Origin of the sequence: Streptomyces sp. NPDC017529, assembly GCF_044329785.1 — a bacterium.
Taxonomy (GTDB): Bacteria; Actinomycetota; Actinomycetes; order Streptomycetales; family Streptomycetaceae; genus Streptomyces.
Map to the genome: position 1 here is coordinate 281,568 of NZ_JBIRJY010000007.1, position 104,796 is coordinate 386,363.

106 protein-coding genes, 2 rRNA genes and 1 pseudogene (1 of these 109 cut by a window edge) are annotated in these 104,796 nt (G+C 71.5%); 43 read left to right on the plus strand and 66 right to left on the minus strand.

All coding sequences use genetic code 11. From position 1 onward, the window contains the following. The 7 genes from ACH4K4_RS20865 to ACH4K4_RS20895 all read right to left on the minus strand — a co-directional run. Window positions 1-2,022, minus strand: partial view of an NADH-quinone oxidoreductase subunit G gene (locus tag ACH4K4_RS20865; RefSeq protein WP_398169043.1) — the 5' portion only. Its footprint begins 558 nt before the window's first position; 2,022 of the gene's 2,580 nt are visible here — the first part of the coding sequence; its start codon is at window positions 2,020-2,022; its stop codon lies off the left edge, out of view. Beyond that, entirely contained in the window at window positions 2,019-3,377 is a 1,359-nt protein-coding gene (gene nuoF / locus ACH4K4_RS20870; RefSeq protein WP_398169045.1) for an NADH-quinone oxidoreductase subunit NuoF, read from the minus strand. The genes ACH4K4_RS20865 and nuoF overlap by 4 nt, the downstream gene beginning before the upstream one ends. Next, window positions 3,374-4,249, minus strand: coding sequence for an NADH-quinone oxidoreductase subunit NuoE (nuoE, locus tag ACH4K4_RS20875; RefSeq protein WP_398169047.1), 876 nt, complete (start codon window positions 4,247-4,249; stop codon window positions 3,374-3,376). Before nuoE ends, nuoF begins: the two co-directional genes overlap by 4 nt. Continuing rightward, entirely contained in the window at window positions 4,246-5,568 is a 1,323-nt protein-coding gene (locus tag ACH4K4_RS20880) for an NADH-quinone oxidoreductase subunit D (protein ID WP_398169048.1), read from the minus strand. Before ACH4K4_RS20880 ends, nuoE begins: the two co-directional genes overlap by 4 nt. After that, window positions 5,568-6,266, minus strand: a complete 699-nt coding sequence (locus ACH4K4_RS20885) for an NADH-quinone oxidoreductase subunit C (RefSeq protein WP_398169213.1) — start codon at window positions 6,264-6,266, stop codon at window positions 5,568-5,570. The genes ACH4K4_RS20880 and ACH4K4_RS20885 overlap by 1 nt, the downstream gene beginning before the upstream one ends. Window positions 6,267-6,400: 134 nt before the next feature. Then, on the minus strand, window positions 6,401-6,955 hold the full coding sequence (locus ACH4K4_RS20890) for a NuoB/complex I 20 kDa subunit family protein (protein ID WP_398169050.1): 555 nt from the start codon (window positions 6,953-6,955) through the stop codon (window positions 6,401-6,403). Window positions 6,956-6,964: 9 nt separating this feature from the next. Then, window positions 6,965-7,324, minus strand: coding sequence for an NADH-quinone oxidoreductase subunit A (locus ACH4K4_RS20895; protein ID WP_030022241.1), 360 nt, complete (start codon window positions 7,322-7,324; stop codon window positions 6,965-6,967). 759 nt (window positions 7,325-8,083) lie between these two features. Here ACH4K4_RS20895 and ACH4K4_RS20900 point away from each other — a divergent pair. Both ACH4K4_RS20900 and ACH4K4_RS20905 read left to right on the plus strand, forming a co-directional pair. Further along, on the plus strand, window positions 8,084-8,899 hold the full coding sequence (locus tag ACH4K4_RS20900) for a C40 family peptidase (RefSeq protein WP_398169052.1): 816 nt from the start codon (window positions 8,084-8,086) through the stop codon (window positions 8,897-8,899). Window positions 8,900-9,215: 316 nt separating this feature from the next. Then, window positions 9,216-10,448, plus strand: a complete 1,233-nt coding sequence (locus ACH4K4_RS20905) for a hypothetical protein (RefSeq protein WP_398169054.1) — start codon at window positions 9,216-9,218, stop codon at window positions 10,446-10,448. 129 nt (window positions 10,449-10,577) lie between these two features. Here the strand turns inward: ACH4K4_RS20905 and ACH4K4_RS20910 are convergent, their stop codons facing one another. Beyond that, window positions 10,578-10,724, minus strand: a complete 147-nt coding sequence (locus ACH4K4_RS20910) for a hypothetical protein (RefSeq protein WP_398169056.1) — start codon at window positions 10,722-10,724, stop codon at window positions 10,578-10,580. Window positions 10,725-10,849: 125 nt separating this feature from the next. Here ACH4K4_RS20910 and ACH4K4_RS20915 point away from each other — a divergent pair, with 125 nt between their 5' ends. The 3 genes from ACH4K4_RS20915 to ACH4K4_RS20925 all read left to right on the plus strand — a co-directional run bounded on the left by ACH4K4_RS20915 (window position 10,850) and on the right by ACH4K4_RS20925 (window position 12,675). Continuing rightward, complete coding sequence (locus ACH4K4_RS20915) at window positions 10,850-11,686, plus strand: Scr1 family TA system antitoxin-like transcriptional regulator (RefSeq protein WP_398169057.1); 837 nt, start codon at window positions 10,850-10,852, stop codon at window positions 11,684-11,686. Beyond that, window positions 11,676-11,933, plus strand: coding sequence for a DUF397 domain-containing protein (locus ACH4K4_RS20920; protein ID WP_398169059.1), 258 nt, complete (start codon window positions 11,676-11,678; stop codon window positions 11,931-11,933). The genes ACH4K4_RS20915 and ACH4K4_RS20920 overlap by 11 nt, the downstream gene beginning before the upstream one ends. A gap of 346 nt (window positions 11,934-12,279) precedes the next feature. Next, the gene (locus ACH4K4_RS20925) at window positions 12,280-12,675 is read left to right on the plus strand and encodes a hypothetical protein (protein ID WP_398169060.1); all 396 of its coding nucleotides are present in this window, start codon (window positions 12,280-12,282) and stop codon (window positions 12,673-12,675) included. A gap of 144 nt (window positions 12,676-12,819) precedes the next feature. On the opposite strand, the gene ACH4K4_RS20930 is transcribed toward ACH4K4_RS20925, so the two are convergent. After that, a complete protein-coding gene (locus tag ACH4K4_RS20930; RefSeq protein ID WP_398169062.1) occupies window positions 12,820-14,013 on the minus strand; it encodes a DUF418 domain-containing protein in 1,194 nt (397 codons plus the stop codon). Window positions 14,014-14,134: 121 nt separating this feature from the next. Further along, window positions 14,135-15,454, minus strand: a complete 1,320-nt coding sequence (locus ACH4K4_RS20935; RefSeq protein ID WP_398169064.1) for a geranylgeranyl reductase family protein — start codon at window positions 15,452-15,454, stop codon at window positions 14,135-14,137. A gap of 101 nt (window positions 15,455-15,555) precedes the next feature. On the opposite strand from ACH4K4_RS20935, the gene ACH4K4_RS20940 reads away from it, so the two are divergent. Then, the gene (locus ACH4K4_RS20940; RefSeq protein ID WP_398169066.1) at window positions 15,556-16,107 is read left to right on the plus strand and encodes a GNAT family N-acetyltransferase; all 552 of its coding nucleotides are present in this window, start codon (window positions 15,556-15,558) and stop codon (window positions 16,105-16,107) included. Window positions 16,108-16,173: 66 nt separating this feature from the next. Here the strand turns inward: ACH4K4_RS20940 and ACH4K4_RS20945 are convergent, their stop codons facing one another. The 5 genes from ACH4K4_RS20945 to ACH4K4_RS20965 form a co-directional block, all read right to left on the minus strand. Then, complete coding sequence (locus tag ACH4K4_RS20945) at window positions 16,174-16,872, minus strand: demethylmenaquinone methyltransferase (protein WP_398169068.1); 699 nt, start codon at window positions 16,870-16,872, stop codon at window positions 16,174-16,176. 227 nt (window positions 16,873-17,099) lie between these two features. Further along, a complete protein-coding gene (locus ACH4K4_RS20950) occupies window positions 17,100-17,708 on the minus strand; it encodes a Uma2 family endonuclease (RefSeq protein WP_398169070.1) in 609 nt (202 codons plus the stop codon). A 112-nt stretch (window positions 17,709-17,820) separates the two neighbouring features. Beyond that, the gene (locus tag ACH4K4_RS20955; RefSeq protein WP_398169072.1) at window positions 17,821-18,366 is read right to left on the minus strand and encodes a hypothetical protein; all 546 of its coding nucleotides are present in this window, start codon (window positions 18,364-18,366) and stop codon (window positions 17,821-17,823) included. Between the two features lie 31 nt (window positions 18,367-18,397). Next, window positions 18,398-19,597: a cyclic dehypoxanthinyl futalosine synthase gene (mqnC, locus tag ACH4K4_RS20960; protein WP_398169074.1), complete on the minus strand. Its 1,200-nt coding sequence runs from the start codon at window positions 19,595-19,597 to the stop codon at window positions 18,398-18,400. Window positions 19,598-19,691: 94 nt separating this feature from the next. Beyond that, a complete protein-coding gene (locus tag ACH4K4_RS20965) occupies window positions 19,692-21,419 on the minus strand; it encodes a serine/threonine-protein kinase (protein WP_398169075.1) in 1,728 nt (575 codons plus the stop codon). A 157-nt stretch (window positions 21,420-21,576) separates the two neighbouring features. On the opposite strand from ACH4K4_RS20965, the gene ACH4K4_RS20970 reads away from it, so the two are divergent. Then, window positions 21,577-22,668, plus strand: coding sequence for an alpha/beta hydrolase (locus ACH4K4_RS20970; protein WP_398169077.1), 1,092 nt, complete (start codon window positions 21,577-21,579; stop codon window positions 22,666-22,668). A gap of 139 nt (window positions 22,669-22,807) precedes the next feature. Here the strand turns inward: ACH4K4_RS20970 and ACH4K4_RS20975 are convergent, their stop codons facing one another. Then, the gene (locus ACH4K4_RS20975; RefSeq protein ID WP_398169079.1) at window positions 22,808-23,707 is read right to left on the minus strand and encodes a menaquinone biosynthetic enzyme MqnA/MqnD family protein; all 900 of its coding nucleotides are present in this window, start codon (window positions 23,705-23,707) and stop codon (window positions 22,808-22,810) included. A 249-nt stretch (window positions 23,708-23,956) separates the two neighbouring features. Here ACH4K4_RS20975 and ACH4K4_RS20980 point away from each other — a divergent pair, with 249 nt between their 5' ends. From ACH4K4_RS20980 to ACH4K4_RS20990, 3 genes are all read left to right on the plus strand, one after another. Continuing rightward, window positions 23,957-24,160 carry a cold-shock protein gene (locus ACH4K4_RS20980; protein ID WP_003984261.1) on the plus strand — a complete coding sequence of 68 codons (204 nt, stop codon included), beginning with the start codon at window positions 23,957-23,959 and terminating at the stop codon, window positions 24,158-24,160. A 149-nt stretch (window positions 24,161-24,309) separates the two neighbouring features. Beyond that, window positions 24,310-25,377, plus strand: a complete 1,068-nt coding sequence (locus ACH4K4_RS20985) for an AraC family transcriptional regulator (RefSeq protein WP_398169081.1) — start codon at window positions 24,310-24,312, stop codon at window positions 25,375-25,377. A gap of 84 nt (window positions 25,378-25,461) precedes the next feature. Next, window positions 25,462-26,658: a lipase family protein gene (locus tag ACH4K4_RS20990; protein ID WP_398169082.1), complete on the plus strand. Its 1,197-nt coding sequence runs from the start codon at window positions 25,462-25,464 to the stop codon at window positions 26,656-26,658. Window positions 26,659-26,795: 137 nt separating this feature from the next. Here the strand turns inward: ACH4K4_RS20990 and ACH4K4_RS20995 are convergent, their stop codons facing one another. Together ACH4K4_RS20995 and lspA are read right to left on the minus strand one after the other, a co-directional pair. Next, on the minus strand, window positions 26,796-28,718 hold the full coding sequence (locus ACH4K4_RS20995) for an AMP-dependent synthetase/ligase (RefSeq protein ID WP_398169084.1): 1,923 nt from the start codon (window positions 28,716-28,718) through the stop codon (window positions 26,796-26,798). Window positions 28,719-28,948: 230 nt separating this feature from the next. Further along, window positions 28,949-29,503: a signal peptidase II gene (gene lspA, locus ACH4K4_RS21000; protein ID WP_398169085.1), complete on the minus strand. Its 555-nt coding sequence runs from the start codon at window positions 29,501-29,503 to the stop codon at window positions 28,949-28,951. 213 nt (window positions 29,504-29,716) lie between these two features. Here lspA and ACH4K4_RS21005 point away from each other — a divergent pair, with 213 nt between their 5' ends. Further along, window positions 29,717-30,616, plus strand: a complete 900-nt coding sequence (locus tag ACH4K4_RS21005; protein ID WP_398169087.1) for a MaoC family dehydratase — start codon at window positions 29,717-29,719, stop codon at window positions 30,614-30,616. A gap of 7 nt (window positions 30,617-30,623) precedes the next feature. Here ACH4K4_RS21005 and ACH4K4_RS21010 read toward each other — a convergent pair whose 3' ends face one another. After that, complete coding sequence (locus ACH4K4_RS21010) at window positions 30,624-31,286, minus strand: TetR/AcrR family transcriptional regulator (RefSeq protein WP_398169089.1); 663 nt, start codon at window positions 31,284-31,286, stop codon at window positions 30,624-30,626. 139 nt (window positions 31,287-31,425) lie between these two features. Here ACH4K4_RS21010 and ACH4K4_RS21015 point away from each other — a divergent pair, with 139 nt between their 5' ends. Further along, window positions 31,426-32,316, plus strand: coding sequence for an alpha/beta fold hydrolase (locus tag ACH4K4_RS21015; RefSeq protein ID WP_398169091.1), 891 nt, complete (start codon window positions 31,426-31,428; stop codon window positions 32,314-32,316). 94 nt (window positions 32,317-32,410) lie between these two features. On the opposite strand, the gene ACH4K4_RS21020 is transcribed toward ACH4K4_RS21015, so the two are convergent. The 5 genes from ACH4K4_RS21020 to ACH4K4_RS21040 form a co-directional block, all read right to left on the minus strand. Beyond that, window positions 32,411-33,769, minus strand: a complete 1,359-nt coding sequence (locus tag ACH4K4_RS21020; protein ID WP_398169092.1) for a dicarboxylate/amino acid:cation symporter — start codon at window positions 33,767-33,769, stop codon at window positions 32,411-32,413. Between the two features lie 405 nt (window positions 33,770-34,174). Next, entirely contained in the window at window positions 34,175-34,465 is a 291-nt protein-coding gene (locus tag ACH4K4_RS21025) for a DUF4229 domain-containing protein (RefSeq protein WP_398169093.1), read from the minus strand. Window positions 34,466-34,613: 148 nt separating this feature from the next. Continuing rightward, on the minus strand, window positions 34,614-35,138 hold the full coding sequence (locus tag ACH4K4_RS21030) for a GNAT family N-acetyltransferase (RefSeq protein WP_398169095.1): 525 nt from the start codon (window positions 35,136-35,138) through the stop codon (window positions 34,614-34,616). A 62-nt stretch (window positions 35,139-35,200) separates the two neighbouring features. Beyond that, window positions 35,201-36,367, minus strand: coding sequence for an aminofutalosine synthase MqnE (mqnE, locus tag ACH4K4_RS21035; protein WP_360125023.1), 1,167 nt, complete (start codon window positions 36,365-36,367; stop codon window positions 35,201-35,203). A 137-nt stretch (window positions 36,368-36,504) separates the two neighbouring features. Continuing rightward, the gene (locus ACH4K4_RS21040; RefSeq protein ID WP_003986103.1) at window positions 36,505-36,960 is read right to left on the minus strand and encodes an Lrp/AsnC family transcriptional regulator; all 456 of its coding nucleotides are present in this window, start codon (window positions 36,958-36,960) and stop codon (window positions 36,505-36,507) included. Between the two features lie 130 nt (window positions 36,961-37,090). Here ACH4K4_RS21040 and ACH4K4_RS21045 point away from each other — a divergent pair, with 130 nt between their 5' ends. After that, entirely contained in the window at window positions 37,091-37,228 is a 138-nt protein-coding gene (locus ACH4K4_RS21045) for a hypothetical protein (RefSeq protein WP_398169096.1), read from the plus strand. Here the strand turns inward: ACH4K4_RS21045 and ACH4K4_RS21050 are convergent. Further along, window positions 37,225-37,896, minus strand: coding sequence for a UbiX family flavin prenyltransferase (locus ACH4K4_RS21050; RefSeq protein ID WP_398169214.1), 672 nt, complete (start codon window positions 37,894-37,896; stop codon window positions 37,225-37,227). The two genes, ACH4K4_RS21045 and ACH4K4_RS21050, sit on opposite strands and share 4 nt — an antisense overlap. 165 nt (window positions 37,897-38,061) lie before the next feature. On the opposite strand from ACH4K4_RS21050, the gene ACH4K4_RS21055 reads away from it, so the two are divergent. Both ACH4K4_RS21055 and ACH4K4_RS21060 read left to right on the plus strand, forming a co-directional pair. Next, window positions 38,062-38,667 carry a rhomboid family intramembrane serine protease gene (locus tag ACH4K4_RS21055; RefSeq protein WP_398169098.1) on the plus strand — a complete coding sequence of 202 codons (606 nt, stop codon included), beginning with the start codon at window positions 38,062-38,064 and terminating at the stop codon, window positions 38,665-38,667. Window positions 38,668-38,736: 69 nt separating this feature from the next. Further along, window positions 38,737-39,501, plus strand: a complete 765-nt coding sequence (locus ACH4K4_RS21060) for a DUF4870 domain-containing protein (RefSeq protein ID WP_398169099.1) — start codon at window positions 38,737-38,739, stop codon at window positions 39,499-39,501. 70 nt (window positions 39,502-39,571) lie between these two features. Here ACH4K4_RS21060 and mqnP read toward each other — a convergent pair whose 3' ends face one another. Continuing rightward, entirely contained in the window at window positions 39,572-40,495 is a 924-nt protein-coding gene (gene mqnP, locus ACH4K4_RS21065) for a menaquinone biosynthesis prenyltransferase MqnP (RefSeq protein ID WP_398169101.1), read from the minus strand. Between the two features lie 2 nt (window positions 40,496-40,497). Then, entirely contained in the window at window positions 40,498-41,955 is a 1,458-nt protein-coding gene (locus ACH4K4_RS21070) for a menaquinone biosynthesis decarboxylase (protein WP_398169103.1), read from the minus strand. 88 nt (window positions 41,956-42,043) lie between these two features. Between ACH4K4_RS21070 and ACH4K4_RS21075 the strand changes: the two genes are divergently transcribed. From ACH4K4_RS21075 to ACH4K4_RS21090, 4 genes are all read left to right on the plus strand, one after another. Further along, on the plus strand, window positions 42,044-42,481 hold the full coding sequence (locus tag ACH4K4_RS21075; RefSeq protein WP_398169104.1) for a PLD nuclease N-terminal domain-containing protein: 438 nt from the start codon (window positions 42,044-42,046) through the stop codon (window positions 42,479-42,481). Between the two features lie 154 nt (window positions 42,482-42,635). Next, window positions 42,636-43,064, plus strand: coding sequence for a nucleoside deaminase (locus tag ACH4K4_RS21080; RefSeq protein ID WP_398169215.1), 429 nt, complete (start codon window positions 42,636-42,638; stop codon window positions 43,062-43,064). Next, window positions 43,057-44,028 carry an isopenicillin N synthase family dioxygenase gene (locus tag ACH4K4_RS21085; protein WP_398169105.1) on the plus strand — a complete coding sequence of 324 codons (972 nt, stop codon included), beginning with the start codon at window positions 43,057-43,059 and terminating at the stop codon, window positions 44,026-44,028. The genes ACH4K4_RS21080 and ACH4K4_RS21085 overlap by 8 nt, the downstream gene beginning before the upstream one ends. A gap of 61 nt (window positions 44,029-44,089) precedes the next feature. Beyond that, window positions 44,090-44,509, plus strand: a complete 420-nt coding sequence (locus tag ACH4K4_RS21090) for a DUF4291 family protein (RefSeq protein WP_398169106.1) — start codon at window positions 44,090-44,092, stop codon at window positions 44,507-44,509. A 33-nt stretch (window positions 44,510-44,542) separates the two neighbouring features. Here the strand turns inward: ACH4K4_RS21090 and ccsB are convergent, their stop codons facing one another. The 7 genes from ccsB to hemL all read right to left on the minus strand — a co-directional run bounded on the left by ccsB (window position 44,543) and on the right by hemL (window position 52,272). Beyond that, a complete protein-coding gene (gene ccsB, locus ACH4K4_RS21095; protein WP_398169107.1) occupies window positions 44,543-45,634 on the minus strand; it encodes a c-type cytochrome biogenesis protein CcsB in 1,092 nt (363 codons plus the stop codon). After that, window positions 45,631-47,373 (minus strand): cytochrome c biogenesis protein ResB, encoded by a 1,743-nt coding sequence (locus ACH4K4_RS21100; RefSeq protein ID WP_398169109.1) that lies wholly within the window; start codon window positions 47,371-47,373, stop codon window positions 45,631-45,633. The genes ccsB and ACH4K4_RS21100 overlap by 4 nt, the downstream gene beginning before the upstream one ends. A gap of 3 nt (window positions 47,374-47,376) precedes the next feature. Further along, on the minus strand, window positions 47,377-48,141 hold the full coding sequence (locus ACH4K4_RS21105) for a cytochrome c biogenesis CcdA family protein (protein WP_398169110.1): 765 nt from the start codon (window positions 48,139-48,141) through the stop codon (window positions 47,377-47,379). A 4-nt stretch (window positions 48,142-48,145) separates the two neighbouring features. Continuing rightward, on the minus strand, window positions 48,146-48,760 hold the full coding sequence (locus ACH4K4_RS21110) for a TlpA family protein disulfide reductase (protein WP_398169111.1): 615 nt from the start codon (window positions 48,758-48,760) through the stop codon (window positions 48,146-48,148). Between the two features lie 78 nt (window positions 48,761-48,838). Beyond that, window positions 48,839-50,059 carry a hypothetical protein gene (locus ACH4K4_RS21115; protein ID WP_398169112.1) on the minus strand — a complete coding sequence of 407 codons (1,221 nt, stop codon included), beginning with the start codon at window positions 50,057-50,059 and terminating at the stop codon, window positions 48,839-48,841. 186 nt (window positions 50,060-50,245) lie between these two features. Next, window positions 50,246-50,926 (minus strand): histidine phosphatase family protein, encoded by a 681-nt coding sequence (locus tag ACH4K4_RS21120; RefSeq protein WP_398169113.1) that lies wholly within the window; start codon window positions 50,924-50,926, stop codon window positions 50,246-50,248. A 38-nt stretch (window positions 50,927-50,964) separates the two neighbouring features. Further along, a complete protein-coding gene (gene hemL, locus ACH4K4_RS21125) occupies window positions 50,965-52,272 on the minus strand; it encodes a glutamate-1-semialdehyde 2,1-aminomutase (RefSeq protein WP_398169115.1) in 1,308 nt (435 codons plus the stop codon). 270 nt (window positions 52,273-52,542) lie between these two features. On the opposite strand from hemL, the gene ACH4K4_RS21130 reads away from it, so the two are divergent. From ACH4K4_RS21130 to ACH4K4_RS21145, 4 genes are all read left to right on the plus strand, one after another. Beyond that, window positions 52,543-53,094, plus strand: a complete 552-nt coding sequence (locus ACH4K4_RS21130) for a hypothetical protein (protein ID WP_398169217.1) — start codon at window positions 52,543-52,545, stop codon at window positions 53,092-53,094. A gap of 79 nt (window positions 53,095-53,173) precedes the next feature. Next, the gene (locus ACH4K4_RS21135; RefSeq protein ID WP_398169117.1) at window positions 53,174-54,031 is read left to right on the plus strand and encodes a serine hydrolase domain-containing protein; all 858 of its coding nucleotides are present in this window, start codon (window positions 53,174-53,176) and stop codon (window positions 54,029-54,031) included. 123 nt (window positions 54,032-54,154) lie between these two features. Continuing rightward, the gene (locus ACH4K4_RS21140) at window positions 54,155-54,652 is read left to right on the plus strand and encodes an STAS domain-containing protein (protein WP_398169118.1); all 498 of its coding nucleotides are present in this window, start codon (window positions 54,155-54,157) and stop codon (window positions 54,650-54,652) included. 53 nt (window positions 54,653-54,705) lie between these two features. After that, on the plus strand, window positions 54,706-54,948 hold the full coding sequence (locus ACH4K4_RS21145) for a hypothetical protein (RefSeq protein WP_398169120.1): 243 nt from the start codon (window positions 54,706-54,708) through the stop codon (window positions 54,946-54,948). A 4-nt stretch (window positions 54,949-54,952) separates the two neighbouring features. On the opposite strand, the gene ACH4K4_RS21150 is transcribed toward ACH4K4_RS21145, so the two are convergent. The 3 genes from ACH4K4_RS21150 to ACH4K4_RS21160 all read right to left on the minus strand — a co-directional run bounded on the left by ACH4K4_RS21150 (window position 54,953) and on the right by ACH4K4_RS21160 (window position 56,919). Beyond that, window positions 54,953-55,738, minus strand: coding sequence for an SDR family NAD(P)-dependent oxidoreductase (locus ACH4K4_RS21150; RefSeq protein ID WP_398169121.1), 786 nt, complete (start codon window positions 55,736-55,738; stop codon window positions 54,953-54,955). Next, window positions 55,735-56,241, minus strand: coding sequence for a cupin domain-containing protein (locus ACH4K4_RS21155; protein ID WP_398169123.1), 507 nt, complete (start codon window positions 56,239-56,241; stop codon window positions 55,735-55,737). Before ACH4K4_RS21155 ends, ACH4K4_RS21150 begins: the two co-directional genes overlap by 4 nt. A 90-nt stretch (window positions 56,242-56,331) precedes the next feature. Continuing rightward, complete coding sequence (locus ACH4K4_RS21160) at window positions 56,332-56,919, minus strand: TetR family transcriptional regulator (RefSeq protein WP_398169125.1); 588 nt, start codon at window positions 56,917-56,919, stop codon at window positions 56,332-56,334. Window positions 56,920-57,017: 98 nt separating this feature from the next. Between ACH4K4_RS21160 and ACH4K4_RS21165 the strand changes: the two genes are divergently transcribed. Beyond that, on the plus strand, window positions 57,018-58,559 hold the full coding sequence (locus tag ACH4K4_RS21165; protein ID WP_398169126.1) for an FAD-dependent monooxygenase: 1,542 nt from the start codon (window positions 57,018-57,020) through the stop codon (window positions 58,557-58,559). A gap of 552 nt (window positions 58,560-59,111) precedes the next feature. Here ACH4K4_RS21165 and ACH4K4_RS21170 read toward each other — a convergent pair. Then, complete coding sequence (locus ACH4K4_RS21170; RefSeq protein ID WP_398169128.1) at window positions 59,112-59,840, minus strand: AAA family ATPase; 729 nt, start codon at window positions 59,838-59,840, stop codon at window positions 59,112-59,114. An 85-nt stretch (window positions 59,841-59,925) separates the two neighbouring features. Here ACH4K4_RS21170 and ACH4K4_RS21175 point away from each other — a divergent pair, with 85 nt between their 5' ends. Then, window positions 59,926-60,261 carry a YnfA family protein gene (locus tag ACH4K4_RS21175; protein WP_398169130.1) on the plus strand — a complete coding sequence of 112 codons (336 nt, stop codon included), beginning with the start codon at window positions 59,926-59,928 and terminating at the stop codon, window positions 60,259-60,261. Between the two features lie 63 nt (window positions 60,262-60,324). Beyond that, window positions 60,325-61,092: an SDR family NAD(P)-dependent oxidoreductase gene (locus tag ACH4K4_RS21180; protein WP_398169132.1), complete on the plus strand. Its 768-nt coding sequence runs from the start codon at window positions 60,325-60,327 to the stop codon at window positions 61,090-61,092. A 53-nt stretch (window positions 61,093-61,145) separates the two neighbouring features. Here ACH4K4_RS21180 and ACH4K4_RS21185 read toward each other — a convergent pair whose 3' ends face one another. After that, window positions 61,146-61,544: a VOC family protein gene (locus ACH4K4_RS21185; RefSeq protein ID WP_398169134.1), complete on the minus strand. Its 399-nt coding sequence runs from the start codon at window positions 61,542-61,544 to the stop codon at window positions 61,146-61,148. Between the two features lie 91 nt (window positions 61,545-61,635). On the opposite strand from ACH4K4_RS21185, the gene ACH4K4_RS21190 reads away from it, so the two are divergent. The 3 genes from ACH4K4_RS21190 to ACH4K4_RS21200 all read left to right on the plus strand — a co-directional run bounded on the left by ACH4K4_RS21190 (window position 61,636) and on the right by ACH4K4_RS21200 (window position 63,716). Then, a complete protein-coding gene (locus ACH4K4_RS21190; protein WP_398169136.1) occupies window positions 61,636-62,628 on the plus strand; it encodes a helix-turn-helix transcriptional regulator in 993 nt (330 codons plus the stop codon). Window positions 62,629-62,892: 264 nt separating this feature from the next. Beyond that, window positions 62,893-63,285 (plus strand): RNHCP domain-containing protein, encoded by a 393-nt coding sequence (locus ACH4K4_RS21195; RefSeq protein ID WP_398169137.1) that lies wholly within the window; start codon window positions 62,893-62,895, stop codon window positions 63,283-63,285. A gap of 14 nt (window positions 63,286-63,299) precedes the next feature. After that, window positions 63,300-63,716 (plus strand): RNHCP domain-containing protein, encoded by a 417-nt coding sequence (locus tag ACH4K4_RS21200; RefSeq protein ID WP_398169139.1) that lies wholly within the window; start codon window positions 63,300-63,302, stop codon window positions 63,714-63,716. A gap of 61 nt (window positions 63,717-63,777) precedes the next feature. Here the strand turns inward: ACH4K4_RS21200 and ACH4K4_RS21205 are convergent, their stop codons facing one another. Continuing rightward, a complete protein-coding gene (locus ACH4K4_RS21205; protein ID WP_398169140.1) occupies window positions 63,778-64,971 on the minus strand; it encodes an RtcB family protein in 1,194 nt (397 codons plus the stop codon). Window positions 64,972-65,133: 162 nt separating this feature from the next. Here ACH4K4_RS21205 and ACH4K4_RS21210 point away from each other — a divergent pair, with 162 nt between their 5' ends. The 3 genes and pseudogenes from ACH4K4_RS21210 to ACH4K4_RS21220 all read left to right on the plus strand — a co-directional run. After that, window positions 65,134-66,015, plus strand: a complete 882-nt coding sequence (locus ACH4K4_RS21210; RefSeq protein ID WP_398169142.1) for a hypothetical protein — start codon at window positions 65,134-65,136, stop codon at window positions 66,013-66,015. Between the two features lie 177 nt (window positions 66,016-66,192). After that, window positions 66,193-66,918, plus strand: a complete 726-nt coding sequence (locus tag ACH4K4_RS21215; RefSeq protein ID WP_398169143.1) for a DUF3558 family protein — start codon at window positions 66,193-66,195, stop codon at window positions 66,916-66,918. A gap of 54 nt (window positions 66,919-66,972) precedes the next feature. Further along, window positions 66,973-67,797 (plus strand): annotated as a pseudogene (locus tag ACH4K4_RS21220) (DUF2637 domain-containing protein); the annotation flags it as partial. Window positions 67,798-67,818: 21 nt separating this feature from the next. On the opposite strand, the gene ACH4K4_RS21225 reads toward ACH4K4_RS21220, so the two are convergent. The 4 genes from ACH4K4_RS21225 to lysS form a co-directional block, all read right to left on the minus strand. Then, window positions 67,819-70,167 (minus strand): glycoside hydrolase family 65 protein, encoded by a 2,349-nt coding sequence (locus tag ACH4K4_RS21225; protein WP_398169145.1) that lies wholly within the window; start codon window positions 70,165-70,167, stop codon window positions 67,819-67,821. After that, window positions 70,164-70,925, minus strand: coding sequence for an HAD family hydrolase (locus ACH4K4_RS21230; protein ID WP_398169146.1), 762 nt, complete (start codon window positions 70,923-70,925; stop codon window positions 70,164-70,166). The genes ACH4K4_RS21225 and ACH4K4_RS21230 overlap by 4 nt, the downstream gene beginning before the upstream one ends. Window positions 70,926-71,015: 90 nt before the next feature. Continuing rightward, complete coding sequence (locus ACH4K4_RS21235) at window positions 71,016-71,228, minus strand: hypothetical protein (RefSeq protein ID WP_398169147.1); 213 nt, start codon at window positions 71,226-71,228, stop codon at window positions 71,016-71,018. A 121-nt stretch (window positions 71,229-71,349) separates the two neighbouring features. Beyond that, entirely contained in the window at window positions 71,350-73,074 is a 1,725-nt protein-coding gene (lysS, locus tag ACH4K4_RS21240) for a lysine--tRNA ligase (RefSeq protein WP_398169148.1), read from the minus strand. Between the two features lie 156 nt (window positions 73,075-73,230). Here lysS and argS point away from each other — a divergent pair, with 156 nt between their 5' ends. Continuing rightward, window positions 73,231-75,009, plus strand: a complete 1,779-nt coding sequence (gene argS, locus ACH4K4_RS21245; RefSeq protein ID WP_398169150.1) for an arginine--tRNA ligase — start codon at window positions 73,231-73,233, stop codon at window positions 75,007-75,009. A gap of 78 nt (window positions 75,010-75,087) precedes the next feature. Here the strand turns inward: argS and ACH4K4_RS21250 are convergent, their stop codons facing one another. Continuing rightward, window positions 75,088-76,428 (minus strand): helix-turn-helix domain-containing protein, encoded by a 1,341-nt coding sequence (locus ACH4K4_RS21250; RefSeq protein ID WP_398169152.1) that lies wholly within the window; start codon window positions 76,426-76,428, stop codon window positions 75,088-75,090. A gap of 326 nt (window positions 76,429-76,754) precedes the next feature. On the opposite strand from ACH4K4_RS21250, the gene ACH4K4_RS21255 reads away from it, so the two are divergent. Both ACH4K4_RS21255 and bla read left to right on the plus strand, forming a co-directional pair. Continuing rightward, window positions 76,755-77,498: a DUF4232 domain-containing protein gene (locus tag ACH4K4_RS21255; protein ID WP_398169153.1), complete on the plus strand. Its 744-nt coding sequence runs from the start codon at window positions 76,755-76,757 to the stop codon at window positions 77,496-77,498. Window positions 77,499-77,596: 98 nt separating this feature from the next. Next, complete coding sequence (gene bla / locus ACH4K4_RS21260) at window positions 77,597-78,556, plus strand: class A beta-lactamase (RefSeq protein ID WP_398169155.1); 960 nt, start codon at window positions 77,597-77,599, stop codon at window positions 78,554-78,556. A gap of 127 nt (window positions 78,557-78,683) precedes the next feature. Here the strand turns inward: bla and ACH4K4_RS21265 are convergent, their stop codons facing one another. Continuing rightward, window positions 78,684-79,115 carry an ATP-binding protein gene (locus ACH4K4_RS21265; protein ID WP_398169157.1) on the minus strand — a complete coding sequence of 144 codons (432 nt, stop codon included), beginning with the start codon at window positions 79,113-79,115 and terminating at the stop codon, window positions 78,684-78,686. Between the two features lie 170 nt (window positions 79,116-79,285). On the opposite strand from ACH4K4_RS21265, the gene ACH4K4_RS21270 reads away from it, so the two are divergent. Both ACH4K4_RS21270 and ACH4K4_RS21275 read left to right on the plus strand, forming a co-directional pair. Continuing rightward, a complete protein-coding gene (locus tag ACH4K4_RS21270) occupies window positions 79,286-80,137 on the plus strand; it encodes a helix-turn-helix domain-containing protein (RefSeq protein WP_398169159.1) in 852 nt (283 codons plus the stop codon). Between the two features lie 11 nt (window positions 80,138-80,148). Beyond that, on the plus strand, window positions 80,149-80,382 hold the full coding sequence (locus ACH4K4_RS21275; RefSeq protein ID WP_398169161.1) for a DUF397 domain-containing protein: 234 nt from the start codon (window positions 80,149-80,151) through the stop codon (window positions 80,380-80,382). On the opposite strand, the gene ACH4K4_RS21280 is transcribed toward ACH4K4_RS21275, so the two are convergent. The 3 genes from ACH4K4_RS21280 to ACH4K4_RS21290 form a co-directional block, all read right to left on the minus strand. Next, the gene (locus ACH4K4_RS21280; RefSeq protein WP_398169162.1) at window positions 80,338-81,030 is read right to left on the minus strand and encodes a GAF and ANTAR domain-containing protein; all 693 of its coding nucleotides are present in this window, start codon (window positions 81,028-81,030) and stop codon (window positions 80,338-80,340) included. The two genes, ACH4K4_RS21275 and ACH4K4_RS21280, sit on opposite strands and share 45 nt — an antisense overlap. Before the next feature lie 111 nt (window positions 81,031-81,141). Then, window positions 81,142-81,870 (minus strand): ANTAR domain-containing protein, encoded by a 729-nt coding sequence (locus tag ACH4K4_RS21285; protein WP_398169164.1) that lies wholly within the window; start codon window positions 81,868-81,870, stop codon window positions 81,142-81,144. After that, a complete protein-coding gene (locus ACH4K4_RS21290; protein ID WP_398169165.1) occupies window positions 81,867-82,610 on the minus strand; it encodes a GAF and ANTAR domain-containing protein in 744 nt (247 codons plus the stop codon). The genes ACH4K4_RS21285 and ACH4K4_RS21290 overlap by 4 nt, the downstream gene beginning before the upstream one ends. 377 nt (window positions 82,611-82,987) lie before the next feature. Here ACH4K4_RS21290 and ACH4K4_RS21295 point away from each other — a divergent pair, with 377 nt between their 5' ends. Further along, window positions 82,988-83,728 carry an ANTAR domain-containing protein gene (locus ACH4K4_RS21295; protein WP_398169166.1) on the plus strand — a complete coding sequence of 247 codons (741 nt, stop codon included), beginning with the start codon at window positions 82,988-82,990 and terminating at the stop codon, window positions 83,726-83,728. A 199-nt stretch (window positions 83,729-83,927) separates the two neighbouring features. Here the strand turns inward: ACH4K4_RS21295 and ACH4K4_RS21300 are convergent, their stop codons facing one another. From ACH4K4_RS21300 to ACH4K4_RS21335, 8 genes are all read right to left on the minus strand, one after another. Further along, window positions 83,928-84,686 (minus strand): S1 family peptidase, encoded by a 759-nt coding sequence (locus tag ACH4K4_RS21300; protein ID WP_398169168.1) that lies wholly within the window; start codon window positions 84,684-84,686, stop codon window positions 83,928-83,930. A gap of 358 nt (window positions 84,687-85,044) precedes the next feature. Next, window positions 85,045-85,866 (minus strand): serine protease, encoded by an 822-nt coding sequence (locus tag ACH4K4_RS21305; protein WP_398169170.1) that lies wholly within the window; start codon window positions 85,864-85,866, stop codon window positions 85,045-85,047. A gap of 255 nt (window positions 85,867-86,121) precedes the next feature. Beyond that, a complete protein-coding gene (locus tag ACH4K4_RS21310; protein WP_398169172.1) occupies window positions 86,122-87,066 on the minus strand; it encodes a hypothetical protein in 945 nt (314 codons plus the stop codon). A gap of 101 nt (window positions 87,067-87,167) precedes the next feature. Beyond that, on the minus strand, window positions 87,168-88,163 hold the full coding sequence (hemB, locus tag ACH4K4_RS21315) for a porphobilinogen synthase (protein WP_398169173.1): 996 nt from the start codon (window positions 88,161-88,163) through the stop codon (window positions 87,168-87,170). After that, the gene (locus tag ACH4K4_RS21320; RefSeq protein WP_398169175.1) at window positions 88,160-89,809 is read right to left on the minus strand and encodes a uroporphyrinogen-III synthase; all 1,650 of its coding nucleotides are present in this window, start codon (window positions 89,807-89,809) and stop codon (window positions 88,160-88,162) included. The genes hemB and ACH4K4_RS21320 overlap by 4 nt, the downstream gene beginning before the upstream one ends. Continuing rightward, entirely contained in the window at window positions 89,806-90,783 is a 978-nt protein-coding gene (hemC, locus tag ACH4K4_RS21325) for a hydroxymethylbilane synthase (protein WP_398169177.1), read from the minus strand. The genes ACH4K4_RS21320 and hemC overlap by 4 nt, the downstream gene beginning before the upstream one ends. Continuing rightward, entirely contained in the window at window positions 90,780-92,219 is a 1,440-nt protein-coding gene (locus tag ACH4K4_RS21330) for a glutamyl-tRNA reductase (RefSeq protein WP_398169178.1), read from the minus strand. The genes hemC and ACH4K4_RS21330 overlap by 4 nt, the downstream gene beginning before the upstream one ends. Further along, window positions 92,216-93,055: a redox-sensing transcriptional repressor Rex gene (locus ACH4K4_RS21335; RefSeq protein ID WP_398169180.1), complete on the minus strand. Its 840-nt coding sequence runs from the start codon at window positions 93,053-93,055 to the stop codon at window positions 92,216-92,218. The genes ACH4K4_RS21330 and ACH4K4_RS21335 overlap by 4 nt, the downstream gene beginning before the upstream one ends. 333 nt (window positions 93,056-93,388) lie before the next feature. Here ACH4K4_RS21335 and ACH4K4_RS21340 point away from each other — a divergent pair, with 333 nt between their 5' ends. The 5 genes from ACH4K4_RS21340 (at window position 93,389) to ACH4K4_RS21360 (ending at window position 98,343) form a co-directional block, all read left to right on the plus strand. Continuing rightward, window positions 93,389-93,667, plus strand: a complete 279-nt coding sequence (locus tag ACH4K4_RS21340; protein WP_398169182.1) for a glutaredoxin family protein — start codon at window positions 93,389-93,391, stop codon at window positions 93,665-93,667. A gap of 223 nt (window positions 93,668-93,890) precedes the next feature. Then, window positions 93,891-94,883 carry an HAD family hydrolase gene (locus tag ACH4K4_RS21345; RefSeq protein ID WP_398169184.1) on the plus strand — a complete coding sequence of 331 codons (993 nt, stop codon included), beginning with the start codon at window positions 93,891-93,893 and terminating at the stop codon, window positions 94,881-94,883. Window positions 94,884-94,887: 4 nt separating this feature from the next. After that, window positions 94,888-95,499: an SMI1/KNR4 family protein gene (locus tag ACH4K4_RS21350; RefSeq protein ID WP_398169185.1), complete on the plus strand. Its 612-nt coding sequence runs from the start codon at window positions 94,888-94,890 to the stop codon at window positions 95,497-95,499. A 377-nt stretch (window positions 95,500-95,876) separates the two neighbouring features. After that, on the plus strand, window positions 95,877-96,659 hold the full coding sequence (locus tag ACH4K4_RS21355) for an ECF subfamily RNA polymerase sigma factor, BldN family (protein WP_398169187.1): 783 nt from the start codon (window positions 95,877-95,879) through the stop codon (window positions 96,657-96,659). Window positions 96,660-97,122: 463 nt separating this feature from the next. Beyond that, entirely contained in the window at window positions 97,123-98,343 is a 1,221-nt protein-coding gene (locus tag ACH4K4_RS21360; protein WP_398169189.1) for a DUF5667 domain-containing protein, read from the plus strand. Window positions 98,344-98,458: 115 nt separating this feature from the next. Here ACH4K4_RS21360 and ACH4K4_RS21365 read toward each other — a convergent pair whose 3' ends face one another. The 9 genes from ACH4K4_RS21365 to ACH4K4_RS21405 all read right to left on the minus strand — a co-directional run. After that, window positions 98,459-99,463 carry a lysophospholipid acyltransferase family protein gene (locus tag ACH4K4_RS21365; protein ID WP_398169190.1) on the minus strand — a complete coding sequence of 335 codons (1,005 nt, stop codon included), beginning with the start codon at window positions 99,461-99,463 and terminating at the stop codon, window positions 98,459-98,461. Window positions 99,464-99,477: 14 nt separating this feature from the next. Beyond that, window positions 99,478-100,527: an NAD-dependent epimerase/dehydratase family protein gene (locus tag ACH4K4_RS21370; protein ID WP_398169191.1), complete on the minus strand. Its 1,050-nt coding sequence runs from the start codon at window positions 100,525-100,527 to the stop codon at window positions 99,478-99,480. 352 nt (window positions 100,528-100,879) lie between these two features. Then, the gene (locus ACH4K4_RS21375) at window positions 100,880-100,978 is read right to left on the minus strand and encodes a 30S ribosomal protein bS22 (protein ID WP_003948845.1); all 99 of its coding nucleotides are present in this window, start codon (window positions 100,976-100,978) and stop codon (window positions 100,880-100,882) included. Window positions 100,979-101,097: 119 nt separating this feature from the next. After that, window positions 101,098-101,307, minus strand: coding sequence for a helix-turn-helix domain-containing protein (locus ACH4K4_RS21380; protein ID WP_014144137.1), 210 nt, complete (start codon window positions 101,305-101,307; stop codon window positions 101,098-101,100). A 128-nt stretch (window positions 101,308-101,435) separates the two neighbouring features. Next, window positions 101,436-102,248 (minus strand): phosphatase, encoded by an 813-nt coding sequence (locus tag ACH4K4_RS21385; protein WP_398169192.1) that lies wholly within the window; start codon window positions 102,246-102,248, stop codon window positions 101,436-101,438. A gap of 194 nt (window positions 102,249-102,442) precedes the next feature. Next, a complete protein-coding gene (locus ACH4K4_RS21390) occupies window positions 102,443-103,624 on the minus strand; it encodes an acetoin utilization protein AcuC (RefSeq protein ID WP_398169194.1) in 1,182 nt (393 codons plus the stop codon). Between the two features lie 81 nt (window positions 103,625-103,705). Continuing rightward, window positions 103,706-104,359 carry an HAD family hydrolase gene (locus ACH4K4_RS21395; protein ID WP_398169196.1) on the minus strand — a complete coding sequence of 218 codons (654 nt, stop codon included), beginning with the start codon at window positions 104,357-104,359 and terminating at the stop codon, window positions 103,706-103,708. 152 nt (window positions 104,360-104,511) lie between these two features. Continuing rightward, window positions 104,512-104,628 (minus strand): 5S ribosomal RNA (gene rrf / locus ACH4K4_RS21400). A 74-nt stretch (window positions 104,629-104,702) separates the two neighbouring features. Next, window positions 104,703-104,796 (minus strand): 23S ribosomal RNA (locus tag ACH4K4_RS21405); the annotation flags it as partial.

The window sequence follows — 104,796 nt, forward strand, 5'->3', positions numbered from 1 at the left end:
CTTGAGGGCCGCCTCGAACGGCCGGGCCCGGCCTTCCCAGTTGAGGAACGTGCCGGACTTCTCGGCCACCGCCGCCACCGGCAGGACGACGTCCGCCCGCTCCGTGACGGCCGAGGGGCGCTGTTCCAGGCTCACCAGGAAGCCCACCGAGTCCAGCGCCTCCAGGGCCAGCGCCGGGTCCGGCAGGTCCGCCGCCTCGACGCCCGCCACCAGAAGGGCGCTCAGCTCCCCGGCGGCCGCGGCCGCGACGATCTGGCCGGTGTCCCGGCCGTGCCGGTGCGGCAGGTCGGCGACGCCCCAGACGGCGGCGACCTCCTCACGGGCGCGCGGGTCGGTGGCCGGGCGCCCGCCGGGCAGCAGCCCCGGCAGCGCGCCGGCCTCGACGGCGCCGCGCTCGCCCGCCCGGCGCGGAATCCACACCAGCCGGGCGCCGGTCGCCGCGGCGGCCCGTACCGCGGCGGTCAGCGCGCCCGGCACCGTCGCCAGCCGCTCGCCGACGACGATCACCGAACCGGCGCCGCGCAGCGCCTCGGCCGCGCTCTGTCCCGCGCCTTCCAGTCCGCCCGCCCGTCGCCCGCCCCCACCCTCCACGGGAAGGCGCTCCGCGCCTGCTGCCTCATGGCCGGCCAGCGCGTCCAGCCACTCCGTCTCCGTGCCGGGCGCTGCGGGCAGCAGCGTGCCACCTGCCTTCAGGAGGCCGCGCGTCGCGAACGGCGCGAGCCCGAAGGTGCGCTGGCCGCTCTTGCGGTGGGCCTTGCGCAGCCGCAGGAAGACGCCGGGCGCCTCCTCCTCCGCCTCGATGCCGACCAGGAGGACGGCCGGTGCCTTCTCCAGGTCGGCGTACGCGACTCCCGGCCCTTGGAGGTCGCGGCCCCGCCCGGCGACCCGCGCCGCCAGGAAGTCGGCCTCCTCGGCGCTGTGCGCCCTGGCCCGGAAGTCGATGTCGTTGGTGTCCAGCGCGATCCGCGCGAACTTGGCGTACGCGTACGCGTCCTCGACGGTCAGCCGGCCGCCGGTCAGCACGCCGGTACGGCCCTTGGCGGCGCCCAGCCCGTGCGCCGCCGCTTCCAGGGCCTCCGGCCAGCTCGCCGGCACCAGTTCGCCGGTCCGCGCGTCCCGCACCATCGGGTGCTCCAGCCGGTCGCGCTGCTGCGCGTATCGGAAGGCGAAGCGCCCCTTGTCGCAGACCCACTCCTCGTTGACCTCGGGGTCCTCGGCGGCCAGCCGCCGCATGACCTTGCCGCGCCGGTGGTCCGTACGGGTCGCGCAGCCGCCCGCGCAGTGTTCGCAGACGCCCGGCGAGGACACCAGGTCGAAGGGCCGCGACCGGAAGCGGTACGCGGCCGAGGTCAGCGCGCCGACCGGGCAGATCTGGATGGTGTTGCCGGAGAAGTACGACTGGAACGGGTCGCCCTCGCCCGTGCCGACCTGCTGGAGCGCGCCGCGCTCGATCAGTTCGATCATCGGGTCGCCCGCGATCTGGTTCGAGAAGCGGGTGCAGCGCGCGCACAGCACACACCGTTCGCGGTCCAGCAGCACTTGCTTGGAGATCGGCACCGGCTTCTCGTAGGTGCGCTTCCTGCCTTCGAACCGGGTGTCGGCCTGCCCGGCGGACATGGCCTGGTTCTGCAGCGGGCACTCGCCGCCCTTGTCGCAGACCGGGCAGTCCAGCGGGTGGTTGATCAGCAGCAGTTCCATCACGCCGCGCTGCGCCTTGTCGGCGACGGGCGAGGTGAGCTGCGACTTGACGACCATGCCGTCGGTGCAGGTGATGGTGCAGGAGGCCATCGGCTTGCGCTGGCCCTCCACCTCCACGATGCACTGGCGGCAGGCGCCGGCCGGGTCGAGCAGCGGGTGGTCGCAGAAGCGCGGGATCTCGATGCCGAGGAGTTCGGCGGCCCGGATGACCAGCGTCCCCTTGGGGACGGAGATCTCGATGCCGTCGATCGTCAGCGAGACGAGGTCTTCGGGCGGGATGGCCGCCCCGCCGCCCCCGGCGGGGGCGTCGCTGGTGACCGTCATGCATTCACCCCCAGGTGAGCGTTGGTGTCGGCCCAGGCGGTCGACCTGGCGGGGTCGAACGGGCAGCCCTTGCCGGTGATGTGCTGCTCGTACTCGGCGCGGAAGTACTTCAGCGAGGAGAAGATCGGTGAAGCGGCGCCGTCGCCCAGCGCGCAGAAGGACTTGCCGTTGATGTTGTCGGCGATGTCGTTGAGCTTGTCGAGGTCGCTCATGCGGCCCTTGCCGGCCTCGATGTCGCGCAGCAACTGGACGAGCCAGTAGGTGCCTTCGCGGCAGGGCGTGCACTTGCCGCAGGACTCGTGCGCGTAGAACTCGGTCCAGCGGGTGACGGCCCGCACGACGCAGGTGGTCTCGTCGAAGCACTGGAGCGCCTTGGTGCCGAGCATCGAGCCGGCCGCGCCGACGCCTTCGTAGTCGAGCGGTACGTCGAGGTGCTCGTCGGTGAACATCGGCGTGGAGGAGCCGCCGGGCGTCCAGAACTTCAGCCGGTGGCCTGGGCGCATGCCGCCGCTCATGTCGAGCAGCTGGCGCAGGGTGATGCCCAGCGGGGCTTCGTACTGGCCGGGGTTGGCGACGTGGCCGCTGAGCGAGTACAGCGTGAAGCCCGGGGACTTCTCGCTGCCCATCGTCCTGAACCAGTCCTTGCCCTTGTTCATGATGGCGGGAACCGACGCGATGGACTCGACGTTGTTGACGACAGTGGGGCAGGCGTACAGGCCCGCCACCGCGGGGAAGGGGGGACGCAGCCGGGGCTGTCCGCGACGGCCCTCCAGGGAGTCCAGCAGCGCGGTCTCCTCGCCGCAGATGTACGCGCCCGCGCCCGCGTGCACGACGACGTCCAGGTCCAGGCCCGAGCCGAGGATGTCGCGGCCGAGGTAGCCCGCCTCGTACGCCTCCCTGACGGCCTCGTGCAACCGCCGCAGGACGGGCACGACTTCACCGCGCAGGTAGATGAAGGCGTGGTTCGACCGGATCGCGTGACACGCGATGACGATGCCCTCGATCAAGGAGTGCGGATTGGCGAAGAGCAGCGGGATGTCCTTGCAGGTGCCCGGCTCGGACTCGTCGGCGTTGACGACGAGGTAGTGCGGCTTGCCGTCGCCCTGCGGGATGAACTGCCATTTCATCCCGGTGGGGAAGCCGGCGCCGCCGCGGCCGCGCAGTCCGGCCTCCTTGACGTACGCGATCACGTCGTCCGGCGGCATCGCGAGGGCTTTGCGCATGCCCTCGTAGCCCTCGTGCCGCAGATAGGTCTCCAGCGTCCAGGATCCGGGCTGGTCCCAGAAGGCGGACAGCACGGGCGCGAGCAGTTTCTCCGGGTTGGCCTTGCTGACCTCGGCGGCCACGGTCATCACTCCCCCTCCTCGGCGGTCGGACCGGCTGGGTGCTGGGGGTCGGAGGCCGAGGTCTCACGAGGAGCGTCGTGCGAGCTGGGGTGGGTGGCCGGCGCCTCGCCCGGTGCCCGTCCGGCGTGCTCGCCCTCGGTCTCGGCGGCGCCCGCGCCCCGCTGCGGCACGACGTGGTCGGCGGAGCCCGCGCCCGGTACGGCCTCGCCCTTGGCCAGCCGCAGCCCCACCAGAGAGGCGGGCCCGGCGCCTCCGGTGGCCTCGACCGCGCCGGGACGCCGGTCCGGGAACCCGGCGAGAACGCGGGCCGTTTCCTTGTACGTGCACAGCGGCGCGCCCCGGGTCGGCTCGACGGTCCGCCCCGCCCGCAGGTCGTCCACCAGCCGTTTCGCGCTGTCCGGCGTCTGGTTGTCGAAGAACTCCCAGTTGACCATCACCACGGGTGCGAAGTCGCAGGCCGCGTTGCACTCGATGTGCTCCAGCGTGACCTTGCCGTCCTCGGTGGTCCCGCCGTTGCCGACGCCCAGGTGCTTCTGCAGCGTCTCGAAGATCGCGTCGCCGCCCAGCACGGCGCAGAGGGTGTTGGTGCACACCCCCACCTGGTAGTCGCCGCCGGGCCCGCGCCGGTACATGGAGTAGAAGGTGGAGACCGCCGTGACCTCCGCCGTCGTCAGGTCCAGCAGCTCCGCGCAGAAGCGGATGCCGGTACGGGTGACGTGCCCTTCCTCCGCCTGGACGAGGTGCAGCAGCGGCAGCAGCGCGGAGCGCGAGCCGGGGTAGCGGGCGATCACCTCCTTGGCGTCCGCTTCGAGCCGGGCCCTTACCTCGGCGGGATAGTCGGGGGCGGGGAGCTGCGGCATCCCCAAGCTGACGTCTGTCACCGGTCGACGCCTCCCATCACGGGGTCGATGGACGCGACGGCGACGATGACGTCGGCGACCTGGCCGCCCTCGCACATCGCCGCCATGGCCTGGAGATTGGTGAAGGACGGGTCGCGGAAGTGCACCCGGTAGGGGCGGGTGCCGCCGTCGCTGACGGCGTGCACGCCCAGCTCGCCCTTGGGGGACTCCACGGCCGCGTACGCCTGGCCCGGCGGCACCCTGAAGCCCTCCGTCACCAGCTTGAAGTGGTGGATCAGGGCCTCCATCGAGGTCCCCATGATCTTCTTGATGTGGTCGAGCGAGTTGCCGAGCCCGTCCGGGCCCATGGCCAGCTGGGCGGGCCAGGCGATCTTCTTGTCGGCGACCATCACCGGACCGGGTGCCAGCCGGTCCAGGCACTGCTCGACGATGCGCAGCGACTGGCGCATCTCCTCCAGGCGGATCAGGAAGCGCCCGTAGGAGTCGCAGGTGTCGGCGGTCGGCACCTCGAAGTCGTAGTGCTCGTAGCCGCAGTACGGCTGGGTCTTGCGCAGGTCGTGCGGGAGTCCGGCGGAGCGCAGCACGGGTCCGGTGGCGCCGGTGGCCAGGCAGCCGGCCAGGTCGAGGTAGCCGATGTCCTGCATACGGCCCTTGAAGACCGGGTTGCCGGTGGCGAGCTTGTCGTACTCGCCCAGGTTCTTGCGCATCTTCTTCACGAACTCGCGCACCTGGTCGACCGCGCCCGGCGGCAGGTCCTGGGCGAGCCCGCCGGGCCGGATGTACGCGTGGTTCATCCGCAGCCCGGTGATCAGCTCGTAGATGTCCAGGATGAGTTCGCGGTCCCGGAAGCCGTAGATCATGATCGTGGTGGCGCCCAGCTCCATGCCGCCGGTGGCGATGGCCACCAGGTGGGAGGAGAGGCGGTTGAGCTCCATCAGCATCACCCGGATGACGGACGCGCGGTCCGGCACGTCGTCGGTGATGCCGAGCAGCTTCTCCACGGCCAGGCAGTACGCCGTCTCGTTGAAGAACGGCGTCAGGTAGTCCATCCGGGTGACGAAGGTGGTGCCCTGCGTCCACGTACGGAATTCGAGGTTCTTCTCGATGCCGGTGTGCAGGTAGCCGATGCCGCAGCGGGCCTCGGTGACGGTCTCGCCGTCGATCTCCAGGATCAGCCGCAGCACGCCGTGGGTGGAGGGGTGCTGGGGGCCCATGTTGACGACGATCCGCTCGTCGTCGGTGCGGGCCGCGGCGGCCGCGATCTCGTCCCAGTCGCCGCCGGTGACCGTGTAGACGGTGCCCTCGGTGGTCTCCCGAGGGGTCGCATGGCTGGTGGACATCAGGTGTACGACCTCCGCTGGTCGGGAGCCGGGATCCGGGCGCCCTTGTACTCGACGGGGATGCCGCCGAGCGGGTAGTCCTTGCGCTGCGGGAAGCCCTGCCAGTCGTCCGGCATCATGATCCGGGTGAGCGCCGGGTGGCCGTCGAAGACCAGTCCGAAGAAGTCGTACGCCTCGCGCTCGTGCCAGTCGTTGGTCGGGTAGACGCTCACGATGGACGGCACGTGCGGGTCGGCGTCCGGCGCCGAGACCTCCAGCCGGATCAGCCGGTTGTGGGTGATCGAGCGCAGGTGGTAGACGGCGTGCAGCTCGCGGCCCTTGTCGCCGGGGAAGTGCACCCCGCTCACGCCGGTGCACAGCTCGAAGCGGAGCGCCGGGTCGTCGCGGAGGGTCTTCGCGACGGTCGGCAGGTACTCCCGCTCGATGTGGAAGGTCAGCTCGCCGCGGTCGACGACCGTCTTCTCGATGACGTTCTCGGGGACCAGCCCCTGTTCGTCCAGCGCGCCTTCGAGCTCGTCCGCCACCTCGTCGAACCAGCCGCCGTACGGGCGGGGCGTGGCGCCCGGCATCCGTACGGACCGTACGAGCCCGCCGTACCCGGAGGTGTCGCCGCCTCCGCTCGCGCCGAACATGCCGCGGCGGGTGTCGATGACCTCGCCGTGGTCGCCGCGCTGGCCGGGGAGGTTCTGCGCGTTCAGGTCCTTGTCGGGGTTGACCCCATTGGGGCCCTTGGCCGCTCCGGTCCCGCCGTTCCCGTTGACACCGCCAGTGCCGTTGGTGCCACCGTTCCCGCCGGTTCCCTTGGTGCCGCCGGTCCCCTTGGTGCCGTCGCTCACCGCAGCAGCCCCTTCATCTCGATCAACGGGAGCGCCTTGAGTGCCGCTTCCTCCGCCTCGCGGGCCGCCTGCTGCTGGTTGACCCCGAGCTTGGTGCCCTGGATCTTCTGGTGCAGCTTGAGAATGGCGTCCATCAGCATTTCGGGGCGCGGCGGGCAGCCGGGCAGATAAATGTCCACCGGGACGATGTGGTCGACGCCCTGGACGATCGCGTAGTTGTTGAACATCCCGCCCGACGAGGCGCAGACGCCCATCGAGATGACCCATTTGGGATTCGGCATCTGGTCGTATACCTGCCGCAGCACGGGCGCCATCTTCTGGCTGACCCGGCCGGCCACGATCATCAGGTCCGCCTGGCGCGGCGACCCGCGGAAGACCTCCATGCCGAAGCGGGCGAGGTCGTAGCGCCCGGCACCGGTCGTCATCATCTCGATGGCGCAGCAGGCGAGGCCGAAGGTGGCGGGGAAGACCGACGACTTGCGCACCCAGCCCGCGGCCTGTTCGACGGTGGAAAGCAGAAAGCCGCTCGGCAGCTTCTCTTCAAGTCCCATTGGTGGCCCCTAGTCCCATTCCAGGCCGCCACGACGCCATACGTAGGCGTAGGCGACGAAGACGGTGAGCGCGAAGAGGAGCATCTCCACGAGCCCGAAAAGCCCGAGCGCGTCGAAGGTGACGGCCCAGGGGTAGAGGAAGACGATCTCGATATCGAAAATGATGAAGAGCATCGCCGTGAGGTAGTACTTGATCGGAAATCGACCGCCGCCGGCCGGCTGCGGTGTGGGCTCGATCCCGCATTCGTACGCCTCTAGCTTCGCCCGGTTGTAGCGCTTGGGTCCGACGAGCGTGGCCATCACGACAGAGAAGATCGCAAAGCCTGCCCCGAGGGCTCCCAGTACGAGGATGGGCGCGTAAGCGTTCACCGTCCTCGCTCCCTTCAGTCGACGATGACTGGATGGCGGTCCGCCCGGTCCCGCTCACCGGCCCCACGAAGATCGCGCCTATGTGAGGCAGTTCACAAGCCCGAGCCGCCTGCATCTTATGCCCGCTGGTCTGTGATCTGCGACACGGGGTGCGACAACGCCTTTGTGATCTCCACCACCTGACGGCCGGTCATCAGGTCCGATGAACGTCGATCTTCGTACAGGAAGCGCGCGGATGATCACCGGTGGTCACAATTTTCGGCGTAACCCCTGGTCAGCGAGGGGCCGTCACTATCAAGAGGTACGCGTTGCAAGCAAATTGGCGCCAGGCCGCGCCAACTGCTAGCGCGGGGCGGGCCGTGGCGGCGGGCGGCCGGAGGGCTCTCGCCGTGACCACCCCGAGACCGTCGTGACCGTCCTGTGATCATCGGTACGTGCCCGCGTTCACGAGCACTCCCGTCACGGGAACATCACGGGTGCATAACGGGCACTCACGAGTGAGCTATCCCACGCGGCTTGCTGTCTTGAATGCTTGACTCGCGGGAAGCCTTGGCGCGGCGGATCAGTAGGTGATAAGTGCCCCCGGGGCGCGCATCGGCCCGTAAATGCCATGCGTAGGAACATGATCACGAAATCCGGACAGTCCGCCGCCGGGCCCTCGACCGGCGAAAAGTCCCTTTTATTCATCGCGTACGCGTCAAGTGTGGCGCACACCACCTTTGTTGGCAGCAACCTGTGGCTCCTGATAGCCGTGGTGCCATGTCCCCGAACGCAGCCATACCCAGCCACCGGAAGCCCCGCCGTTCCGCGTCCTCGCGGGCACTGCGCGCAGGGGTCACCGGTGGCATCATCACCCTGGCGGTGACCGGCGCGAGCATGCCGGCCGGCGCCGCGGAGAAGCCCGTCTCCGAAACCCAGGAAATGCCGACCATCACGTCGGCACTGGCCACCAGCCTCGCCAAGAGCGCGGACACGGCCCAGCAGATGGCCCTGGACTACGAGCGCCAGGCCGCGCAGGACACCGCCGCCGCCGAGGCCACCGAGGCCGCCACCAAGGCGAAGGACGAGGCCGACCGCGAGGCGGCGGCCGAGAAGAAGGCCGAAGAGGCCCGCCAGGCCAAGGAGAAGGCCGCCCAGGAGCGCGCCTCCCGCTCCTCCGAGCGCACCTCGCTGCGCTCCCTGTCCGCGCCCTCCGCCGACTCCCCCGTCTCCGGCGCGACCGGCAGCACCGCCTCGCTGATCAGCTTCCTGCGGGCGCAGCTGGGCAAGTCCTACGTCCTCGGCGCCTCGGGCCCGTCCGCGTACGACTGCTCCAGCCTGGTCCAGGCCGCTTACCGCACCATCGGCATCGACCTGCCGCGCACCTCGCAGCCGCAGTCCACCGCCGGCTCCCAGGTGAGCCTGAGCAACCTTCAGGTCGGCGACATCCTCTACTGGGGCAGCGCCGGCAGCGCGTACCACGTCGGCGTCTACGTCGGTAACGGCCACTTCATCGGTGCCCAGAACCCCAGCACCGGCATCGTCGAGCGGCCGCTGAGCTACAGCCAGCCGACCGGCGCGGTCCGCGTCCTGTAGGACACGCACCCCCATACGGCAGAGGGCCGTCGTTCCCACCGCTCGGGAACGGCGGCCCTTTCGCGTACGCGGGCGTATGGGCGGATGTGACGATTGATCATCCGATATGCCCGCTGCGCCCATTCGATAAAGCAACGCCCGTTCGGCACAACTACCGCATCCCCCCTGCCTCAGTTGTACCTCTCGCCGTACTCATCCCTTCCGCCCCGATATGCCCCGCACCCTTTCCCGTGGCGCCGGACGGCGGCTGACGAGAGGAAGCACTTCTTAGATGAGAATCCACCGGGCCCTGACTCTTAGAGCCGTTACCTGGACCGTGACTGCTACCGCACTTGCCTCCACTCTCAGCCTCGGCGCGGTGCATGCCGCCGACCCCGTCTGCCCACCTCCGAAGCCCAAGCAGAAGCCCGTCAATTCCTGTTCCACCTCGCCTGCCGGAAAGACTTCCGCCAAAAAGCCCGCGGCGAAGAAGCAGACGGCCAAAAAGCGGCCCAAGAAGCAGGCCGCCAGGAAGCAGACGTCCCGGCGGCCCGCCGGTTCGTGCCCCTACCGCAAGCGCAAGCCGAAGCCGACCGCCACGTGTGGGCAGTCCGCCGCCAAGCAGTCGCATACCAGGAAGCCCGCCGCGGAGAAGCCGGCCAGGAAGAAGCAGGCGGCCCAGGGGGCGCCCTGCCGCCCGCCCAAGCCCAAGCCGAAGCCGAAGCCCTCGGCCGGTTGCGGGGGCACCGCGCCCGGCAAGCAGGCTTCCAGGAAGCCGTCCGCCCAGAAACCGTCTTCCCAGGCCCCGTCCGCACAGCGGCCCTCGCCGCACCGGCCCTCCCCGCAGAAGCCCTCCGCCCAGCGGCCCCCGGCGAAGAAGCCGCCGGCCAGGAAGCCGCCGGCCAGGAAGCCCGCGCCGAAGAAGCCGCCGCAGCGGAGGGACCACGGCTGGAGCTGGGAAGGGCTCTACCTGGACGCCGCCGACCTGCGGAAGGTCAACGTCTACCTCGTCCGCGCGAAGAAGGCCGAACGCACCATCAGCCCCCAGGTCCGGGCCATCGCCCGCCGGACCAAGGCCACCATGGTCGGCTACGAAGACCGGCTGCGCTCCCCCGAAGCGATCAAACGATCGGTCGCCCGGGAACTCCAGGAGAACCCCACCCAGACGGTCGACGAGGTCCTCGGCCAGATCAACGACTCCGTCCGCTACATCCTCCAGTGGCCGGACGCGCAATACGTCAAGGCCGTCAAGGACACCAGCGCGTTGCTCGTCCAGTGGAAGAACCCGAACATCCGCTGGTCCAACACCTGGGGGCGCCCCCGCGGCTACAAGGCGATCAACACCGCGTGGCGCGCGGGCGACTCCACACACCCCTACGAGCTCCAGTTCCACACCCCCCGGAGCCGGGCCGCCCAGAAGGAGAGCCGCGAACTGCACGAGGAGACGAGGAGGCCGGGCACGACGTCCCAGCGCAGGGCGCAGCTCGCCGCGCAGCAGAACCGGGTCTTCGCCACCGTCCCCACCCCCAAGGGCGCCCAACTACTTAGGGCCCCGGGCCGCCGGGTGTGAACCCCCGCCCCACGGCGTAGCCGCCGCCGTCCCGGAATTCCCCGCGTTTACGGTCCGGGCGTACGTCGCGTACGTACCGGACCGTATGCGCATGGGCTCCGGCGTTGCCGAAGCCGCCGTTCCCTCCCCTCACCTCGGCCGCTCCGCGCTCTGCCGATTGGCCTCCCGCACCTTGGCCCTGAGCTCGGCGTCGAGCCGCTCTTTCTCCTCGTCCGCGTTGCGCGAAGGCGTCTCGCGGGGTGTCGGATCCTCGGACTCGCTTTCCTCGTTCGTCACGCCCACTCCTCACATTCCGTGCTTCACTCGACGCTGTACGTGCTTTCCTCAGCGTGGCGGGGGATGCGTAGCCTGAGGAGTGCGCGCGACCCTCCAACCTTGCTTGTCAAGAAGGGCGTTGAGTCATGGGGAGTGCACGCGGCGCCGAACCGACGCAGTCTCCGCGGGAGTTCTACGGGGAGGAGCTGAGAATCCGGCGCGAGGACGCCGGAATGACTCAGGAGCAACTGGGTGAACGGGCTTTCTGCTCGGGCTCGTTGATCGCCCACTACGAGGCGGGACGCCGAAAGCCGCCGTCTGATGTGGCCATGCGGCTGGACGACGCCCTGGGCACCGGCACGTTCTTCTACCGAATGCGGCGGACGTTGAATGCGGTACGGTTTCCCGACTTCTTCGCGGCGGCCGCGGAAGCCGAACAACGTGCCACCGTCATCGAGGAATACGCGGCCACACTGGTCCCCGGGATCCTGCAGACGGAGGCGTACGCCCGCGCCGTCTTCCGCGCCTACCAGCCGAGCCGTCCGCCCGCCGAGATCGACCAGCTCGTCGTCAACCGGCGCGGCCGGGCCCGCATTCTCGACAAGGCCGCGGGGCAGCCGAGGGTATGGGTCATCCTCAGCGAGAACGTCATCCGCGCCGCCGTCGGCGGGCCGGTGGTCATGGGCGACCAGGTCGCCGCGCTCGCACGGCTCGCCCAGAGCGGCAGGGTGCAGGTGCAGGTCGTGCCGCACGGTGCGGGAGCGCACGCGACCATGAGCAGCATGCTCAGCCTGATGCGCTTCGCGGAAGAGCCGGACGTGGCCTACGTGGAGGCGCTGCACACCGGGTGGCTGGAGGACGATCCGGCCACGGTGCAGAAGTACCGGTACTCATACGATCTCGCGCGGGCCGCCGCGCTGTCGCTGTCGGCGTCCCACCACCTGCTCGAAGCAGTCGCTGAGGAGTACGCACGTGACCACTAACCACCTACCCGACGCGTCGGCCTTCTCCGCCTGGCGCAAGTCCAGTTACAGCGGTGGCGAAGGGGGCAGTTGTGTCGAGGTCGCCGACCACGGCCCGGGTGCCGCCACCCCCGTCCGCGACAGCAAGAACCCTGCCGGACCGGCGTTGTTGTTCTCGCGGGACGCCTGGACGGGATTCGTCGGTGCCGTAAAGGACGACCGGTTCGTCGGCCGTTCCGGCGGTCGTCCCGGTGGCCGTTCCGTATGACGCGGCCCACCGGGTCGCGGTATTCGTGACCCGGTGAGCGGTGACCCGGCGAACGACGACCCGGCCACCCGCGAGCCCCTTGAAGAACCGGGGAAAGAACCCACCAACCCTCCCCCCTACCCCCTCAATTGGGCCTTTGTCACCTGATCAGGTGACCGGCTCGCTTACGGGGCCCGAAAGCTGTACGTTCACGCCACCAGGCCAAAAAGGAACGGCCCCCGACGGGACTGCCATCCCATTGCCGAGGGCCTATCAAGAGGAAGTGCAGACCTTCCCCATGACTCGACGTGAGTCTAACGCGCGCCCCGCCGCGACCGCCCCCCGTTCGCCCGCCGGTGTCACCCATGTGCGTCACCGCCACACCTCCCGCTTCACCGTGGTCGGCAACCACCTCGCCCTCCACCCCACCCTCTCCGCCGTCGCCATCGGACTCGCCGTACACATCCAGGCACTGCCCGACGGCGCCCTCATCAGCATCCGGATGCTCGCCGCGCACTTCCCGGAGTCGGAGTACCGGATCGCGCGAGCCCTGAACGAGTTGCGGGAGGCGGGCTACCTGGAACGCCGCCGCGAGCGCGCGGCAGGCCAGCGGATCATCACCCGAACCACGTACTACGAACGCCCGGGTTCGAACACATCACCCTTACGCTCGCCTCGGCACTCCCCGAAGGCACCATCTTCCGCCCGGCCGCCCTCCTGGGGCACCGCCTCACCGAGTGGCTGCCGCCGCCGCTCCCCCTGACGCCCGTACCGGACGCACCGGACGCCGCGCGGCCGATACCGTTCCAGGACTGCGACGGCTGCGACCGGCCCTTCCGCTCCCCGGACCCGGGCCGCTGCCGCGACTGCCGTACGGCGGAGGACCACCCGGTCGTCGCGCTCCCGCTCAGCGACGCAGCAACCGCTTCTGCACGAACTCCAGGGGCCCGTACTCGAAGCGCCGCAGCCATAGCCGGGCCCCCGTGAACAGCACCAGACACACCCCGGCCCACAGGCCCATCACCCACCACGGGCCGTGGTCCGCCCAGCGCGCGGCCAGGCCGAGACCGATGCCGTAACAGGCCAGCATGCACAGCACGTTCTGGAGTACGTAGCAGGACAGTGCCGTACGGCCGACAGCGGTGAGCCCGGCCGTCAGCGGGCCGGGCCGGCGCACACGGTCGACGATCAGACCGACCAGACCGATGTAGCCGATGGCGACGACGGGAGCGGCACCGTACCGGCCCACCATGAAAAATTCCGGACCACCCGCCGTGGCAAGCACGTTGAGCGGGATGCCGGCCCCCAGCCCCCAGCCGCACATCCGCCGCCGGATACGCCGGCCGTCGTCGTCCGGCCGGAACGCGCCCGCGCGGAAGAGCCGCACACCGAGATGGAAGAGAAAGACCAGCAGCGCGAAGGAGATCACCGGCTCCATGCGCAGCACGATCGCGTTCTCCAGCCGGAACAGGACCTGCTCCGCATAACTCCCCTCGGCATACAACCCGACAACGCGCTCACTGACCCCGCTGCCTTCCTCCCCCCGTCCACCTCCCAGAGCGACGACGGTCAACAACCCCATCACCACCACATGCACACCCGCCGCCGTCCACATCAGGACCCGCTGCGTGCGTGCGGAACGGGTGAGCTGCCAGGCCACCAACAGGGCGACGACCGCGTACCCCATCAGCACGTCCCAGGCGAAGACGAGCACGAAGTGCACGGTGCCCTCGCCGAACAAGAAGAGGGCGCGCCACTTGTACCGGCCGGGCCACGTCAGGCCGCGCTTCGCGGCGGACTGGAACTGGATGGCCAGGCCGACGCCGAAGAGAACCGTCAGCATCGACAGGAACTTGCCGTCCGCGAGAAACCGGAAGGTCCCTTCCGCCGCCCCGGCCCACGACACCCCGGAACCCGCCGCGGCGGAGCCGCCGTTCAGGACGCCGCCCCACTCCGCACCGGGCGACGCGAAGATCCAGACGTTGGTCATCAACGTCCCGAGGATCGCCACCCCGCGCAACACGTCCAACAGCGGCAACCGCGCCCCACGAGCCACCGCCCCGCCCGCCTCACGCCCCGCGACCCCAACCGTCTCCACCACGCCGTCTCCCGCCCCCGGTGCCCGCTTTCACACCATCGTCAGGGAGCCCGCCCCTCGATTCTTCGTCCCTGACGACGAGAAGGGGGTACATCGTTCGGTGCAGCACGGCCGCCGCCAGGCGTTACGCCTTGGGCGCGACCTTGCTCAGGCCGTTGATGACGCGGTCCATGGCGTCGCCGCCTGTGGGGTCGGTGAGGTTGGCGAGCATTTTGAGGGTGAAGCGCATCAGGAGGGGGTGGGTGAGGCCGCGCTGGGTGGCGATCTTCATGACCTTCGGGTTGCCGATGAGCTTCACGAAGGCGCGGCCGAGGGAGTAGTAGCCGCCGTAGGTGTCCTTGAGGACCTTCGGGTAGCGCTGGAGGGCCAGCTCGCGCTGGGCGTACGTGGCGCGGGCCTGGGCCTGGACGATCACCTCGGCGGCGATGGCGCCGGACTCCATGGCGTACGCGATGCCCTCGCCGTTGAACGGGTTGACCAGGCCGCCCGCGTCACCGACCAGGAGCAGGCCCTTGGTGTAGTGCGGCTGGCGGTTGAAGGCCATGGGGAGCGCGGCGCCGCGGATCGGTCCTGTCATGTTCTCCGGGGTGTAGCCCCAGTCGGCGGGCATGGACGCGCACCACGCCTTGAGGATCTCGCGCCAGTCCAGCTCCTTGAAGGCGGCGGAGGTGTTCAGGACGCCGAGGCCGACGTTGCTCGTGCCGTCGCCCATGCCGAAGATCCAGCCGTAGCCGGGCAGCAGGCGGTCCTGGGCGCCGCGGCGGTCCCACAGCTCCAGCCAGGATTCGAGGTAGTCGTCGTCGTGGCGGGGCGAGGTGAAGTACGTACGGACCGCGACGCCCATCGGGCGGTCCTCGCGGCGGTGCAGGCCCATCGCCAGGGAGAGGCGGGTGGAGTTGCCGTCGGCGGCGACCACGATCGGGGCGTGGAAGGTGACCGGCGTCTTCTCCTCGCCCAGCTTGGCCTGGACGCCTTCGATGTGGCCGGTCAGGTCGTTGATCACCGGCGCGCCGACGTTGCAGCGCTCGTACAGGCGGGCGCCGGCCTTCTGCGCCTGCTGCGCCAGCTGCTCGTCGAAGTCGTCGCGCTTGCGGACCAGGCCGTAGTCCGGGTAGGAGGCCAGGTCGGGCCAGTCGAGCTGGAGGCGGTTGCCGCCGCCGATGATGCGCAGGCCCTTGTTGCGCAGCCAGCCCGCCTCTTCGGAGATGTCGATCCCCATGGAGATCAGCTGCTTGGTGGCGCGGGGCGTGAGGCCGTCGCCGCAGACCTTCTCGCGCGGGAAGGCGGTCTTCTCCAGGAGGAGGACGTCCAGGCCCGACTTGGCGAGGTGGTACGCGGTCGTCGAGCCGGCGGGGCCGGCCCCGACGACGATGACGTCCGCGGTGTACTCGGAGCGGGGGGTGGACACGGACTCGCTCACGGACTCAGTCGCGGACTCGGTCACGGCGGGGTCTCCCGGAAGTCGATATCTGGGTGCCGACCGGCACTGGGCCCCTGCAGTCTATGGGGGCGTAGGTGATCGGGATCTGAAGGGTTGGTTGGTCCATGCTCGAACCACGGCAAGAGGCACAGCCGCAGCCGCAGCCGACGTCCGCCACGGGATTCACGCTGCGGGTCCCGGCCGAGGAGGACGCCTGGCACTGGCACCGGGTGTTCGACCATCCCGAGGTGATGGAGTTCCACGGCGGTGCCCCGGCCGAACTGTCGGTCTACCAGGAGCTGACCGCCCGGCAGCGCCGCCACCACGCGGAGCTCGGGTTCTGCATGTACTCGATGATCGGTACGGAGGGGGAGGGGGACGGCGCCGTCCTGGGCTTCACGGGCGCGCAGCCGTGGCCGCACGACTGGGGGCCGGTGGGCGAGATCGAGATCGGCTGGCGGCTGGGCCGGGCGTACTGGGGCCGGGGCTACGCGACCCAGGCCGCGCGGGCGGCCCTGGAGTCCGTACGGGCCGCGGGGGTACGGAGCGTGGTCGCGATGGTCGCGGCCGGGAACGAGCGGTCCGTGGCGGTGACGCGGCGGCTCGGGATGCGGCACGCGGAGACGTTCCGTACGCCGTCCGGACGGGAGGGGTACTGCTTCCGTCTGGACCTGTGAGGAGGAGGCAGGGTGAGGGGGCCGCCGGGCCGGTGTGGCCGTGGCCCCCTCCGCCGTCACGCGTCGTTACGCGCCCGGCTTCGTGCCCCGGTGCATGGCGACGATGCCGCCGGTCAGGTTGCGCCAGGCCACCTTCGCCCAGCCCGCCTGCTGGAGGCGTGCCGCCAGCGCCGGCTGGTTGGGCCAGGAGCGGATGGACTCGGCGAGGTAGACGTAGGCGTCCGGGTTGCTGCTCACCGCGCGCGCGACCGGCGGCAGCGCGCGCATCAGGTACTCGGTGTAGACCGTACGGAACGGGCCCCACGTCGGCTCGCTGAACTCGCAGATGACGACGCGGCCGCCGGGCTTGGTGACCCGGTACAGCTCGCTGAGGGCGGCGTCGGTGTCCTGCACGTTGCGCAGTCCGAAGGAGATCGTGACGGCGTCGAACACCTCGTCGGCGAAGGGCAGTTTCGTCCCGTCACCGGCCGTGAACGGCATCCAGGAGTGGCGCTTCTTGCCCTCGCGCAGCATGCCGACGGAGAAGTCGCAGGGGACGACGTAGGCGCCGGTGCGGGTGAAGGGCAGCGAGGAGGTGCCCGTACCGGCGGCGAGGTCGAGCACGCGCTCGGCGGGGCGCGCCGCGACGGCCCGCTCCACCTCCTTGCGCCACAGCCGCGCCTGCCCGAGGGACAGCACGTCGTTGGTGAGGTCGTAGCGCGCCGCCACGTCGTCGAACATCGCGGCGACGTCGTGCGGCTGCTTGTCCAGAGAGGCTCGGGTCACCCGGCCATTGTTCCCTACGGCTCCGGAAGGCTTTGGACGGGGACGGCCCGATGCCCCCCTCAGAACATCCGGGCGGTCCAGCGGTGCAGCGTCGTGCGCGAAGCATCGTGAGTGGCCGAATCGGCCGTCCCCGCGAGAAAGATCCTGCCGGGCGGGAGGAGGGGTTCCGGTTGCGTTGACGGGGCCTTGACGGAGGACGCGGGCGCCTTCACGGAATTCTGACGGGGTCAGAAGCCGACGACACTCATCAGGTCGATGCCGATCGGGAAAGGGCGGTCGGTCTCCAGCTTTCCCTTGTGGCAGGGGTGCTCGGGGGCCGACACGTATTCGCCCGTGCCGGAGTGCAGCCAGTACTCGTGCACCTCGGGACAATTGTCGGCGCCCCGTTCCACGCGCCAGAAGTACGGCACTCCCGCCGCTGCGTAGAGCGCCGGCTTGCGAACCCGGTCGTCGACCGCCGAGCCGGGCGACACCACTTCCACCGCGAGTCTCACGTTGGCGGCCGGTGTGCAGTCCATGGTGAAGAGGTCGAGGCCACGCCTGTCGTAGATCACGACGTCAGGCTTGATCACGACGAAGTCGTCCAGCATGACGCAGCGCTCGACGTTGACCCCGTGGTCCGGGTCGGGCACGGCCGACTTGAAGCGGTCTCGCAGCTCGTCCCGGACTTCGTCGTGCCACCAATTGGCCATCCCCCGAACCACGATCACTCCGTCCACGAGTTCCCAGTCGAAGGGGAGCTCCAGATGCTTCACCTGGTCGTACGCCCACCGCCCCCCGGGCGGGTTCATCCAGGTCTCCGGAGTCGCCTTCTCCAGCCGCCGGTCAGTGCTCATCACTGCTCCCATGGACGCGAGTGTGGACGCGAGTGCGGATCACGGTCCTGGATACGACAGTACCGTCACACGAAGTGACGGTCGTGCTTCTCGGCGTTGACGGTGGTGGCGCTCAGCGTCCCCGGTACACCAGCCGCCCACCCAGCACCGTGACCAGGCAGCGTCCGTCTTCCGCGAACACCGCGAAGTCGGCCGGGGCGCCGGGGGCGAGGGGCCGCGGGCCGGGGTGGGCGCGGAGGCCGGACCGGGCTACCGCGGTGCGGACGGCGGGGTGGGTGAAGGGGCCCGCGATCGACGTCGTGCCGGTGGCCAGGAGCCGTTGCACGCCCCGGCGGGCGCTGGCGCCCCAGCGGGTGTCGGTCATGCCGAGGGCGGTGAGCGCGTCGCCGGTGAGGGGGGCGGTGCCCAGGTCGCCGGCCTCGCGCGGGTCCGGGTGATAGGCGGATTCGAGCAGCGCCGCGCCGTGCGGCTCGTGGCGGCCGGGGGTCAGGACGCCGTCCCACTCGCGGACGCGGGCGCGCTCGCCGTACCGCTCGTACAGCTCCTCGTACGGGCCGACGGCCTCGACGCGGTCGCCGGAGACGGCGACCGCGTGCCCGGGGTCCGGTGCGGCGTCCGGTGCGCGGCGGACGCCGCGCACCCGGTGGATGGTCAGCACGAGGGGCTCACCCGCGGGTCCCGGCCGGCGCTCAGTTGGCTTCGACGAGCTTCAGCTCGGGGTGCGCCGTGCCGCCCTCGATGGCGGTGGAGGAGATGTGCGAGGCGACGCGCTCGTCGACCGGGTCGTTGGCCGGGTCGTCGTGCACGACCAGGTGCTCGTACGTGGTCGCGCGCTGCGCGGGGACGCGGCCCGCCTTGCGGATCAGGTCGATGATCTCCTGGCGGTTGGAGCGGTGCTTGGCACCGGCGGAGGAGACCACGTTCTCCTCCAGCATGATCGAACCGAGGTCGTCGGCGCCGTAGTGCAGGGAGAGCTGGCCGATCTCCTTGCCGGTGGTCAGCCAGGAGCCCTGGATGTGGGCGACGTTGTCGAGGAAGATCCGGGCGATGGCGATCATGCGCAGGTACTCGAAGATCGTCGCCTGGGTGCGGCCCTTGAGGTGGTTGTTCTCGGGCTGGTAGGTGTACGGGATGAAGGCGCGGAAGCCGCCCGTACGGTCCTGGACGTCGCGGATCATGCGCAGGTGCTCGATGCGCTCGGCGTTGGTCTCGCCGGTGCCCATGAGCATCGTGGAGGTGGACTCGACGCCCAGGTTGTGGGCGGCCTCCATGATCTCCAGCCAGCGCTCGCCGGACTCCTTGAGCGGGGCGATGGCCTTGCGCGGGCGCTCCGGCAGCAGCTCGGCGCCGGCGCCGGCGAAGGAGTCCAGGCCCGCGGCGTGGATGCGGCGGATGGCGTCCTCGACGGAGACCTTGGAGATGCGGGCCATGTGCTCGACCTCGGAGGCGCCGAGGGAGTGGATGACCAGCTGCGGGAACGCCTTCTTGATGGCGGAGAAGTGCTCTTCGTAGTACTCGACGCCGTAGTCGGGGTGGTGGCCGCCCTGGAACATGATCTGGGTGCCGCCCAGCTCGACGGTCTCGGCGCAGCGGCGCAGGATGTCGTCGAGGTCGCGGGTCCAGCCCTTGGCGGTGTCCTTGGGCGCGGCGTAGAACGCGCAGAACTTGCAGGCCGTCACGCACACGTTGGTGTAGTTGATGTTGCGCTCGATGATGTACGTCGCGATGTGCTCCGTACCGGCGTAGCGGCGGCGGCGCACGGCGTCGGCGGCGGCGCCCAGCGCGTGCAGGGGCGCGGAGCGGTACAGGTCGAGCGCTTCCTCGGGCGTGATCCGCCCGCCCTCCGCGGCGCGGTCGAGTACGGACTGAAGGTCGGCGTTCTCGGTCACCGGGCGTCCCTTCGGAGGCGGGCATAACGACCGAACCAGCGTACGCCAGCACTCTGACACCACCGGCGGCGGCCGGGGTGGCACCGCCGGCCCCTCAGCCGCCGGCCTTCTTCAGGGACGCGCGCGGCCTGCCGCCCGCCTCGTCGTCGGAGGCGAAGGAGAGCGTGCCGTCCTTGCCCAGGGTGTACGTCACGGCGGCCTTCGCGCCGGTGCAGCCGGGGCCCGGCTTGCCGTCCGCGCGCTCCTCCAGGGTCAGCGTGGTGGCGGTGGCGGACACCAGTTTCGCCTTGGCCTCGCACTGGGCGATCACGAAGTCGTACGTGGTGCGGACCACGTAGTCGCCCTTGCCGCCGGGGGTGATGGTGCTGGTGATGCTGCCGTTGGGGAGGTTGTGGCGGGTGCGGACCGTGCCGGTCCACGTGCCGAGGAAGGGCCGGGGAACGGCCGTCTTCCCGGGGAGGGCGTCGCCGGGCGGCTTCGCGGTGGCGTCCTTGCCGTCGTCACCGCCTTGCCCTGGCAGCACCTGGAAGACGAAGGCGGCGGTCGTCGCCGCGGCGAGCGCGCCGGCCACGGAGAGCACGAGCGTGCAGCTGAGCCGGCGCCGGCCCGCGACGCCGCCGAGACTGAGGCGGCGTTCCTTGCCGGAGGCCGCCGGGGAAGCGGGCGGGGCGGCGGGCATGGGGGGTGGCGTGGGCGGCCCGGCGGCCGGCCAGGCGGGCTGCTGGGGCGGGACGGCGGCGGCCGCGGGGGCCGGGCGCTGGGCGGAGGCGGTGGGGGCGGCGTAGGAGGGGTGCGGGTCCGCCGCTCGGTACGAGGGATGGGCCGGGGGCGAGGCCGCGCCGTACGAGGCGGCCGGGAGCGCGCCGTACGAAGGGTCGGGCGGGCCGAAGGAGCCGGCGCTGCCGGAGTCCCCGGTGCGCGCGTCCAGATTGAGCAGCTCCACCGCCTGCCGGCTGACGCGCTCCACGAGGGGCGCCGGGAGCCATCCGGTGCGCCCTGGCGCGGCCGCCCCGTCCGCCGCCCGGCCCAGCCGCCGCGCGATCTCCCGCGGGGCGGGCCGGTATCCGGGCTCCTTCGCCAGGCAGGCCGCGGTCACCTCGCGCAGCTCGCCGGTGAGCGCGGCGCCCAGCTCGGCTTCCTCGTGGACGACCTTGTAGAGGAGGGCCGCGGAGCTGTCCCCGGTGAACGGGCCGGCGCCGGTGGCCGCGAAGGCCAGCACCGCGCCGAGCGAGAAGACGTCGCAGGCGCCGGTGACGTCCCGGCCGAGGACCTGCTCGGGCGCCATGTAGCCGGGCGAGCCGACCGAGACGCCGGTGGTGGTCAGGCAGGCGCCGCCGTCCGTGGCGCGGGCGATGCCGAAGTCGATCAGCAGCGGGCCGTCGAGGGTGAGCATGACGTTGGACGGTTTGACGTCGCGGTGCACCAGGCCGAGGGCGTGCACGGCGGCCAGCGCCTCGGCGAGCCCGGTGCCCAGCGCCCGTACGGCGTGCTCGTCCAGCGGGCCGACGTCGTCGACGGCCCGGGTGAGCGAGGGGCCGGCCACGTAGCCGGTCGCCACCCAGGGGACGGGCGCGTCCGGGTCGGCGTCCAGCACGGGCGCGGTCCAGGCGCCGCCGACCCGGCGGGCGGATTCGATCTCGCGCCGGAAGCGGGCCCTGAACCGGTCGTCGACCGCGAACCTGGCGTGTACGGACTTCACCGCGACGGTGCGGCCGCCCGCGCTGCGTCCGAGGTAGACCCGGCCCATGCCGCCCGCGCCGAGCCGGCCCAGCAGCCGGTACGCACCGATGACGCGCGGATCGTCCGCTCCCAGCGGCTCCATGGCTTCGCCTCCCCCTGCCGGCCCGGACGCCCCAGCCTATGACCCAGGTCATGCCCGGTCCGGTGAACCCGTACAGCCGTTTGCGGCATCAAAGAGGTGGAACGCCAGCAACCGTCCGACTTGTCCTGCGGGACAGCGCACCGACCGGAGTACCTCAGTGCAGCATCCTTCCGGGGAGCAGCCCCCGTACGGGCCCGGCCACCGTGGACCGCGCCGGCGCAAGCGGCGGCTGCTGCTGACCGGCGCGGTCGTGGCCGTCCTCGGGCTGGCCGCGGTGCCCGTGCTCAAGCACTTCGACGTCTTCTCCGACAACGGCAAGCCGATGTCGTTCGGCCAGTCCGGTCCGGAGGGCGGCGGTACGGACGGCGGGTCCGCCGGCGCGGCCGACCCGGGCGTGCGGATGCCGACGGGCCCGCCGGCGCAGTTCACGACGGCGAACACGCTGGACGACGGCACCAAGATCGGCGTGACCACGCTGCACGGGAAGAAGTCCGGCTTCACCGGCAAGGTCTGGGTGTGGGCGCCCAAGGAGTACTACGACGAGAAGTACGCCAAGAGCGCGTTCCCGGTGCTCATCGCGCTGCCCGGCGGCCCCGGCTACCCGGTCAATTACTGGATGGGAACCGACCTGAAGCTGCAGAGCAGCATCAGCGAGTGGGCGAAGTCGGGCAAGAGCAAGCCGTTCATCGTCGTCATGCCGGTCCTGAACGCGGATGACAAGAACTACTACGACGGCAGCGACATCCCGGGGCAGCCGAAGATGGGCACCTGGATGTCGGACGACGTGCCGGACCTGGTCAAGGCCAATTTCCGTACCTTCGCGTCCCGGGACGGCTGGGCGTTCATGGGCTCCTCGTCCGGCGGCTTCGTCGGCCTCAAGCAGGTGCTCCAGCACCCCGACCGCTTCAAGGCCGTGATCGCCAGCGGTCCCGACACCCGGCCCGACTCGCCGCTGTGGCGCGGCCACCCGAAGGAGCAGCGGGCCAACGACCCGGAGCAGCTGGCCAAGAGCCTGCTCGCCAGGCCCGGGGCGCCGGACGTGCACATCGCCTTCCAGATCGGGACCAAGGAGAGCGGCCGGGCCAAGCTGGAGGCGTTTATGAAGAAATACGGCAAGGGGCCGATCAAGACCCGCCTTCAGGTGATCGAAGGCGGCGGCCACAACGCCAAGGGGTATGTGCGCGGCATGGATGACGGAACCATGGAATGGATCAGCAAGGTGATGCCGGGGCCGACGCCCGCGTCATAACCCGCGAACGGCAATTCGTACGACTTCCCTACATTTTCGCCACGGAGGGCGTCCGGCTTCCCTACGGAACTCTTACGCCCTCCGTACGCGTTCTGTACGCCTTCCGTGCACCCGGAATTCGCCGCCCGGCATTCGGCCACTAACGCGGCGGTCCCGCCAGCAGATCCACCCGCACATCCGCCGGATACCCGGTCGATTCTCCCGTCCGGCGGGCGAATTCCGCCACACCGCGCAACTGGTCGGGACCGAAACGGAAGTCCAGCGTGGTGAAGTAGCGTTCCAGCACCTGCTCGTCGAAGGTCTCCCAGCGCGCGGCCTGCTCCGCCACCTTGCCGACCTCCTCCAGCGACAGGTCGCGGGAGGCCAGGAACGCCTCGTGCACCTTGTGCACGACCTCCGGCTCGCGCTCCAGGTAGTCGCGCCGGGTCGCCCACACGGCGAAGACGAACGGCAGGCCCGTCCACTCCTTCCACATCTGCCCCAGGTCGTGCACCTGGAGGCCGAGCCGTGGCGCGTCGTGCAGGTTCGCGCGCAGCGCCGCGTCCCCGATCAGCACCGCGGCGTCCGCCTCCTGCATCATCAGGCCCAGGTCGGGCGGGCAGGTGTAGTAGTCAGGGGTCACGCCGATCTTCTCGGCCAGCAGCAGCTGGGCCAGCCGTACGGACGTACGAGAGGTCGAGCCGAGCGCGACCCGGGCCCCGTCCAGCTCCTCCAGGGGCTTCTGCGACACGATCACGCAGGACATGACCGGGCCGTCGCAGCCGACCGCCAGGTTGGGGAAGGCGACCAGGTCGTCGGCGGCCCGCAGGAACTCCACGAGGGTCACCGGGGCGATGTCGAGATCGCCGCGGACCAGCTGTTCGCTGAGTTTTTCCGGGGTGTCCTTCGTGAGCTCCAGGTCGAGCAGCGTGCCCGTCCGCGCGAGGCCCCAGTACAGGGGCATGCAGTTCAGGAACTGGATGTGACCCACCCGCGGCCGGGTCCGACGGTGGTCGGCGGCGGCTCCTGCGGATGCGTCTCCAAGGGTTGAATTGTCCACATGCGGAGGCTAGACCTGATGTGCGCCGAACGATGCGGCGGGTCCGTCTGTGACCGCCGCACCGCACCGCTAAACGTGATCTTTGGCTCTTCCGCCTCAACAGCGGCCCGTGCTAGGCTCAGCGCAAGTTGCAGTTTGGTTTCCCTTGCAGTACAGAGCCTGCGGAGCATGTGACGCCGCAGGCTTTTGTAGTTTTCAGACTTCTTGCAGGTTCTGGAGCAGGGCAACCCTTTGGCCCAAGGAGGGCTTATGGCTACCGGAACCGTGAAGTGGTTCAACGCTGAAAAGGGCTTCGGCTTCATCGCCCAGGACGGCGGCGGCCCGGATGTCTTCGTTCACTACTCTGCGATCAACGCCTCTGGCTTCCGCTCCCTGGAGGAGAACCAGCAGGTGAACTTCGACGTCACGCAGGGCCCGAAGGGTCCGCAGGCGGAGAACGTCACGCCGGTCTGAGTTGCCCGGTCCGACCGATCGCGGTCGTTCTAGCAGTACCCAAGGGGCCCCGCTCCTTCCCTTCGGGGAGGGGGACGGGGCCCCTGCCTTTGCTTTTTCGCGGTCGCCACCGCTGACCTCTTCGCGCGCTGCGGCTACCTTGATGTGGCATGACCGGGGCGACCATCGCGGTGCACCACGTACGGGCCGCGCTGAGCGGTGCGCGGCGGCTCGGCATCGACACCGTCCCCCTGCTCCAGGCGGCCCGGATACCGCCGCTGCTCCTCGGGGACGAGCGGGCGCGCATCGCCCCGGACCGGTTCACCCGGCTGGTCAAGGAGCTGCGGCGGGCGACCGGCGACGAGTTCCTGGGGCTCGGCCCGGCGCCCAGCCGGCCCGGCACGTTCGCGATGATGGGCCTGGCCTGCCTGGGCTGCCCCGATCTCGGTACGGCGCTGGAGCGGGCCGTGCGGTTCTACGGGCTGTTTCCCGGCGGGCCCGAGATGGCGGTGACGGCCGGGGCCGCCGACGGCGCCGCGGTCTTCGCGCTCCGCAGCGATCTGCGCCCGTACGACGAGGGCGATTTCCCCTCCGAGTGCGTGATGATCATCTGGCACCGGCTCTCCAGCTGGCTGATCGGCCGCCGGATACCGCTGCGCCGGGCCCACTTCGCCTACCCGGCGCCCGCCCACGCCCATGAATACGGACTTCTGTTCGACTGCGAGGTGGGTTTCGGGGCGCCGTACACCGCGGCGGCCTTCGACGCCCGCTGGCTGGCCGCCCCGGTCGTGCGCGACGAGGCCGCGCTGACGGCGCTGCTGCGGCGGGCGCCCGCCGACCTGCTGAGCCTGCGGGAGTACGGCACGACCGTCACCGAGCGCGTGCGGCGCGCGCTCGGCCAGGCACTGCGCGCCGCCGGCCCGGCGCGGCTGCCGGAAGCGGCCGAGGTGGCGGCCCGCCTGGCGGTGAGCCCGGCGACGCTGCGCCGCCGGCTCCAGGAGGAGGGGACCTCGTACCGGCGGCTGAAGGACGCGGTGCGCCGGGACGCGGCGATCAGCTCGCTGGTGGCGGGGCGGGAGCCGATCGCCGAGCTGGCGGCGCGGCTCGGGTTCTCCGAGGACACCGCGTTCCACCGGGCGTTCCGGCGGTGGACGGGCACCACGCCGGGCGCGTACCGGCTGCACCCGCATGCCGCCCGGGACGTGCTGTGGAGCGCTCCGCCGGGTCAGCAAAGCTGAGCGTCCCGGTCAGCTCCCGGCCTGCCCTCCCGTCACTACGGTCACCCCAACCGTTCCGCACCCCCGGACCGTTGGGAGAGCCGCATGGTGCCACGCACCCCCCATGCCCGGCGCGCGTCCCGCGCGCTGCGCACCACCGCCCTCGCCGCCGCCACGGCGCTCGCCCTCTCGCTCGGCCTCACGAACGCCGCGGCCGCCCAGAGGGACAGCGCGCGCCCCGGCGACATCGTGACCTCCTCCCCCACCTCGTTCCACCCTCTGCCGGGCCAGCCGACGCACACCCGCGCCTGGCACATGGAGTACCGCTCGACCACCGCCAAGGGCACCCCGAACGTCGTCTCCGGCACCGTCATCGTCCCCGACGACGGCCGCACGGGGCCCCGCCCGCTGGTCACCTACGCCGTCGGCACGGTAGGCATCGCCGACCAGTGCGCGCCGTCGGCCGGCTTCCCCAAGGGCACCACCGCCGAGGCCAACCTCATCCAGCTGCTCACAGCACGCGGCTGGGCGGTCGCCGTCACCGACTACGAGGGCCTGGGCACGCCGGGCGAGCACACGTACACCGTCGGCCGCGCCGAGGGGCAGGCCGTCCTGGACGCGGCCCGCGCCGCCCAGCGGTTGCCCGGCGCCGTAGCGGCGGGCGTCACCGGGGACTCCCCCGTCGGGATCATGGGCTATTCGCAGGGCGGCCAGGCGTCCGGCTGGGCGGCCGAGCTGCACGGTACGTACGCGCCCGAGCTGAAGGTCAAGGGCACCGCGGCCGGTGGCGTCCCGGCCGACCTGCTCAAGGTCGCCGATTTCAACGACGGCAACGTGGGCGCGGGGCTGATCCTGATGGCCGCCGTCGGCCAGGACGCCGCCTTTCCCGAGCTGGACCTGGCGAAGTATCTCAACGACAAGGGGCGGTACTACGCCGGCTTCATGAAGAAGCACTGCGTGGCGATCGACGCCGTCGCCGGAGCCTTCAAGAAGATCTCCGATGTCACCGTCAGGAACCCGCTGCACGAGGCCGCCTGGCAGCAGCGGCTGCGCTCCTCCGACCTCGGTACGCGCAAACCGGACGCGCCGGTCTTCCTCTACCACGGCACGCTCGACGAGCTGATCCCGTACGGCGTCGGCAAGCGGCTGCGCGCCGACTGGTGCGGCAAGGGCGCCGGCGTGCGGTGGTCCGCGATTCCGCTGGGCGGGCACGTCGTCGGCGCGGTGGCGGGCGCCGTCCCGGCCGCCGACTGGCTGGCCGCGCGCTTCGCCGGCGAACCGGAGGGGGGCAACTGCGGCTGAGCGCGGGGCGGCCGGCCCACGGCGGGGAACCCCGTGCCACCTCCCCCACAGAGGTGACACGGGGTTCCAGTCTGCCGGGCCGGGCCCATACGAGGTTACCCGGGGGTCAGTTAACGGGGCGTCAGGACCCGGGCGGTTCAGCGCCGCTCGTACAACTCCTGTATCTCCTTGGCGAAGTCCCGCGCGATGGCGGCACGCTTCAGCTTCAGGGACGGGGTGAGGTGATCGTTCTCCTCCGTGAAGTCCACCGGCAGCACGGTGAACCGGCGGATCGACTCGGCGCGCGACACCAGCTTGTTGGCGTCGTCCACCGCCGCCTGCACCTCGGCCGACAACTCCTCGTCACGCACCAGTTCCTCGATCGCCACCCCCTGCTTCTTCCTCATCTGCCGCCAGTGCGCCAGCCCGTCCGCCTCCAGTGTGATCAACGCGGTGACGTACGGGCGGCCGTCGCCGACCACCATGCACTGGCCGACGAGCGGGTGCGCCCGCAGCCGGTCCTCCAGCGGGGCCGGCGCGACGTTCTTGCCGCCGGTCGTGACGATCAGTTCCTTCTTGCGACCGGTGATGGTGAGGTAGCCGTCGACGTCCAGCGCGCCGATGTCGCCGGTCGCCAGCCAGTCGCCGTGCCCGGCCGGCCGCGGGCCGCCGACCGCCGCGTCCCAGTAGCCGGAGAAGACCTGGCCGCCGCGCAGCAGCACCTCGCCGTCCTCGGCTATCCGTACGGCGCTGCCGGGCAAGGGCCAGCCCACCGTGCCGATCCGCGGCTTGAGCGGCGGGGTGAGGGTGGCCGCCGCGGTGGTCTCCGTCAGCCCGTACCCCTCGAAGATCTCGATGCCCGCGCCCGCGTAGAAGGCCGCCAGCCGGTGCCCGAGCGGTGAGCCGCCGCAGATCGCGTAGCGGACCTTGCCGCCGAGCGCGGCGCGGATGCGGCGGTAGACCAGCGGCTCGTACAACTGCCGGGCGGCCTTCAGCGCCACGCCGGGCCCGCTGCCGGTGCCGTGTTCCCTGGCCTCCACGGCTTCCCCGTACCGCTGGGCGATGCGGGCCGCACGGTCGAAGGAGGCGGCCCGGCCCGTCTTCTCGGCGGTCGCGCGCCCGGTGTTGTAGACCTTCTCCAGGACGTACGGGACCGCCAGCAGGAACGTCGGCTGAAAGGCGGCCAGGTCGGCGAGGAGGTCCTCGGTACGGATGCTGGGCGCGTGGCCGAGCCGGACCCGGGCGCGCAGGCAGCCGACCGCGACCATCCGTCCGAAGACGTGGGACAGGGGCAGGAACAGCAGGGTCGAGGCGGGCTCCCGGCTCACCGCCTTGAAGACCGGGTGCAGCAGCTCGGTCGCGTTGTCCACCTCGGCGAAGAAGTTGGCGTGGGTCAGCACACAGCCCTTGGGGCGGCCGGTGGTGCCGGAGGTGTAGACGAGGGTGGCGATGCTGCCGGGGCCGACGCCCGCCCGCCGCTCGGTCACCAGCGCGTCCGGCAGCCCCCGCCCCGCCGAGACGATCTGCGCCACCGCCCCGGTGTCGAACTGCCACAGGTGCTCCAGCCCCGGCAGCCGCGACCGCACGCCGCTCACCAGCCGGGTCTGCTCGACGCTCTCCACGACGCAGGCCGCGGCGCCCGAGTCGTGCAGGATCCAGTGCGCCTGGTGGGCGGAGGAGGTCGGGTAGATGGGCACGGTGACCAGCCCGGCCGCCCAGGCGGCGAAGTCGACGAGCGTCCACTCGTAGGTCGTACGAGCCATGATCGCCAGCCGGTCGCCGGGCCGCAGACCGTGCGCGATCAGCCCCTTGGCCAGGGCGAGCACCTCGCCGGCGAACTCGGCGGCGCTCACGTCCCGCCACGCGCCCCCGGCCTCACGCGCCGCCTTCTTGTGCGCCAGCACGGCCTCGCCGGGCGCCTGCGCCGCGTTGTCGAAAGGGATGTCCCCCAGCGACCCGGCGCGCACCCGCGGCGCCAGCGGCGGTACGGACACCTCCCGCACGACCCCGCCCCGTACGGCCTTGCGCGGCTCCGCCAGGGCGGGCGCCGGAGGTGCGGCTTGCAGTTCCCGATTCGACACGAGCGGCTCCTCGTCTCACGGTGGGGCACTCGCCAGACGGCTCCAACCCCCCAGAGAACACGCGCCGTTCACAGCCCGAGGGCCGCCGCCGCACCGGCGGCCACGCCCTCCGCCCACGCCTGACCGATCAGTAACCTTACTTGGGCGTAAGTTAGCGCCGCGCCGGGAAGTTGGCCAGAGCCCGCGCACATTTCCCGCGCGGCACCCGCCGGGACCCCGGAGCCGGTGTCTCAGTCCTTGCGCACCGTGCCGTCCGCCTCCACGCCGCGGAAGGACAGGAACACCAGCAGGACACAGCCGCAGCAGATCGCCGAGTCGGCGATGTTGAACACCGCGAAGCTCTCGGCGGCGATGAAGTCGACCACACCCCCTTGGAGGCCGCCGGGCGAGCGGAAGACCCGGTCGGTCAGGTTGCCCAGGGCCCCGCCCAGCAGCAGCCCGAGCGCGATGGCCCACGGCGCGCTGTAGAGCTTGCGGGCCAGGCGTACGACGACGACGATGACGGCCGCGGCGACGAGCGTGAAGACGATGGTCATCGCCTCGCCGAAGCCGAAGGCGGCGCCACGGTTGCGGAGCACCCGCAGCCTGAGCCACGTACCGATCACCTCGACCGGGTCGTGGTCCTCCAGCTTCGCGACCACCAGCAGCTTGCTGCCCAGGTCGAGAAGGTAGACGAACGCGGTGACCGCCAGCAGCATGGGAATGCGCCGCCCGCGCCGCTCCGCGGCCGCCTCCCCGTCCCGGCCGTCCACGGCCGGCCCGGCGGCCTGCTCAGCCTCTGTCACGAAACTCCCCCGAACTGTCCCCACCGGCACACCCTGCCCGGCCCTGATCGTGAACGAGACTACGACACCCCGCTCCGGGAGAGCCGGGGGCGGGGGACGGCGGCGCCCCGTCCACGCACCGCCACATCCCGCGACCGCGCCCCTCGACCAACAACTGACCAGTCAGTAACCTTACTCCGAAGTAAATTCGCGCGCGGAGGCAGAGGTGGGCTCATGACCGACATCGCACCCGGGGCCGCCAGGGTGGCTCTGCCGCGCGCGCCGCGCCTGATGCCGGTGCTGGCCAAAGGGGTGTTGACCGGGTTCGGCAAGCGGCCGCGGGTGGACGCCGGGGTGCCGCGTACGCGGCTGGTGCTGCCCGCGGCGCGGGTCGGGCTGGGGCGGGCCGCTTCGTACGCGCGGGTCTGCGGGTTCCAGGCCACCGAGCCGCTGCCCGTCACCTACCCGCACATCCTCGGGTTCCCGCTGGCCGCCCGGCTGATGAGCGCGCGGGAGTTTCCGCTGCCGATGCTCGGGCTCGTGCACACCGGCATCGAGATCACGCAGTACGTTCCGCTGCACCCCGCCGACACGCTGGAGCTGACGGTGTTCGCGAGCGGGCTGCGGGCGCACCGGCGGGGCACCGAGGTCGTGATGACCACCGAGGCGCGCCGGGCGGGGGCGCTGGTCTGGCACGACCGGAGCGCCTACCTGGCGCGGCACCGCACGCCGGAGAGCGGCGGCGCGGAGCGCGGCGCGCCCCGGGAACCGGAGCCGCGGAGCCTTCCCGTGCGGGCCACCTGGCGGCTGCCCGCCGACCTCGGCCGCCGGCATGCCGCCGTGTCCGGCGATTACAACCCGATCCACCTGCACGCCCTGACGGCCCGCCCGCTCGGGTTCCCGCGCGCCATCGCGCACGGCATGTGGACGTTCGCGCGCTGCGCCGCCGAGGCGGTGCTGCCCGGTACGCCGACGTTCCGCATCTCGGCCGGATTCCGCGCGCCGGTGCTGCTGCCGGCCACCGTCTCGTACGCGTACGAGACCACCCGCGCCGGCGGCTCGTTCCAGCTGCGCGGCGGCCCCGGCGACCGGGAGCGCGTCCACCTGGAGGGGCGGGTGGAGACGGAGGTGTGAGGAGCGGTCAGCGCTCCGGCGACCAGCGCTCGCCCGCCATCAGGCGCCCCAGGCCCGCCCACGCGAAGTTCATCAGCGTGGCCGCCGTTTCCTTGGCCGGGGGCCGCTCGCCCGTCGGCAGGTCGCCGCTGCGGACGTTGGCCCAGTCGGCGAGTGATTCGGCCGCGCCCACCAGGGCGTGGGCCAGGCCGGAGACTTCCCGTGCGGCCAGCTCCCGGTCGCAGCCCGCCTCCTGGGCGGCCGCACCGATCATCGCGGTGACGAAGGTGACGATCTCCGCCCGCATCGCGGCGACTTCACGGGCGAACGGCTCGCCGTGGGTGCGGGCCTGCTGGTGCAGGACCGCCCAGCCGTCCGGGTGTTCGGCCGTATGCGCGAAGAAACCTTTCAGCCCGCTCCACAGCTGCCGGTCGGCGGGCGCGTCCGGCTCCACCGCCGCCCGCACGGCCTCGGCCAGCGCCGCCGACTCCCGCCGGATCACGGCACTGAACAGCTCCTCCTTGGAGTTGAGGTACAGATAGACCAGCGGTTTCGACACCCCGGCCACCTCGGCGATCTCGTCCATCGAGGCCGCACGGTAACCGCGCCGCGCGAAGGTCAGCACGGCCGCGTCGAGCATCTGCTGCTCCCGTACGGCCCGCGGCATCCGCTTGCTCTTCACAGCTCCCACGCCGGTCGACCTTCCTTCCCGCCCCTTTACCGCCAAGTAAGTTTACGTACCCCCGGCTTGGCGGGCGGGTCTTGACGTGATCGCTTCTATAGCGAGACGATACGGTTCGTCGCGTTGAGTGCTACGAGAGGACCCCACCATGCAGCAGGCGCACCGGCAGTTCGTGGACGCGGCCCCCGGCGTACGCCTGTGGACCGAGCAGCGCGGCCCGGCGGACGCGCCCGCGCTGCTGCTCGTCATGGGTGCGCAGGCGTCCGGCCTGGGCTGGCCCGAGCCGTTCGTCGACGCGCTCGCCGTCCACCACCGGGTCATCCGTTACGACCACCGCGACACGGGCCGTTCCACCTGGTCCTTCGACCGGCAGCCGTACCGCATCGCCGACCTGGCACAGGACGCCGTCGCGGTCCTCGACGGCCTCGGGGCCGGGCGGGCCCACCTGGTGGGCCTCTCGCTGGGCGGGCTGCTGGCGCAGCTCGTGCTCGCCGACCACCCCGGCCGGGTGCTGAGCGCCACCGTGCTGGGCACCTGCGCGCTGAGCACCACCCCGTACACCCGCCCGGACGGTACGCGGGTCCCCGTCGACGCGCTGCCCGGCATCGCGCCGGAGGTGCTGGAGATGTGGGGCCGGCCCGTCGAGGACCACGGGCTGGAGGCCGAGCTCGACCGGCGCGTGGCGCACTGGCGGGTGCTGAGCGGCGGGCAGCTCCCGTTCGACGCCGGGTACTTCCGCGAGCTGGAGCGCGGGATCATCGAGCACACGGGCCGGTACGACGTCTCCACCGCGCACGGCCGCGCCGACGACTCGGGCCTGCTGCGCACCGAGGCGCTGGCCGCGAACGAGGTGCCCGTACTCGTCGTCTCGGCCCCCGCCGAGCCGGTCTTCCCGCCACCGCACCCGCAGCACCTCGCGCAGGTCGTCCGGGGCGCGGACCTGGTGGAGATCCCGGGCATGGGCCACGCGCTGCCGCCCGAGGTGCAGGGGCCGCTGGCCGAGGCGGTCCTCGCGTTCACGGCGAAGGCGGGGCGCTGAGCGGGGCCGTACGCACGTGAAGCGCCGGGCGGGCGTGGGGTCTCCCACGCCCGCCCGGCGCTCACGGTGCTCTCGAAGGCCGTACCGCAGGGCGTCAGCTCACCCCGGCCGGCGCCGGGACCGACACCTTCTGCTCGGGCTCGCGCACCGCGCCGTCCTCCAGGTCCACGCCCGCGGCCCTGGCGTACGCGTCGCGGTCCAGGATCTTCTCCTTGGCCGAGACCAGGATCGGCACGACGACCTGGCCCGCGACGTTCGTGGCGGTCCGCATCATGTCCAGGATCGGGTCGATGGCCATCAGCAGGCCGACGCCCTCCAGCGGGAGGCCGAGCGTGGACAGGGTCAGGGTCAGCATGACGGTGGCGCCCGTCAGACCGGCGGTGGCCGCCGAGCCGATGACCGAGACGAAGGCGATCAGTACGTAGTCGCCGACGCCCAGGTCCACGCCGAAGATCTGCGCGATGAAGATCGCGGCGAGCGCCGGGTAGATCGAGGCGCAGCCGTCCATCTTCGTCGTCGAGCCGAACGGCACGGCGAAGGACGCGTACTCCTTCGGGACGCCCAGGCGCTCGGTGACCTTCTGGGTCAGCGGCATGGTGCCGACCGAGGAGCGGGAGACGAACGCCAGCTGGATGGCGGGCCAGGCGCCCTTGAAGAACTGCAGCGGGTTGACCTTGGCGAAGACCGACAGCAGCAGCGGGTAGACGCCGAACAGCACGAGGGCGCAGCCGACGTAGATGTCGACGGTGAACGTCGCGTACTTGCTGATCAGGTCCCAGCCGTAGTCCGCGATGGCGTAGCCGATCAGGCCGAGCGAGCCGATCGGGGCGAGGCGGATGACCCACCACAGGGCCTTCTGGAGCAGCTCCAGCGCGGAGCGGCTCAGGCGCAGCACCGGCTCGGCGCGGTCGCCCAGCTTCAGGGCCGCGATGCCGGCCACGGTCGCCATGAAGACGATCTGCATGACCTTCAGCTCGGTGAACGGCGTGATGACGTCCTTGGGGACGATGCCGGTCAGGAAGTCGATCCAGGAGCCGGCGTGCTGCGGGAGCTTGCCGTCCTTGGGGGTCAGCCCGGTGCCCGCGCCGGGGTCGCTGACCAGGCCGATCGCCATGCCGATGGCGACCGCGATCAGCGAGGTGACCATGAACCACAGCAGGGTCCTGGTGGCCAGCCGGGCGGCGTTGTTGACCTGCCGCAGGTTGGTGATCGAGACCAGGATGGCGAAGAACACCAGCGGCGCCACGGCCAGCTTGAGCAGCTGGACGAAGAGGCTGCCGATCGTGTCGAGGGTGGTCTTCAGCCAGGAGACGTCGCCGCTCTTGGCGACCCAGCCGAGCAGCACGCCGAGGACGAGGCCGAGCAGGATCTGGGCCCAGAACGGGACCTTGGGTATGCGGGAGGATCTGGCGGTCTCGGGGGACCGCGAGGTCTCGGAAGACGTGGTGGACAACGGACACACTCCGGGGACAGACAGGCGTCGGTAAGGGAACGGCGGACAGCGCCAGGAGACAGGAGGTCCGTATCGATCCGTACGGGATCTCCGGCCGCCGCGGTGACAGGAGTCAGCGGCGGCAACAGGCCGCGGACATGCAGCGGCAAAGATCGACGTGCAGGCGCGCCACGAGCGGGACGCCCGTGGAGAACTGGTGCGCTACTGCTGTCTTCATGTCGGACACGTTAACACTTGAACTTTGGGGAACCCAAAGAGATTCTTTGGGCAGCGGAGGCGGCAGGTGTCCGGATCCGTCCCGGAACGCACGAAAACCCCGTCCTGGAGCGGTAACTCCACGACGGGGCTCTGCCGGTTGTGAGGCGCCTTACAGGGGCGGCGGGGCCCGAGCGGTCCCGCGGCCGGCTATAGGAGGCCGTCCTCCTGGCGGGCGTTGGCCGCGATGCGTTCCTTCTGCCGGTCCACCCTGGCCACGATCTGCTCGGACATCGCGTCCCGCTGCTTGCGCAGCAGCACGAAGCTGAGCGGCGCGGAGATCACGACCGCGAGCAGCAGCAGCCACACCGCGTTGGCGCTGCCCACGCCGAGCGGGATGATCCGGAAGTACGCGAGCACCCAGACCAGCGCGAAGCACACGACGAAGATCCCCAGGCGGAGAGCGGTGTAGCGGAGCGTGGCGAACTTCTGGCTACTCACGGGCTGACCTTCTTCACGACGACAACCGAAAGGGTCTGCGTCCAGTCAAGCACAGCCCGATTTCGTGATCTTCCGGGCCCCTGCCGGAAACGGAACACTTCGCCCCGGTCCTCGCGGGCCGTGCCGGGCCATGGCCGGGCCGCGGCGCTCACGCCAGCTCCCGCCACATCGTGATGTCGTCCCGGAAGTCGTCGCCGGCCACCCTGATCGCGCGGGGCACCCGGCCGACCTCCTTGTAGCCGCAGGAGGCGTAGAACGCGTCGAGCCCGGTGCCGCCCCGGCAGGTGAGCCGGATGCCCCGGATGCCGCCGATCGAGCGGGCCGCCTCGTCGACGGCCGCCATCAGCGCCGCACCCGCGCCCTGTCCCTGGAGCGCGGGGTGCACCATCACCGTGTAGGCCCACAGCCAGTGCTTGAGCAGGCCGCGGGTGTTGAGGTGGAGGAAGGCGGTGGCCAGCACCCGGCCCCGCTCGTCGCGGCCCACGACCAGCCTGGCGCGCTCCTCGGATATCGCCACCAGGTGGGCGAGCAGGTCGGGGCGGACGTCCTCGGCCGTGACCGGTGGCACAAAACCGACGGCACCGCCCGCGTTGGACACGTCGGCCCACAACGAACGGATGCCATCGGTCAGCTCGGGGGTGACGGCGGGGTCCAGGTCGAAGCGCAGGTCCATGGTGGGGACCCTATGCGCCTCGAAACACGCCTGCCCCTGACGTCACACCCGTATCGGCAGCGTCACACCCGCATCGGCTGTGGCGACTCCCGGCGCGCGGCGTCCGGGCCCGGGTACTCCTGGATGATCTCGTAGCGGGTGTTGCGCTCGACCGGCCGGAAGCCCGCGTCGCGGATCAGGTCCAGCAGGTCGTCGCGGGTGAGCTTGTTCGGCGTGCCGTAGTTGTCCGCGTCGTGCGTGATCTTGTACTCGACGACCGAGCCGTCCATGTCGTCGGCGCCGTGCTGGAGCGCGAGCTGCGCGGTCTGCAGGCCGTGCATGACCCAGAAGACCTTCACGTGCGGGACGTTGTCGAACAGCAGCCGGGAGACGGCGAAGGTCTTCAGCGCCTCGGCGCCGGTCGCCATCGTGGTGCGCGCCTGGAGGCGGTTACGGACCTTGCCGTCCTTCATGTCCACGAAGTCGTGCTGGTAGCGGAGCGGGATGAAGACCTGGAAACCGCCGGTCTCGTCCTGGAGCTCGCGCAGGCGCAGCACGTGGTCGACGCGGTGCCGGGGCTCCTCGATGTGCCCGTACAGCATGGTGCTCGGGCCCTTGAGGCCCTTCTCGTGCGCCAGGCGGTGGATGCGCGACCAGTCCTCCCAGTGGGTGTCGTGGTCGACGATGTGCTGCCGGACCTCCCAGTCGAAGATCTCGGCACCGCCGCCGGTCAGCGACTCCAGGCCGGCGTCGATCAGCTCGTCGAGGATCTCGGAGGCGGACAGCCCGGAGATCTTCTCGAAGTGGTGGATCTCGGTGGCGGTGAACGCCTTGAGGGAGACCGTGTCGGGCAGCGCCTCCTTGAGGGCGCTGAGCGAGCGCGGGTAGTAGCGCCACGGCAGGGTCGGGTGCAGGCCGTTGACGATGTGCAGCTCGGTGAGCTTGTCGCCCTCCATCGCCTTGGCGAGGCGGACGGCCTCCTCGATGCGCATCGTGTACGCGTCCTTCTCGCCCGGCTTGCGCTGGAAGGAGCAGTACGCGCACGAGGCGGTGCACACGTTGGTCATGTTCAGGTGGCGGTTGACGTTGAAGTGCACCACGTCGCCGTTCTTGCGGGTGCGCACCTCGTGGGCGAGCCCGCCCAGCCACGCCAGGTCGTCGCACTCGTAGAGGGCGATGCCGTCCTCGCGGGTCAGCCGCTCCCCGGACCGGACCTTGTCCTCCAGCTCGCGCTTGAGACCCACATCCATGGATGCAGTCATCCGGCCGCCTCCCATATCTCTGCCAAAATCGGGCTTCACCGAGCGTACTCCCCCGTAATCCGGCCCGGCCGGGCCCCCATGCCTGTACGGCCGGGAGACCGCCGTACAGGCCCGGAAGCGGCGTCCTACGCGTCCTCGGGCAGCTCGCCGACGCGGTTCTCCCACTTGGTGGACAGCACGATGGTGGTCCGCGTGCGGGAGACGCCCTTGGTCCCCGAGAGCCTGCGGATGGTGCGCTCCAGTCCGTCCACGTCGCTCACCCGCACCTTGAGCATGTACGAGTCGTCGCCCGCGATGAACCAGGCGTCCTCGATCTCCGCGAGGTCGCGCAGCCGCATCGCCACGTCCTCGTGGTCGGCCGCGTCCGACAGGGAGATGCCGACCAGCGCGGTGACGCCCAGGCCCAGGGAGGCCGCGTCGACGGTCGCCCGGTAGCCGGTGATCACCCCGGCCGCCTCCAGGCGGTTGATCCGGTCGGTGACGCTGGGCCCGGACAGGCCCACGAGCCGGCCCAGCTCCGCGTACGAGGCCCTGCCGTTCTCACGCAGTGCCTGGATGAGCTGCCTATCTACGGCATCCATACGCCCCTGACCTTCCATTCGCTCTGCAATCCCGACTTTTACATGTAGAATCTAAGGCAAGCAGGGGATGTGACCCTGCAAACCGTCAATTTCAGCTGATCAAAGACGATCTTTCACAGGAGATGTCACCGTGTACTCGATCGAGATGGCCTACGCCCGCATGCGCGAGCTGCAGGACCTGGCCAATCGTTCACGTGCTCACCGTCCCGCCGCCGCTCCGCAGGCCAAGCGCCGCTTCGGCCGCACCGGCTCCGCCAAGAAGCGCTAACCCTCCTTCTTGAAGCCCGAGCCGAGCTCCCCCGCCCAACGCCGGTAGAGCCGGTGCGGCACTCCCGCCGCGTCCAGCACCCGGCCCGCGACGAAGTCCGCCAGATCCTGGATGTGCGTCGCTCCCGCGTAGAACGCCGGCGAGGCGGGCAGCACGACCGCGCCCGCCTCGTCCAGCGTCACCAGCTGCTTCAATGTCTGCCCGTTCAGCGGCGTCTCGCGCACCGCGACCACCAGCTTCCTGCGCTCCTTGAGCGTCACGCTCGCCACCCGCTGGAGCAGGTCCTTCGACAGCCCGAGCGCCACGCCCGCCACGCACGCCGTGCTCGCCGGCACGATCAGCATCCCCTTGACGGGGTACGAGCCCGACGAAGGGCCCGCCGCGAGGTCGCCGGCCGGCCAGTACCGCACCCGGTCCAGGTCCGCGCCGGTGACCGTGAACGTGTCCTGCTTGCCGTCCGCACCACGGGCGAGCCACTCCCGCAGGTCCTCGCGCCAGTGCGCGTCCCGGAAGGCGATGCCCGTCTCGTCCAGCAGGGTCAGCCGCGAGGCCCGGCTGACGACCAGGTCCACCGCCTCCCCCGCCGCGAGCAGCCCGCGCAGTACGGACGCCGCGTACGGAGTCCCGGACGCACCGGAAACCCCCACCACCCAAGGGCGGCGCGGCATGTCGGCGGACCCGGCGGCAGGCCGGGCGGAGTGCCCGCCGGGCCTTTGGACCCCGGGCCGGCTGGTGTTGTTGTCCTGCGGTTCCACGGCATCGAGCCTATCCGGCGGAACACCGGACCCGGCACGGCCGTTTGACCGGGTGAACGAAGAAGAGGGGGACGCGGGATGAGGACACGAGCGACGACCCGGGCCAGACCGGCCGCCGCGCTGATGCTCGGCTGGATCGCGCTGCTGTGGGTGCTGGAGGCCGCCGACGCCGTCTCGGGCAACGCGCTGGACACCTTCGGCGTCCGGCCGCGCGAGTTGGGCGAGCTGGCCGACGTGCTGCCCGCCGCTTTCGTGCACTTCGGCTTCGACCATCTGGCGGCCAACACGCTGCCGCTGCTGTTCCTCGGCTTCCTCGCCGCGCTCCGCAGCGGACTGCGGCGTTTCGTCGGCGTCGCCCTGCTCATCGCGCTCACCAGCGGCCTGGGCGTCTGGCTGACCGCCCCGGCGGGCAGCAACACGGCCGGCGCCTCGGGCGTCGTCTTCGGCCTCTTCGGCTATCTCCTGGTACGCGGCTTCATCGACCGCAAACCGCTGGACATCGGCCTCGGCGTGCTGGTCGCCGCGGTGTACGGATCGATCCTGTGGGGCGCGCTGCCGACCGGCAACGGCATCAGCTGGCAGGGCCACCTCTTCGGGCTGGCGGGCGGCGTGCTGGCGGCGTTCGCCTTCCGGCAGCGCCCGGCCGCGTCACTGCCCGGCGGCCGGGCCCGGCCGATCCCGTAGTCTCGCTGACCGGTGCCCGCGCAGGGCGCCACCGCAGGACAGACAGCACGACCCTTGGGGGGACCTGGCATGGTCGAATTCCACAAGCCCGAAGAACCACAGCAGCCGCAGGACCCGCAGGCGTCGCAGCAGTCCCCGCAGGGCGGGCAGACGCCACAGCAGCCCGCGCAGCACCCGCAGGCGCCACAGAACCCGCAGGCGCCGCAGACCCCGCCGCCTCCGTACGGCGCCGGTCAGGCACAGCAGCCCCCGCCGCCTCCGCAGGGCGCCTACGGCCAGGCCCCCGGCGCCCAGCCGTACGGCCCCGGCCCCGGCTACGGCGCGGGGTACGGCCCCGGCCAGTACCCCCAGGGCCCCGGCTGGGGCCCCGGATACGCGCAGCCGCCGCGGCCCTCGTCGAACAACAACGCCATGTGGACCCACCTGGGCGCGCTGCTGACCATCACCGTCGGCTCCAGCTTCTGCTGCGGCCTGGGCGGCATCCTCGGCTGGATCGCCCCCATGGCGATCCGCAACAACCAGGAGAACCGCCACGACCCGCTGGTGCGCCACCACGGCACCCAGGCGATGAACCTCGGCATCACGCAGGCCATCGTGGTGGGCGTGGGCGTGGTGCTGTACTTCTTCGCCTTCCTCATCGGCGTCAGCCTGGGGGACGCCCAGGACGGCCGGGTGGCGCTCGCCCTCCCGATCACCATCCTGGTCATCCTGGGGCTGCTCGCGGCGTTCTCGATCACCAGCTTCGTGTTCGCCGTCATCGGCACGGTCAAGGCGAACCGCGGTGAGCTGTGGTCGTACCCGAAGTTCATCGCCTGGCCGATGGTCAAGCCGTAACGGCACAGGCGGTCATGAGAAGAGCGCTCCGGGGCACGTCCCGGAGCGCTCTCGGCGTTCGGAGCCCGTCCTAGACCGTAAGCCCGCGGACGAAGAGGTCCAGCAGCGCGCACACGAACAGCGCGATGCCGATGAATCCGTTGACCTGGAAGAACGCCCGGTTCAGCCGGGAGAGGTCGTGCGGCCGCACGATGGTGTGCTCGTAGAGGAACGCGCCGACGACGATCACCAGGCCGAGCCAGAAGAACACCCCGGCGTGGGTGGCGAGCGCGTACCAGACCAGCAGGGCCGTGGTGACGGCGTGGCAGGCGCGGGCGCCGTGCAGCGCCCCCGGGATGCCGAAGCGGGCCGGTACGGACTTCACGCCGTGCGCCCGGTCGGCCTGCACGTCCTGGCAGGCGAAGATCAGGTCGAAGCCGCCGATCCAGACGCCCACGGCGAGCCCGAGGATCACCGCGTCCCAGGACCAGGACCCCGTCACGGCTATCCACGCGCCGACCGGGCCCATCGCCTGGGCCAGGCCCAGTATCGCGTGCGGGAAGTTCGTGAAGCGCTTCCCGTACGGGTAGACCACCATCGGGATCACGGCGACCGGGGCCAGCGCCAGGCACAGCGGGTTGAGCAGCGCCGCGGCGCCGAGGAAGAACACCACGGCGACCAGCGCGCCGGTCCACGCGGAGCGCACCGACACCGCGCCGGTGACCAGCTCGCGGCCGGCGGTGCGCGGGTTACGGGCGTCGATCTCCCGGTCGATGATGCGGTTGGCGGCCATCGCGAACGTCCGCAGACCCACCATGGCGACGGTGACCAGCAGCAGCTCGACCCAGTGGATGCTGCGGTCCGAGGCGTGCATCGCGGTCAGCGAGGCGATGTAGGCGAAGGGCAGCGCGAAGACCGAGTGCTCGATCATCACGAGCCGCAGGAACGCTTTGATCTTGCCGGGCGGTGCGGGTTCGGGTGCGAAGAGATCCGGTGTCGCTGAATCGGCGCTCATGTCTAGAACCCGTACTCCTTCCAGCGGCGGTCGACCTTCGCCGCCGTCTCCGGGTCCGACTCGACCATGTCCGGCCAGCCGCCGTCCCGGGTGTAGCCCTCCTCGGGCAGCTTCTTCGTCGCGTCGATGCCCGCCTTGCCGCCCCAGAACTGCTGGTACGAGGAGTGGTCGAGGTGGTCGACCGGCCCCTCGACGACGGTCAGGTCCCGCGCGTAGTCCGTGTTGCCGAGGGCCCGCCAGGACACCTCGTGCAGGTTGTGCACGTCGCAGTCGGCGTCGACCACGATGATCAGCTTGGTCAGCGACATCATGTGCGCGCCCCAGACGGCGTGCATGACCTTCTGGGCGTGCTTGGGGTACTTTTTGTCGATCGAGATGATCGCGCAGTTGTGGAAGCCGCCCGACTCGGGCAGGTGGTAGTCCACGATGTCCGGCACGATGATCTTCAGCAGCGGCAGGAAGAACCGCTCCGTGGCCCGGCCCAGCGGGCCGTCCTCCGTCGGCGGCCGGCCGACCACGATCGACTGGAGCAGCGGGCGCTTGCGCATCGTGACGCAGTCGATGGTCAGCGCGGGGAAGTCCTCCTGCGGCGTGTAGAAGCCGGTGTGGTCGCCGAACGGGCCCTCCGGCAGCATCTCGCCGGGCTCCAGCCAGCCCTCCAGCACGACCTCGGCGTTGGCCGGCACCTGGAGCGGCACGGTCTTGCAGTCCACCATCTCGACCCGCTTGCCCTGCACGAAGCCCGCGAAGAGGTACTCGTCGATGTCGCCGGGCAGCGGCGCGGTGGAGGCGTAGGTGACGGCCGGCGGGGCGCCGAAGGCGATCGCGACGGGCAGCTTCTCGCCGCGCTTGGCCGCGACCTGGTAGTGGTTGCGGCTGTCCTTGTGGATCTGCCAGTGCATGCCGATGGTGCGCTTGTCGTGGCGCTGGAGGCGGTACAGGCCCAGGTTCCGCACGCCCGTCTCGGGGTGCTTGGTGTGGGTCAGGCCCAGGTTGAAGAAGGACCCGCCGTCCTTCGGCCAGGTGAACAGCGCGGGCAGCGCGTCGAGGTCCACGTCGTCGCCCCGGAGCACGACCTCCTGGACGGGCGCGCTCTCGCCCTTGACCTTCTTCGGCGGTACGTGGGTCATGTTCGCGAGCTTCCCGAACGCCTCGCGCACGCCGACGAAGCCCTGCGGCAGCTCGGGCTTGAGCAGCCCGGCGATCGAGGCGCTGATGTCGTCGTACGACTTCAGGCCGAGCGCCTTGAGCAGGCGCCGGTCGGTGCCGAAGACGTTCATGGCCAGCGGCATCGACGAGCCCTTGACGTTCTCGAAGAGCAGCGCCGGGCCGCCGGACTTCTGCACCCGGTCGACGATCTCGCCGACTTCCAGGTACGGGTCGACCTCGGCCTTGATCCGCTGGAGGTCGCCTTCACGGTCGAGCGCTCGCAGGAAAGAGCGAAGATCGTCATAAGCCATGCGTTCCAGTATCCGGTACGCACTACCCTGGACGGGTCACCGGGCCCCGCCGGGGCCCGCCCGTCAGCTCTGGGGGGCTGCTTCCGCAATGCTCAGGTATCTGCCGTTCCTCGTGATCCTGGCGCTGTGGATCTACGCGTTCATCGACTGCCTGAACACGCCGGAGAACCAGGTACGGGGCCTGCCGAAGATCGCCTGGGTCTTCATCATCCTGCTGTTCGGCGAGGTGCTGATCGGACCGGTCGCCTGGCTGGTCGCCGGCCGGCCGCGGCGTCAGCACGCCGGCGGCGCGCCGTCACCGTGGCAGCGCGGCGGTCGCGGCCCGGCCCCCAAGTGGGTCGCGCCGGACGACAACCCCGACTTCCTGCGCACGCTCAAGGGCGAGGGCAAGAAGGACGGCGGGGACAAGAAGGACGAGGCGCTGCTCAAGGACTGGGAGGCCGACCTGCGGCGCCGCGAGGAGGAGCTGCGGCGCAAGGAGAACGGCCCGACCGACGGCGAGGGGAACCCGCCCGCGAAGGGCTGACCACCGCCACGCGCCCCGTACGCGCCGGGCGTACGGGCCTCCGCGCTCCCCGCCGCGCGCTGCCGCGTCCGCGCGCCCGCCGATCACGGCCGGTGCGTTGCCGGGCCGCCCCGGAGCGAGGACAGTGGCGGTCGTGAAGGACCACGAGCGGCAGATGCTGGCGACCGCGGTCGCCGAGGCGCGGGCCGGGCTGGCCGAGGGCGGCATTCCGATCGGTGCCGCGCTGTACGGGCCTGACGGCGCCCTCCTCGGGCGCGGCCGCAACCGGCGCGTCCAGGACGGCGACCCGTCCGCGCACGCGGAGACCTCCGCCTTCCGGGCCGCCGGCCGGCAGCGCGGCTACCGCGGCACGACGATGGTCACCACCCTCTCCCCCTGCTGGTTCTGCTGCGGCCTGGTCCGCCAGTTCGGGATACCGCGGGTACTGATCGGCGAGTCCCGCACCTTCCACGGCGGCCACGACTGGCTGGCCCAGAGCGGCGTGCGGATCGTGCTGCTGGACGACGCGGAGTGCGTGGCCATGATGCGGGAGTTCGTCGCCGCCCGGCCCGAGGTGTGGAACGAGGACATCGGCCGTGACTGAGACCGCGGGACCTCCCGCCTGCCCCGTCCCCACCGTCGACCTCGCCCGCTGGCGGGCCGGCGGCCCCGGCACGCGCCGCGAGACGGCCGCGGTCGTCGACGCCGCGCTGCGCGCCACCGGCTTCCTGCTCGTCACCGGCCACGGCATCGACGCGGACCTGCGCGACCGGGTCCGCGCCACCGCCCGCGCCTTCTTCGCGCTGCCCGCGGCGGAGAAACAGCCGTACGCCACCGAGGTCGGCGGCCGCGGCTGGCTCGGGCCCGGCGCCGAGGCCAACGGCGCCGCCGAGGGCACCGCGACGCCGCCGGACATGAAGGAGTCGCTGTCCTTCGCCTCCGAGGAGCCGACCGGGAACCCGGCCGTCGACGCCGAGTGGTTCCTGCCCAACATCTGGCCCCACCAGGTCCCCGCCCTGCGCACCGACGTCCAGGACCTGCTGACCGGCCTGCGCGCCCTGTCCGACCTCCTGCTCACCCTTCTCGCCGACGCGCTCGGCGCCGAACCGGACCGCTTCACCCGGCACACCGCGCACCCCACCTGGGGCTTCAACATCAACTGGTATCCGGGCACCCGGACCGTGGGCGAGGCCCGGCCGGGCCAGTACCGCATCGGCCCGCACACCGACTTCGGCACCGTCACGGTCCTGGACCGGCAGCAGGGCAAGGGCGGCCTCCAGATCTGGACCGACCCCGCCGGCGGCGGCACCGGCTGGCAGGACGCCCCGTACGTCCCCGGCTCCCTCACCGTCAACGCCGGCGACCTGCTGGCCCGCTGGACCGGCGGCCGCTGGCGCTCCGGCCGCCACCGCGTCCTGCCGCCGCCGGCCGACGCCCCCGCCGAGGAACTGATGTCCCTCGTCTACTTCTACGAATGCGACCCCGGCACCCGCGTCGGCACCCTGGCCGACTCGCACACGTACCTGCGCGGGCGGCTCGCCGCCATCAACGCGCAGAGCGCCCCCTGACGCCGGGCCGCCGCCTAAATCAGTGGCCGCACACGCCGCCGCTCGCACAGACTGACGGCCCATGAACAGCGAGAACACCCAGCTGAACCGATCCGCCGCCCACCCCGAACCGCTGCGCCGCATCCGGGCCGCCCACACCGGTACGACCGTCACCGTCTACCAGGCGTACGCCTGCCTGTCCCACTACGACCCCGCCGTCCACGCCGACCGCGACGCCTGGAAGCGGCAGCTGCGCGAGTCGCCCGCACGCGTCCAGTGGGACCCCGAACGGGACCTGCGCCTCAACCCGCTGCCGTACCGCTCGCTCCAGCTCGGCCTGGCCGGCGAGGCCTCCCGCCGCTACGCCGACGAGTGGACGGTCGCCATCCGCGACGTCACCCCGCTGGCCCACGAGATCCACGCCCTGGTCACCCGCGGCGACCTGGCCGCCGCGACCGCCCTGCTCCCCGAGGAGCGCCCCTACTGCCCGGCCGCCGCGTAGGCGGAAACGGCAGCGCCGTAGGGGCCTGCCGGGTCAGACTCCGGCGTAGGAGTGCAGGCCGGAGAAGAAGTAGTTCACGACGTAGTAGTTGAAGATGTACGTCAGGAAGGCGAACAGGCCCAGGTAGGCGGCCTTGCGGCCCTTCCAGCCCACGGTCGCGCGGGAGTGCAGGTAGGCGGCGTAGGCGACCCAGGTGACAAAGGACCAGATCTCCTTGGAGTCCCAGCCCCAGTAGCGGCCCCACGCCTCGCCGGCCCAGACGGCGCCCGCGATGATCGTGAAGGTCCACAGCGGGAAGATCGAGGCGTTCACCCGGTAGGAGAACTTGTCCAGGCTGGCCGCCGCGGGCAGCCGCTCCATCACCGAGGTGGCGAAGGCGCCGGGCTGCTTGCCGGACGGGTCGGCCAGCTTGCTCTCGTAGCGGTCGCGGAAGAGGTAGAGCAGCGTGGAGACGGCGCCGAGGTACAGGAAGGCGCCGGAGATGATCGCGCAGCTGACGTGGATCCACAGCCAGTACGAGTGCAGCGCCGGGACCAGCTGGGAGCTGTCGGTGTAGAGCCAGGTGACGGCCACGCCCAGGTCCAGCAGGACGGTGGCGGTCAGCAGCAGGCCGATCCAGCGGACGTTCTTCTTCAGGGCGAGAAGGACGAGGTACGCGGCTACCGCGACCATGCCGAAGGTCGTGGAGAACTCGTACATGTTGCCCCAGGGGGCACGCTGCACGGACAGGCCTCGGGTCAGCACCCCGCCGAAGTGGATCAGGAAGGCGAGGGTGGTCAGCGAGATGGCGACCCGGCCGTAGAGGTCGCCCTTCTCCGTACCGCCCGCGGCGCCCGGGCCGTCCGGGACGTCCCGGCTGCCGGCCGCCGCGCGCGTGACGACCTTGGGGCGCTCCAGTACGGCGGTGCCGCCGCCCTGCGCGGCCGCCTCGCCCGCCGCCTTGGCGGGGGCGGGCACCGTGGCGGTCAGGGCCGCGGCGGTGCGGCCGACCTTGCTGCGGCTGCCGAAGGCCCACTCGGCGAGGTGTGCGAGGAAGGCGAGGGTGTAGACGGCCATGGCCGAGTAGATCAGCACGTTGCTGATACTGGCCAGGTTCTCGTTGGTGGCTGCGGCAGCGAGATTCACGCGCGCGCTCCTTCGGAGGGATCGGCAGGATCGGCGGAGTCGGAAGGCTTCGCCACGTCTTCGGGCCCGGCGGGGGCGGGGTCGGGGGTGGGGGAAGGACCGGCGGTCTGCGGCGCGTCCGGTCCCAGCGCCTCCGCGAGGTCCGCCAGTTCCTCCGGCAGGCGGGCGGACTCGCTGCGGCCCAGGCCCGCCAGCTCGACGACGGTGGTGCCGTCGTCGGCGCGGACGGCCCGTACCCACACCCGGCGGCGCTGGATGAACAGCGAGCCGGCCAGGCCCAGCAGCACGGCGATCGCGCCGATCAGCGCGAGGCCGTTGCCGGGCTGGTGGGTGACCTGGAAGGTGGCCCACTGCTTGACGCCGACGAACTTGATGCTGCCGTCGCCGCCCGGCAGCTTCATCGTCTCGCCGGCCCGCATCATCTGGGCGACGGCCTTGCCGCCCTGCTTGTACTGCTTGAGGTTCTTCTTCTGCAGCTGGTACACGCTCTGCGGCAGCCCGGAGTCCGTGCCGAGGTCGCCGTGGTAGGCGGTGAGCGTGAGGCGCGGATTGTCCAGTGCGGGGAACTGGGAGAACATCGAGCCCGAGCCCTCGCCGCCGAACGTCGGCACGAAGAAGCCCGAGAAGCCGAGCTGGTTGCGCTTGCCGTCCTCGGTCTGCGCGTTGGGCACCTTGATCACACCGGTGGAGGTGTAGTTCTTCATGTCCTGCGGCAGGAACGGCACGGCGCCGCTGTAGACCTTCTTGCCGCGGCCGTCGGTGACCTCGACGACCGGCGCGTACCCGTGGGAGAGCAGGAAGACCTTGGAGTCCGCGATCTCCAGCGGGTGGTTCACCTCGATCTTGCCCTGGTGTTCCTTGCCGTCCGCGCCCTGGAAGTACGAGATGTTGGCGCGGAACTCGCGCGGGGTGCCCATCTGGGGGCCGCTGCGTTCGTAGGACGCGTCGAAGCTCTTGAGAGAGAAGCCGAAGGGTTCGAGGTCGTCGGTGTCGTAGAAGGCGCCCGACTTGAAGTTGTCGTACTGGGTGAGGCTGTTGGCGAAGCCGTCGCCCTCGACGACCAGCTTGCCGCCCTCGGACTTCCACAGGCTGCCGACGGCGACCGCCACCAGGATCACGATCAGGGAGATGTGGAAGACGAGGTTGCCGGCCTCGCGCAGGTAGCCCTTCTCGGCGGCGACCGCGTCACCGACCGTGTGGGCGCGGAAGCGGCGCTTCTTCAGCAGGCGCCGGGCGGCGCCGAGCACCTCGTCGGGGTCCCGGTCCGTACGCCACGTGGTGTACGCGGGCAGCCGGGTCAGCCGGCGCGGGGCGCCCGGCGGGCGGCCGCGCAGCTGGCCGACGAACTGCCACGAGCGCGGCACGATGCAGCCGATCAGCGAGATGAACAGCAGCAGGTAGATCGCGGAGAACCACACCGAGCTGTAGACGTGGAACAGGCCCAGCTTGTCGTAGACGGGCGCCAGCGTCGGGTGGTCGCTGCGGAACTGGTCGACCTTGGTCGGGTCGATGCTGGTCTGCGGCACCAGCGAGCCGGGGATGGCGCCGAGCGAGAGCAGGAACAGCAGGATCAGCGCGACCCGCATCGAGGTCAGCTGCCGCCAGAACCACCTGGCCCAGCCCACGGGCCCCAGGGAGGGGAAGGAGATCTCCTCCTGGGGCGTGGTGGAGAGCTGGGAGCCCGCCGCGCCGACTTCGGCGTCGTCGGCGTCGCGGTGGGTGTCGGTATGGGTGGACATCAATCAGATCCCTGGGGTGAAGCTGCTGGTCCAGCTCTGCAGACCGGACATCATGTCGGTCCATACGCCGGTGAGGAGCAGGACGCCGAGCGCGACCATCATGCCGCCACCGAGCCGCATCACCCACACGTAGTGGCGTTTGACCCAGCCGAAGGCGCCGAGCGCCTTGCGGAAGGCGAGCGCGACGAAGATGAACGGCAGGCCCAGTCCCAGACAGTAGGCCACGGTCAGCAGGGCGCCGCGCCCGGCGTTGGCCTGGTCGATGGCGAGCGAGCTGACCGCGGTGAGCGTCGGGCCCAGGCACGGCGTCCAGCCGACGCCGAAGAGCACGCCGAGCACCGGCGCGCCGGCCAGGCCCATGGCGGGCTTCTTGTGGAAGCGCAGCTCGCGCTGGCCGAAGTTCTTCAGGACGCCGGCGAAGGCCAGGCCGAGCAGGACCAGCAGGACGCCGAGGACCCTGTTGAGCAGGGCCTGGTGTTCCTGGAGCTTGCTGCCGAAGAACCCGAAGAGGGCGCCGCCGGAGACGAAGACGGCGGTGAAGCCGAGGACGAAGAGGCCGGCGCCGGCGAACATCCGGCCGCGCTTGGCGTCGGCGAGGTCGGTGCCGGTCACGCCGGTGACGTAGGACATGTAGCCGGGGACGAGCGGCAGCACGCAGGGCGAGAAGAAGGAGACCAGGCCGCCGAGGAGGGCGACGGGCACGGCGAGCAGCAGCGCGCCCGAGGTGATGGCGGAGGCGGGTCCGGTGGCGGCGGCGAGCGCGATCATGTGATCACTTCTCGTCGATCAGCGGCTGCACCATCTTGCGCAGCTCGTCCTCGCCGAGCGGGCCGATCGAGCGGGCCGCGATCTTCCCCTCGCGGTCCACGGCGATGGTGGAGGGGATGGACTGGGGGTTGAGGCTGCCCTTGGGGAAGCGCAGCATCAGCTTGCCGGTCGGGTCGAACAGGCTCGGGTACGGCATCTTGTGCTGGTCCTCGAAGCTGACCGCCTGCGACTGCTGCGAGTCGCGGGTGTTGATGCCGACGAACTGGACGCCCTTGGCCTTGGTCTCGTTCGCGACCTTGGCGAAGTTGGCGGCCTCGGCGATGCACGGGCCGCACCACGATCCCCAGACGTTGAGGACGACGACCTTGCCCTTGTAGGCGGCGACGTCCAGCTTCTCGCCGCGGGTGGTTTCGCCGGAGAGGGCGGGGACGGGCTTGCGGTCCTTCTTCGCGACCGTGGCGACGCCGCCCTCGCCCTGGACGAACTGGGTCTGTTCGGAGCCGCCCGAGGTGCCCTCGCCACAGGCGCTCAGCGTCAGCGCGGCGAGCGCGGCCCCTGCGGCGAGCAGGGTGGTGCGGCGACTACTGGCGAGTCGGCGGGGGACGCGGCAGGCACTCATGTGAAAAGTTTCGCATGAGACTGTTACGGATCTTCCGCGCCCCCCTCGACCGGCCGGTACCGGCCATGTCAGGGCACGTCAGGCGGCTGACAGGAAGGTCTTCCAGCCGCCGGCCGGCTTCTGCCCGACCCGCAGGCCCTGGAGCTTGGCCACGACCTTGGGGTCCTGGGCGTCCAGCCAGTCGGTGAACTGGCGGAAGGAGACCAGGCGCACGTCCTTGCGCTTCTCGTCGGCGATGTGCTTGAGCGCTTCCTCGACGGCGTCCATGTAGATCCCGCCGTTCCACTGCTCGAAGTGGTTGCCGACGAACAGGGGCGCGCGGTTGGTCTCGTAGGCGCGCTCGAAGCCCTTGATGTAGGCGCCGGTGGCTTCCTTGCGCCAGCCCGGGTAGTTGGCCGGCGGGCCCTTCGTGGAGTTCTTCGACTGGTTGGCGAGGATGTTGTAGTCCATGGACAGGACCTCGAACCGGTGGCCGGGGAAAGGTATCTGCTGGAGCGGGAAGTCCCACAGGCCCAGCTTCTTCTTGGGCCACATCTGCAGGCCGCCCGGCGAGCTGGCGTCGTAGCGCCAGCCCAGCTTCTTGGCGGTCGGCAGCAGGTTGTCCTGGCCGAGCAGGCACGGCGTACGGCCGCCGACCAGTTCCTTCTTGTAGTCGAAGGGCAGCGGGTCCAGGTCGGTGAACCCGGTGTTCGTACGCCACTTCGTGACGAAGTCCATGGCCTGGTCGATTTCGGACTGCCACTGGGCCGGGGTCCAGTGCTTGACCGAGGTACGGGCCTCGCCGCAGAAATGCCCGTTGAAGTGCGTGCCGATCTCGTGGCCCTCCAGCCACGCCTCCCGGACGTTCTTCAAGGTGGCCTTGATGTGCTCGTCGGAGAGGTAGCCGATGTCGGAGGCGCCGACCTTGTTGTTCGGCGGGCGGTAGAGGTGCTTTTTCGACTCCGGGAGGCAGTACAGCCCGGAGAGGAAGAAGGTCATGGCCGCGTTGTGGTCCTTGGCCAGCTTGCGGAAGCGCGGGAAGAGGCCGTTGCCGACCTCGCCCGCACCGTCCCACGAGAAGATCACGAACTGCGGCGGGGTCTCGCCGGGCTCCAGGCGGCGCGGCTTCTCCGGCTGGTGGGGCTGCGGCCCCGCGTCGGCCGTGGAGCCGTCGCCGATCGGCTTGGCCTTCGCCTGTACGGCGTTCTTGTCCTGGCCGGAGCCGGACCCCGAGCCGGCGGTGGAGCAGCCGGCGACGCCGAGCGCCGCGGCCGCACCCACCCCCATGCCCAGCAGGTTCCGCCGACTGATCGCGCTCATACCGTCGTCCCCATCCGTACTCGTCACACTCAATATCCGTATAAACGGACATTGCGTAAGAGGGTTTTTCGAACACGGAGGTTCCGGGTTATTGGCGCAAATTGATTATTTTACTCGCTGGTGACCTCACGTCACACCGGCCTCTCGCATCCCTCACACCACATGATGCGAAAAGCCGGTCCGGCGTCACGCTCCGAAGGCCTTGGATTTCCCCGCCTGCGGCTTGGCGCCCGCCCGCAGGTGCGCCGGCACCAGATCGAGCGCCGGCTCGCTGTAGCCCACCGAAACGATCTTGTCGCCGCGGAAGGTGAACGAGGTCAGGGAGGCCAGGGTGCACTGCCGCTTGCGCGGGTCGTGCCACAGCCGCCGCCGCTCGGCGAAGCTGCGCACGACCCAGATCGGCAGCTGGTGGCTGACCGCCACCGCCTCGTGCCCCCGGGCCGCGTCGCGCGCGGCGCCCAGCGCCGCCATCATCCGTACGACCTGCTCCAGGTACGGCTCGCCCCACGACGGCCGGAACGGGTTGGTCAGGTACTTCCAGTTGCCCGGCTTCTTCAGCGCGCCGTCGCCGACCCCGAACGTCTTGCCCTCGAAGACGTTCGCCGCCTCTATCAGCCGCTCGTCGGTGGCCAGGTCGAGGCCGTGCGCCTTGGCGATCGGCGTCGCGGTCTCCTGCGCCCGCTCCAGCGGGGAGGCCACGACGTGCGTGACGTCCCGGCCCGCCAGGTGCTCCGCGACCCGGTCGGCCATGCTCCGGCCCAGCTCGGAGAGGTGGTAGCCGGGCCGCCGCCCGTACAGCACACCCTCGGGGTTGTGCACCTCGCCGTGCCGCATCAGGTGTACGACGGTGATGTCTTCGCTGCTCATGTCACCCATCTTCCGGTCCGCCCGGCCGTCCGTCCGGCTCACGCGGTCGCTTCGGCGGCGGCCCGCGCGGCCGACGGCAGGGCCGCGGCGATCCGCTCGACCGCCCGCTCGTCGTGCGTCGTCGAGACGAACCACGACTCGAAGGCGGACGGCGGCAGGTACACGCCCTGGGAGAGCATCGAGTGGAAGAAGGCGGTGAAGCGGAACGCCTCCTGCGACTTGGCACTGTCGTAGTCGGTCACGTCCCGGTCGGTGAAGAAGACCGAGAACATGTTGCCCGCGACCTGGAGGCGGTGTGCGACGCCCGCCTTCGTGAAGGCGTCGGTGACCAGCGAGCGCACCTCGGCCGAGACCGCGTCGACCTTCTCGTACGCCGCCTCGTCCAGCAGCCGGAGCTGCGCGACGCCCGCGGCCGTGGCGACCGGGTTACCGGACAGGGTGCCCGCCTGGTAGACCGGGCCGGCCGGCGCGAGGTGCGCCATCACGTCGGCGCGCCCGCCGAAGGCCGCGGCCGGGAAGCCGCCGCCCATGACCTTGCCGAAGGTCATCAGGTCGGGCCGGACGCCGTCGATGCCGTACCAGCCGGTGCGGCTGACCCGGAAGCCGGTCATGACCTCGTCGGAGATGTAGAGCGCGCCGTTCTCGGCACACACGTCCTTCAGGCCCTGGTTGAAGCCGGGCAGCGGCGGGACGACGCCCATGTTGCCGGGCGACGCCTCGGTGATCACACAGGCGATCTCGCCGGGGTGCGCCGCGAAGGCGGCCCGTACGGCCTCGATGTCGTTGTACGGCAGCACGATCGTGTCGCCGGCCTGGGCGCCGGTGACGCCGGGCGTGTCCGGCAGCCCGAAGGTCGCCACACCGGAGCCGGCCGCGGCCAGCAGCGCGTCCACGTGCCCGTGGTAGCAGCCGGCGAACTTCACGACCTTGGCGCGGCCGGTGAAGCCGCGCGCCAGCCGGATGGCGGACATGGTCGCCTCGGTGCCGGAGGAGACCAGCCGCACCTGCTCGACGGGGTCGATGCGGTCCACGATCTGCTCGGCCAGCTCCACCTCGCCCTCGCCGGGCGTGCCGAAGGAGGTGCCGCGGGCGACGGCCTCCTGTACGGCGGCGAGTACCTCGGGGTGGGCGTGTCCGAGAATCATCGGGCCCCACGAGCACACGAGGTCGACGTACTCGCGACCGTCGGCGTCGGTGAGGTACGGACCGGTACCGGACACCATGAACCGGGGCGAACCTCCCACGGCGCCGAACGCGCGCACGGGAGAGTTCACCCCGCCCGGCGTCACAACGGCCGCGCGGTCGAAGAGCGTCTGCGAAACTGGGGCTTCATAGGGAAAAGGCACTGTGATCCTGACCTGCACAAACGTAGGAAGGGGCGACGGCCGGCGGCGGCACCCGGGCGGAGCGCGGAACGGAAAACCCTCCGCTCTCGTCCAGGTGTCAGACCCCGCGAGTCTGCAAAACTGGGGCAACGTACGAGTAAGTCACGCAAGCAATGGTCTCAGAGGCGCACGGGGGCGCGCGGCCGGGCGTTTCGCGCGCCGGTGACGGGGGAGGTCTCTGAGACGATGATCGGGTTGCGCGGCTGGGGCTGCGAGTGGTCGGGTGGAGATATGCATCGCGGTGGCGGACTGGGCGAGGGCACCGATGACCGGGGTCCTGAGCGCGACCAGCGGGGCCGCCACCGGCGCGAGGAGACCAAGGGCGGGGGAAGCAGAGGCGGCCGCATGGGGGTGACGTACAAGTACTTCGGCGCGCCGAACGGTGCCACGGCGGCGCGCGTGCCGATCTCGATGCGGCCCGAGGAGCTCGGCGGCGACGAGCTCGGCATGGGCGGCATGTTCACGAAGATCAAGCCGGAGACGATGGCCGCGATGGTCCTCACCGGCATAGAGGGCATACCGCTGCACAAGGTCCCCCCGCTGGAGCTGGTCGTGCTGCATCCCGACTACGCCGTCGTGAAGCTGCCCATGACGGTCGTCGACCCGCTGCGCGGCGTCGGCGAGGAGTCGGTGGGCGCGGCGGCCTTCATCTGGTCCACGGTCCCCGACCGCGGCGGCCCCCGCGACGCCTTCACCGTCTACCAGCTGCTGCACGAGTGGCAGGACTTCTCCCACCGGCTGCACGAGGCCGGGCACCAGGCGTACTGCCTGGTGTGGCCCTGATCCGCGCACTCTCCCCGTACGGGCCTGCCGGCACCCGCGGCCGGCAGGCCGCCGGCGCGGGCTCCAGTAGCGTGCCCGGATGCCCTTACGACCGCGCACCCGCACCGCGATCCTGTCCTCCTCCGCCCCACCCCGGCTGACGCACGGCCACCGGACCGACGCCTACGCCGAGATCGGCTCGCTGACCAAGGTGCTCACCGGCACGGCACTGGACCGCCTGGCGGCCGACGGCGTGCTGGCACCGGACGACCCGGTGGAGCGCTGGCTCGACGCACCCCCCGGCACCGGCATCACCCTGCGCCACCTGGCGGACCACACGTCGGGCCTGCCCAGGCTGCCCCCGGTGCCCCTGCCGCGCCGGGACCCGTACCGCCGCTTCGACGCGGGGGCGCTGCGCTCCCTCGTGAGCCGGCTCGACACGCTCGCCACCGCGGCGCCCGGCGCGTCCGAGGAGTACTCCAACCTCGGCTACGCCGTCCTGGGCGCCGCACTGGTCGCGGCCGCCGGCGAGCCGTACGAGCAGCTCGTACGGCGCCGGGTGCTCGAACCGCTGGGCATCGAGGAGATGACCGCCCGGCCACCCGGGGACCGGCGGCTGACCGGCACCGGCCGGTGGGGCCGGCCGCGGCCCGCGTGGACGATGGACGGCGCGATCCTGCCCGCCGGGGGCTACTGGGCGACGCCGCCCGCCGTCGCGGCGCTGGTCCGCGGGCTGCTGGCCGACGGGGTGTTGGGCCGGCCGGCCCTGACCTGGCGTCAGGACGGGCCGCTGACCTGGCACAACGGCGGGACCCGGGACGCCTCCGTGTTCGCCGGGCTGCACCGGGAGACCGGCGAGTGGGTGGTCGTGCACTGCCTCGACGGCGGTCTGCACGCAGCCGACCGGACCGGGGTACGGCTGCTGATGGGCAAGGAGGCGCCAGCGGGGGGCGGGTGACCCCGCGACAGCTCGACCCGGTGCGCACGCTGTTCGGGCCACGCGGCCGGGGCTACGCTGGAGGACGCAGCCCGAGTCCCCGGCAGCGCGGAGTTCCGTTCCGCTCCGAGGAGGCGCGTTGTGATGGCAGAACCCGGAATCTCGCTCGACATTCCGCGCGCCGGAGCCGTGGGCTCGCGGGCGTCCCAGGCCCGCCACCGTGCCCAGTACGCGCCGTCGGAGTCTCCCGCACCGATCGTGCCACCGCGGCCCGTGCCGGACGGGCAGCCCTGTGCAGAGGATGCCCAGACGGATTTCGCGGTGCTCATCGTGCGCGGCAGGATCGACCTCGCCACCCTGCCGGTCCTGCGTGAACGGCTGCGCCGGCTGTCCCGCGCACCCGGCAGCCTGCTGATCGTCGACCTGTCCGGCGTCACCGCCTGCTGCGCGCTCGCCCTCGGACCGCTCGTCGCCGCTGCCCGGCGCGCCCGCTCCCAGGGGGGCGACCTCAGACTCGTCCAGCCGAGTCCCGCCGTCCTCGCGGCGCTGCGGGACAGCGGGCTGAACCGGCTGCTGCCGGTCTTCCCCGGCCTGGACACCGCAACCGACACCGCGGCCGCCGGCCCGCAGGCCGTGGCCTGACAGGTGCCCGGGACCGGGCGCCTCGACCACCGCGTGACTTGGGGAGGTACGCAGTGTTCCCGTTGCTTCTCGTCTCGATCGTGCTCACGGTCATCGCCGGGTTCGCGAGCCCGCTGTGGTGGGTGGCCTCGGCCGTCCTGGTCTACCTCACCGTGCACTACCACCGGGGCTACCTGCGGTACGACCCGGAGTACCGCGCCTACCGGGAGCGCCGCATCCGCCAGGACCGCTACGACCGGCGCTACCGCAGGGAGCGCGGGCCGCGCGCGGGCCGGTCGGCCGGGGGCGGCAAGTAGGCGTTCACCAGGTGGGCCGGGCCGACACCCCGCCGTCCACCACCAGGTCCTGGCCCGTCACCCAGGAGGCCATGGGCGAGGCGAGGAAGACGCACGCGTCGCCGATGTCCTCGGGGCGGCCGAGCCGTCCGGCCGGGGCGGCCCTGCGGTAGCGGCGCACGCCGTCGGGCCACGCCTCCGCCAGCCCTTCGCGGTCGACCAGTCCGGGCGAGACGCTGTTGACGCGGATGCCGTCGGGTCCGTACTCCAGCGCCGCCGAGCGGGCGTGCATCACGACGGCCGCCTTGGAAGCGCAGTAGTGCGCGTGGTCCTCGGCGGGCTGGTGTGCCTGGATGGAGGCGATGTGGGTGACCGACCCGCCGCCGCGCTCCCGCATCACCGCGGCGGCGGCCTGCGTACAGGCGAAGGTGCTCAGGACGTTGGTGTCGTTGACCGCCCGCCAGTCGGCGACGGTCATGGACGCCAGGTCCTGGTCGGGCTGCACGCCCGCGCAGTTGACCAGGGCGGTGAGCCGGCCGCGCCAGTCCGCCGCCGTACGAACCAGCCGGTGGCACTCCTCCTCGGCCGACAGGTCGGCGCTCACCGCCAGCGCGCCGCCTCCCTGTTCCTCGATGCGCGCGACGAGCGCGTGGGCGGCGGCGGCGTTCGTACGGTAGTGGACGACGACGGCGGCGCCCGCGGCGGCGAAGCGCAGCGCGATGCCGGTGCCGAGGCAGCCGCCCGCACCGGTCACCAGGGCCACCTGGCCGGCGAGGGACGGCAGCTCGGGGCCGCCGGCGGGCGCGCTCACGGGCGGCTCAGCGCGGTGATCCGCGCCGCCTCCCGGGGGTAGCGCGCGGCCAGCGCGGCGGCGTCCCCGTGCTCGTACCCGTCGAAGGTGAAGCCCGGCGCCATGGTGCAGCCGAACAGCGACCAGGCACCGCCGTCGGCGACTTCGGCGGCCATCCACGTACCGGCGGGCACCGTGAACTGGATGTGCTGGCCGTCCAGGACGTCCGGGCCGAGGACGACCGTGCGAGAGCCGCCGTCCGGTTCCAGGAGGAGGAGCGTGAGCGGGTCGCCGAGGTAGAAGTGCCAGACCTCGTCGGTGGGCAGGCGGTGCAGCGCGCTGTAGTCGCCGGGCTCGGCGGTGAGCAGTACGACGATCGCGGAGCCTTCAGGCCGTCCGTCGGCGCGCTCGGGGCCCGCCCAGGTCCGCCGGTAGCGCCCGCCTTCCCTGGGCAGCGGTTCCAGCCCGTACAGCTCGACGAGCGCCTGGGGTGAGGGCGGCGTCACGGAAGTGTGCCGGGGCATGGGTCTCCTTCCCGTTCCATCGCTGGTACGGCCCTCACCGTAGGCACGGTGGGGCGGCCGCGTCCGGGAGATCGCCCAGGTGCCTCGCCGTTACGGGTGGTCGGCGGTCAGGTAGCGCTGGACGGTGGGGGCCAGCCAGGCGACGACCTCTTCGCGGGGGAGGCTGACGGCGGGCGGCAGGAACAGGATGTAGCGCAGCAGGCCCATGCCGACCAACTGGGAGCCGATCAGTGCCGCGCGGGACGCGGTCTCTTCCGGGACCGGGCAGACCGCGGCGAGCGCCGGTTTGATCTGCTCGGCGAAGACGCCGCGCAGCCGCTCGGCGCCGGCTTCGTTGGTGACGGCGACGCGCACCATCCCGGTCAGCACCTCGTCGCGCTCCCAGCGGTCGAGGAAGTGCCGTACGAGCTGCTCGCCGAGCTGTTCGCGCGGCACGGCCGTCAGGTCCGGCAGCCGCAGGTCGATCTCGGAGGCGGCCGCGAACAGGCCCGCCTTGTTGCCGTAGTAGCGCATGACCATCGACGGGTCGATGCCCGCGTCGCGGGCGATGGCGCGGATGGTGGCGCGCTCGTAGCCGTCGGCGGCGAAGCGGTCGCGGGCGGCGCCGAGGATCGCGGCGCGGGTGGCGTCGGAGCGGCGGGGGCGGTCCTGCGGCTCGGAGGGGACGGTATCGGCCATGCCCACGACTGTAGGCCAACACCCGTTGACTCGCCAGGACGCCGGGCCTATCGTTGCCAACAAGCGTTGACCAACGTGCGTTGGCATTGGAGGCGGCCATGACCCGCAAGCCCGGCACCACTCACGACCAGGACTCCCCGCACACCGGCGCGAGCACCGACGTCATCGTCGTCGGCGCCGGCCCCACCGGACTGCTGCTCGCCGGCGACCTCGCCGTCGCCGGCCTGCGCGTCACACTGCTGGAGCGCCGCGCCCCCGGGATCAGCAACCTCACCCGGGCGATGGCCGTGCACGCCCGCAGCCTCGAACAGCTCGACGCCCGCGGCCTCGCCGACGAACTCGTCGCGACCGGCCACCCGCTGGCGAGCCTCCGGCTCTTCGCCGCCGCCGACATGAAGCCCGCCCGGCTGCCTTCCCGCTTCCCGTTCGTGCTGATCACCCCGCAGTACGAGGTCGAAGCGCTGCTGGAGCGGCGCGCGCAGAAGGCCGGCGTCACCTTCCGCTACGGAGCCCGCGTGACCGGCCTGGACCAGGACGCCGACGGCGTCGACGTCCACGTACAGGAGGAGGACGGGGCCGCCACGACGTACCGCGCGGCCTACCTCGTCGGCACGGACGGCGTGCGCAGCACCGTCCGCCAGGCCCTCGGCCTGCCCTTCCCCGGCCGGACCGTGGTGGACTCCGTCGTGCTCGCCGACGTACGGCTCGCCGAGCGGCCCGCCGTCCCGCTCGTCGCCAACGCCACCGACGACGCCTTCGCGCTCGTCAGCAACTTCGGCGACGGCTGGTACCGCGTCATCGGCTGGGACCAGCGCCGCCGGGTCCCCGAGGACACCCCCGTCGAGCCCGACGAGATCCGCGAGTACATGCGCCTCGCGCTCGGCAGCGACTACGGCCTGGGCGACGTCCGCTGGACGTCCCGCTTCCACAGCGACGAGCGCCAGGTCCCCCGGTACCGCGTCGGCCGCGCCTTCCTCGCCGGCGACGCCGCGCACGTCCACTCCCCGGCCGGCGGCCAGGGCATGAACACCGGGCTCCAGGACGCCGCCAACCTCGGCTGGAAGCTGGCCGCGGTGGTGCGCGGCGACGCGGACGACAGCCTGCTGGACAGCTACCACGCCGAACGCCACCCGGTCGGCAAGATGGTGCTGCGCAGCAGCGGTGCCGTCATCCGGCTGGCGCAGCTGCGCAGCAGGCCGCAGCGGGCGCTGCGCGCGACGCTCGCCCGGCTGCTGAACTCGGTGCCGCCGCTCGCGGACCGGGCGATGATGATGATCAGCGGCGTGGGCATCGCGTACGAGGCCGGGCGCGGCGCCCACCCGCTCGCGGGCAAGCGCGCTCCCGACCTCCGGCTGGCCGGCGGCACCCGCCTCCACGAGGCACTGCGCGGCGGCGGGTTCGTGCTCGTCACACCGGCGGACGAGGCTGCCGCGGCGGGCACGGACGGCACCGGTCCGCGGCTCGTACGGGCCGCGTGGGACAGCGACCGGCGGACCGCGCTCCTCGTGCGGCCCGACGGTTACATCGCCTGGGCCACCGACGCGGCCGACCCGGACGTACGCGCCGAGGCCCTGCGCGGCGCGCTCGCCCGCTGGACGGGGGCAGGCGGCACCACCGGCCGGAGCGCCGTCCCGGCGTGAACACCGCGCGGGTGCGCTCCCGGTGCGGCCCGCGCGGGCCCGTCCCCCGGCCATGAACGGGGGACGGGCCCACGCCGTCCTGTGCACCCGGCCGTCCCCGGGCCGGGCGGACGGACGCTTGCCGGGCCTGGCGGCGAAACCGGATCCCGCAGCTGCCCGGTTACCGCCGCCCGCCACCGAAGAATGTGCGGCCGCCGCGCGGTGCCCGGCGAATCCGCCCGCGAATTCGCCGGGCGCACCGGGTACTTCGCGTACGCCGGAAGTGCCGCGGGGAATTCGAGGTGGTCCACCGGTTGTGTACCGATCAACGGAAAACCGCGCGTTTACCGCGCCGCCCGCACCCGCCGATCGGCCTGTCGCCCCCGGTTAAAAGGGGAATCTAGGGACTCACCTACGCCATGACAAGGGGGCCCGCCTGGGCATGTGACGCACCGTACGATTTTTGGCCAGTGGTTCGCCGTTCATTCGGCCGGGGCCGTTTGTGCGCCTGCCTTTCCCGTCAATCCCCGCTTTCGGACAACCGCACCGGACGTATACGGCGCCGCCCGCCGGTCAGCCGATGACGTGCCGCAAATAGGCCCGCGGGTCGGTGAGATAGCGGCGCCAGTGGTCGACGAGGGCCAGCTCGTCCCAGGCCACCGAGCGCATGCCGTGCTCACCGACCTCGATTATCTCCGCGCCGGGCAGCGCCGTGAGCAGCGGCGAGTGGGTGGCACAGACGATCTGGGCGCCGGTACGGCTCAGCTCGTGCATCAGCCCGGCCAGTTCGAGGCACGAGGAGAAGGACAGGGCGGCCTCGGGCTCGTCCATCACGTACAGCCCCGGCTGGTGGAACCGCTCCCGGAACGCCATCAGAAAGCCCTCGCCGTGGCTCATCTCCTCCGGCACGCCCGACAGGCCCGCCCTGCCCAGCGCGTCGAACGCGGTCTCGGCCCGCAGGAAGAACCCGCGCCGGCGGGTGCGCGGCCCGCGCAGCATCCGGCGGCCCGCCATCGTCGGGTCGAAGCGGATGGCGCTGCCGAGCACGGAGGGCGCGCGCGAACTCGCGTACTTGTAACCGGCCGCGCCGCCGTACGAATCGAGGCCGAAGCCCTCCGCCAGGGCTTCGGCCAGCGTCGACTTGCCGGAGCCGTTCTCCCCCACGAGAAAGGTGACCGGTGCGCCGAATTTCAGCCCGTCCGCGACCAACCGACGCACACAGGGAACCGTCCAGGGCCAGCTCTCCCCGGCCTCCGCCGCCTCTTCGGCGGGGAAATCCACGTATGCGCGTTCGATGAGCATGTCTCGAAGCTCTCACACGGCACTGACAATGCCCCCGGACCGCCACACCCGGCCCGCCCGCCGCATCCGTCCCTACGCTGGTCACATGCTCACCGTCCGCTCCGCCGCCCTCTTCCTCCTCGCCGCCCTGTTCGAGATCGGCGGCGCCTGGCTCGTCTGGCAGGGCGTGCGCGAGCACCGCGGCTGGGTGTGGATCGGCGCCGGGGTGCTCGCCCTCGGCGTGTACGGGTTCGTCGCCACGCTCCAGCCCGACGCCGACTTCGGCCGCATCCTCGCCGCGTACGGCGGCGTCTTCGTCGCGGGCTCGCTGGCCTGGGGCATGGTCGCGGACGGCTACCGCCCGGACCGCTGGGACGTGCTGGGCGCGCTGGTCTGCCTCGCCGGCATGGCCGTGATCATGTACGCGCCCCGGGGCCGCTGACCCGCATATCCTGCGTACACGTACCACCGAGCCCGAAGCCCGCCGCGCCCGAGGAGCCGCTTCATGACCGCCGTACCCGCCGCCCGTACCGCCGTCGTCACCGGAGCGAGCAGCGGCATCGGCGCCGCGACCGCCCGCCGGCTGGCCGCCGAGGGCTACCGCGTGGTGCTCGCGGCCCGCCGCAAGGACCGCATAGCGGCACTGGCCGCCGAACTGCCCGACGCCGAGGCCTACCCCCTCGACGTCACCGACCGCACGGCCGTCGACGCCTTCGCCGCCCACCTCCGAGAGCGCCACGACTGCGTGGACGTCCTGGTCAACAACGCGGGCGGCGCTCTCGGCGCCGACCCCGTCGCCACCGGCGACCCGGCCGACTGGCGCACGATGTACGAGGTCAACGTCCTCGGCGTCCTCAACGTCACCCAGGCCCTGCTGCCCGCCCTGACCGCCTCGGGCGACGGCACGGTCGTGGTCGTCTCCTCGACCGCGGGCCACGGCACCTACGAGGGCGGCGGCGGCTACGTCGCCGCCAAGCACGGCGCGCACGTCATCGCCGAGACGCTCCGGCTGGAACTGTGCGGCGAGCCCGTCCGCGTCATCGAGATCGCGCCCGGCATGGTCAGGACGGACGAGTTCGCCACCACCCGCTTCCGCGGCGACACCGCCAAGGCGGCCAAGGTGTACGAGGGCGTCGCCGAGCCGCTCACCGCCGACGACGTCGCCGACACCATCGGCTGGGCCGTCACCCGCCCGGCCCACGTCAACGTCGACCTCCTCGTCGTCCGCCCCCGCGCCCAGGCGTCCAACACCAAGGTGCACCGGGCCTCCTGAGGCCGCGGCGGGGCCGGTCCGCCGCGGCCGGGACCGCCGGCGCGCGGACCGTGTCAGCGCGCGAACTTCCCGACGGCGGCCGCGGTGACCGGGGTGAAGAAGTTGACGAGGTTGCCGTCGGGGTCGCGGAACAGGAGCGCGCGGTTGCCCCAGGGCATCGTGGTGGGCTCGTTGACGAAGTCCGTGACGAAGCCGGTCAGGTTCCGGTACACGCCGTCGACGTCGTCCACGAGGAATTCCAGGACGACGCTGCGGTTGTCGGCCGGGCGGGCGGAGCCGGGCGCGAACAGCGGGACGGTACGGGTGCTGCCGATCGCGAGGGTGGCCGAGGCGGTCCGCAGCTCGGCGAAGTCCTCGGTGGACCAGCTCGCCCGCACTCCGGTGGCGCGCTCGTAGAAGCCGACGAGGCGGGCGACGTCCTCGGTGATGACGCGGATCGAGACGAAGTTCACGGGTTTTCTCCTGGTCGGTCGGGGCTGCCGGCCAGACGCTACGAGCAATACCGGACAGAACCCGCCCGGTATCAGCGGGAGACTTGCTCCCATGACCCGACCCCTCGCGCGCGTCCTCACCCTGCTGGAGCTCCTCCAGGTGGGAGACGTCAGGACCGTGGCCGAACTCGCCGGCCGGCTCGGCGTCGACGAGCGCACGGTGCGCCGGTACGCCGGCCACCTCGTCGACCTCGACGTGCCCGTGGAGTCGGTACGCGGCCGCTACGGCGGCTACCGGCTCGCCCCCGGCTACCGCATGCCCCCGCTCATGCTGGGCGACGACGAGGCGCTGGCCGTGCTGCTCGGCCTGGTCGCGGGGCGGCGGACCGGCCTGACGACGGCCGCGGGCACGGCGGGCGAGACGGCGACCGCCAAGATCCGGCGGGTGCTGCCGGCCCGGCTCGGCCGCCGGCTCGACGCCGTACTCGGCTCCCTCGCCTTCACGGCACCGTCCGGCGAAGCGGCCGCCCCGCAGGCCGCGGTCCTGCTCCCGATCGCCGACGCGGTGCGCCACCACCGGCCGGTCTCGGTCCGGTACACCGCCGCCGACGGGCGGCGCAGCGAACGCACGCTGCACCCGTACGGGCTCGTCGCCCACTCGGGCAGGTGGTACGTGACGGGGGCGGACCCCGCGATCGGCGAGGACCGGACTTTCCGGCTGGACCGCATCACCGACGCGCGGCCCCTGCCCGGCTCGTTCGCGCCGCCCGAGGGCCCCGGCCCGGCGGAACGCGTCCTGACCGGCCTCGCCACCGCCCCGTACCGGCACGAGGTGACACTGCGCGTCCAGGGGACGGCCGAGCGGATCCGCTCCCGGCTGCCCGCGGGACTCGCCGTCGTGACGGAGCCACCGGCCGCCGGCGGCACGGACGCGGACTCCGGGCACTGGTGCCGCGTCGAGCTGCGCGCCGAACGGCTCGACTGGCTGCCCGCCGTGCTCGCGTCACTGGACCTGCCGTTCGCCGTCGAGCGGCCCGACGAGCTCCGCGGCCTCGTGGCCGGGTTCGCCGAACGGCTCCTGCGGTCGGCCCGGCGGGAGCCGTAGGAGCCCGCGGCCCCGAATAATCGTTGGCGCACCGCCGGCGCCCGCCCGTACCGTGCTGTACGCCATCGCACGTGAACCTCTCGGGCCCCGCCCTGGAAAGCAGTGATTATGCCCCGGCCGGCGCTGAGCGCGCCTCACCACCGCGCGGACGAACCCCGCCGCTGAACCTCCCTTTCACCGGACGCCGTCCGCTGCCTGTACGACCGAGGCCGCTCGGCCTGCTCCCGCTGCCATCCATCACGCTTTCCGGCAAGGAGTCCCCGAGTGCTGTCCAACAGCTCCAGCAGTTCCCACGATTCCAGCAGTTCCAGCCCGCTCCCCCGCACCGACACCTTCACCTGCGTCCGGTGCGGTCTGACCGTCACCACGCTCGCCCCCGACGGCAGCCGCCGCAACCACTGCCCCAGCTGCCTGCACTCCCGGCACGTGTGGGACGCGGTCGAGCACGCCCCTTCCGCGTGCCGGTCGCGGATGTCGCCCATCGCCATCGCGGTGCTCCGCACCAACGACTGGATGGTCGTCCACCGGTGCACCCGCTGCGACGAGCTGACCTCCAACCCCGTCTCACCCGACGACAACCAGCTGATCCTGATGCGGATGGCGGTCCGGCCGCTGGCCCAGCCGCCATTCCCGCTCGAAGCGTTCGGCGACCTGTAGGTCGGGGGGACGACATGCCACGACGCAGCAACCCCGGCCGACGGCGCCGCGCCCAGCGGCCCAAGGACGTCCTGCACGGCCCCGGCGGCGCGCCCGGAGACGCGTTCCGCTGCCTGGGCTGCCGCCTGGAAGTGCCCCTGGCCGCACCGGGCACCGCCCACCGCAACCACTGCCCGCACTGCCTGGCCAGCCGCCACGTGGACCGCCGCGTCCCGGGCGACCGGGCGGCGGACTGCGGCGGCCGGATGCGGGCACTGTGCCTGACCACCCGCCAGAACGGCGAATGGCTGCTGGTCCACCAGTGCCTGGCCTGCGGTGAGCTGAGCACCAACCGCACCGCGGGCGACGACAACGCGCTGGCCCTCGTACGCCTGGCCGTCCGCCCCCTGGCGGACACCAGCAGGCCCGTACGGGCACTGATCACCCTGTGAGGCGCCAGGGCCCCGGGCCGGTTCCCACCGGTCCGGGGCCCTGGCCCGAAAGTGCGCGCGGTCAGCCCTTCACGCACACCACCTGCTTGAGCTTGGCCACCACCGACACCAGGTCCCGCTGCTGGTCGATGACCTTCTCGATGGGCTTGTACGCGCCCGGGATCTCGTCCACCACGCCGGAGTCCTTGCGGCACTCCACGCCCCGGGTCTGCTCCTCCAGGTCGCGCGTGGAGAAGCGCTTCTTCGCGGCGTTGCGGCTCATCTTCCGGCCGGCGCCGTGCGAGGCCGAGTTGAAGGACGCGGCGTTGCCGAGGCCCTTGACGATGTACGAGCCGGTGCCCATCGAGCCCGGGATGATGCCGTAGTCACCGCTGCCGGCGCGGATGGCGCCCTTGCGCGTCACGAGCAGGTCCAGGCCGTCGTACCGCTCCTCCGCCACGTAGTTGTGGTGGCAGGAGATCACCGGCTCGAACACCGGCTTGGCCTTCTTGAACTCCTTGCGGACGACGTCCTGGAAGAGGGCCATCATGATCGCGCGGTTGTACTTGGCGTACTCCTGGGCCCAGAAGAGGTCGTTGCGGTACGCCGCCATCTGCGGGGTGTCCGCGACGAAGACGGCGAGGTCCCGGTCGACCAGCCCCTGGTTGTGCGGCAGCTTCTGCGCCTGGCCGATGTGGAAGTCGGCCAGCTCCTTGCCGATGTTGCGGGAGCCGGAGTGCAGCATCAGCCAGACCGAGCCGGCCTCGTCGAGGCAGAACTCGATGAAGTGGTTGCCGCCGCCGAGCGAGCCCATCTGCTTCACGGCCCGGTCCTGCCGGAACCTGACCGCTTCCGCGACGCCGTCGAAGCGGGTCCAGAAGTCGTCCCAGCCGCTCGTCGGCAGGCCGTGCAGCCGGCCCGGGTCCACCGGGTCGTCGTGCATCGCCCGCCCGACCGGGATGGCCTCCTCGATCTTGGAACGGAGCCTGGACAGGTCGCCGGGGAGGTCGTTCGCGGTGAGCGAGGTCTTCACGGCGCTCATCCCGCAGCCGATGTCGACACCGACGGCGGCCGGGCAGACCGCCCCGTGCATGGCGATCACCGAGCCGACCGTCGCGCCCTTGCCGTAGTGCACGTCCGGCATCACGGCCAGGCCCTTGATCCATGGCAGGGTGGCGACGTTGCGCAGCTGCTGCATGGCCGCGCCCTCGACCGTGGACGGGTCCGCCCACATCCGGATCGGAACCTTGGCCCCGGGCACCTCGGTATACGACATGACTTCCCCATTCCCCCGAAAATCCGTAAAAAGCAAAAGCCGGACAAGCGACCTGATCAAGGACAGGGAACCGGCGTGTGCGGCAGAACGTGCGGTAGACATTGTGTTCATCTGCCGTCAGGCCGCAGCAACCAGATTTCCCCACGGAAGGAGCCGGGTACGGTGCAGCGAAGGTCGTTCGTACCGGGGGCCGCGCTGGTGACCGCGGCCACGCTCGCCGCCGCCCTCACCGCCTGCACCGGGGGCTCCGGATCCGGCCGCACCGCCGACGACACCAAGAGCGGCGACTCGGCCGCCACGACGCAGTCCGCCGAGCCCGGCAAATACAAGACGCTCCCCGAGCCCTGCGGCCTCCCCGCCAAGAACACCCTGCGCAAGATGCTCCCGCCCAGCGGCACGGAGCAGCCCCAGGACGCGGAGAAGGTCTACGCGGGCACCGCCGACATCACGTACGACACGGACCGGCGCGTCGGCTGCCGCTGGAAGCGCGAGGCCCCCGAAGGCACCCGCCACCTCAGCCTCGACTTCGAGCGGGTGGTCTCCTACGATCCCGCCGTCAGCGACGACGACAAGGCGCAGAGCGTCTACGCCAAGAAGGAGCTGGCCGCCAAGCTGCCCGCGGGACCCGGCACCTCGTCCCCGCCGCCGTCCGCCAAGAAGCCCGACGACGCCGGCTCCGGCGCGGCGGACGACAAAGAGGGCGGCAAGGGCACGGACGGCGGCAAGGCCTCCCCCGCCCCCTCGGGCTCCCCCGCCTCGCCCACAGGCTCGCCGAGCGACGACCAGAGCGCCACGCCCGGCGCCGGCACCGCCCCGCGCGTCCTGGACGGCCTCGGCGACGCCGCCTTCCTCAACGACAAGCTGATCACCGCCGACAGCGGAGTACACCGGGACGTCACGGTCGTCTTCCGCTCCTCGAACGTGATCGTGACCATCACGTACGACCAGTGGTCGACCGACAAGGCGGCGCTGCCGGACAGCAAGGACCTCCAGGACAAGGCCCAGGCGCTGGCCCGGGAGCTGACCGACCACTTCAACGAATAGTCCGGTTTGTCCGGCGAGTAACGTCACGAATCGCCCTCCGCCCGTCCTCCGCCGCGTACCGTGAGCCCCCGAGCCCCGCGCGTGGCAACGCCGCCGCGCGCCCCGAAGGACGTACCGCACGCGGTACCCGACGGCGTCCTACCGACGCGCCGAACGACGACGAACAGCGAAGGAACCATGCACCGTTCAGCCAAGCGCCTCGCCAGCCTCCTCGCCTGCGCAGCCGTACCGGTGATGCTCGTCGCCGGCTGCTCCTCCGACGACTCCGGCAAGAAGGACCAGGGCGGCGCCCCGAAGTCCGCCTCGCCCGGCAAGAGCGCCGGCAGCGGCAGCGCCTCGCCCAGCGTCACGCCCGCCAAGATGAAGAAGCTGCCCAACCCCTGCCAGGCCCTGTCCAAGGAGACGGTCAAGAAGCTGGCGCCCAAACCGAAGAACGAGAACGGCGAGCAGGGCAAGTCCACCGACGCCATGGCCCGCGGCTACTGCGCCTGGAACAGCTCCGAGGACAAGGGCGTGGACGGCACCCAGTACCGCTGGCTGGACGTCGGCTTCCAGCGCTACGACTCCGACCCGACCGTGGGCACCGGCGAGAAGCGCGCCACCGACTTCTACAAGAAGCAGATCGACACGGCCAAGGCCACCCAGGGCGCCGAGAACGTCAAGACCGGCACGGTCGACGGCAACGGCGACGCGTCGGCGTGGATCACCTATGACCTGAAGAAGGAAGACAACGTCTTCAAGAACCAGGTGGTGATCGCCCGCACCGCCAACGTCGTGGTCACGGTCAACTACAACGGCGCCGGCCTGGCCGGCGCCGACGCCCCCGACCCCAGCGACCTGCTGGAGGGCGCCGAAACCGCCGCCAAGGAAGCCGTCGCCGCGGTCGGCAAGGCCAACCAGTAACCGCCACCCGGCCCTCCCCGGCCCCGGCTTGACGGCGCGGCCGCCTGGCCCGACCCGCTCGGCGTCGGTATGCACGCGGTGATCCCGGTGCTCTTCGTGGTCGCCGTCGAGGCCGCCCGGCACGCCGTCGGCCGGCTCGCCGACCTCACCGCCGACAAGCACATGGAGGGCGTCCGGCTCGCCCGCTGGCTGCTGGCGTTCCCCTCCACGTTCCGGCTGTGGCGCCGGATGAAGCTGTGGGAGCTGCGGTCGTACGACGAGGTGATCAAGCTGGAGCGGGACCGGCTGGTCTACCGGACGCGGCTGCGGGCCCGGTACGGGCGGGCGTGGCGGCGGCGGGCGCCGGTCGAGGCGCTGCTGCCGCTGCGGCTGGCGCGGTACGGGGTGCCGCTGTCCCAGACGGACGCGGCGGGCCTGGCGGCGGCAGGGATCGAGGCGGCGCCGGTGGTGGCGGCGGGGCGGCCCGCCCCCGACCGCCCGCCGGTCCCCGAGGAAGCCGCCGCCGAACACCCCGCGGACAACGCCCGGTTGACCGTGCCCGTCGCTCCCGGCCGCAAGCGGCCGCTCGGGGGCACGGCCGGGCCGCTGCCCATCCCGGAGCCGCGCACCGCCCCGGCCCCGGCCGCCCCGGAGCCCGCCCCCGCCGGGCTCCCCGACGACGTGCCGCGCGACGAGGCATACTACGCCGCCTTCCGCGCGTACGTCGCCGAGAAGAACGACTTCCCCGACGCCCGGCAGTTCGGCCGGTACCTCCTGGAGGCGTACGGCGTCACCGGGCGCGAGGGCGGGCCCCTCGGCGAGAGCTACCTGCGGACCTTCGTGCGCGACTTCCGGCAGCGGTTCCGTGAGGACATGGAGACCGCCGAGCACATTCCGTAGCTCCCCGGCGGGCCGGCGCGCTCAGTGGCGCCTTATCGGGCGGCGTCCCGGCGGCTGGGTGGGTTCGGGGCGGGCGGCCGGTTCGGGGATCTCGCGTTTCTGGGGGCTCTCGTCGGAGACGGTGATCGGTTCGTCGTAGTGCCGTATTTCCAGCGGCGCCCCTTCGACCAGCGTGTACGTCACCGTCGGGCCGGTGATCTCCACCCGCAGCCGCCGTCCCAGCACCTGTACCGAGAACGCCAGGCGGCTGAGCTTCTCGGGGAGGCGCGGTGCGAAGGACAGGGCCTGGCCGGTGTGCCGCATGCCGCCGAAGCCGGCGACGAGGGCGACCCACGTGCCGGCGAGCGAGGCGGTGTGCAGCCCGTCGCGGGTGTTGTTCTCCAGGTCCTGGAGGTCCATCAGCGCCGCTTCGCCCAAGTAGTCGTAGGCCAGGCGCAGATGGCCGACCTCGGCGGCCATGACGGCCTGGACGCACGCGGACAGGGAGGAGTCGCGTACGGTCAGCGGCTCGTAGTAGGCGAAGTCGCGCGCCTTCTCGTCCGCGTCGAAGCAGTCGCCGCGCTTGTACAGGGCGAGCACCAGGTCGGCCTGCTTGACGACCTGCTTGCGGTACAGGTCGAAGTAGGGGAAGTGCAGCATCAGCGGGTACTGGTCGGGGCGCGTACCGGCGAAGTCCCAGGTCTGGTGGGTGGTGAAGCCCGCCGACTGCTCGTGCACCCGCAGGTTGCGGTTGTACGGCACGGCCACCGCCTCCGCCGCGTCCCGCCACGACGCGCTCTCCTCGTCGTCGGCGCCCAGCGCCTCGGCCTCCCGGGGGTGGCGTTCGACCACGTCGGCGGCGGCCCGCAGGTTCGCCTGGGCCATGAGGTTGGTGTAAACGTTGTCGTCCGCGACGGCGCTGTACTCGTCGGGCCCGGTGACGCCGTCGATGTGGAACGTGCCGTGGTGGTCGTGGTGGCCCAGCGAGTGCCACAGCCTGGCGGTCTCCACCAGGATCGGTACGGCGGTCTCCCGCTCGAACTCCTCGTCGCCGGTGGCGCGGACGTAGCGTACGACCGCGTCGGCGATGTCGGCGTTCACGTGGAACGCGGCGGTGCCGGCCGGCCAGTACGCCGAGCACTCCGAGCCGTCGATGGTGCGCCAGGGGAACGCCGCGCCCCGCAGGCCGAGTTGGGCTGCCCGTTCGCAGGCGGCGGGCATCGTGTCCTGCCGCCAGCGCAGCGCCTCGGCGACGGCGGCGGGCGAGGTGTACGTGAGCATCGGCAGGACGAACGTCTCGCTGTCCCAGAAGGTGTGGCCGTCGTAACCGGACCCGGTCAGGCCCTTGGCCGGGATGGCGCGCCGCTCGGCCCGCGCGCCTGCCTGGAGGACGTGGAAGAGCGCGAACCGGACGGCCTGCTGGATCTCGGCGTCGCCGTCCACCTCGACGTCCGCGCGGTCCCAGAAGTCGTCCAGGTACGCGCGCTGCTGGTCGACCAGCCCCTGCCAGCCGATGCTGCGGGCCCCGGCGAGCGCCGCGTCCACCTGGTCCCGCAGGGCGGGCAGCGAACGCGCGCCGGACCAGCCGTACGACACCGACTTCTCCAGGCGCAGCCGCTGGCCCTGCTTCAGCAGCGAGGTGACGGTGTAGCGCGCGACGTCGTCACCGCTCTCGCTGTCGGTACGGGTGGCGCCCTCGGGTCCCTCGACGATGTGGTCGGCGGCGGCCGCCACCCGCAGTCCGCTGCGGCGGGTGCGGTGGATCAGCCGCAGGCGCGCGTCCGAGGAGAAGTGTTCCTCCGGCTCCAGCGGGTTGTGCAGCGCCGAGGAGACCCGCGGGTCGCCGCCGGCCTCGGGCAGCTGCTCGTTGGTGACGAGTTCGGACTGCACCACGACGCGGACCTCGGAGTCCAGAGGCTCCACCTCGTAGGCGACGGCGGCGACGGCCCGCTGTGTGAAGGAGACCAGGCGGGTGGAGGTCACCCGTACGGTGCAGCCGGCCGGCGAGGTCCAGTCGCAGGTGCGGCGCAGCAGCCCGGCGCGCAGGTCCAGCACCCGCTCGTGGCAGCGCAGCCGCCCGTAGCGCAGGTCGAACGGTTCGTCGTTGACCAGCAGCCGGATCAGCTTGCCGTTGGTGACGTTGATGACGGTCTGCCCGGACTCGGGGTAGCCGTAGCCGGCCTCGGCGTACGGCAGCGGGCGCAGCTCGTGGACGCCGTTGAGGTACGTGCCGGGCAGGCCGTGCGGCTCGCCCTCGTCCAGGTTGCCGCGCCAGCCGATGTGCCCGTTGGACAGGGCGAAGACGGACTCGCTCTGCGGCAGCACGTCCAGGTTCAGGTCGGTCTCGCGCAGCAACCAGGGGTCGCAGGCGTACGAGGAGTGGGTGATCATGCTGTGCCGTCCCCCTTCAGCAGCTCGGCGAGGTCTTCCACGACGACGTCGGCACCGTGCTCGCGCAGCGCCTCGGCCTGGCCGACCCGGTCCACGCCGACGACGTACCCGAAGTGGCCGGCGCGCCCGGCGTCCATGCCCGCGAGGGCGTCCTCGTAGACGACCGCCCGCGCGGCGGTGACGCCCAGTTCCCTGGCCGCCTCCAGGAAGGTGTCCGGGTGCGGTTTGCCCGGCAGCTTGCGCTCGGCGGCCACGATGCCGTCGATCCGTACGTCGAACAGCCGCTCCATGTTCACCGAGGCGAGCACTTCGCGGCAGTTGGCGCTGGAGGAGACGACGGCGGTGGCCAGTCCGCGGTCGCGGACGGCCCGGACGTAGCGGCGGGAGCCTTCGTACGCCTCGGCGCCCTGCTCGCGGAGCTTGTCCAGCAGCAGTTCGTTCTTGCGGTTGCCCAGCCCGTGCACGGTGTCGCGGTCGGGCGGGTCGTCGGGGCCGCCCTCCGGCAGTTCGATGCCGCGGGAGGCGAGGAAGGTGCGGACGCCGTCGGCGCGGGGGCGCCCGTCCACGTACTCGTCGTAGTCGGAAACCGGGTCGAAGGGGGTGAAACCCGGCCCGTCGCGGTGGCGCAGGAAGGCGTCGAAGGCTTCTTTCCAGGCGGCCGTGTGGACGACGGCCGTCTTGGTGAGGACGCCGTCGAGGTCGAACAGGCAGGCGCGGATACCGTCCGGCAGGCCGAGTGAGGTCAGCGAATCCGTCATGGAGGACGAGTCCCCGCCCGATGTTCTTCGTATGTCTGTTCCGGCCGTTTCCCGCCCGGAACGCGGCCGGGCGGCAGGCGCCGCGGGCCGCTACGCTCCCGGGCCCACGCGCTTCCTGCGCTTCTTGTCCGCCTCCTCCCACGCGATGAGGGCCAGACCGGCCGCCGCCATACCGACATACGCGAGCGTCGGCAGGTCGAACCAGTGCGGCAGGATGCCCCAGCCCGTGCTGTCCGTGAAGGTCCGGCCGAGGGCGCCCATGGCCCCCTGGATCAGGACGATGATTCCGATGATTCCTCGCATGGGTCCACCCTCACGCGAGCGGCCCCGGGGATCGTCGTCCCCGGGGCCGAAACCGTCCTGGTCCGAAAGTCGCAGCCGCGCGGTCAGGGCCTCATCCCCGCCCGCGCGCCACGCCGCTCGCTCAGGCTCCGAGCAGCTTGCGCACCCGGTCCGCGCCGACCGCCAGCAGCAGTGTGGGCAGGCGCGGGCCGGTGTCGCGGCCGACGAGCAGGTTGTAGAGCAGCGCGAAGAACGAGCGCTGCGCCACCTTCAGCTCCGGCGTCGGCTTGGCGTCCGGCGTCAGGCCCGCCTGGATCTTCGGTACGCCGTAGACGAGCGTGGTCAGCCCGTCCAGCGACCAGTGCTCGTCCAGCCCGTCCAGCAGCAGCCGCAGCGACTCGCGGCCCTGCTCGTCGAGCGAGCCGAGCAGCTCCGCGTCCGGCTCCTCGCGCACGATCGTGCGCTGCTCGGCCGGGACCTGGGTGTTGATCCAGTACTCGGCCTTGGCCAGCCGGGGCCGGGTCTCCTCCAGGGACGTGACCGGGTCGGCCGGGTCCAGCTCGCCGAGGATGCGCAGCGTCTGCTCGTCGTGCCCGCCGGTGATGTCCGCGACCGAGGCCAGCGTGCGGTACGGGAGCGGGCGCGGGGTGCGGGGCAGCTCGCCGGCGGCCGTGCGCACCGCGCGGGAGTGCGCGGCGGCGTCGGCGGGCAGCACCGAGCCGTCGGCGACCTTGGCCTCCAGCTTGTCCCACTCGTCGTAGAGCCGCTGGATCTCCTGGTCGAAGGCGATCTTGAAGGCCTGGTTGGGCTTGCGGCGCGCGTACAGCCAGCGCAGCAGCGGCGCCTCCATGATCTTCAGCGCGTCGCCCGGGGTCGGCACGCCGCCCTTGGAGGAGGACATCTTGGCCATGCCGCTGATGCCGACGAAGGCGTACATCGGGCCGATGGGCTGCGCGCCGTCGAAGACCTCGCGCACGATCTGGCCGCCGACGACGAACGACGAGCCCGGCGAGGAGTGGTCCACACCGGACGGCTCGAAGATCACGCCTTCGTACGCCCAGCGCATCGGCCAGTCGACCTTCCACACCAGCTTGCCGCGGTCGAACTCGCTGAGCCGGACCGTCTCGCCGAAGCCGCAGGCCGTGCAGGCGTAGGTCAGCTCGGTCGTCTCCTCCACGTAGGAGGAGACGGTCGTCAGGTCCTTCTCGCACTGGCCGCAGTAGGGCTTGTACGGGAAATAACCCGCCGAGCCGCTGCTGCCGTCGTCCTCGGCCGCGGCGCCGGAGCCCTCGGCGGCCTCCAGCTCGGCCTCGTCGACAGGCTTCTGCGACTTCTTCGCGGGGGCCTTCTTGGTGCGGTACTGGCCGAGGATCGCGTCGATCTGCGCGCGGTGCTTCATCGCGTGCAGGATCTGCTCGCGGTAGGCACCGGAGGTGTACTGCTCGGTCTGGCTGATGCCGTCGTACTCCACGCCCAGCTCGGCGAGGGCCTCGACCATGGCGGCCTTGAAGTGCTCGGCCCAGTTCGGGTACGCGGAGCCGGCCGGGGCGGGCACCGAGGTCAGCGGCTTGCCGATGTGCTCGGCCCACGACTCGTCGACGCCCGCGACGCCGGCCGGCACCTTGCGGTACCGGTCGTAGTCGTCCCAGGAGATCAGGTGGCGGACCTCGAAGCCCCGGCGGCGGATCTCGTCCGCGACCAGGTGCGGCGTCATGACCTCACGCAGATTGCCCAGGTGGATGGGGCCGGAAGGGGACAGGCCCGAGGCGCAGACGATCGGTTTGCCGGGGGCGCGGCGCTCCGCCTCGGCAACGACCTCGTCCGCGAACCTGGAGACCCAGTCGGTCTCGGTGCTCTGCTGAGCCACGATCGGCCCTTCCTCTTCTCACCACTCGACAAGCCTGACGGCCCCCATTCTCCCAGACGGAGCCGCGGCGGGATTTTCCCTGTGGAAAACCGATGGAACCGCCGTGGGATACTCGCTGGCAAACCCTTTCCACACCAACGGAACGGCCTTCATTCCATGACTTCGGTCCCTTCCCTCGCAGCCACGGTCAACCAGCGCGTCGCGGACGCCCTCACGGCAGCCCTGCCGGAGGCCGGCGCCGCCGACCCGCTGCTGCGACGAAGCGACCGGGCCGACTTCCAGGCCAACGGCCTGCTCGCGCTGGCCAAGAAGCTCAAGGGCAACCCGCGCGAGCTGGCCGGCCAGGTCGTCGGGCAGCTCCCCGCCGGCGACGTGATCAAGGAGATCGAGGTCTCCGGCCCCGGCTTCCTGAACATCACGGTCAGCGACGAGGCGATCGTCCGTACCCTGGCCGCCCGCGCCGCCGACGACCGCCTCGGCGTCCCGTACGCCGAGAACCCCGGCACCACCGTCATCGACTACGCGCAGCCGAACGTCGCCAAGGAGATGCACGTCGGCCACCTGCGTTCCGCCGTGATCGGCGCCGCGATGGTGGAGATCCTGGAGTTCACCGGCGAGAAGGTGGTCCGCCGCCACCACATCGGCGACTGGGGCACCCAGTTCGGCATGCTCATCCAGTACCTGATCGAGCACCCGCACGAGCTGGACCACAAGAGCGCCGGCGCCTCCGCCGAGGTCTCCGGCGAAGAGGCCATGTCCAACCTCAACCGCCTCTACAAGGCGTCGCGCGCCCTGTTCGACTCCGACGAGGAGTTCAAGGAGCGCGCCCGCCGCCGCGTCGTGGACCTCCAGGCCGGCGACGAGGAGACGCTCGCCCTGTGGCAGCGCTTCGTCGACGAGTCGAAGGTCTACTTCTACTCGGTCTTCAACAAGCTGGACATGGAGATCCGGGACGCGGACGTGGTCGGCGAGTCCGGCTACAACGCCATGCTGGAGGAGACCTGCCGCCTCCTGGAGGAGTCCGGCGTCGCGGTCCGCTCCGACGGCGCGCTCTGCGTCTTCTTCGACGACGTCAAGGGCCCGGACGGCAACCCGACCCCGCTGATCGTCAAGAAGTCCAACGGCGGCTACGGCTACGCGGCCACCGACCTGTCCGCCATCCGCGACCGCGTGCAGGGCCTGGGCGCGAACACCCTCCTGTACGTGGTCGACGCCCGCCAGTCCCTGCACTTCAAGATGGTCTTCGAGACCGCGCGCCGGGCCGGCTGGCTGGGCGACGACGTGCAGCCCGTACAGCTCGCCTTCGGCACCGTCCTGGGCAAGGACGGCAAGCCGTTCAAGACCCGTGAGGGCGAGACGGTGCGGCTGGTGGACCTGCTCGACGAGGCGGTGGAGCGGGCGACCGCGGTCGTGCGGGAAAAGGGCGAGAACATCGGCCTGACCGAGCAGGAGATCACCGAGAACGGCTTCCAGGTCGGTATCGGCGCCGTGAAGTACGCGGACCTGTCCACCTCGGCGTCCCGCGACTACAAGTTCGACCTGGACCAGATGGTCTCGCTCAACGGCGACACCAGCGTGTACATCCAGTACGCGTACGCCCGCATCCAGTCCATCTTCCGGCGCGCCGGTGACGCCGCGGCCAAGGCCCACCCGGAGCTGCCGCTGGCCCCCGCCGAGCGCGCGCTGGGCCTGCACCTGGACCAGTTCGCGGAGACGCTGGAGGAGGCGGCGGCCGGCTACGAGCCGCACAAGCTGGCCGCGTACCTCTACCAGCTCGCCTCTCTCTACACGACCTTCTACGACCAGTGCCCGGTCCTGAAGGCCGAGGACGGCGCCGAGCAGGTCGAGAACCGCCTGTTCCTGTGCGATCTGACGGCCCGCACCCTCCACCGCGGCATGGCGCTGCTGGGCATCCGCACGCCCGAGCGGCTCTGACGCCCGGCTGGCACGTACGGACGAAGGCCCCGCCGGAACCAACCGTTCCGGCGGGGCCTTCCCCGTGGCCGCACGCGGTCAGCGCTGCGGGTTCTCGATCGGCTCCCAGACATTCTTGTCGTACCGGTAGCCGTACGCGGGGCGCCCCTTCATCGCACTGGTACGGAACGGCCTGCCGTGATCGTCCAGGCGCAGCGTGCCGCGCCGGCCGCCGCTGCTCCACTCCAGCTCCAGGTACCAGCTGACGTCGTTCGCCTCCGTATGCGCGTCGACGTACAGCGCCTGCGGATCGGACGCCGAGACCTTGAACGGGAAGTCGGTCGCCGGGATCTTCCGGTCCCCCTGCTCGCCGGCGATCGGCCGCGTCAGCGGCTGCGCCGCGTCCAGCCCGACGTCGAACGAGGCCGGGGTGAGCCCGCCGCCGCAGCCGTCGCCCATGGAGTACGCCGAGCCCGCCACCGCGGCCGTGCGCGCGGTGGTCCGTACGTTCAGCGAGTGCAGCACGACCGCCTCGTCACCGGTCCCCTGCACCGCCAGCGAGACCCGCAGATGGCCGCCGGGCACCCCGCCCAGCGCGTTGGCCCAGCCGCGCGCGCTCACCCCGGAGGGTGGCGGCGGGACCTCGGTGGGCGGCTTGCCGAGCATGTACCAGCGGTCGCAGGGGTCGTCCCAGTTGTTCGTACGGACGTCGACGGTCAGCGGGGTACCGCCGCGCCGTGCGCTGCCGCCCGTGCCGCCACCGGTGGCGGCACTGCCCGGATCCGCGGAGGCCGGCGCGCTGTCCTGCTTCGGCTGCCCGGTCGGCCCGGCGGACACCGAGGCGGACACCGAGGCGGAGGGGGACGGCGTAACGGAGGTGCCGCCATCCGGGACAGCGCCACGGCCGCCACTGTCCGGACGGTGGTCGGGCACCTTCACTCGGGCCGCCCCGGGGCCGGCCTCTCCGGAGGACGTCATACCGCTGACGACGACCGGAACGGCCAGCGCGAGTGCGGCGGTGCCCACCAGGGCCCAGCGGAGCTTGGTCCGGGAGGGGCGGCGGGTGGGGGTGGGTGCGGGTTCCGGAACAGTGGGCTCCGGAGCGGTGGATTCCGGCTCGGGGGCGGGCTCCGGCGCGGGGGCCGGAACCGGAACCAGAACCGGAGCATCCTCCTCCACCGCCCGCCGCCCCCGCGCCGCGTCCGCCAGGATCCACTGGCGATGCAGCTCGACCAGTTCCTCGGGCTTCGCGCCGCACACCCGGGCCAGCCGTTCCACGGGCGCGTAATCCGTGGGCACCGCGTCGCCGTTGCAGTAGCGGTGCAGCGTGGACGTACTCATATGCAGGCGCTTCGCCAGGGCGCCGTAGCTCAGCCCTGACCTCGTCTTCAACGTACGCAACAGCGCCGCGAAATCGTCCGTACCGGAAGCCGTGCTCACCCTTCCCCCTCCTGCCGCATCCCATGACCGCGTTCCAGGGAACCCCCATTCCCGCTGGTCAGCGTACGCGCAATCGTTCCAGCGTCCCGGATGTGCCGCCCGGCGTTGTGCCCGGGACGGAACGTCGCCCAGGCTGTGACCACCGACGACGCCCTGGCCAGGGCCTTACCGGGGAGCAACCGTGCGGACCCGTTTCCGCTTTCCTCTCGAACCCGCCGATCTCGCGGCACTGGGCGTACTCGCCTTCTGTGTCGTCGTCATCACGGCCCTCGTACACCGCCTCTGACCCACCGCTCACGTTCGTCCGCCCCAGGGGGAAAACACCCATGCGCTCACGCCTCTTCACCACCCGGACCGCCCGTATCGCCGCCTCCGCCGCGGCCGTCGCCGCCGCGCTCTCGCTGACCGCGTGCGGCGGTGCCGAGGACGGCAAGAAGGCCGCCGGTGCCGACCGGCCCGCGGCCTCTCCCGGCCCGGACTCCGCGGCCGGATCCGCCCCTGTGGAAGGAGCGGACGGCTCGGCAGGTACGGGAGGCGCGGGCGGTACGGGCGGTACGGGCCCGTCGGTGAAGTCCCCCTCGGGAGCGGGCTCGCACGCCGCCCCGGCCAAGTCCGGCCCCGGCGGCAAGCAGAACTCCGCGCCGAACGGCAAGTCGTCCACCACCTGCACCGCGGCCAACACCAAGGTGACCGTCTCCAAGCTCAGCCGCCCCATCAACCACCTGCTCCTCACCGTCACCAACACCGGCTCCACCCGCTGCGACGCCTACTACTACCCGTCCCTCCGCTTCGACGACGCCCAGGCGCCCACCGCGGTCATGGAGGACAGCCGGCCGCAGGCCGTGGTGTCCGTGGAGCCTGGTCAGTCCGCGTACGCGGCCGTCCGCACGTCGGACCCGACCGGGGAGGCCGGCGGGGGGAAGACGGTGCACCGCCTCCAGGTGTTCTTCGCGAACCGCGACGGCGGCTACGGCGACCGCTCGACCCGCCTCACGCTCCCCAAGGACACGTACATCGACGACTCCGCCAAGGTCACGTACTGGCAGAGCGAACTGAACGACGCCCTCTGAACCACCCCGTAGGGCCCCTCGCGGTGGCGCAACCACCCCACCACCCCCAACGTCCCCACCAGCAACAACCACCCGGGGAACCAGGGAAGGGACACCCCATGCACAAGCCCATGTCGTCACTCACCCGGCGGTCACTGCTCGGCGCCGGCCTCGGCCTCGGCGGCGCGCTCGCCCTCGGCACCACGCCGGCGAGCGCGGCCGGAGCCGGCACGCCCTCCCGGGCCACTGCCACCGCCACCGCCACCGCCACCGCCACCGCCACCCACAAGCTCCGCCAGCTGGAGCGTGACCACCAGGCCCGCATCGGGGTCTTCGCCCTCAACCTCGCCACCGGCGCGTCCGTACTCCATCGCGCACACGAGCGGTTCCCGATCTGCTCCGTCTTCAAGACGCTCGCCGTCGCGGCCGTACTGCGCGACCTCGACCAGGACGGCACCCAGCTGTCCCGCGTGATCCACTACACCGAGGCCGACGTGCAAAAGGCCGGCCACACGCCCGTCACCTCCCGCCACACCGCCACCGGCATGACCGTAAGCGCCCTCTGCGACGCGACGATCCGCTACAGCGACAACGCCGCCGCCAACCTCCTCATGCGCGAGCTGGGCGGCCCGACCGCCGTCACCCGCTTCTGCCGCTCCCTCGGCGACCCGGTCACCCGCCTCGACCGCTGGGAGCCGGAGCTGAACTCGGCCGAGCCGGGCCGCCGTACGGACACCACCACCCCGTACGCCATCGCCCGCACCTACCGCCGCCTCGTCCTCGGCAACGCCCTGAACGGACCCGACCGCGCCCTCCTGACCGACTGGCTGCTGCGCAACACCACCAGCGCCGACCGGTTCCGCAAGGGGCTGCCGAAGGACTGGAAGGTGGCGGACAAGTCCGGCGGCGGCAGCACGTACGGAACGAGCAACGACGCAGGCATCGCCTGGACCCCCGACGGCACCCCGGTCATCCTCGCGGCCTTCACCCACAAGCCGGCACAACCCACCGCCGCGGGCGACACTCCCCTGATCATCAAGACCGCCACCGTCATGGCCGAGGCGGTCCACCCGTCCTGACCACGCCGGCTCCACAAGCTGCCCCGCCCTCTCCTGCGGCCGACCCCGTGGAGAGGGCGGGGCTCCAACCTTGCCGCTCACTCTGGCGTCAGCCCCTCGCGGCGGCGCGCCGGCCACCGCCTCCTCCTCACCCGAGCCCGCGCCAAGCCCCCTCGTCCCCCAACTCGAACCACATCACCTTGCCGCCCCCCGACCCCAACGCCCCCGCCCCGTACGCGAACCCCCCATAACTCTCGGCACACAACCTGACCAGCCCGAGCCCCCGCCCCGCCTCGTCCCCGGGCCCGGACACCGCGGCCGTGCCGAAGCTCGGCAGGTCCGGGTTCCCGTCCCACACGCTGACGCGCAACCGCGCCCCGATCCGCTTCACCCGCACGTTGGCGGGCCCCTTCGCATACCGATGCGAGTTAGCGATCAGCTCGGAGGCCAACAACTCGGCCTGGTCGACGAGTTCCCGCTCCCCATGCTCCTCCAGCACCAGCCGCACCACCCGCCGAGCGACCCGCGGAGCCCGCGGGTGGTCAGGCATTTCGAACGCATAGTCCCAGTCACTGGGCATGGCAAGCCTCCGTTACGGATGCGCAGTTGACTCACGCGTCGGCGTGAGTGACCCGGGTCACAGAGTAGCGGCGCTGGAGCATGCATGTGCCCACCTACGGGAAATCCATGTTCCTCTAGACCCTGCGAGACCGCTTGGGCAGACTGGCCGCGACAGGGAAGCGAGGGCTGATGCCACCGAGAGTTGCACCTACATTTCGCCAACAGCGACTCGGTGCCGAGCTGCGCAAACTCCGGGAGAACGCCGGCATGACCGCCTCGGCCGCCGGCGCTCTCCTCGGTGTCGACCAGGCGCGCATAAGCAATATCGAGTGCGGCCGAGCAGGCATCAGCGCCGACCGCCTGCGCACGCTGGCGTGCAACTATGCCTGCGGAAACCAGAAGCTCATCGACGCTCTGGCGGCAATGACGGGCGACCGTACTCGCTACTGGTGGGAGGAATACCGCGGCATCCTTCCCCCTGGGCAGATCGACATCGCCGAGCTTGAGTTCCACGCAACGGAGCTGCGCACAGCGCAAACCTCCACGTTGCCCGGCCTTCTCCAGACCGTTGATCACGCGCGCATCGTCTTCGATCTGGGCGTGCCGCCTTTGCCGCCCTCCGAGGTGGAGCATCGCACCTCGTTCCGCATGAAGCGGCAAGCCGTTCTCTACCGGGACGACGCCGTCTCGTACACAGCGATCATCCACGAGGCGGCGCTTCGCATGCAGTTCGGTGGGCGCACGACGTCGCGCAAGCAGCTCGAACACATTGTCTCGACGAGCGAACGCGACAACGTGACCGTACTGGTCATCCCCTTCTCCGCAGGAGAGTTCCCTGGCTCCGGGCAGACCATCTTGTACGCGTCCGGGCCGACGCCTGAACTCGACACCGTACAGCTGGACCAAATGGGCGGGCCCGCCTTCCAGGACGCCTCAGCTCAACTGGCGCGCTACGACGCCGTCATCGAGCTGCTGAAGCAGGCATCCCTCAGCCCGGCGGCATCCAGGGATTTCATCCGCGGCATCATTCGCGAACTCTGAAAGGCACAGCTTTGTCACTCCGTTGGCAGACCTCGTCATACTGTGCGGATTCCAGCAACTGCCTGGGGCTCGCCGCCGCCCCAGACGGCACCGTGCACATCCGTGAGAGCGAAACCCCGTACGCGGTCGTCGCCACCAACCGTACGCAGGTCGGCTCCCTCATACGCGTCATCAAGAACGGCGCTCTCCCCCCGGGAGGCCTATTCGAGTTGGTGGGTGTCCAGGACGTGCTGGGCGGTGTTTAGCAGGGGCTGGCTGGTGCGGAAGGAGCGGGCACGCAGACGGGCGAGGGCGTCGTCGGGGGTGAGGCCGTATTTCGCGGCGAGGACGCCGGCGGCCATGTGGACGGTGGGCGGGTAGCCCTGCGGTCCACGCTGGGCGGGGCGGGTGGGGCCGGTGAGCAGGTGGGGATGCTCGTCGAGGGCGAGGAGGGCCAGGATGCGGGCGTAGGCGCCGGCGCGGTCCTGCTGGGTGGGGGTGAAGGCGGTGGGCTGTTGGCGGTAGAGGTCCAGGGCGCCGACGGGAAGGCTGCCGACGACCAGGGGCAGGGCCAGGACGCTGCGGGCTTGTTGGTCGCAGGCGATGGGGGCGTAGGCCGGCCAGCGTTCGGTCGCGTGGTGCAGGTCGGCTGCTTCGACGGGTCTGCGGTGGGTGTAGGCGTCGGTGCACGGGCCTTCCCCGGTGACCAGTTGGGCGTCCTCCAGCAGACGGGCGCGTTCGTCGGTGGCCGCGCCCAGCAGGCGCAGCTCTCCGGCGACGACGAGGGTGACACCGGCGAAGTCGGCGTCCAGATCCTCGGCGCAGGCGCGGCAGGCGGTGGAAAGGCTGGGACCGCCGGTGGTCACGGCGGCGCTGACGCGCTGCCACGCCGCGGCGTGGTGGTCGTGGTCCATGAGCCTCCCTGTACTACGGGGCGGCGCGGCGGGAGGACCGTCCTTCCGCCGGGATCCGGGACGGAACCGGGCCGCAGCGGTGCGGACCGGGGCGTGTGGTCGGCAGGCGGCTCAGGGACGCTGTATGTCGGCGGTGTCGAGCGTGCCGTCGATGAGCTGCTTGCACACGTTGGTCAGGGTCAGCTGGTGGGCGCGGGCATGGTGGCGCAGGGCGTCGAAGGCGGTGTCGAGGTCGGTGCTCCAGCGTTCGGACAGGATGCCCTTGGCCTGCTCGATGACGATGCGGCTGGACAGGGCGGCCTTCAGCTGGGCCCGCTCGATGTTGCCGTGCACGATGGTGCGGTGCTGCAAGATGGCGATGGTCGCCACGTCCGCCAGGGCCTGCGCTATCCGTGCGTCGCTGTCGCTGATGTTCTGTTCGTGGGCCTGGAAGAGGTTCAGGGCGCCCACGATCTGCTGGCGCAGCCGCATGGGCAGGGCGTGGGTGGTGGTGAAACCGGTCCGGCGGGCGCGTTCGGCGAAGAGCGGGAACGCGGCGGTCTGCGCAGGGGAGCCCAGGTCGACGTTGAGCCGCGCGGTGCCGCTGCGGTGGCACTCCACACAGGGGCCCTGGTCGGTCTGCAGGGCGAACAGTTCCAGCAGCCGGGTGTGCTCGTCGGACGCGGCGATCAGGTGAAGCCTGCCGTCCGGGTCGGTGAGCATGACGCCCACGGCCGTCACGTCCAGCAGCTCGTTGCAGCGGTCGCACAGCTGGTGCAGGAAGTCGATCAGGTCGAAGTCGTCGACGAGGGTGTCGACGGCGTCGACCATGGCCGCCAGTAGCTGCTCTTCACGTGTCATGGCCCTTCAGTCCCTTCGCCGGCAGCGGTGTCCGGCCCGTTTTCATCATCTCTGAAGTGCAACCGCCGGGCCACCACGTCCTCGGCGACCTCCGTCACCGGGCGTCCGTGGCGGAAGGCGTGGGCCCGTAGCCGCAGCAGTGCCTGGGCCAAAGTGGTGCCGGCCTGCACGCTGATCATGCCGCTGGCCTGGTGGACGGCGGCCCGGTAGAAGTCCGAGCCCTCCTCGGCGGCAGCGAAGGCGTGCTGCTGCGGGCCGCCCTGCAGGAGGACGGCGGTCAGGGCGTTGGCCACCAGCCAGGCGTCGGTCATCGTGGAGTCCGGCAGCGGGCCGGAGGTGGCGCGCTGCAGGGACAGGGTGCCCAGGCAGGCGGATCCGACCGCCAGTGGGAAGCAGAAGACGGCGCCGATGCCCAGCTCCGTGAGCTGGGGCAGCAGCGTGGGCCACCGGCCGGTCGGCACGCGCGACAGGTCCGGTGCCAGTACCGGCGCGCAGCTTGCGGCCGCCTCCGGGCCCGGCCCCTGGCCCAGCTCGTACTGCAGGTCCTCCAGCCGCGTGCTGGCACCCGGCGTGGACCACAGCAGCTCGCTCAGGCCGCTGCCGGTCGTCACGGACACGGCCACGCCGTCCACCCGCAGCACCTGGGCACACAGGCGCGGATCGGCGCCGATCAGGCCCGGATCACCGGACGCGGGGTGCAGGCTTTCCAGCACGGCCGCCAAGTCACGGTTGGCGCCCACCGTTCACCTTCCTGCCCAGCCCTTCCCGGGAGGAGCCCCTGCGGCCCAGAGGCGGACACCCGATGGCTTTCAGTGTAGGGACTTCCGGCCGCGCGGACACCTGGCCCCTGGGCTCCGGAAGGGCAGGTACCCAAGCCCGGACCCGGCCCTGACGAAAGAGGCGGAATATGCCCCGGCCTCCCGCAAACACTGTGCGGCGTCCGGGCGAGGCGTACGGTGAGAACACAGGCTGCCCGCAGGCGACGCTGGACCGCCAACGAATCCTGACATTGGCTTCCGATCGGGGCAGCATCGGCGGTGAATGCCGGAAATCGGATACTTCTCATGGGTACCCACCACACGGCCGCACCCCTGCCCGTTTCCGCACCGGGTTCCCCATGACCGGCCCCCGGGCGGAGGCCGTGATCCTCGCCGCCCGCCACGCAGGCCAGGCCCACCCCGCCCGGCGCGTCGGCGAGGCATGCCGGGCGGCGCTGCGCGGCGAGTATTCGGTGGGGCTCACCCTGGCGGCGGACGCCGCCCTGGCGCAGCGGGTCTCGCTGTGCTTCGCCGGCCCCCTGGCCGAGCGGGGCGAATCACTGCAGATCAACCTCGGCCAAGGCCCCTGCGTCCAGGCCCTGCGCCAACGCGCCCCGGTCCTCGCCGACGACCTCGACGACCCCGACGCCACCCGCCAGTGGCCCGTCTACGCCCAGCAGGCCACCGCACACCACATCCGCGCCGCCTTCGCCCTGCCCGTCCTCAGCGACACCGGCCCCGCACCGCGGGCCGGACTCGTCCTGACCCTCTACCGCGACCGGCCCGGCCCCATCACCGGCCCCGACCTGCAAACCGCCCAGGACCACGCCGACGCCACCGAACTTCTGCTCCTGGCCTCTCCCCTACCGGACGAGGACGACCTCGCCCACGCCTGGCTGCTGCCCACCGACGCCGTCGTCCACCAGGCCATCGGCATGATCTCCTACCGCCACGGCCTCACCGCCGACCAGGCCCTGGCCCTGCTGCGCGCCCACGCCCAAGCTCAGGACACCGACCTGGCCGTCCTCGCCCACGCCGTCGTCCACGACCACCACACCCTCCCCGGCGCCCCCGAACCCCCCGGCTCCACGGACCGCTGACAGGGCCCGGCCACCCACCCGAGCGCGCCTCCGCATTGCGGCAGCATCGGGTGTGTGCCGGGAGGGCCGGTCGGCGCGCTGCCGGGAAGGCGAGGGGTTTGCGGGGCGGCGTGCGGGGCCCGGGCCACCACGCGCGCGTCCCGGGCCACCACGCGCGCGTCCCGGGCCGCCACGTGTGCGGCCCGGGACGCGCGTCCGGTCAGCCGGCCAGCTTGTTGGCGGCCTTCTCGATCTGCGCGGAGAAGGCGCTCACCTTCGTGTAGACGCCGGGCTTGCCGGGCCGCGCGCAGCCCTCGCCCCAGCTGGTGATGCCGACCTGGACCCAGTCGCCGTCCTCGTCGCGGCGGAACATCGGCCCGCCGGAGTCGCCCTGGCAGGTGTCGACGCCGCCCTCGGCCACGAAGCCGGCGCAGATCTCCTCGCCCGGGGTCAGCTCGCTGCCGTACGCCAGCTGGCAGGCGGTCGTGTTCACGAACGGGACCTTGGCCTTGCGCAGGAAGCGCTGCTGGGCGCCGCCTTCCTTGTCCGCGCCCCAGCCGGTGATGGTGAACTTGCCGTGGTCGAACGAGTCGTCCTCGGCGAGATGCAGCGTTTCCGCGTCCTTGATCGGCGTGGCCAGCCTGATCAGGGCCCAGTCCTTGCCCTTGCCGTTGTAGCCGGGGGCCTGAAGGACCTCGGCCGACTTCACCTTGACGGCCTTGGGGTCCTGGAGGTCGACGACGCCCGCGGTGACGGTGATGGACGTGTCGGGACCGCTGCCCTCCACGCAGTGCGCGGCGGTGAGCACGACGTTGTCCCTGATGAGGGAGCCGCCGCAGCCCATGGAGAGCCGGACCATGAACGGGAACTCGCCCTGTGCGGCGGGCGGCCCGCCGATGATCTGCTGGCCGGGGGTCGGCGTCGGTGCCGGGGCGGCACTGGCGCCGCCCGCCGACTGGAGTGCGACCGCAGCCGCCACGGCGGCGCCAACGGCTATGGAACGCTTGATACATCTCGCGGAGCGCTTCAAGGATTTTCCTCTCGCGTCGGGGAGGTACAGCAGTGTCCAGCTCGTGCCGCGCAGCACGCGGCAGCACCATCGGCGCGCAGTACTGCGCCGGAAGTGCCGCTACGTGACTGGAGCGTTGTGATTATGTGGACGCACACCAAAGACGCACAAGGTTCTGAAACAGGCCACTTGTCGAGAACGGCGACGTATCCGTATCTGGATGGGTCGGTACCGGTTCCGGTGCGGTCGGTACCGGTCGCGGTTCCGGTACGGGGGCAAGCAGAAGGGCGGGGCGGCCGAAGCGCCGCCCCGCCCCGATCGTCCCGGCTCAGCGCCGCAGTTGGTCCGCGGCGGTCGCGATGGCCTTCGCGAAGGCGCTCACCCGCGTGTAGACGCCCGGCTTGCCCGGCCGCGCGCAGCCGTCGCCCCAGCTGGTGATGCCGACCTGTATCCAGGCGCCGTTGTTGTCCTTGCGGAACATCGGGCCACCGGAGTCGCCCTGGCAGGTGTCGACGCCGCCGGTGGACATGATCCCGGCGCAGATCTCCTCACCGGGGATGTAGGAACCCCCGTACGCGCGCTGGCAGGTGGGGGTGTCGACGAACGGAACGGTCGCCTTGCGCAGGTAGCGCTGCTGGCCGCCGCCCTCGCGGGTCGCGCCCCACCCGGCGACGACGAAGTCGCCCGAGTCGTAGCGTCCGTCCGTGGTGACGGGGAGGGTGGGCAGGTTGGTGACCGGGCGGGCCAGCTTGATCAGCGCCCAGTCCTTGCCCGATCCGTTGTAGCCGGGGGCCTGGAGCACCTTGGTGGACTTGATTTTGATCGCGCTGGAGCTCTGGAGGTCCACCACGCCGGCGGTGGCGGTGATGGAGGTGTTGTTGCCGCTGCCGTCCACACAGTGCGCGGCGGTGAGCACGATGTCCGGCCGGTAGAGCGCGCCGCCGCAGCCCATGGACAGCCGGACCATGAACGGGAACTCGCCCTGCGCGGCGGGCACGCCGCCGACGATCTTCGAACCGGGTGCGCTGCTCGACGTCGACGGGGTCGGTTCGGGGGCCGCGTGTGCGGCGCCGGGCTGGAGGGACAGGGCTGCCAGGGCGATTGCGCCGAGGGCCACGGATCTCTTCAGAAATGTCGCGGAGCGGGTCAACGGACGTCCTCTCGAAGGGGGTTGCGCGCCATCGGCCACCGCCGGTCTGCGCTGACCGGCTCATGCCAAGTTCACGTCGGAGGGCGCCCACCGGCAGAGCGATTACGTGGGGGAGGGGGCACCGCGACGCGGCAGAGCGTTGCGATTATGTGGACGCCCCGAGAGGGGCACAAGCCACAGAACCGGCCAACCGCCACCTGTGGGACGCGGGGGGGGCGGGCCGCGCCCCTGGAAGGGTGCGGCCCGCAACTCCTCTCAGGCGCCGTGGTGGATGGTGCCCGTCAGCGCCGCGGTACTGCCGTCACAGAACTGCTTGAAGCGGACGGCGAGACCCGTCGGCGTACCGCCGTCGGCGAAGTACAGGCGATCGACGGTGAATTCGCCGGTGGTCGTGTTGCAGCCGTGATGGTTGCCGGATACGTCCATCCGAGCGCTGCCCTGGGCGTCGGTGACCTGGTACGTACGCCCGGACGCCAGCCGCTCGCCCGGCGGCGGCCGGAACTCCGCCGTCCATTCCTCCCGCTTGCCTTCGACCGCGAACCCGACGCCGTCCTCCGGGGCGTTCTGGAGCGTGAAGGTGCTGGTCGCCCCCAGGTGCGTCGCCGACTTCCCCTGGCCGATCCAGTCCCCCGGCTCGCTCTTGTACGCGTACGACAGCGGCAGCGCCCGGTACTTGACCGTCCCCTTGAGCGGCGGGGCGGTCGCCGACTCGCACTTCTGCGTGTACGAAGCGTCCAAGAGCGTGATCGCGCCGGTGTCGTCGGTGGCTACCTGGTCAACGGTGAACTGGCCGTACAGCTCGTTGCATTGGCGGCCGTTGCCCCAGACGTCGAGGCCCGGAGAGCGGCCCGTACGGGCAACGGCCCGCTCGGCGTTCCGGTAGACGCCGGGCCGCAGCCGCTCGCCCTTGGGAGCGGCGAGGTCGATCTCCCACCATTCGCCGGGGGCCCTGACGCTCACCCGGGCGTACCCGGCATCGCCCGCCATGGTGATCTCCGCAGCCGGCTCCCGGTACGTACCGGCCCGCCCCTGCCCGATGTAGTCCCCCGCCACGCTGGTGTACGCGTACGACGTGACGGGCGTCGGCCCGGCCGCCGCGGCCGCCGGTGTGGCCGACGCCCCGCCGAGTGCGGCCGCCGTACACAACGCGACGGCGGCGCTCCCGACGGAGCGCCGCCATCTCGTCAGGCGAATCCTCATGCCCTGTACCCCTCCCTGTCGTTACGTCGCTTTTCCCTTGCCCCCGGAGGGAGTTGGGTACACGCGTGCGACGCCGCAACAGCAGAGGTACGGGTGGGAAACTAGAGCTTGCGCGCGACCTCCGTGGCCCAGTAGGTCAGGATCATGTCCGCGCCCGCCCGCTTGAACCCGGTCAGGGCCTCCAGGATCGCCGCGTCGCGGTCGATCCAGCCCTTCTCGGCGGCGGCCTCGATCATCGCGTACTCGCCGGAGATCTGGTACGCGGCGACCGGCACGTCCACCGATTCCGCGATCTTGGCGAGCACGTCCAGGTACGGCATGCCCGGCTTGACCATCACCATGTCGGCGCCCTCCTGGAGGTCGAGCGCCAGCTCGCGCAGCGACTCGCGGGAGTTGCCGTAGTCCTGCTGGTAGGTCTTGCGGTCGCCCTTGAGCGACGAGCCGACGGCCTCGCGGAAGGGGCCGAAGAAGGCCGAGGCGTACTTGGCGGTGTAGGCCAGGACCGACACGTCCTCGTGGCCGGTCTGGTCCAGCGCGTCACGGATGACGCCGACCTGGCCGTCCATCATGCCGCTCGGACCCACCACGTGGACGCCCGCGTCCGCCTGGACCTGCGCCATCTCGGCGTAGCGCTCCAGCGTCGCGTCGTTGTCCACCCGGCCCTGGTCGTCCAGGACGCCGCAGTGACCGTGTTCGGTGTACTCGTCCAGGCACAGGTCCGACATGATCACCAGGTCGTCACCGACCTCGGCGCGCACATCGCGGATGCCCTGCTGGAGGATGCCGTCCGGGTCCGTGCCCGCGGTGCCGGCCGCGTCCTTCTTCGCGTCCTCCGGCACGCCGAACAGCATGATCCCGGCGACGCCCGCCTCGACCGCCTCGACGGCGGCCTTCCGCAGCGTGTCACGGGTGTGCTGCACGACGCCCGGCATCGCCTGGATGCTCACCGGCTCCGAGATCCCCTCCCGCACGAACGCGGGCAGGATCAGGTCCGCCGGGTGCAGGCGGTGTTCGGCGACCATCCGGCGCATGGCCGGCGTGGTGCGCAGCCGGCGCGGCCGCGCACCGGGGAAGTTGCCGTACCTACTGCTGCTCAACTGCGAGCCCTCCTACGCGATCCGGGCCGGCGCTCGCTGGGGCGCGTGACCGGGTCCCCGGCCTCCAGCGCGGCATCGCGCCGCGCCGCCCCGAAGTCCGCGAGCGCTTCGGCCAACTTGTGCACCGAGGGCTCGGGCGACATGACGTCCACGCGCAGCCCGTGCTCCTCGGCGGTCTTTGCGGTGGCCGGGCCGATACAGGCGATCACGGTCACGTTGTGCGGCTTGCCGGCGATGCCGACCAGGTTGCGCACCGTGGAGGACGAGGTGAACAGCACGGCGTCGAACCCGCCGCCCTTGATCGCCTCGCGGGTCTCCTGCGGCGGCGGCGAGGCCCGTACGGTCCGGTAGGCCGTGACGTCGTCGACCTCCCAGCCCAGCTCGATCAGGCCCGCCACCAGCGTCTCGGTGGCGATGTCGGCGCGCGGCAGGAAGACGCGGTCGATCGGGTCGAAGACCGGGTCGTACGGCGGCCAGTCCTCCAGCAGCCCGGCGGCGGACTGCTCGCCGGACGGTACGAGGTCGGGCTTCACGCCGAAGGCGATCAGCGCCTTGGCGGTCTGCTCGCCCACCGCCGCGACCTTGATCCCGGCGAACGCGCGGGCGTCGAGCCCGTACTCCTCGAACTTCTCCCGGACCGCCTTGACGGCGTTGACCGAGGTGAAGGCGATCCACTCGTAGCGCCCGGTGACCAGGCCCTTGACCGCGCGCTCCATCTGCTGCGGGGTGCGCGGCGGCTCCACGGCGATGGTCGGCACCTCGTGCGGCACCGCGCCGTACTCGACGAGCTGGTCGGAGAGCGAGGCGGCCTGCTCCTTCGTCCGCGGCACGAGTACCCGCCAGCCGAACAGCGGCTTGTTCTCGAACCAGGACAGCCGGTCGCGGTGGGCCGCGGCACTGCGCTCGCCGACCACGGCTATGACCGGCTGCCCGCCGTCCGCCGACGGCAGCACCTTCGCGGCCTTCAGCACCTGGGCGACCGAGCCGAGCGTCGTGTTCCACGTGCGCTGGCGCGTCGTCGTACCGGCGACCGTCACCGACATCGGGGTGTCGGGCTTGCGGCCCGCCGACACCAGCTCGGCCGCGGCCGCGGCCACCGAGTCCAGCGCGGTGGAGACGACGGCGGTGGCGTCGCTGGCGCCCACCTCCGACCAGCAGCGGGCGTCGGCGGTACGCGCGTCGACGAAGCGCACGTCCGTGCCGTCCGCGTCGCGCAGCGGCACACCGGCGTACGCGGGCACGCCGACCGCGGCGGCGATGCCCGGCACGACCTCGAAGACGACGCCCTCGGCGGCGCACGCGAGCATCTCCTCGGCGACATGGGCGTCCAGGCCGGGATCGCCGGACACCGCACGCACCACCCGCTTGCCGGTGCGCACGGCCGACATGACAAGATTGGTGGTGTCCCTAAGCGCGGGGACTCCAGCGGTGGTTGACGCTTCGTCAGCCGTCGGCTGCTGCGGGGTGTCCACATTCGCCCGCGCATGCGCGCGGACGACGTCGAGCACCTGCGGGTCGGCGATCAGCACGTCCGCGCGTGCCAGTGCCTCCACGGCACGCAGCGTCAGCAGTCCCGGGTCTCCGGGCCCGGCACCGATGAAGGTGACCTGGCCGGCGGCGGGGTGGTTCGGGGCGGTGGGGTTCAAAGTGCTCGCTCCCCCATAAGACCGGCCGCACCCTTCGCGAGCATCTCGGCGGCGAGTTCGCGCCCCATGTTCCTGGGGGTCGCCGCGTCGCCGAGAGAGGCGGGTACGTGTCCGGTGGTGGACAGCTGCACCAGCGTGGAACCGTCGGTCGTGCCGACGACGCCGCGCAGGCGCATTTCGGTGACAGCCTGCCCGTCGGCCTGCAGGTCGGCCAGCGCACCCACAGGTGCGGAGCAGCCGGCCTCCAGGGCGGCGAGCAGGGAACGCTCGGCCGTCACGGCGGCCCGGGTGAACGGGTCGTCGAGCTCGGCGAGCTGGGCGGCGAGCTGCGCGTTGTGCGCGGCACACTCCACCGCCAGGGCCCCCTGGCCGGGGGCGGGCAAAACCATGTCGGGCGACAGGTGTTCCGTCGCCTCCTCGATCCGGCCGATACGGGACAGCCCGGCCGCGGCCAGCACGACCGCGTCCAGCTCGCCCTTCTCGACGTAGCCGATACGGGTGTCGATGTTGCCGCGGATCGGCACCGCCTCCACCCGCCGGCCCAGCGCACGCGCCCAGGCGTTCAGCTGCGCCATGCGCCGCGGCGAGCCCGTACCCACCCGGGCGCCGTCCGGCAGCTCCTCGAAGACCAGGCCGTCGCGCGCCACCAGCACGTCGCGGGGGTCCTCGCGCAGCGGCACAGCGGCCAGCGTCAGGTCCTCGGGCTGCGCGGTCGGCAGGTCCTTGAGCGAGTGCACGGCGAAGTCGATCGACCCGTCGAGCAGCGCGTCGCGCAGCGCGGAGACGAATACGCCGGTGCCGCCGATCTGCGCCAGGTGCTCGCGCGAGGTGTCGCCGTAGGTGGTGATCTCCACCAGCTCGACGGGGCGGCCGGTCAGCTCGCGCACCGCCTCGGCCACCATCCCCGACTGGGCCATGGCGAGCTTGCTGCGCCGCGTGCCCAGCCGCAGTGCCCGTGGATTGCTGTCAGTCATGCCCGCTCCCGTGCTGTGTGCGGGCCGTCGGCCCGCGTGTCGGCCCGGCTGACGGCGGCAACCGTCTGGGGGTCGAGGTCGAAGAGTTCGCGCAGCGCGTCCGCGTACCCGGCACCGCCGGGCTCGCTGGCCAGCTGCTTGACCCGCACGGTGGGCGCGTGCAGGAGTTTGTCGACGACCCGGCGCACGGTCTGGGTGATCTCCGCGCGCTGCTTGTCGTCGAGGTCGGGGAGGCGGCCGTCGAGCCGGGCGATCTCGCTCGCCACGACATCGGCCGCCATGGTGCGCAGCGCGACCACCGTCGGCGTGATGTGCGCGGCCCGCTGCGCGGCGCCGAACGCGGCCACCTCGTCGGAGACGATGCCGCGCACCCGGTCCACGTCGGCCGCCATCGGGGCGTCCGCCGAGGCGGCGGCCAGCGACTCGATGTCGACGAGGTGCACGCCTTCGGCCCGGTGGGCGGCGGCGTCGATGTCCCGCGGCATGGCCAGGTCCAGCAGCGCCAGCTCGGGCGCCGGGGCGGCCGTGCTGCCCGCGCCGCCCGCGGTGCCGGCGTACCCGTCGCCCGCCGCGATACGGGCGGCGCGGGTCCCGGCGGCACCGGCGATCGCCTCGCCGGTCAGGACCAGGCCCGTCGCACCCGTACAGGAGACGACGACATCGGCGAGCGCCAGCTCGGACTCGACGGCGGGCATCGGCACGGCGCGGGCGGTCAGCCCGTTCAGCGCGCCCGCCGAGCCCGGCTCGGTCAGGATCCGCGTGAGCCGCTCGGCGCGCTCCACCGTCCGGTTGGCCACGGCCAGTTCGCTCACCCCGGCCCGTACGAGCGTGGTGGCGGCCAGCGACGACATGGAACCGGCGCCGATGACCAGGGCGCGCTTGCCCCGGGCCCACTCGGCGACGTCGGTGCCCCGGGCCAGCTGCTCCAGGCCGAAGGTGACCAGCGACTGGCCCGCCTTGTCGATGCCGGTCTCGCTGTGGGCGCGCTTGCCGACCCGCAGCGCCTGCTGGAACAGGTCGTTCAGCAGGCGGCCCGCGGTGTGCTGCTCCTGCGCGACGGCGAGCGCGTCCTTGATCTGACCGAGGATCTGGCCCTCGCCCACGACCATCGAGTCCAGGCCGCAGGCCACCGAGAACAGGTGGTGGACGGCCCGGTCCTCGTAGTGCACGTAGAGGTACGGGGTCAGCTCGTCCAGCCCCGCGCCGCTGTGCCGGGCCAGCAGCGTGGACAGCTCGGCGACACCGGCGTGGAACTTGTCCACGTCGGCGTACAGCTCGATGCGGTTGCAGGTGGAGAGCACCGCGGCCTCGGCGGCCGGTTCGGCCGACACCGTGTCCTGGAGGAGCTTGCCGCGCGCGTCGGGGGCGATGGCGGCGTGCTCCAGCACGCTCACGGGGGCACTGCGGTGGCTGAGCCCGACTACGAGGAGGCTCATGCCGGCATCACGGCGGGCACGTCCCCGTCGGGTCCCTTGCGGTCGGACGGTCCGGCGGGGGCGTCCGCGTCCGGGGCGGCCTTGCCCACGGCCTCGCGCACCTCGCGCACCGCCCGCCGGGCCTCGCGCGCGGCGGCGGCGCGGGCGTCGCCGGCCTCGTCGTGCCCGGCGTCCTCGCCCGCCTTGCGCTGCTCGTGGAAGGCCAGGATCTGCAGCTCTATCGACAGGTCGACCTTGCGCACGTCCACCCCGTCCGGGACGGTCAGCACGGTCGGCGCGAAGTTCAGGATGGAGGTGACACCGGCGGCGACGAGGCGGTCGCAGACCTGCTGCGCCGCGCCCGCCGGGGTCGCGATCACGCCGATCGAGACGCCGTTGTCGGTGATGATCTTTTCCAGCTCGTCGGTGTGCTGGACGGCGATGCCCGCCACCGGCTTGCCGGCCATGGCCGGGTCGGCGTCTATGAGCGCCGCGACGCGGAACCCGCGGGAGGCGAAGCCGCCGTAGTTGGCCAGGGCGGCGCCGAGGTTGCCGATACCGACGATCACGACCGGCCAGTCCTGCGTCAGGCCCAGCTCACGGGAGATCTGGTAGACGAGGTACTCCACGTCGTAGCCGACCCCGCGGGTGCCGTACGAGCCGAGGTAGGAGAAGTCCTTGCGCAGCTTGGCGGAGTTGACCCCGGCGGCGGCCGCGAGTTCCTCGGAGGAGACCGTGGGTACCGAACGCTCGGAGAGCGCGGTCAACGCGCGCAGATACAGCGGAAGGCGGGCGACGGTGGCCTCGGGAATCCCTCGGCTTCGGGTCGCCGGTCGGTGAGTTCGGCCAGTTGCCACGGCGCTCCTGCGGGTAGAGCGGGGCTGTGGACGGCCGTGTGTTCCCCGACCGCCCCGTCGACAGCAGGCTATGTCTTTGTGAACGCGTGCACAAAGATGGTGTCCGCTTTGTCCGGGCAAAGTGACCGGGGTCACGCGGCTTTTACGGCCCCGTCCGGAACCAACTCTCCCGGCGCACCGTTCACATGTTTCGCGCCGGTAACACAGGAGCGCCGACGGCAGCACGCGCCCTCACTCCTCACCGCTATCCCCCCGGAAACCTACAAATCGCCCACCGATGGTAGTCGACCGAGGCGACTGTCCAACCCGCCGAGCGGAGGCACAATTGCGGACATGGCCTCCCTCTTCAGCCGCAGCACCCGCAAGAATCCCGCGGACAGCACGGTCACGCTCATCGGCAAGCCCGGCTGCCACCTGTGCGATGTCGCACAAGAAGTCATCGAAAAAGTGTGCGCGGAGACCGGCGCCTCCTGGGAGAAGAAGGACATCACCCAGGACGAGGAGCTGTACCGCAAGTACTGGGAACAGATTCCGGTCGTCCTCGTGGACGGCGCACAGCACGATTTCTGGCGGGTCGACCCCCAGCGGCTGCGCAAGGCACTGGGCGCCTGACCGCACGACACCCCGCTCCCACCGCCGTACGAGCCCGGCTACGTCCGGGCCGTACCGGTCACGTACGCCATGAGTACCCCCCGGCGTACGACCCCGGCGCAGCGCGCGCCCCGCCGCCCGGAGCCGTCACCCGAATGGCCGTAACGCGACCGTCGGCCGGACCCGGTCCGTCCGACATCCGGCCGTAACCGGATGCACCGAACAACCTGGCTAGGCTAGCCACATGGCCCACCCGTCGCCCGACCGCCGCCCCCGCAGGAACACCTACGGCACGCACCTCCCCACGGGATGGTTCAGCCGCCGTAGGCGCCCCGCCACCGCGCGCAGCGTGCTCGCCGGCGAGGCCGCGGCCGAGGCCGCGCGCAAGTCCTCCCTGGAAGCGGAGGCCCAGGAGGCGGCCGCCGAGGACACCGCGGCCGAGGAGCCGGAGTTCCCGGTCGTCGGCGACACCTGCGCCGCCGCCTTCTTCGACCTCGACAACACCGTCATGCAGGGCGCGTCCCTCTTCCACTTCGGGCGCGGCCTGTACAAGCGGCGCTTCTTCCACAAGCGCGACCTGGCCCGCTTCGTCTGGCAGCAGATCTACTTCCGCTTCATCGGCTCGGAGAACCCCGAGCACATGGCGGACGCCCGCAACAGCGCGCTGTCCATCGTCCAGGGCCACCGCGTCTCCGAGCTGATGACCATCGGCGAGGAGATCTACGACGAGTACATGGCCGAGCGGATCTGGCCCGGCACCCGCGCCCTCGCCCAGGCCCACCTGGACGCGGGCCAGAAGGTCTGGCTGGTCACCGCCGCCCCCGTCGAGACCGCGACGATCATCGCCCGGCGGCTCGGCCTGACCGGCGCCCTCGGCACCGTCGCCGAGTCCGTCGGCGGCGTCTACACCGGCAAGCTGGTCGGCGAGCCGCTGCACGGCCCCGCCAAGGCCGAGGCCGTACGGGCGCTGGCCGCCGCCGAGGGCCTGGACCTGGAGCGCTGCGCCGCCTACAGCGACTCCGCCAACGACATCCCGATGCTGTCGCTGGTCGGCCACCCGTACGCGGTCAACCCCGACGGGCGGCTGCGCAAGCACGCCCGCGAGCAGGGCTGGCGGCTGCGGGACTACCGCACGGGGCGCAAGGCCGTGAAGATCGGCATTCCGGCGGCGGCCGGCGTGGGCGCCCTGGCGGGCGGCGCCGCCGCGGCCGTCGCGCTCCAGCGCCGCCGCCGCTGACCCGGTGGACGACCGCCGGACCGCACCGGCCGCCGGCCCGGCGGACTCCTGGGACGCGGCCGCGGTCCGGACCCGCCTGGCCGAGCTGGCGCGCAGCGACCCCGAGCGCGCCCGCACCGGCGCGGACCGGCACCACTACCGGCTCCGACCACCGCTGCCGGCCGCGGACCTCCACGCGTTCGAGGCCCTGCACGGCGTCGAGCTGCCGGGGTCGTACCGCGATTTCCTCCTGCACGTCGCCGACGGCGGTGCCGGACCGCACCACGGGCTGTTCCCCCTGACCGGTCCCACCGCCTACCCGGGCCCGCCGGACGACTGGGCGGCGGACGACGTCCGCGAGGACGACCGCAGGCCCGGCGCGCTGGCGACGCCCTTCAGGTTCACCTCGGCGTGGCGCCCCGGGCCGGGCGAGCGGTTCGACGCGGCCGCGATGGTGGCCGGGACGCTGGCCGTGGCCGAGACGGGGTGCGGGGGCTTCGTCCGCCTCGTCGTCACCGGCGAGCAGCGCGGGCGCGTCTGGTACGACGATCTGGCGGTCTGGCCCCACCTGGCGCCGGGCCCCGGGTTCCGCGCGTGGTACGCCGCGTGGCTGGCGGACGCGCCGGACCGCGGCTGAGTCCGCCACGCCGGGCGGCGGCCACCACCGTCTGCTCACCGGCCGTGACCGGCGGCCCGTCACCCCCGCCCCGCGGGCAATCCCTGCTCTATACCCCCACCCTGTCCCCCACAGTCCCGTTGTCGACGGTCCGCCACAACACGCCCCGCAACCAGGCAGATCACGTTCCTTTCTGATCAATATCTGCTCAGCAATCGATACTTGAACGGGCATGAACGCGTAACGGACCAGAAGTAATCGATGATTTGAGCAACTGGGTGTAGCGCTGCCTGTACGAAGCGTTATTCTCCTCAGACGCAAACCGGTACCCACGCGTCCCTACGACGGGTGAACGGTCCCGCACTGCACGTGATGGAAGCTCTGCCTCTGGGAGTCCCGTGTACCCACACGTCGGGGTTGACGCCTCGGGCCTGGCTACGCTGCGTACGACACTCGTCGACCACCTGCGCAGTTTTGTCCCCACCGCGATCGCCGTCCCCGCATTCGCCACCGCCACCCCCGCCGGCCCCTGCTACGCCCTGGCCGACGGGAGCACCACCACAGTCGGCAAGGCCGGCGGCAGAACCCGCCGCGGCGCCGGCACGCCCACCGCCCGGCGCCCCGCCGACAGCGACAGCCGCCGCATGATGGACCTCGTCGAGCGCGCCCAGGCCGGCGAGGCCGAGGCGTTCGGCCGCCTCTACGACCAGTACGCCGACACGGTCTACCGCTACATCTACTACCGGGTGGGCGGCCGGGCCACGGCCGAGGACCTGACCAGCGAGACGTTCCTGCGCGCCCTGCGCCGCATCGGCACCTTCACCTGGCAGGGCCGCGACTTCGGCGCCTGGCTGGTCACGATCGCCCGCAACCTGGTCGCCGACCACTTCAAGTCGTCGCGCTTCCGGCTGGAGGTCACCACCGGCGAGATGCTCGACGCCAACGAGGTCGAGCGCAGCCCCGAGGACTCCGTCCTGGAGTCCCTCTCCAACGCGGCGCTCCTGGAAGCGGTCCGCAAGCTCAACCCGCAGCAGCAGGAGTGTGTGACGCTGCGCTTCCTCCAGGGCCTGTCGGTCGCGGAGACCGCGCGCGTCATGGGGAAGAACGAGGGCGCGATCAAGACCCTCCAGTACCGGGCCGTAAGGACCCTGGCCCGGCTGCTCCCGGACGACGCCCGCTGACCGCCGCCACGGCGCCCCGGAACACCGCCCGCGCGCCCTCCCGGGTCCCGATCACCCTTCCTGCCTGCGCTGTTGCCCGTTTCGCCGCCCCGAGGCCCCTCTCCGGCCCATCATCAGGACTAACGCTTGGACCACCGCCCCGATCGCCTGAATCTCCCGGACCGATGTTGACGTCGGCGCACCGCCCGACCGGCGTTCCGCGCCCGCTGACACGCCCGGCGCCGGCCCTCGCGTCTTTTGACTACAGGTGATCGTTCGTGACCGTTCCGTCAGATCATCGTGAGTGCGTAACCCAAGTGCCGCGGCGCTCGTTGTGCGGAATGCAGGCTCCCTGCGGTCACGCCATGCCCGCAACACCTCACTCGTTCGAGTGGACACGAGCAAGGCGTGCAACCTTCCGGCCAGTCTGGATAGTCAAGCCAGTCCGGGGAGTCGAGCGGGATGACGAGAGGAGGTGCCGCCCGTGATCGCGAACGTATCGGTGCACCGGCGGGCTAACGCCTTCGCCCAGGCCCTGGAGGATCAGGTCCTTCCGGGCGCGGCGGCCGAGGACGAGGTCGGCACACCGGCGGAAGCGTGCGGAGAAACAAGGCTGCTGGCGGTCGCCGGCACGCTCGGAGAACTCCCCAAGCCGGAGTTGGACCCCGAGGTCAAGACCGTCCACCGGGCCCAGCTCATCGCGGCGATGGAGGCGGCCTTCGCCGAAGGTGGTGCCCCGTCCGACGGCTCGCGGGTGCCACCGCAGCGCGGGGCGCACCGGGCCGCGAAATCCCTGGGCCGGCTGCGCCCCAGGTCCCGGCTGTCCAAGGGGCTCGCGGCGGGCGGCCTGACGGTCGGCGTCGCGGCCGGAGCCTTCAGCGGCGTCGCCGCCGCCAGCTCCGACGCGCTCCCGGGCGACTCGCTGTACGGCCTCAAGCGCGGCATGGAGGACCTGAAGCTGGGCATGGCGGACGACGTGGCCGACCGGGGCCGCCTCTTCCTCGACCAGGCGTCCACGCGCATGTTCGAGGCCCACCGCCTCATGGAGCGCGGCCGGCTCGGCGCCCTCGACCACGAGTCGCTCGGCGAGGTCCGCAAGGCGCTCTCCGGGGTCAAGCAGGACGCCGGCGAGGGCCACCGCCTGCTCCACGAGGCGTACGAGCGCGACGGCTCCCTGGGCCCCATCCAGACGCTCAACAGCTTCACCAAGTCGCACCGCGACAGCTGGAGCAGGCTCCGCGACCGCCTGCCCGCCCAGCTCATGGACGTCCGCGACGAGGTCAGCTCGGTCTTCGACGCCATAGACGAGGAAGTCGGCCCGCTGCGCTCCCTGCTGCCCAAGCCGCCGGACGGCGCGAGCCGCCACGAGAGCGCCCCCCGGGAGTCCGCGCCGGGCACGGCCAAGAGCCGTACGAACCAGCCGGCCCCGCCCGGGGAGAGCGCCACCTCGTCCGGCGAGACCGACGGCTCCCAGGCCCCCCGCCATGCCCCGTCGGCCTCCTCCCCTGCCCAGGAGAAGGACGGTCTGCTCGGCGGCAGCACGGGCGGCTTGCTGGACCCGCCCGCCGACGCCGGCACCCCCGCCCCGGACGGCAAGGGACGGCCGGGCAAGGACTCGCCGCACGAGCCCGACGTCACCATCCCGCCGCTGCTCCCCGGACTCCTGCCCGACATCAACCTCGACGGCAAGAACCCGCTGGGCTGACCTGTCGGCCGGGCCGCCCGGCCCGGCCGGCCGTGCCCCGGCGCCCGATGCGGCGCCGGGGCACCTGGCGTTCCGCCGGGCCGTACACACGCGCCGAAGTCCCTGGGAAGCCCCTCTAGAAGAACACCGACCGCCGCTGCACCAGCAGCTTGTAGAGCGTGTGCTGGATCGTCTCCCGCACCTGGTCCGTCAGGTTGAACATCAGCATCGGGTCGTCCGCCGCCTCCGGCGGGTAGCCGTCCGTGAGAATCGGCTCGCCGAACTGGATCGTCCACTTCGTCGGCAGCGGCACCAGGCCCAGCGGCCCGAGCCACGGGAAGGTCGGCGTCAGCGGGAAGTACGGGAAGCCCAGCACCCGCGCCAGCGTCTTGGCGTCCCCGATCTTCGGGTAGATCTCCTCCGCGCCCACGATCGAGCACGGCACGATCGGCACCCCGGCCCGCAGCGCGGTGGAGACGAACCCGCCGCGCCCGAACCGCTGGAGCTTGTAGCGGTCCGAGAAGGGCTTGCCGATGCCCTTGAAGCCCTCCGGCATCACCCCGACCAGTTCGCCCCGCTCCAGCAGCCGCTGCGCGTCCTCGGCGCAGGCCAGCGTGTGCCCCGCCTTGCGCGCCAGCTCGTTGATCACCGGCAGGACGAAGACCAGGTCGGCCGCCAGCAGCCGCAGGTGCCGCTCGGCCGGGTGGTTGTCGTGCACCGCGACCTGGAGCATCAGCCCGTCCAGGGGCAGCGTCCCGGAGTGGTTGGCGACGATCAGCGCACCGCCGTCGGCCGGGATGTTCTCGATGCCCTTGACCTCGACCCGGAAGTACTTCTCGTAGAAGGGCCGCAGCAGCGTCATCAGGACCTGGTCGGTGAGCTCCTCGTCGTAACCGAAGTCGTCGACCTCGTACTCGCCGGTGAGCCGCCTGCGCAGGAACCGCAGGCCGCCGGCGATCCGCCGCTCCCAGGACGCCCCCGGCAGCTCCTCCGGCGCCCCGGCCGCCGGCTCCTCCCCGGCCCGCCCCCGGGGCTCCGGTACGGGCGCGAGCGCCGAGCGGCGGCTCCCGCGGCCCGGCCGCTTGGCCTTCCTGCGCGACCGGGGCTCCTCGCCGAAGGGAATGACCTTGGCGTCCGCCATCGTGGGTGAACTCCTCACTGGGTCGGGCCGCTGCGTGCGGGGAGCACGGCGGCGAGCCGGTCGACGGTACGGGCGAGGACCTCGGGCGGCAGCAGCCCGGGCCCGCGGCTGCCGGCGAACTCCGCGAAAGAATCCGCCGTCGTGTATTTCGGGTGAAACCCCAGTGTCTCCCGCATTTGGGTCGTCTGGACGACCCGGCCGTGGGTGAGCATCCGGATCTGTTCCGGCGAGAAGTCGGTGATGCCGAGCGAGCGCAGTGCGGTGCCGGCCCAGGTGACGGTCGGCAGGAACAGCGGCAGGGTGGGCCGGCCCAGCCGCCGGGAGCACTGGGAGAGCAGCAGCGCGCCGTCTCCCGCGATGTTGAACGTGCCGCTGTTGAGCGTGCCGCGGCGCGGCTTCGCGGCGGCCAGGCGCAGCACCTCGATCGCGTCGTCCTCGTGCACGAACTGCAGCCGGGGGTCGTAGCCCAGAACGGTGGGCAGCACGGGCAGCGAGAAGTACTCGGCGAGCGGCGAGTCGGCGCACGCGCCGAGGATGTTGGCGAAGCGCAGCACGCACACCGCGACGTCCGGACGGCGCCGGGCGAAGCCGCGTACGTACCCCTCGACCTCGACCACGTCCTTGGCGAAGCCGCCGCTCGGCAGCGATTTCGGGGACGTGGTCTCGGTGAAGACGGCGGGGTCGCGGGGCGCCGAGCCGTACACGCTGGTGCTGGACTTCACCACCAGCCGTTTGACGTGCGGTGCCTTCTGGCAGGCGCCGAGCAGCTGCATGGTGCCGATGACGTTGGTCTCCTTGACCGACGTCCGGCTGCCCCGGCCGCCGAGCGGCGCGCCGTTGATGTCCATGTGGACCACAGTGTCCGCATGGGTCTCGGCCAGCACTCTGGCAATGGCCGGATGCCTGATGTCGGCCTTGAGGAACTCGGCCCCGCCCAAATGGTGCTCGGGCGCTACGGCGTCGACTCCGATCACCCGGTCGACGTCGGGGTCGCGCTGAATGCGTCGTACGAACCGGCCCCCCAGTTGCCGTGCGACTCCAGTGACGAGCACGACCTTTCCCAAGATCAGCCCTTCCTTCCCGCCCTTTGTCCCTCGCGTGAGCCGAGCTGTGCGGCCACGCTATCGGGTCGTTGTTGCGCTGTGATGACCGCGGGATGCTCTGAGCTACATTTCAAGCCTTGGCCCGAGCTTTGCGTCTGCCACCGGACAGCTTTGCCGGCGTCCGCCCCCGTACTCCCGCCCCCGGATACCGCCGGACATCCTTCGGTAGTCCGCCACCGCGCCGCTCCGCCCGGACGGCCCCGGCACGCATTCCGGCACGCTCCCCGGGTGCACCGGAAAACCGTCCCGAAACGCACCGCAGCCCCCCACCGCCTGATGCGGTGAGAGGCTGCGGAATCGCGCTCAGCGTTGCTTACTTCTTGTTGCGACGCTGAACACGGGTGCGCTTGAGCAGCTTGCGGTGCTTCTTCTTGGCCATCCGCTTGCGCCGCTTCTTGATAACAGAGCCCACGACTACCCTCGCTCACTTCGTATCACTCGGTGCGGGGCGTCCGAGCCCACACTACCTACATCGGGCCAGCCTACCCGGCGTCGAGCCTACGGCGTAATCCGAGGGTCATCTTGGGCCCCTCAGGCCGATTCCACCCCCACATAAGACTCACGGAGGTAGTCGTGGACCGCTTGCTCCGGGACCCGGAAAGACCTCCCCACTCGGATCGCGGGCAGATGACCGCTGTGCACCAAGCGGTACACGGTCATCTTCGACACTCGCATCACCGTGGCGACTTCCGCCACGGTCAGGAACACGACCTCGTTGAGAGGCCTTTGGTCTGCAGCCATGACACACCTGAACCTTCCGCACATGACGGGCACCGGCTTCCCCTCCGGTGACTCCCCGTCGCTGTGCGCTCACTCCCCAGGTTAGGGGCGGGTGATGCGAGTGGGGAAGAGGAGCAGCGATCGGCCGCCTACTGTGACAGACACGCTCGATTGAGTACATAGCGAGTAAGCGGTCGGTAGTAATCAGACCGCACAGCGTCATCAAGCGGAACTACGGCGGACACCCGCCCCTCCGCCTGTCCGACGAACAGCGCGGGATCGTCCGTATCCGCCAGTCCGATGGCCTCAAAGCCCAGCTGACCTGCTCCGCAGACCCAGCCGTGGTCGCCGATCACCAGCTCGGGAAGCGGCCCGCCGGCGTCTGCGGCGGCGTCGAGGGCGGTACGAACCGGGAGGGGGGAGTGGGTGTGCACACCCGGCTCACCGGGGGCGTGCCGCACGCCCGGTTCGCGCATCAGCGCGACTCCCCGTACGTAGTCAAGGTTGTACGTGCGTACCCCGAATCGGGTCGCTATGTCGACACAGTGGCCATACGCCGGGGTGAGAACGGTGCATCCCGCCGCCGACAGAGCGTCTGCCAGGCCGCCGTAGAAGCCCAGCAACCGGTGCGGGTGGCCCGTTCCGATCAGTACCGCAGCGTGCCGGGCGGCCGCCGCGCCGAGCCGGTCGGCGAAAGCGTCGAGCCCCGCGATCGTACAGTCTGGATCGATCACATCGGGGCCGGATGTATATCCGGGATCGGCCGAAACCCCACATCGCTCCGCCATCACCCGAAGCACTTCGCGCGCGGACCAGTCGTCTTCGGGCTCAAGACCGATCAGCACACGGGGGTCGCCGGCCGCGAAGAGCCGGTAGCGGGTGAGGCTCTTCTCCCGGGAGGTGGCAATCGTCCCCGCGAGCCCCGTCCGCACCACATACGCCTTGAGCGCACCGACCTCCACGCCCCGCCCCCGCTCGCAGCAGAACCCCGTACCCCGCCATGCTGACGCCCCGGGGCCGGCACCGGCCGCGAAACCGCCCGGCAGTCACACATCCGGGCGCATGGTCCGCACGGGCCCGCACCGCGCCCCTCGGGCGTGGAACGGGAACCAGCGCCCTTCCGCGGCCCTTCCCGCCCGGCCACGGCCGCGGAGATCTACGGCAGCAGCCCGTGCGAGGGGAACACCGCCCGCCGCGCCGCCAGCACCGCCTGGTCCAGCCGGTCCCCCGGGTCGTACCCGCCGCTGACGAAGTCGCGCCATCCCGCTTCCCGCCCGTCCGTCATCCGGTACGGACCCGGCTCCCGCGTCCGCCGGAACACTTCGTACCGCCACTCCTCCGGCACCTCCGCCGCGGGCTCGATCGCCCGGCCCGCCGCGATCGCGACCAGATGCGTCCAACTGCGCGGTACGACGTCGACCACCGCGTATCCGCCGCCGCCCAGCGCGACCCAGCGCCCCTCGGCGTGCTCGTGCGTCAGGTCGTGGCAGGCCGCCGCCACCGCCCGCTGCGCGTCCAGGCTCACCGCCAGGTGCGCCAGCGGGTCCTCGAAGTGCGTGTCGGCCCCGTGTTGGGTCACGAGCACGTCGGGACGGAACACGTCCAGCAGATCCGGCACCACCGCGTGGAACGCCCGCAGCCAGCCCTCGTCGCCGGTCCCGGCCGGCAGCGCGACATTCACGACGCTGCCCTCGGCCTCGGTGCCGCCGGTCTCCTCGGGCCACCCGGTGTGCGGGAAAAGCGTCCGCGGGTGCTCGTGCAGGGAGATCGTCAGCACCCGGGGGTCGTCCCAGAAGGCGGCTTGTACGCCGTCTCCGTGGTGCACGTCCACGTCCACGTACGCGACCCGCTCGGCACCCAGCTCCAGCAGCCGCGCGACGGCCAGCGCCGCGTCGTTGTAGATACAGAAGCCCGCGGCCCCGCCGGGCATCGCGTGGTGCAGGCCGCCCGCGAAGTTCACCGCGTGCAGGGCGTCCCCGCGCCACACCGCCTCCGCCGCGCCCACTGATTGCCCCGCGATCAGTGCCGACGCCTCGTGCATCCCGGCGAACGCCGGATCGTCCTCGGTACCGAGCCCGTACGCCGTGTCGGCGGCCTTCGGGTCGGCAGAGGCCCTCCGTACGGCGTCGATGTAGTCCGCGCGGTGCACGAGCCCCAGGGTGGAGACGCCGGCGGCCTTCGCGGCCACCACTTCCACCGCATCGGGCCCGCGGTCGAGTCCGAACGCCTCCACCAACCGCATGGTCAGTGCGAGCCGGACCGGGTCCATCGGATGGCCGGGCCCGAAGTCGTAGCCCGTTACTGCCTCGTCCCACATCAGCTGTGCGCGGCCGCTCATGCCCGTCACCGTATCCGAGCTCCGGAAACGGGTACCCGGCCGTCCCCTTGCCGGGAGGCGGGTGGCCAGGTAGCCGCGTGGTTACGCGAGCAGCTGCGGCAGTTCCGCCATGCTCGCGAAGAGCCCGGTGACCCCGGCGGCGGCGGTGAGCTTCTCCGCCGGCGTCATGGCCGTGAAGCCGTACACGTCCATTCCGGCGGCGGCCGCGGCCTGGACGCCGAGCGGGCTGTCCTCGATCACCGCGCAGCGCTCCGGCGCCACGCCCATCTCGCGGGCCGCGTGCAGGAACAGGTCGGGGGCCGGCTTGCCCTTGCCGACGTCCTGCGAGCTGAAAATCCACTCCTCCTCGAACCACTCGTCGAGGCCGGTCTTGCGGTGCCCGACCCGGATCCGCTCATGACTGCCGGAGGACGCCACACAGTACGGAGTCCCGTCGGCGGTCAGCTTCCCCAGCACCTCGTCCACGCCGGCGACCGGCTCCAACTCCCGCTCGAACGCTTCGAAGACGCGCGAGTGCAGCGTCGTCTCGAAGTCCTCGGGGAGGAGCTGCCCGGTCCGTTCCTTCACCAGGTCGTGCACCCGGTGCACCGCGGCGCCCATGTAGTCGTGGAGGGATTCCTCGTACGTGGTGGGATGACCGAGTTCGGTGAGATAACCGGCCAGGATGGTATTGGAAATCGGCTCGCTGTCGACGAGCACGCCGTCGTTGTCGAAGATGATGAGGTCGTAACGCATCCTTCGAGCGTAAACGCCATGGAGAGCCGGCCCGACAAACGCGGGCGGCCGCAGCCGGGATCCGCGCCGAGCTGAAAAACGTCCGGAGGTAAAACGTCCGGAAATGCGGAAAGCCCCGCACCATACGGTGCGGGGCTTCCCACTCACAATTTGTTCGGCGGCGTCCTACTCTCCCACAGGGTCCCCCCTGCAGTACCATCGGCGCTGAAAGGCTTAGCTTCCGGGTTCGAAATGTAACCGGGCGTTTCCCTAACGCTATGACCACCGAAACACTATGAAGTTGAACTCCAGCCGACAAGGCGAGTTCGTTACTTCAGAACTAACACAGTGGACGCGAGCAACTGAGGACAAGCCCTCGGCCTATTAGTACCAGTCAACTCCACCCGTTACCAGGCTTCCATATCTGGCCTATCAACCCAGTCGTCTACTGGGAGCCT

Coding starts and splice junctions, on each gene's coding strand:
- ACH4K4_RS20940 (WP_398169066.1), top strand. CDS start 15,556: ATGCTCGAACCACGGCAAGAGGCACAGCCGCAGCCGCAGCCGACGTCC.
- ACH4K4_RS20990 (WP_398169082.1), top strand. CDS start 25,462: ATGGTGCCACGCACCCCCCATGCCCGGCGCGCGTCCCGCGCGCTGCGC.
- ACH4K4_RS21330 (WP_398169178.1), bottom strand. CDS start 92,219: ATGAGCCTCCTCGTAGTCGGGCTCAGCCACCGCAGTGCCCCCGTGAGC.
- ACH4K4_RS21115 (WP_398169112.1), bottom strand. CDS start 50,059: ATGAGCGCGATCAGTCGGCGGAACCTGCTGGGCATGGGGGTGGGTGCG.
- mqnP (WP_398169101.1), bottom strand. CDS start 40,495: ATGAGCGCCGATTCAGCGACACCGGATCTCTTCGCACCCGAACCCGCA.
- ACH4K4_RS21215 (WP_398169143.1), top strand. CDS start 66,193: ATGCACCGTTCAGCCAAGCGCCTCGCCAGCCTCCTCGCCTGCGCAGCC.
- ACH4K4_RS21110 (WP_398169111.1), bottom strand. CDS start 48,760: ATGAGTGCCTGCCGCGTCCCCCGCCGACTCGCCAGTAGTCGCCGCACC.
- ACH4K4_RS20965 (WP_398169075.1), bottom strand. CDS start 21,419: ATGGAGCCGCTGGGAGCGGACGATCCGCGCGTCATCGGTGCGTACCGG.
- bla (WP_398169155.1), top strand. CDS start 77,597: ATGCACAAGCCCATGTCGTCACTCACCCGGCGGTCACTGCTCGGCGCC.
- ACH4K4_RS20915 (WP_398169057.1), top strand. CDS start 10,850: ATGGGGAGTGCACGCGGCGCCGAACCGACGCAGTCTCCGCGGGAGTTC.
- ACH4K4_RS20900 (WP_398169052.1), top strand. CDS start 8,084: ATGTCCCCGAACGCAGCCATACCCAGCCACCGGAAGCCCCGCCGTTCC.
- ACH4K4_RS20980 (WP_003984261.1), top strand. CDS start 23,957: ATGGCTACCGGAACCGTGAAGTGGTTCAACGCTGAAAAGGGCTTCGGC.
- ACH4K4_RS21295 (WP_398169166.1), top strand. CDS start 82,988: ATGACCGGCCCCCGGGCGGAGGCCGTGATCCTCGCCGCCCGCCACGCA.
- ACH4K4_RS21180 (WP_398169132.1), top strand. CDS start 60,325: ATGACCGCCGTACCCGCCGCCCGTACCGCCGTCGTCACCGGAGCGAGC.
- ACH4K4_RS21170 (WP_398169128.1), bottom strand. CDS start 59,840: ATGCTCATCGAACGCGCATACGTGGATTTCCCCGCCGAAGAGGCGGCG.
- ACH4K4_RS21205 (WP_398169140.1), bottom strand. CDS start 64,971: ATGTCGTATACCGAGGTGCCCGGGGCCAAGGTTCCGATCCGGATGTGG.
- ACH4K4_RS20950 (WP_398169070.1), bottom strand. CDS start 17,708: ATGAGCACTGACCGGCGGCTGGAGAAGGCGACTCCGGAGACCTGGATG.
- ACH4K4_RS21055 (WP_398169098.1), top strand. CDS start 38,062: ATGAGGACACGAGCGACGACCCGGGCCAGACCGGCCGCCGCGCTGATG.
- ACH4K4_RS21390 (WP_398169194.1), bottom strand. CDS start 103,624: ATGAGCGGCCGCGCACAGCTGATGTGGGACGAGGCAGTAACGGGCTAC.
- ACH4K4_RS21005 (WP_398169087.1), top strand. CDS start 29,717: ATGACCGACATCGCACCCGGGGCCGCCAGGGTGGCTCTGCCGCGCGCG.
- ACH4K4_RS21340 (WP_398169182.1), top strand. CDS start 93,389: ATGGCCTCCCTCTTCAGCCGCAGCACCCGCAAGAATCCCGCGGACAGC.
- ACH4K4_RS21015 (WP_398169091.1), top strand. CDS start 31,426: ATGCAGCAGGCGCACCGGCAGTTCGTGGACGCGGCCCCCGGCGTACGC.
- ACH4K4_RS21130 (WP_398169217.1), top strand. CDS start 52,543: ATGCATCGCGGTGGCGGACTGGGCGAGGGCACCGATGACCGGGGTCCT.
- ACH4K4_RS21175 (WP_398169130.1), top strand. CDS start 59,926: ATGCTCACCGTCCGCTCCGCCGCCCTCTTCCTCCTCGCCGCCCTGTTC.
- ACH4K4_RS21200 (WP_398169139.1), top strand. CDS start 63,300: ATGCCACGACGCAGCAACCCCGGCCGACGGCGCCGCGCCCAGCGGCCC.
- ACH4K4_RS21040 (WP_003986103.1), bottom strand. CDS start 36,960: ATGGATGCCGTAGATAGGCAGCTCATCCAGGCACTGCGTGAGAACGGC.
- ACH4K4_RS21395 (WP_398169196.1), bottom strand. CDS start 104,359: ATGCGTTACGACCTCATCATCTTCGACAACGACGGCGTGCTCGTCGAC.
- ACH4K4_RS20890 (WP_398169050.1), bottom strand. CDS start 6,955: ATGGGACTTGAAGAGAAGCTGCCGAGCGGCTTTCTGCTTTCCACCGTC.
- ACH4K4_RS21235 (WP_398169147.1), bottom strand. CDS start 71,228: ATGCGAGGAATCATCGGAATCATCGTCCTGATCCAGGGGGCCATGGGC.
- ACH4K4_RS20880 (WP_398169048.1), bottom strand. CDS start 5,568: ATGTCCACCAGCCATGCGACCCCTCGGGAGACCACCGAGGGCACCGTC.
- argS (WP_398169150.1), top strand. CDS start 73,231: ATGACTTCGGTCCCTTCCCTCGCAGCCACGGTCAACCAGCGCGTCGCG.
- ACH4K4_RS21225 (WP_398169145.1), bottom strand. CDS start 70,167: ATGATCACCCACTCCTCGTACGCCTGCGACCCCTGGTTGCTGCGCGAG.
- ACH4K4_RS21280 (WP_398169162.1), bottom strand. CDS start 81,030: ATGGACCACGACCACCACGCCGCGGCGTGGCAGCGCGTCAGCGCCGCC.
- ACH4K4_RS21230 (WP_398169146.1), bottom strand. CDS start 70,925: ATGACGGATTCGCTGACCTCACTCGGCCTGCCGGACGGTATCCGCGCC.
- ACH4K4_RS20985 (WP_398169081.1), top strand. CDS start 24,310: ATGACCGGGGCGACCATCGCGGTGCACCACGTACGGGCCGCGCTGAGC.
- ACH4K4_RS21255 (WP_398169153.1), top strand. CDS start 76,755: ATGCGCTCACGCCTCTTCACCACCCGGACCGCCCGTATCGCCGCCTCC.
- hemC (WP_398169177.1), bottom strand. CDS start 90,783: ATGACTGACAGCAATCCACGGGCACTGCGGCTGGGCACGCGGCGCAGC.
- ACH4K4_RS21070 (WP_398169103.1), bottom strand. CDS start 41,955: ATGGCTTATGACGATCTTCGCTCTTTCCTGCGAGCGCTCGACCGTGAA.
- ACH4K4_RS21060 (WP_398169099.1), top strand. CDS start 38,737: ATGGTCGAATTCCACAAGCCCGAAGAACCACAGCAGCCGCAGGACCCG.
- ACH4K4_RS21155 (WP_398169123.1), bottom strand. CDS start 56,241: ATGCCCCGGCACACTTCCGTGACGCCGCCCTCACCCCAGGCGCTCGTC.
- ACH4K4_RS21030 (WP_398169095.1), bottom strand. CDS start 35,138: ATGGACCTGCGCTTCGACCTGGACCCCGCCGTCACCCCCGAGCTGACC.
- ACH4K4_RS21310 (WP_398169172.1), bottom strand. CDS start 87,066: ATGAGGATTCGCCTGACGAGATGGCGGCGCTCCGTCGGGAGCGCCGCC.
- ACH4K4_RS21075 (WP_398169104.1), top strand. CDS start 42,044: ATGCTCAGGTATCTGCCGTTCCTCGTGATCCTGGCGCTGTGGATCTAC.
- ACH4K4_RS21190 (WP_398169136.1), top strand. CDS start 61,636: ATGACCCGACCCCTCGCGCGCGTCCTCACCCTGCTGGAGCTCCTCCAG.
- mqnE (WP_360125023.1), bottom strand. CDS start 36,367: ATGGATGTGGGTCTCAAGCGCGAGCTGGAGGACAAGGTCCGGTCCGGG.
- ACH4K4_RS21365 (WP_398169190.1), bottom strand. CDS start 99,463: ATGGCGGACGCCAAGGTCATTCCCTTCGGCGAGGAGCCCCGGTCGCGC.
- ACH4K4_RS21135 (WP_398169117.1), top strand. CDS start 53,174: ATGCCCTTACGACCGCGCACCCGCACCGCGATCCTGTCCTCCTCCGCC.
- ACH4K4_RS21100 (WP_398169109.1), bottom strand. CDS start 47,373: ATGTCCACCCATACCGACACCCACCGCGACGCCGACGACGCCGAAGTC.
- ACH4K4_RS21285 (WP_398169164.1), bottom strand. CDS start 81,870: ATGACACGTGAAGAGCAGCTACTGGCGGCCATGGTCGACGCCGTCGAC.
- ACH4K4_RS21050 (WP_398169214.1), bottom strand. CDS start 37,896: ATGCCGCGCCGCCCTTGGGTGGTGGGGGTTTCCGGTGCGTCCGGGACT.
- ACH4K4_RS21090 (WP_398169106.1), top strand. CDS start 44,090: ATGAACAGCGAGAACACCCAGCTGAACCGATCCGCCGCCCACCCCGAA.
- ACH4K4_RS21265 (WP_398169157.1), bottom strand. CDS start 79,115: ATGCCCAGTGACTGGGACTATGCGTTCGAAATGCCTGACCACCCGCGG.
- ACH4K4_RS21345 (WP_398169184.1), top strand. CDS start 93,891: ATGGCCCACCCGTCGCCCGACCGCCGCCCCCGCAGGAACACCTACGGC.
- ACH4K4_RS21120 (WP_398169113.1), bottom strand. CDS start 50,926: ATGAGCAGCGAAGACATCACCGTCGTACACCTGATGCGGCACGGCGAG.
- ACH4K4_RS21270 (WP_398169159.1), top strand. CDS start 79,286: ATGCCACCGAGAGTTGCACCTACATTTCGCCAACAGCGACTCGGTGCC.
- ACH4K4_RS21160 (WP_398169125.1), bottom strand. CDS start 56,919: ATGGCCGATACCGTCCCCTCCGAGCCGCAGGACCGCCCCCGCCGCTCC.
- ACH4K4_RS21140 (WP_398169118.1), top strand. CDS start 54,155: ATGGCAGAACCCGGAATCTCGCTCGACATTCCGCGCGCCGGAGCCGTG.
- ACH4K4_RS21080 (WP_398169215.1), top strand. CDS start 42,636: ATGCTGGCGACCGCGGTCGCCGAGGCGCGGGCCGGGCTGGCCGAGGGC.
- ACH4K4_RS21165 (WP_398169126.1), top strand. CDS start 57,018: ATGACCCGCAAGCCCGGCACCACTCACGACCAGGACTCCCCGCACACC.
- ACH4K4_RS21105 (WP_398169110.1), bottom strand. CDS start 48,141: ATGATCGCGCTCGCCGCCGCCACCGGACCCGCCTCCGCCATCACCTCG.
- ACH4K4_RS21380 (WP_014144137.1), bottom strand. CDS start 101,307: ATGGCTGCAGACCAAAGGCCTCTCAACGAGGTCGTGTTCCTGACCGTG.